Source organism: Methylorubrum rhodesianum (assembly GCF_014199985.1).
In the GTDB taxonomy this organism is placed as follows: Bacteria; Pseudomonadota; Alphaproteobacteria; order Rhizobiales; family Beijerinckiaceae; genus Methylobacterium; species Methylobacterium rhodesianum.
In genome coordinates this window covers 221704-305824 of the sequence record NZ_JACHOS010000006.1, presented here as the reverse complement: position 1 = coordinate 305824, position 84121 = coordinate 221704, and the positions used below count along the sequence as shown (strand labels likewise).

At 67.7% G+C, this 84121-nt stretch carries 33 protein-coding genes and 2 pseudogenes (1 of these 35 cut by a window edge); 11 read left to right on the top strand and 24 right to left on the bottom strand.

Annotated features, from left to right (window positions below):
• The 3 genes from HNR01_RS11280 to HNR01_RS11270 all read right to left on the bottom strand — a co-directional run.
• Positions 1-265 (bottom strand): hypothetical protein (locus HNR01_RS11280; RefSeq protein ID WP_183667781.1); only part of this gene is annotated, 265 nt, incomplete at its 3' end.
• On the bottom strand, positions 231-788 hold the full coding sequence (locus tag HNR01_RS11275) for a hypothetical protein (RefSeq protein ID WP_183667780.1): 558 nt from the start codon (positions 786-788) through the stop codon (positions 231-233). The genes HNR01_RS11280 and HNR01_RS11275, both read right to left, overlap by 35 nt.
• A 2-nt stretch (positions 789-790) precedes the next feature.
• Positions 791-1312 carry a hypothetical protein gene (locus HNR01_RS11270; protein ID WP_017484795.1) on the bottom strand — a complete coding sequence of 174 codons (522 nt, stop codon included), beginning with the start codon at positions 1310-1312 and terminating at the stop codon, positions 791-793.
• Between HNR01_RS11270 and HNR01_RS11265 the strand changes: the two are divergent.
• Positions 1313-1462: pseudogene (locus HNR01_RS11265) on the top strand (multicopper oxidase domain-containing protein); the annotation flags it as partial.
• Between the two features lie 6 nt (positions 1463-1468).
• Here the strand turns inward: HNR01_RS11265 and HNR01_RS11260 are convergent.
• The 6 genes from HNR01_RS11260 to HNR01_RS11235 all read right to left on the bottom strand — a co-directional run bounded on the left by HNR01_RS11260 (position 1469) and on the right by HNR01_RS11235 (position 52513).
• Positions 1469-2782, bottom strand: coding sequence for a B12-binding domain-containing radical SAM protein (locus tag HNR01_RS11260; RefSeq protein WP_026105569.1), 1314 nt, complete (start codon positions 2780-2782; stop codon positions 1469-1471).
• Entirely contained in the window at positions 2779-4110 is a 1332-nt protein-coding gene (locus HNR01_RS11255) for a B12-binding domain-containing radical SAM protein (protein ID WP_017484798.1), read from the bottom strand. The genes HNR01_RS11260 and HNR01_RS11255 overlap by 4 nt, the downstream gene beginning before the upstream one ends.
• Before the next feature lie 228 nt (positions 4111-4338).
• Positions 4339-5130, bottom strand: a complete 792-nt coding sequence (locus HNR01_RS11250; RefSeq protein WP_183667779.1) for a class I SAM-dependent methyltransferase — start codon at positions 5128-5130, stop codon at positions 4339-4341.
• Positions 5131-5134: 4 nt separating this feature from the next.
• The gene (locus tag HNR01_RS11245) at positions 5135-5950 is read right to left on the bottom strand and encodes a 2OG-Fe(II) oxygenase (RefSeq protein WP_026105571.1); all 816 of its coding nucleotides are present in this window, start codon (positions 5948-5950) and stop codon (positions 5135-5137) included.
• Positions 5951-6122: 172 nt separating this feature from the next.
• Positions 6123-51539 (bottom strand): LEPR-XLL domain-containing protein, encoded by a 45417-nt coding sequence (locus HNR01_RS11240; RefSeq protein ID WP_183667778.1) that lies wholly within the window; start codon positions 51537-51539, stop codon positions 6123-6125.
• A 173-nt stretch (positions 51540-51712) separates the two neighbouring features.
• A complete protein-coding gene (locus tag HNR01_RS11235; RefSeq protein ID WP_017484802.1) occupies positions 51713-52513 on the bottom strand; it encodes a SapC family protein in 801 nt (266 codons plus the stop codon).
• Between the two features lie 858 nt (positions 52514-53371).
• On the opposite strand from HNR01_RS11235, the gene HNR01_RS11230 reads away from it, so the two are divergent.
• The gene (locus HNR01_RS11230) at positions 53372-54376 is read left to right on the top strand and encodes a helix-turn-helix domain-containing protein (protein WP_017484803.1); all 1005 of its coding nucleotides are present in this window, start codon (positions 53372-53374) and stop codon (positions 54374-54376) included.
• A 97-nt stretch (positions 54377-54473) separates the two neighbouring features.
• On the opposite strand, the gene HNR01_RS11225 is transcribed toward HNR01_RS11230, so the two are convergent.
• The 5 genes from HNR01_RS11225 to HNR01_RS11205 are packed head-to-tail and all read right to left on the bottom strand — an operon-like array spanning position 54474 to position 60139.
• Positions 54474-55406, bottom strand: a complete 933-nt coding sequence (locus tag HNR01_RS11225) for a radical SAM protein (protein WP_017484804.1) — start codon at positions 55404-55406, stop codon at positions 54474-54476.
• Between the two features lie 17 nt (positions 55407-55423).
• A complete protein-coding gene (locus HNR01_RS11220; RefSeq protein WP_017484805.1) occupies positions 55424-56299 on the bottom strand; it encodes a hypothetical protein in 876 nt (291 codons plus the stop codon).
• A complete protein-coding gene (locus tag HNR01_RS11215) occupies positions 56296-58683 on the bottom strand; it encodes a tryptophan 7-halogenase (protein WP_017484806.1) in 2388 nt (795 codons plus the stop codon). The genes HNR01_RS11220 and HNR01_RS11215 overlap by 4 nt, the downstream gene beginning before the upstream one ends.
• 29 nt (positions 58684-58712) lie before the next feature.
• Positions 58713-59360 (bottom strand): nucleoside/nucleotide kinase family protein, encoded by a 648-nt coding sequence (locus HNR01_RS11210; protein ID WP_017484807.1) that lies wholly within the window; start codon positions 59358-59360, stop codon positions 58713-58715.
• Positions 59357-60139: a methyltransferase gene (locus HNR01_RS11205; RefSeq protein ID WP_309236177.1), complete on the bottom strand. Its 783-nt coding sequence runs from the start codon at positions 60137-60139 to the stop codon at positions 59357-59359. Before HNR01_RS11205 ends, HNR01_RS11210 begins: the two co-directional genes overlap by 4 nt.
• On the opposite strand from HNR01_RS11205, the gene HNR01_RS27575 reads away from it, so the two are divergent.
• The 8 genes from HNR01_RS27575 to HNR01_RS11170 all read left to right on the top strand — a co-directional run bounded on the left by HNR01_RS27575 (position 60065) and on the right by HNR01_RS11170 (position 72465).
• Positions 60065-60565 (top strand): hypothetical protein, encoded by a 501-nt coding sequence (locus HNR01_RS27575; protein WP_246417469.1) that lies wholly within the window; start codon positions 60065-60067, stop codon positions 60563-60565. The two genes, HNR01_RS11205 and HNR01_RS27575, sit on opposite strands and share 75 nt — an antisense overlap.
• A 229-nt stretch (positions 60566-60794) precedes the next feature.
• Positions 60795-61091: a DUF3467 domain-containing protein gene (locus HNR01_RS11200; RefSeq protein WP_003606160.1), complete on the top strand. Its 297-nt coding sequence runs from the start codon at positions 60795-60797 to the stop codon at positions 61089-61091.
• 92 nt (positions 61092-61183) lie between these two features.
• On the top strand, positions 61184-63085 hold the full coding sequence (locus HNR01_RS11195; RefSeq protein WP_183667777.1) for an efflux RND transporter periplasmic adaptor subunit: 1902 nt from the start codon (positions 61184-61186) through the stop codon (positions 63083-63085).
• An 11-nt stretch (positions 63086-63096) separates the two neighbouring features.
• A complete protein-coding gene (locus HNR01_RS11190; RefSeq protein WP_017484810.1) occupies positions 63097-65244 on the top strand; it encodes a PqqD family peptide modification chaperone in 2148 nt (715 codons plus the stop codon).
• The gene (locus tag HNR01_RS11185; RefSeq protein WP_017484811.1) at positions 65237-67261 is read left to right on the top strand and encodes a preprotein translocase subunit SecA; all 2025 of its coding nucleotides are present in this window, start codon (positions 65237-65239) and stop codon (positions 67259-67261) included. Before HNR01_RS11190 ends, HNR01_RS11185 begins: the two co-directional genes overlap by 8 nt.
• A 13-nt stretch (positions 67262-67274) precedes the next feature.
• Positions 67275-68144 carry an efflux RND transporter periplasmic adaptor subunit gene (locus HNR01_RS11180; protein WP_017484812.1) on the top strand — a complete coding sequence of 290 codons (870 nt, stop codon included), beginning with the start codon at positions 67275-67277 and terminating at the stop codon, positions 68142-68144.
• Between the two features lie 1469 nt (positions 68145-69613).
• Positions 69614-69757 carry a hypothetical protein gene (locus HNR01_RS11175; RefSeq protein ID WP_157228183.1) on the top strand — a complete coding sequence of 48 codons (144 nt, stop codon included), beginning with the start codon at positions 69614-69616 and terminating at the stop codon, positions 69755-69757.
• Between the two features lie 566 nt (positions 69758-70323).
• Positions 70324-72465 carry a TniQ family protein gene (locus tag HNR01_RS11170; protein WP_183667776.1) on the top strand — a complete coding sequence of 714 codons (2142 nt, stop codon included), beginning with the start codon at positions 70324-70326 and terminating at the stop codon, positions 72463-72465.
• Positions 72466-72553: 88 nt separating this feature from the next.
• On the opposite strand, the gene HNR01_RS11165 is transcribed toward HNR01_RS11170, so the two are convergent.
• From HNR01_RS11165 to HNR01_RS11130, 8 genes are all read right to left on the bottom strand, one after another.
• Positions 72554-74407 carry a TniQ family protein gene (locus HNR01_RS11165; protein WP_183667775.1) on the bottom strand — a complete coding sequence of 618 codons (1854 nt, stop codon included), beginning with the start codon at positions 74405-74407 and terminating at the stop codon, positions 72554-72556.
• Positions 74404-75480: an AAA family ATPase gene (locus HNR01_RS11160; RefSeq protein ID WP_183667774.1), complete on the bottom strand. Its 1077-nt coding sequence runs from the start codon at positions 75478-75480 to the stop codon at positions 74404-74406. Before HNR01_RS11160 ends, HNR01_RS11165 begins: the two co-directional genes overlap by 4 nt.
• Complete coding sequence (locus HNR01_RS11155) at positions 75464-77767, bottom strand: TnsB C-terminal domain-containing protein (protein WP_210313140.1); 2304 nt, start codon at positions 77765-77767, stop codon at positions 75464-75466. The genes HNR01_RS11160 and HNR01_RS11155 overlap by 17 nt, the downstream gene beginning before the upstream one ends.
• Positions 77768-77920: 153 nt before the next feature.
• Positions 77921-78643, bottom strand: coding sequence for a hypothetical protein (locus HNR01_RS11150; protein ID WP_183667772.1), 723 nt, complete (start codon positions 78641-78643; stop codon positions 77921-77923).
• 227 nt (positions 78644-78870) lie between these two features.
• Positions 78871-79557, bottom strand: a complete 687-nt coding sequence (locus HNR01_RS11145) for a hypothetical protein (protein WP_183667771.1) — start codon at positions 79555-79557, stop codon at positions 78871-78873.
• An 86-nt stretch (positions 79558-79643) separates the two neighbouring features.
• On the bottom strand, positions 79644-79814 hold the full coding sequence (locus tag HNR01_RS11140) for a hypothetical protein (RefSeq protein ID WP_183667770.1): 171 nt from the start codon (positions 79812-79814) through the stop codon (positions 79644-79646).
• Positions 79815-80505: 691 nt separating this feature from the next.
• On the bottom strand, positions 80506-81054 hold the full coding sequence (locus HNR01_RS11135; RefSeq protein WP_183667769.1) for a hypothetical protein: 549 nt from the start codon (positions 81052-81054) through the stop codon (positions 80506-80508).
• A 421-nt stretch (positions 81055-81475) separates the two neighbouring features.
• Positions 81476-81802, bottom strand: a complete 327-nt coding sequence (locus HNR01_RS11130; RefSeq protein WP_183667768.1) for a hypothetical protein — start codon at positions 81800-81802, stop codon at positions 81476-81478.
• A 292-nt stretch (positions 81803-82094) separates the two neighbouring features.
• Between HNR01_RS11130 and HNR01_RS11125 the strand changes: the two genes are divergently transcribed.
• Entirely contained in the window at positions 82095-83063 is a 969-nt protein-coding gene (locus HNR01_RS11125) for a hypothetical protein (RefSeq protein ID WP_183667767.1), read from the top strand.
• Positions 83064-83168: 105 nt separating this feature from the next.
• Here HNR01_RS11125 and HNR01_RS27570 read toward each other — a convergent pair.
• Together HNR01_RS27570 and HNR01_RS11115 are read right to left on the bottom strand one after the other, a co-directional pair.
• A pseudogene (locus HNR01_RS27570) lies at positions 83169-83674 on the bottom strand (nucleotide-binding protein); the annotation flags it as partial.
• A 397-nt stretch (positions 83675-84071) separates the two neighbouring features.
• Positions 84072-84121, bottom strand: the end of a protein-coding gene (locus HNR01_RS11115) for a hypothetical protein (protein ID WP_246417467.1). The gene runs 418 nt beyond the window's last position; the window shows 50 of its 468 coding nt (coding positions 419-468); its start codon lies beyond the right edge, outside the window; the stop codon is at positions 84072-84074.

Sequence of the window (84121 nt, the reverse complement as noted above, 5' to 3'; positions counted from 1 at the left end):
GGATCGCCACGGTCAGATCCTTGATCGCCGCGGTGAGGTCGACCACCGCCATGCTGTCGAACAGCGCTGTGCCAGCCACCTGCGCCACGTCCCGCTCTACCTCTGGCTTCAGCGCCTCCGCCTTCTGCGTCTCGATGCGGTAGTCGAAGAAGGTCATCAGGAAGCCGGTCTGCGGGACGAGGAGGGCGGCGGCTGCGGCGCTGACCGCGACGATGATCGCGGGCCAGGTATCAAGCTGCGGAAGAGGATCGTGAACTGCCGCCACCGTTCTGCCTCCTGCGTGCTCTGAACCCGAACGTGTCTTCCGCCGCCATGTCGCTGGCCGCGCGTCCAGAGGCGTGCAGCTCGGCGAAGGCGAGGATGGTGTAGACGGCGACGCCCGTCGTGATGGGCGGCGCGGTGAGCAGGAAGCCGAGGGCGATCGCGAGCCAGAACACGAAGCCGCCGAGGCAGCCCAGGGGGCGGATGAGCGAGGTCTCGCGCCCGCGCCGCCCGTTCACCCAGAGCGCTAGGAGACGGACGGAGCCGAAGAACAGGCACAGCGCGCCGGCCTTCCACTCGCTGATGACCGAGGCGATGACACGGAAGCTCTCGTTGCCGAAGGTGTTGGTCGGCGCGACCAGCACGAGGCCGACGGCGACGGCGATCAGCGAGAGCCAGATTTCAGCCCAGCGGGTCTGTCCGTAGCGGACCGCACGGTGGATCCGCTCGTTGATGGCGGGATCGGGATCATAGACCAGCATCCGCTTGCCCTTTCCGATTCGTTCCGTCCGTGCGGTGTAGGGCATGCTCAGCGCCGAACCATCTCGTCCGCTTGCCGCAACTCGTCGGCAGACGGCGGGGCAAAGCCGCCGATCCGGTCGAGCGCCGGGATCAGCACGTTCTGCTCGCTGGCATGGTCGTCGAGATTGAGCTTGCGGAACATGCGGGCTGCGATCCCATCCGGACCGCCGGCCGCCTTGATGACTGCCGGCGGGGCCGTGTCGATGACGTACTGCGTGCCCTTGGCGATCACCGGCACCGCCACATTGGCCGACAGGGTCTTGCCCTTGGCCGCGCCCTGGACCGCGTTCAGACCGAAGCTGACGACCGCCTCGAGCATCATCTCGACGCGCCGCTGCGAGAGGAACAGGGTCGCCCACGGGTAGACCTCGCGGATGGCCTGGATGACGTAGCCGGCGATGATCGGGATGAGGATGGTCAGGATCGGCTCGCGCAGGGACACAGCGAGCGCGACGAGCCAGTTGCCCCAGGGTGCGATCACCGCCTTGTCGCCGACGGTGGCGATCTCAGCGGCGAGAACGGGCGACACGACACACACTGGCTCGACACGGTGCAGATCCCGGAAGAGCGCAGCGCCCAGATTGCTTTCGTGGCCGACAATCCCGGGCGCTGGCTTCTGAGCGCAACCGTGCTGGAACGATTCGACACCGGGCTCTGGACGAGCTTCGAAGCGAGCTGACTGCACTCACCGGGGCGGCGGGAACGTCCAGAAGAACTCGCCCGCGCGCCCGCTCTGGAGCGTGGCCTGCCGCGTTAGGAAGCGGCACTCCGACGCGAGGGCGGCCTCGCTCCAGCCGGTGCAGGAGATCATCTTCAAGGAAACCGGATCGTAGTCGAGGCGGTGCTCGGGGGGCGAGCGCACCATCAGGCCCGAGGGCAGCACGACGCAGTGATAGACTCGGAGCGCGCAGGGCAGCCGCCGGGCTCGCTCGAAGTTGCGGCGGAAGGTTTCGGGATTGTCGCCAGGCAGGCCGAGGATGATCTCGACGGCGAGGCTCGCCACCGCGTCGAGCCTAGCGAAGGTCTCGTCGAAGCGCCGCTCGTCATAGGTGCGGTCGACATGGGCCAACACCGCGTTGTCGAAGCTCTGCAGGCCGATGCCGACATAGGCGTTGCTGACGGTGGCCAGAAAATCGAGATGCTCCTGGCGCACCGCCGCCGGATAGACCTCGCAGATCAGCCCGCGACGCTCGAAGAAGCCGCTCTCCTCGGCCGCCTGCCGAAGGTTGAGGAAGGCGTTGCGGTTGAGATTCAGCCCGGCATCGACGAGAAGCGCCGCGTAGACATCGTGGCCGGCGATGGCCTCGAACTCCCGCGTCAGGTGAGTGACGGCGCGCACGCGCTTGGGCGATTCCATCGTTCCCCACTCGCAGAACGAGCAGGTGAAGGGACAGCCCCGATAGGTCTGGAGCACGCCGAGGCCACCGTGCTGCACGAGGTTCAGCGCGTAGGGCGAGGCGAGGCTGTCGAGATTGGCCAGCGGCCGCGCTGGGGTCTCGCGCCAGCCCTCGCCGTCGCGGACTGCGACGCCGCGCAGCGCAGCGAGCGCCGATGGCGTCCGGTGGTCGAGCGCCACGATCTCGAGGAAGGTCTCCTCGCCCTCGTTGATGACGAGCACGTCGATGTCGTCCGCCGCCGCTCGGAAGGGCGGGCGCGCGAACATGACCGGCCGGGCCGAGGGGCCGCCGAAGACGACGAGCCGGGCCGGATCGTCCGCCTTGATCAGCGCGGCCACGCGGCAGAGGAAGGGCAGCGACCAGAGATAGGCCGAGAAGCCGACGATGTCGGGATCGAAGGTGACGATCTCGCGGGCGACCCGCTCGGCGTCACCGCCGGCCAGATCCCAGACCCGGCAGACGAGGCCGGGAAAGGCGGCGACGCGCAGGGTGGCCTCGACCATGCGCAGGCCGAGATTGGGGACGAAGCTCGGCATCGCCGGATCGCGCTCCGGATACTGCGCCACCAGCGCGATGCGCAGGCCGGAGCGGACGGCGCTCATCGCGCCGCGGCCTGCCGCCACGAAGCGCGGGCTTGGGAGACGCGCTCGGGCTGGCGGGGGAACGTCCACCAGAACTCACCGGCCTTGCCGCCAGCAGCGAGCGCCCTGCGGCGCAGCTCCGCGCGGGTGTGCGCCACCGCCTCCTCGCTCCACCCCTCGCAGGAGCACATCGTCAGCGTCTGCGGGTCGAAGCGGACGTTCCACTCGGGCCGGCTGCGGGTCAGCAGCGCGTCGGGCAAAACGAGGCAGTGATACACCCGGACGCTCGCAGGCAGCGACAGGGCGTAGTCGAGGGTGCGGAAGAACCCCTCCGGCGTGTCGCCGGGCAGCACGGCGATGATCTGCAGCTCGATATTGGTGATGCGCGCCAGCGCCCGTACTGCCGCCTCGAAACGGGGCGAGTCCGAGGGGCGATCGTGCAGGCGCAGCACCGCCGGGTCCATCGACTGCATCCCGACACCGAGATAGGCAGTGCCGATCTCCTCGATGAAGGCGAGGTGCTCGTCGCGCACGACTGAGGGGTAGATTTCCGCCCAGAGCAGGGTTTCCTTGAGGAAGCCCGAGCGCTGGGCAGCGAGCCGGAGATTGCGGAAGGCGACAATATTTAGGTTGAGGCCGGCATCGAGCAGGAACACCGCCGGCGCAGCGAGGGTGCGGAAGGCATCGAGCTCGCGGGCGATGTAATCGGCCGAGAAGGCGGCTTTGCTGTTCTCCTTTGTGCCCCACTCGCAGAAGCGGCAGGAGAGCGGGCAGCCGCGGAAGCTCTCCAGATAAGCCACGCCGCCCTGCGGCATCAGACCATGGGCGTAGGGCGAAACAATCCGGTCGAGGGCGGCGATGGGCGGGCGCCGCTCGGTGCGCAGCCAGCCGGTCGCGGTTGGCAGCGTCAAACCGCACACCCGCTCCCAGGCCGACCGGTCGAAATGGGGCAGCCGGGCAATCTCGCAAATGATTTCCTCGCCGTCGCCCTCGACCACGGCGTCGAGATAGGCGTGGGCCGGGCGGTAAGGTTCGAGGTCGAAGAAGGCGGATCGCGCCGAGGGGCCGCCGAAGACGATCGCGAGCGAGGGGCACCGCGCCCGCAGGGCCCGCGCCACTGCGATCATGGCCGGCGCCGACCAGACATAGATCGAGAAGCCGACGAGATCGGGCTCGAAGTCCAGGATGTCGGCGACGTAGGCCTCGATGTCGGCAGTGCGGCGGTCGAACAGCCTCACGGTAGCGTCGGCGAAATCGGGGTCGCCGAGCAGAGCCGCGTGGATGCGCCGGATGCCGTAGCTCGGCAGCCGCAACTCGCCGAGTTCCTGCGCATCGGGGCGAGGCGTCATGCACACGAGGGCGATGCGTCGATGCGCGGGGGCGGACGATTCAGACATGGCTTCGCGGGGATGGGGACAGCGTTGATGCGAGCAGGCGGGAGAGAAGCGAATCCAAGGCCTCGGCAAAGCTTGCATGATCCGACCGACGCGCGCCGATCCTGTCTCCGACATCGGGCTTGGCGGTCGCGATGACCCGCTCCCTGCGCCCGACTTCATCATCGGGAGGCTCGGCTCGCGTCATCGCTTGTCCAGGCGGAGATGGAGGTAGTGCAGGCAACCGAGTCGGTGCAGTTCTCGCAAGAGGGCGCCGCCGGTCGGCCTGCCGCCTCGATCCAGGCCGATAGTGTAAAAACTCGGCTCGGTGTTCGCGGTTGCGTCGGTGACCCGTAGGCTGAAGCCGACGGCCTCCGCATCGCGGCGGATCGCGTCAATACCTGCCCATTTGGCGGGCCAGGGGCCGAAGGCGTCCTCAAGTCCATCCGCGAACAGCGCGACCCGCTCCGGCGGCAGCGGCGGTCGGGTGAGAACAATGTCGCTCATCACGAGAACCCCCTTCCGGGTCAGGACGCGCTGCGCCTCGCCGAAGAAGGCGCGCCGGGAGGCAAAGTGGAACGCCGCCTCGACGCAGAGGAGCCGATCGAACGCGGCTCCCGCGAAAGGTAGGCGGCAGGCATCGCCCGCGACCCAGGCAGCGTTGCGCGGCCGGTCGTCATAGCGAAGTCCGACCGCGAGTTGGCGCGGATCGAGGTTGAGCCCGATCACCGCCACCTTGGGATCGCTCCGCCGGATCGCCCGCAGGGTGCCGCCGAAGCCGCAGCCGACATCGAGCACGCGGTGTTCCGGCGCGAGGTCGAGCCACGCGACGAGCGCCGCGCTCAACCGTTCCTGTGCCCCTGCGAAACCCGCCCGCGCCCTTACCGGACCGATCGCCTCTGGTTCGTCCCAGTGGCCGAGATGGACATGATCGATCGCAGCACCCTCCGCGACCGCCGCGAGGAACGCATCGAGATAGGCGGGAATCCGCGCCACCCGCCTAACCCCAGCAATGGACGGCGTCACCGGTGCGGGATCGGGCCATGAAGGAGCAGGCGGTCCAGCGCAGGCGGGCGCCTTCCACCGGCGTGACCTGATGGAGGAAGCGGCCCGAGCGCAGGAGCACGATGGTCCCGGCCTCGACGTCGAAGGCGTGGCGGGCAAAGCGCGCGAGGTCCGGCTTTTCTGTCAGGCGATCGCGATTCTGGAACCGGCCCGACCACGCCTCCGCCTTGGCGTCGAAGACTTCGAGCATCCCGCCGCGCTCGGCCTTCGATAGGGTCAACACGAAGGAGAAGATGTCGCCCTCCACCACGCTCTCGAGGTGGCGGTAGCTCGGGCGGTTCTTCTGTTCGTTGTCGAAATGCGGTGGGATGTAGCCGCCCTCGTGATGCGAGCGCAGGGTCGTGGCCATGTAGGTCCGCCCATCATGCAGGGTGGGCGGGACGTAGGGCCGCCCGCCATCGAGGCGCGAGAGCAGTGCGAGAATGCGGGTCTCGAACCCGCCCCATGGCGCCATCAGCTCCCCGAGGCTGCGCGTGAAACCGGGCGCCATGTCGAAGTAGGCGCGTAGATCCGGATCCGCGAGGTTCAGGTTCATCCCATAGAAGTGCGACCGGAACGGCGCTGGGAACGAGGTCGTAGGGAAGCCCTGCTGGTTGACCTCGAGGTCGGCGACGATCGACGCGCATTCGGCAGGCGTTAGAACGTTGCGGATGACGACGGCCTGAACCGCATCCTCGCGCAGCCGCGTCAGCGCATCGGCATGGGTCGAGGTCTCGGCGGCGTCGATCAAGATCGTTTGCAGAAACGGCATCGCCCCCATCCCCTCGCCCGGACTCCGGCGATCCTCGACCCACAGACTGGTTTCGGCGGCGATCGCCGTGGCCGAACCGTCCGAGTTGCATCCACGACAATGATCGAGGCCGCCGCCCGATCAAAGTCGGACGGCGGCTTCGAGGTCTCGTCGGCAGCCTTATTGGCCGCGATCACTTCGTCGGCAGCGTCGGATTACCGAACCGCTTGGCGAGGAAGAGGATGTCGTCCTCGCTCTTCGCCTGCTCCACCAAGCTGCCCTTGGCCTCGTCAAAGAACCACGTGTCGTACTTCGACGGGTTGGAGGCCGGCCGGCTGGCGCCGCGCAGTACGATGTTGCCGCCTTCGATGGAACGGATCACCTCGTTGGCTAGCAGCGGCTTGTGGGCGATCGCCTCGATCATGGCCGGGCGACCGGCGACCGAGGTCGGCGTCAGGGTGTTGGCCGCTGTGGCCGAGAAGGACGGCAGGGTCAGGCCGGCATCGAACGACCAGATCGCCCGCTTCTTATAGAAGCCGATGACCTTAATGCCGCTGTCACCTTCGCTGACCTGATCCGCGCCGGTCTGCGCCCCCTGGGGAACCCCGTATTGTGGCGTCGCAGCGTTGAGCCCGAACGGATTCGCAGCGGAAGCGCCGTAGGTCTGAGCGTAGGTCGCCAGCGACGAGGCACCCCATCTCCCGGCGACGGTGACACCGTAGTGGAAGTTGAGGAACTGCGTTCCGACGCCGGCCGTATTGATCACGCCGATGCTGTTCGGGAACATCAGCGGCGTGAAGCTTCCCTGCAGCATCCCGAGATTGGTGGGCAGTAGCACCGTGAAGGCGTTCGGCCCAACCATCTGACCGTTGGCATCGACCGTCGGCACAAGCGTCGCCTTCGCTCCGAAAATCCGGTTATTGCCCGCACCGCCCGAGATGATGTCCTCCCCCGCCTTAATCGCACCGGCATAGACGCCGGAGGCCGGCTGCGCCGCATCCGGAACGCCCAGGATGAAGCGGATGTCGAACAGCACGCTCTGCAGGTCGAACCGGGCATCCCTTGGAGCCCCGATCCAAGCGCGGTAGCCCGCGGTCAGATTCTGCTGGCCGCCGAAGCCGAACGGGCTCCTCCAAGCAAGCCCGCCGTAGAGCGGGTTGCGCCAGCTGACGACGCTCGCGGCCAAGGCGTCCCAGGCCGAGCGGTTCCAGGCATCGAGATCCCCCCCGAGGCCGGTCGCACCCGCGCCGAGCACGCGGGCTTCGACCTGGGCACGATCCTCGGCGAGGGCCGCGGCCGTCACGCGCTGGCTCTGCGCAGCATTGGTGGCCGGCAACTGGATGAAGCCGGTATCGCCAATCAGCAGATCGTTGCCGTCGCCGCCATCGATCCGGTCGTTCCCGCTTAGGAAGCTATCCCCACGAGAGGCGATGGAGACCATCCAGTGGAGGGCCACCGACTTCAGATCGACAGGGTAGTCCGCCGTCAGATGCTGCTGCATCGCGGAGAACCGCTCGCCGGCACGGGCCGCCACGGCCGCCTCGACCTGGGCCGCCGCGGACGCGGTTGCAGGATCGTTGACCGCGAGGCCGCGCGCCACGCCGGGCTGGAACATGACGAGGGTGTCGCCGACCACGAGGTCGTCGCCCGCTCCGCCATCGATGTTGTCGTTGCCGATCGACACCACGTGGTTCGTGCCCGTGCCCTCCAACAGGCCATCGGCGAGGATCTGGTTCAGCGGCCGTTGCGCCATCGTCTCCAGCTTCACCGTCACCGCGGCCTGCGCGACCCGGCCGGTCATGGCGAGGTCGGTGATGACCGAGCGCATGTCGGAAAGGGCGTCGCTGAGCGCGAGGGCCGCGTCGATGGACAGGCTGCGCAGCGGCCCCGATCCCTGCACGATGGTGCGGGCGGCATCGCCGACGATGAAGTCGTCGCCCTCGCCACCGGTGATGGTGTCGTTGCCGTAGGTGATCGTCCGGCTCGGGCCGCCCTGCAGGAAGTCGACACCGCGGCTGAGCGTGGCAAAGACGCCAAGCAGGTCGGAGACCGAGGCCGAAACCTTGTCGATCTGGCCGTTGAGCGCGGCGTAGGCCGTCACGTCGAGCGTGTAGGTCTCGCTGCTGTCCCCGTAGATCGTGTCGTTGCCCGCGCCGCCCTCGATGACGTCGTTGCCCGCCAGCACGTTGTTGGTACCGTAGAGGCTCGGAACCAGCGAGGCGATGACGGTGAGCATCGCGCCGTCACCGCGCCGGATCGGATCGGACCCGGCGATGTCGGACACCACACCCGCCATCGAGGGATAGACCTCGATGCGCGGGGTACCGGCGCCGAACGCGCCGGGCAGGAAGTTGAGGGCCGGCACCACGACCTCGCCGCCGAGCGGCAGAACGAGGCCGGTCTCCGCCGCGGCACCGATCAGCCGGACGGCGTTGACGATGGTCGGCTTGTCGGAGGCGATCTCCGACAGGTTCGAGGCGCGGTCGCCGTAGATCAGGTCGTCCCCGGCCCCGCCCATCAGGGTGTCGTTGCCGCGCTGGCCGAACAGCACGTCGTTGCCGTCGCCGCCCGCGATGATGTCGTCGTCGGCCCTGGCCAGCGAGACGGTCAGTGCGGAGGTCGCCCAGGCTCCGCCCGCCGTGGTCAGGCGGGTGCCCGACCCGTCACGGGCGCCCACCGCGAGGACGAGGTCGGCCTGCGCCAGCTTCTCGGCGAGGTCGGCGGTGCGTGCAGCGGCCGACTGCGAGTCGGTGGCGATGGCGGCCGTGACCGTGCCGATCTCCTCCAGCACTACGTCGCGGTGCCAAGTGCCGTCGCTGTTGAGGACCGCCGCGCCGTCCGTCGTGAAGGCGCGGACGATCCGGCCCTCGTCACCGAGGAGATAGTCGACGCCGGTACCGCCATCGATCCTGTCGCGGCCGAGGCCGCCCACGATCTCGTCGGACCCTTCCTCACCGTAGACGAGGTCGTCGCCCATCTGACCGAAGATCCGGTCATCACCCGCGCCGCCGGCAATCGCGTCGTTGCCGCCGACGAAGTCCATGAGGTCGAAGCGCAGCGCGTCGCGCATCACCGTGTCGGCGAAAGTGCCGGGATTGCGCTGCCACGTGACCGACTTCACGTCGTCCACGAGCACGTTGCGGGTGATGACGCCGTTGTCGCCGAGGATCACGTCCGCGCCGTCGCCGCCATTGATGAGGTCGTCGCCGTCGGCTCCGCCAAGCACGTTGTGCCCGCCGGTGATGTCGTCGTCTCCCTCGCCGCCGGAGAGCATGTCGTCGCCCTGCTGGCCGTAAAGGAAGTCGTCGCCCGCGCCACCCTCGATCGTGTCGTTGCCGCCGCCATCGGTCGCCGCGGCGAAGATCGAGACCGCGCGCTGATTCACCGGCAGAGCCCGGTCGTACAGCATGTGGTCGCCGAACAGCACGTCGTGGCCGCCGCCGCCGAGGATCACGTCGGCCCCGGTACCGCCGGCCGCGTAGTCGTTGCCGTCGCCGGCTTCGATGCGGTCGTCGCCACCCGCCAGCGGATCGGTCGCCGCCACACGCCGGATCACCGCGCGACCGGCGGACAGGGCGAGATCCGCCCGGCCGTTGTCGCCAAGGATCATGTCGGCGCCCGTACCGGTGACGATCCGATCCGCACCGATGCCGCCCAGGACGAGATTGTCGCCGTTGCCCGCCACAATCTGGTCGTCGCCGCCGGCGGTCGGGTCGATCGTCTCGAGCACGACCATGACGCCGCCGGAGAAGCCGGCCCGGCCCTGATCGCCGACGATGGAGTCGTTGCCCATGCCGGTGGTGATCGCATCACCACCCAGACCGCCGAGGACGAGGTTGTCGCCATCGCCCGCCCGGATCGTGTCGCCCGCGCCGTTGAGGGCATCGAGCGTCGTCACCGAGGCGATCACGCCGAGTTCGAACTGGGCCTCGCCGCTGTCGCCCAGCACGATGTCCGCGCCGGCCCCGGTGTCGATCGTATCGCTGCCGAAGCCGCCGAGGACAAGGTTGTCGCCCTCGCCCGCCCGGATCGTGTCATCGCCACCCAGAGCGGTGTCGGTCGACACCGCCTGTGCGAGGCCATCGGGGTCGCGGCGCACGAGGCCGCTGTCGCCCAGGATCACGTCGCGACCGGAACCGGTCTCGATCACGTCGGCATCCATGCCGCCGATGACGATGTTGGCACCCTCGCCCGCCTTGATCGCATCGCGACCGCCGATCCCGGCATCCAGGCTGCGCGCCTGGACGAGGCGACCGCCCGCGTAGAGCACCTCGCCGCTGTCGCCGAGGATGACGTCCGCGCCGATTTCGGTGGTGATCGTGTCGGCGCCGAAGCCGCCGAGGAGGAGGTTGTCGCCCGCGCCCGCCTCGATGATGTCGTCGCCGCCTAGAGCTGTGTCGGTGGACAGGATCTGCGCGAGCAGGCCGGCCGCGTCGTAGCTGACGCTGCCGAAGTCACCGAGGATCACATCGGCATCCTTGCCGGTGGTGATCGTGTCGGCATCCGTGCCGCCAAGGGCGAGGTTGTCGCCGTCGCCGAGGTTCAGCTTGTCCTTGCCGCCGTCCGTCGGCGCCGTGGTGGCCACGCGCACCCGCACGCCGTCGGCAAACACGGCCACGCCGTTGTCGCCGAGCACGATGTCGGACCCGCCCAACGTCGTGATCGTGTCGGCACCCGCGCCGCCGAGGACAAGGTTGTCGCCCGCGCCCGCCTCGATGGTGTCGTCACCGCCGATGGCCGTGTCCAGGCTCTCGGCCCGCTCGACCAGGCCCTTCGCGTCGAAGCGCACTTGACCGGCATCGCCGAACACCGTGTCGCGGCCCGAGCCGGTGACGATCGTGTCGCCACCGACGCCGCCGAGCACGACGTTGTCGCCCTCGCCCGCCCGGATCTCGTCGGCGTCGCCCACGCTCGCATTCGTGGTGCGCACGAAGACCGGGACCAGAGCCGAGAGCGTCACCGCGCCGTTGTCGCCGAGGATCACGTCCGAGCCCGAGCCCGTCGTGATCGTGTCGGCGCCGACGCCGCCGATCACCACCGAGCCGCCGTCGCCCACCACGATGGTGTCGCGACCGCCGACTTCCGGCGCCGTCGAGGTGATCTCGATGGGACGGGCGGAGGCGTCGAGATCGACGCTGCCGTTGTCGCCGAGCACCACCGAGCGGCCGGTGCCCAGGGTCAGCCGGTCGGCACCCGAGCCGCCGAGCACCACGCCGTTGCCGGCGCCGAGCGTGACGGTGTCGTCGCCCGCAACCTCGACATCGGTGGTCTCGACCCGAACCGGGCTGCCATTGACCAGCCGGACGAGGCCGGCATCGCCGAGCACCACCACATCGCCGGACCCGCCATCGATGAGGTCGCCGCCGGCACCGCCGAGGATCAGCTTGCGGCCGTTGCCGAGCTTGATCGTGTCGGCCGCGCCGAGAGCCGGCGTCAACGTCTGGATCAGGGTCGGCACGCCGGCCGTGAGGTCAATCTGACCGCTGTCGCCGAGCACGGTTTTGGCGCCGTCGCTCGCCGTGATCGTGTCGGCGCCGAAGCCGCCGAGGACGATGTCGCTGCCGTCGCCGGCCGTGATCGTATCGTTGCCGCCCAAACCCGTGTCGGTGGACAGGATCTGCGCGAGCAGGCCGGCCGCGTCGTAGCTGACGCTGCCGAAGTCGCCGAGGATCACATCGGCATCCTTGCCGGTGGTGATCGTGTCGGCATCCGTGCCGCCAAGGGCGAGGTTGTCGCCGTCGCCCACCGCGATCGTGTCGGTCCCGCCGATCTCCACATCCGTGGTGCGGACGAGGATCCGCTTGCCATCGGTGCGGAAGGTGGCAAGGCCGTTGTCGCCGAGCACCACGTCCGCGCCGGAGCCGGCGGTGATGGTGTCGCTGCCGAAGCCGCCGAGGATGACGTTGTCGCCGTCGCCCGCCACGATCGTGTCGTCGTCGCCGCGGTTCGGGTTGAGGCTGGCTACGCGCACGAGACGCCCGCCGGTGAAGCTCGCCTCGCCGAAGTCACCGAGGATGAGATCCGCACCCTTGCCGGTGGTGATCTCGTCACGGCCCGCGCCGCCGAAGACGATGTTGTCGCCGTCACCGCCGCGGATGACGTCGCCTGCGCCGCGGCGCTCATCGGTGGTGTAGACCTCGCGGACGAGGCCGTTCTCGAAGGTCACGACCCCCATGTCGCCGAGCACGATGTCGGCGCCCGAGCCCGTGGTGATGTCGTCCGAACCGGCGGAACCGATGACGATGTTGTCGCCGTCGCCGGCCTTGATCACGTCGCGGGCGCCGTCATCCGGATCGGTCGAGGCGAATGCGACGCGCACGCCCCCCTCGAACAGTGCGGTGCCGTTGTCGCCGAGGATCACGTCGTTGCCGCCGAGCGTGGTGATCGTGTCCGTGCCCGCGCCGCCGATGACGATGTTGTCGCCACCGCCCGCCTCGATCATGTCGTCGTCACCGAAGGTCGGATCGAGGCTCTCGGCGCGCTTCAGGCGGCCCTGAGCGTCGAAGGTGAGGCGGCCGTCATCGCCCAGCACGATGTCGGCATCGGCATCGTCCCGGCCGGCATCGATCGTGTCGGCGCCCAGACCGCCGAGGACGATATCGGCCCCCGCACCCGACCTGAGGACGTCGCGCGTTCCGCCATCGCGGCTGCTCTGGATGACGGCACGGATGCCGAGTTCGAACCGGACGAGGCCGTTATCGCCGAGCACGATGTCGCCGCCGGTGCCCGTGACGACCGTGTCGCTGCCCGAACCGCCGAGCACGATGTTCTCGCCGTCGCCGGCCTCGATCCGGTCGTTGCCGGCATCCGTCGTGTCGGTCGATGCGAACTCGACGCGCACGCCGGCCTCGAACACGGCGTAGCCATGGTCGCCGATGACGACGTCGTTGCCGCCGAGCGCCGTGACGACATCGTTGCCCGCGCCGCCGATGACGAGGTTGTCGCCGCCGCCCACCTTGATCTCGTCGTCGCCGCCGAAGCCGACATCGAGGGTTTCGGCCCGCTTCACCCGGCCCTGCGCATCGAAGGTGATTTGGCCGTCGTCGCCGAAGACCACGTCGGCATCGGCGTCGGCTTGGCCGGCATCGATCGTGTCGGCACCGAGACCGCCGAGCACCACGTCGGCGCCCGCACCGGTGGCGATGACGTCGCGCGCGCCGCCATTGCGGTCGCTGACGATGCGGGCACGGATGCCGAGTTCGAAGGTGGCGAGGCCATTGTCGCCGAGCACGATATCCGCACCCGCACCCGTGGTGATGGTGTCGGTCCCTGAGCCGCCGAATACGACGTTGTCGCCGTCGCCCGCGTCGATCCGGTCGTTGCCGCCATCGCCGGTCTCGGTCGAGGCCACCTCGACGCGAATACCGGCGGCGAACAGAGCATAGCCCTGGTCGCCGAGCACGATGTCCCTGCCGCCCAGCGCGGTGATCACGTCGGCGCCCGTGCCGCCGATGACGAGGTTGTCGCCGCCGCCGACGTCGATGGTGTCGTCGTCGCCAAAGCCCGGATCAAGGCTCTCGGCCCGCTTCACGCGACCCTGCGCATCGAAGGTGATCTGGCCGTCGTCGCCGAACACGATGTCGGCATCCGTATCCAGCCGGCCTGCATCGATTGTGTCCGCGCCCAGGCCGCCGAGCACCACGTCGGTGCCCGCACCCGTGGCGATGACGTCGCGCGCGCCGCCATTGCGGTCGCTGACCACCCGCGCCCGGATGCCGAGTTCGTAGGCGACGAGACCGTTGTCGCCGAGCACGATGTCGCCGCCCGCACCCGTGGTGACGGTGTCGCTGCCGGAGCCGCCGATCACGAGGTTGTCGCCGTCCCCGGCCTCGATCCGGTCGTTGCCGCCATCGGCCGTGTCGGTCGAGGCGAACTCGATCCGCACGCCGGCCTCGAACACCGCGTAGCCGTTGTCGCCGATGAGGATGTCGCCGCCGCCCAGCGCCGTGATCGTGTCGGCCCCGGTGCCGCCGATGACGAGGTTGTCACCGCCGCCGACCTTGATCTCGTCGTTGCCGCCGAAGCCGGCATCGAAGCTCTCTGCACGGATCACGCCGCCCGTCGCGTCGAAGGTGACGTGGCCGTTGTCGCCGAACACGATGTCGGCGTCCGCATCGGCCTGGCCGGCATCGATCGTGTCGCCGCCCAGACCGCCGAGCACGAGATCCGCACCGGCTCCGGTAGTGATCGTGTCGGAGGCGCCGCCGGTCCGGTCGCTGACGATCTCCAGACGGATTCCGCCTGCAAAGCGGATCGTGCCGTTGTCGCCCAGCACGATGTCTGCACCCGCGCCGGTCGTGATGGTGTCGGTGCCCGAGCCGCCGAGCACGACGTTGTCGCCGTCACCGACCGCGATCCGGTCGTTGCCGGCACCCGTCGCATCGGCCGAGACGAAGACCACGCGCACGCCGGCCTCGAACTCGGCGTAGCCGCCGTCGCCGATTGCTGCGTCGTTGCCGTCCAGCGCGGTCACGACGTCGCTGCCGGCTCCGGCGATGACCACGTTGTCGCCGGCTCCGACATCGATCGTGTCGTTGCCGCCGAAGCCGAGGTCGAAGCTCTCGGCCCGCTTGACGCGGCCGCTAGCCTCGAAGGTGGCGCGACCGTCGTCGCCGAGCACCACGTCGTTGCCGCCGAGCGCCGTGATCCGGTCGGCACCGGTGCCGCCGACGACGATGTTGTCGCCGCCACCGACATCGATGCTGTCGTCGTCACCGAGGCCGAAATCCAGGCTCTCGGCGCGCTTCACGCGGCCCTGGCCGTCGAAGGTCACATGGCCGTTGTCGCCGAAGACGATGTCGGCATCGGCATCGTTCTTTCCGGCATCGATCGTGTCGGCACCCAGGCCGCCGAGGACGAGGTCCGCGCCGGCACCGGTGGTGATCGTGTCGCCAGCGCCGCCGTCACGGCCGCTCGTCAGTTCGAGGCGGATTCCGCCTGAGAAGGTCACTGCACCGTTGTCGCCCAGCACGACATCGGCACCCGAACCCGTGGTGATGGTGTCGGAACCCGCGCCACCGAGGACGATGTTGTTGCCAGACCCGGCCTCAATGCTGTCGTCGCCGCCGCTGGTGGGGTCGATGCTCTGAGCGAGCTTGACGCGACCCAGTTCGTCGAAGGTGACGTGGCCGTTGTCGCCGAAGACGATATCGTCGTCGGTGTCGTCCTTGCCGGCATCGATGGTGTCGCCACCCAGGCCACCAATCACGAGGTCGGCGCCGGCACCGGTCCGGATCGTGTCGCGCGCGCCGCCGGCCGGATCGCTCTTGGCCTCAAGGCGGATTCCGCCTGCGAAGGTCACGAAGCCATTGTCGCCCAGGACCACATCCGCACCAACGCCTGCGGTGATCGTGTCGGAGCCCGCGCCGCCGATGACGATGTTGTTGCCAGACCCGGCCTCGATGCTGTCGCCGCCGCCGGCGGTCGGATCGGTCGCCTCGGCGCGGATCACGCGGCCCAGTTCGTCGAAGGTGATGTGACCGCTGTCGCCGATGACGATGTCGTCGTCGGTGTCGTCCTTGCCGGCATCGATGGTGTCACCGCCCAGGCCGCCGATGACGAGGTCGGCGCCGGCACCGGTTAGGATGGTGTCGCGCGCGCCGCCCGACAGGTCGCTCTTGGCCTCAAGGCGGATTCCGCCTGCGAAGGTCACGCTGCCGTTGTCGCCCAGCACGATATCCGCGCCGGCACCCGTGGTGATCGTGTCCGAGCCCGCGCCGCCGAGGATCAGGTTGGCACCCGCGCCGGCCAGGATCTCGTCGTCGCCGCCGAGCGTCGGATCGACGGTTTCGGCGAGCGAGACGCGGCCGAGGGCATCGAAGGTGATGTGGCCGTTGTCGCCAAAGACGATATCAGCGTCCGTGTCGTCCTTGCCGGCATCGATCGTGTCGCCGCCCAGGCCACCGATGACGAGGTCGGCGCCGGCACCGGTGACGATGGTATCGCGACCGCCGCCGCCGACGCGCTCGCTGAGAGCCTCGCGCAGGACGCCGTCCACAAAGTCGACGGCGCCGTTGTCGCCGAACACGAGGTCGGCGCCGATGCCGGTGGTGATGGTGTCGTTGCCCGAGCCGCCGAGCACGACGTTGTCACCGTCGCCCGCGCGGATGATGTCGTCGCCCGCCACGCTCTCGTTCTTGGTCGAGACGCGCACCAACTTGCCCTGCGCGAAGGTCGCCGCGCCGTCGTCGCCGAGGATGATGTCGAGACCGGCCCCCGTGGTGATGTCGTCGGCGCCGACGCCGCCGAACACCACGTTGTCGCCCTCGCCCGCCACGATGGCGTCGCCGCCGCTGAAGGTGGATTCCATCGTCTCGATCGAGACCAGGACCCCGTTCACGAACACGGCGCTGCCATTGTCGCCGAGGATCACGTCCGCGCCCGATCCGGTCTGGATCTTGTCGGCCCCGACGCCGCCGATGACGACGCTGCCGCCATCGCCGAGGGTGATCTCGTCGCGTGCGCCCGCCGTGGCGGCGGTGGTCGCCGCTTGGAGGACGCGACCCTGCGCGTCGAAGGTCGCCTGACCGTTGTCGCCGAGCACCGTGCTGCGACCGTTGCCGGCCGCGATGATGTCGCTACCCGAGCCGCCGAGGATCACGGCCACGCCGTCGCCCACGGTGATCGTGTCGTCGCCGCCGACGTTGTCGTAGGTCGTCTCGACCACGATCGGCAGGCCGGTGGTGGTGAGCCGGGCATGGCCGGCATCGCCGAGGATGACGTTGGTGCCGGTGCCGAGCTTCACGCCGTTACGGATGCCCGCGGTGATGCTGTCGCCGCCGGCACCGCCGATGACGGTGTTGCGGCCGCTGCCGAGAGCGATCGTGTCGTTGTCGCCGACCTCGGGACTGATGCTGGCGATCTCGACGATGATGCCGGCCTCGAAATCGGCCTGACCGCTGTCGCCGAGCACGACGTTGTTGCCGTCACCGATGGTGATCGTGTCGCGGCCCGTACCGCCGAGCACGACGTTGTTGCCATCGCCGATGGTGATGCTGTCGTCGCCGCCGATCGCGGTGTCGAAGGAGAGCGCGCGCTGGATCCGGCCGAGGGCATCGAAGGTGACGATGCCGTTGTCGCCCAGGATGACGGCGCCCTTGTCGCCGCCCTTAATCGTGTCGCCGCCCATGCCGCCGAGCACGACGTTGTTGCCCGCGCCGAAGGTGATCGTGTCGCTTCCGCCGATGGAGGGCGCCGCGGTGGCGATGCGCGCCAGCACGCTGGTCGTGACCCCATTCGTCACCGTCACGGTGAAGTCGGCTTCGCCGCTGTCACCGAGGATGACGTGGTTGCCCGCGCCGGTGGTGATGGTGTCGTCACCCGCACCGCCGATGATCCGCGAGGCGCCGTCCTCGGCCGTGATGATGTCGGCACCGCCGACCTCGGGCGTGATCGATTCGATGCGCTGGGCTCGGCCGTTGCGGAACACCGCCTTGCCGCTATCGCCCAGGATCACATGGTTGCCCGCGCCGACCTTGATCGTGTCCGCACCCGCACCGCCGAGGATCGTGGTGTCGCCCTCGGTCGCCTCGATCGTGTCGTTGCTGCCGATCTCGGTCGCGGTCGAGGTCACCGTCGCGATGACGCCATCGACGAAGGTGGCCGAGCCGCTGTCACCGAGCACGACCTGCGTGCCCTTGCCGAGTGTGATCCGGTCCGCGCCCGCGCCGCCGATGACCGTGACGTTGCCGTCCTTGGCGGTGATGACGTCGTTGCCGCCGATGGCGGGATCGATGCTCTCGATCGAGACCAGTGCGCCGGCGGCGAAGCGGGCCTTGCCGCTGTCGCCCAGGATGACGTGGTTGCCCGCGCCGACGTCGATGCCGTCCGAGCCGGCACCGCCAATGATGGTGGTGTCGCCGTCAGCCGCCGTGATCGTGTCGTTGCCGCCGATCTCGGGCGCGATCGAGGTGATGTCCTGGATCTTGCCGTTCGCGAAGGTGGCCGAGCCGCTGTCGCCGAGCACGACCTGGGTGCCCTTGCCGAGCGTGATCCGGTCCGCGCCCGCCCCGCCGAGCGCCGTGACGTTGCCGTCCTTGGCGGTGATGACGTCGTTGCCGCCGATACCGGGATCGATGCTCTCGATCGAGACCAGGACGCCTGCGGTGAACACGGCCCTGCCGTTGTCGCCCAGGATGACGTGGTTGCCCGCGCCGACGTCGATCGTGTCGGCACCGAAGCCGCCGATGATCGTGGTGTCGCCGTCGGATGCTGTGATCGTGTCGCCGCCGCCGATCGCGGTCGCGACCGAAGTGATGGTCGCGATCTTGCCGTCCGTGAAGGTGGCCGCGCCGCTGTCGCCGAGCACGACCTGCGTACCCTTGCCGAGCGTGATCGTGTCCGCGCCGGCACCGCCGATGACCGTGGCGCTGCCGTCCCTGGCCGTCACGGCGTCGTTGTCGCCGATCTCGGGATCGATGCTCTCGATCGAGACCAGCGCACCCGCGGTGAACACGGCCCTGCCGTTGTCGCCGAGGATGACGTGGTTGCCCGCGCCGACATCGATCGTGTCGGCGCCCGCGCCGCCAATGATCGTCGTGTCGCCGTCGGACGCCTTGATCGTATCGCCGCCGCCGACCGCGGTGGCGATCGAGGCAATGGTCGCGATCTTGCCGTTCGTGAAGGTGGCCGAGCCGCTGTCGCCGAGCACGACCTGCGTGCCCTTGCCGAGCGTGATCTTGTCCGCACCCGCCCCGCCGATGACGGTGACGTTGCCGTCGCCGGTCTCGATGCTGTCGTCGTCACCGACGGCCGCCTCGTCGTCCGTGGTCTTGATGCTGGTCAGGACCGGGACCGGGACGGACACGCCGTTGATGATCCGCGTGCCTGGGACGAAGCGCGCCTCGCCGGTATCGCCGAGGATCACATGCGTGCCCTTGCCGACGGTGATGCCGTCCTTGCCGGCGCCGCCGATGATGGTGGTGTCGCCGTCGGATGCGGTGATCGTGTCGGCGTCGCCGGTCGCCCCGGCGATGCTGCGCAGGCTGGTCAGGACGCCGTTCTCGAACACCGCCTCGCCGTTGTCGCCGAGGATGACGTGGTTGCCCGCGTCGGCGGTGATGGTGTCGGCGCCAAAGCCGCCGATGACGATGTTGTTGCCGTCGGTCGCGGTGATCCGGTCGCCGCCGCCGATGCCGGTGAAGGTCGAGACGATCCGGCTGACGACGTGGGTGCCCTCGAGCGCGATGCCCGCGGTGGCCGAGCCGTCCTGATAGATCTGGCCGTGATCGCCGACGATGACGTTGTCGCCGCCCTTGGCGTCGATCGTGTCGGTGCCCGCGGCCCGCGGCTGATCGATGAACGGATCGGCGATCGTCACGATGCGGCGGACGTCGTCGAGGTTCAGGCTGGAATCGCCGAGGATGGTGTCCGCGGCCGGTCCGCCGACGATGGTGTCGTTGCCGGTGCCGCCGGCGATGATGTTGCGCCCCTTGCCGCCGGTGATCGTGTCGTTGCCGGCGCCGCCGTCGATGATGACGAGGCCGGTCGCGCCCGAGGCATCGATGATGTCGTTGAGGCTGACGATCGTGTTGTCGCGATCCAGGGTCCCCTCGTCGCGGAAGCCGTAGCCGCGTCCGGTCTGCTTTTCGAAGGTGGAGTCGTAGCGGCTGCCGTCGGCGGTGGTGTCGCCGAACAGGGCGAGCGTGCCCTGCGAGCCGGTCACCGTGATCGTATCGGCGCCGCCGCCGCCATGGATCGCGGTGAGGGTGCCGACGGCCGTGCCGGTCACCGTGACCGTGTCAGCGCCGGAGCCGAGCAGCAGCTCGACCGACCGCATGCCGTTATAGGTCACGCCGCCCTCGAAGGTGCGCACGGTGTTGCTGCTGCTCGTGGCCGTGGTGACGTCGTTCGTCGACATGCCGAAGCCGTCGATATGCGTGGCACTCACCGTGCCGGAGACGCCGGCCGTGGTAGAGTCGTTGTAGAGCGTCACCTTGTCGAAGTCGGGCAGTCCGTCATCGACGATGGTGCGGTTGACGACGGGGTTGTTCTCGCCCGGCAGGACGATGGCCGGGGTCAGCGAACGGCTCTCGGGGCCGACGCCACCCTCCAGGACCAGCGGCCCCTCGATGCTGCTGAGTTCGTGCGGCTGACGCGAGAAGGTCTTGAGATCCGAGGTCGTCCGCGCTCCGTTGGGATCGCGCGCTACGGTGACCCGAACGGCCCGGTCCCAATCCGCCGCGGTGAAGGTGATGGTGGCCGGGTTCGTGCCGTCGGCCGCCTTGAACCGGCTGTCCGCGCTCGACGTGATCGTCTGGCCGTCTCCGGCCAGCGTGATCGTCACCGGCGCCTTCGGCGGCATGGTCAGGACGACGTCGTAGAAGGAGGTCTGGCTCGGCGTCACCACGACGCCGCCCTCCTTGGGCGTCACCACCACACCAGCGGTGTTGCCGTCGGTCACCTGCACCCGCACGACGGGCTGGCCGACGAGCGCCGCCTTGAAGAAGCCCTCCGTCGCCGTGCCGTTCAGGCTGCTGGTGACGGTGTGGGTGATCTCCGCGACGAAGCGGTTCTCGGGCTTCAGATCCGCCGGGGAGGAGACCAGCACCGTCTGCGGCTGGTCCCAGTTGGCGAGCGTGAATTCAAGATAGGCCCGGCCACTGCCGTCCCGCGGCAGCGGCGTGCCGTTGCCGTTGGTGAAGGCGACCTCCGTGCTCGACGCGCCGAGCGTGACGCGCACGACTTCGCCGGTCAGCGGGGCGTTGTTGAGGACGACGGTGTAGCTGTCCTGGTTCTGGGGCTTGTTGCCGTTGCCTTCGATGATCGAGGTCGCGCCGCCGCTCTCGACGATGATGAGCCCCGGCTTGTCGTTGTCGATGACCTTGACCAGCGTGTTGCGGACGAAGGTGCCGCTGACATCCGCGTTGGAGCTGATCACCGAGTGGCCGATCGCCACGTTCTGATCACCCTCCAGCGCCGTATCCGACTTGGCACGAACGAACACCGTCCGGTCGGCTGTCCAGACGTAGGTGTTGGTGGCGTTGTCGAAGACGGTGGTGAAGCGCAGCGTCAGGGCGTCCGCCCAGGTGACGCCGTCCGTCGAGATCTGGACGGTGCCCGCATTGCCGGCCAGTGCGCGCATCTGCGCCGAGGATTGTGCCGCCGAGACCGTGACCACGGCCCAATCGGTGCTGGTCAGGGCAGTCGTCTTCGGCGCGGGCGGTGCGATCTTATAGGTGCCGACACTGCTGCCGGCGGCATCCGGCGTCGTGACGCTGGAATCCTCGCGCAGGGTCAGCCCGCCGCCATCGCTGACGGAGCCCGCATCGGCCGCCGAGACCGACGCGTTGATGCCGGGCACGAAGAGGCCGTTGAAGGCCGGGTCGGTGCTGCTGATCGTGTGATTGATGACCGCCGCGTTGCCCTTGGCGTCGCGCGCGACGACCTCGCCGCTGACGTCGCCGGCCACGTGGAAGGTGTCGCTGCCCAGGCCGCCGATCAGCGTGGTGACGACGCCCGCCGGGGTGGAGAGCACGTAGAAGGTGTCGTCGCCCTCCAGGCCGTCGACCTCGACCGCCTGGATGTTGGTGAAGCGGATCGACAGGCCGGCACCGAAGATGCCGTCGCGCGTCACCACGAAGGTGTCGGCGAACTCGGTTCCGAGCGCGACGATCTTATTGAAGCCGGAGCCGCCATCGATGTCGAGCGGCGCGTTGATGTTGTACTCGATCCGGTCGTTGCCGGCGCCGGCATTGAGCTTGATCTTGTTCTCGGACGCGGTGGCGAAGGCGCGCACGATGAAGGTGTCGTCGCCGTCCTCGCCCTCAAGGCGCAGGTCCGCCTTGTTCGAGTATATCTGGAACGTGTCGTCGCCGGTGCCGCCGTAGATGACGGCCGGGATCGAGATGCCGCGGGACAGGTAGCCACCGAAGGACAGCTTCGTCGTCTCGAAGGCGTCCTCCACGAGCAATCCGTTGGGAACGTCGCGCGGCGTCGCGAAGACCTGGCCGACTTGGAAGAAGTCGTTGCCCTCGCCGCCGTCGATGGTCATCAGCGCCGCGTTGTCGTCCATCGCGAAGCGGTCGTCACCCTTGCCGCCCTCGACGATGATGCGCCCGTTGACGCTCATGTCGTAGTTGATCCGCTCGACGACGGCGTTCGCCGGATAGGTGCCGTCGGCATTCGGATGGACGAGCGCGACGAAGTTCCGGCGCATCAGGAACTGGTCGGCGGCATCGGTGCCGAGGATCGTCAGGGTGTCGACGCCACGGTCGGGATTGCCGGAATCCGTCACGTTGATGCGGTAGGACGAGGCGCCAGCGAGCTGGATGCGGATCGTGTCCGTGTCCTGGCCGCCGTCGATGTCGAGCGTATCGGTGACGCTGCCGGTCTTGCTGGTGAGCGAGGGCAGACGATCGACGTTGATCGTGTCCGCGCCGTCCTCTCCGAAGACCTGCGTGTGCCCGGCGATCTCGCTGACGGCGAGGTCGAGCCTGTCGTCGCCCGCACCGAGCCGGATGGCCGTGGCCGCGGCGCGGACCCGGCCGCGCAGGGCGAACTGGTCCCGGCCACCGAGGCTGGTCAGCGCCAGGGTCGAGGTGGCGATGGTGGTGCCAAGCAGCGTCAGGGCGTTGTCGCCCGCGCCGAGATTCACGTCGATGGTCTTGCCCGTGATCGTCGCGCTCTTGAGCAGCGTCGTGCCGTCGAGCGCCGCATCCACCACGGTGTCGTTGCCCGAGCCCGAAACCAGGATGAAGCTGTCCGCGGCGGCGAGCGTGCCGGCGAGCGCGACTTGGTTAGCACCGTCGCCGAGCGCGATCGTGATGGTGCCGGCCGTCAGGTCGAGCGCATTCGTGACTGTCTGACCGGCCTTGCGGTGATCGCTGACGATGTCGAGGCCCGAACCGGTGGTGAGACGGAAGGCGGCGCCGATGCGGTAGATACCGGCGAGGGTCACCGTATTGGCCCCGTCGCCGAGGTCGATCGAGAGCGAGCTCGCCTCGATGCTGGCCTTCTCCACTGCGCCATTCGCGACCCGCAGGTCGGTCAGCGTATCGGTGCCACCCGTGACGGTGATCGTGAACGCGTCGTCGATCTTGTAGCTGCCGGTCAACGTCAGCGCGTTGTCGCCCGCGCCCGCATCCACGGACATCGAGCCGGCCGTGTAGCTGCCCTTCAAGTCGATGATGTCGTTGCCCGCACCGGTCCTGATCGTGAGCGCGTTCGTGACCGTGTAGGTGCCGGCCAGGGTGATCTTGTTGTTCCCGCCGCCTGCATCGAGGGTGTAGCTGGCGGCCTTGATCCCGCCGTTCAGGGTGATGACGTCGTCGGCGCTGCCGGTGATGAATTCCATCGCCCCCGCGATGTCGTAGCCGCCGACGAGATCGGCCGTGTTGACGCCGTCGCCGAGGTTGATCGACAGCGAGCCGGCCGTGATGTCTGTCGTGGCGGAGTCGGACAGGGTGTCGATGCCCGACCCGCCCAAGATCGTGAGGGCGCCAGCGATCCGATAGGTGCCATTCAGCGTCAGGTCGTTCCGGCCGGCCCCGGTCCCGGCCGAGATCTCCATCGAGCCGGCCGTGTAGCTGCCCTGGAGGTCGATCCGGTCGTTGCCTGCGCCGGTGCGGATCGCGAGGGCGTTCCGCGCCTTGTAGGCGCCAGCGAGGGTGAGGCGGTTGTCCCCTTCGCCCGCGTCGAGGGTGATGCTGCCGGCATCGATGTTGCCCGTCAGGCCGATGATGTCGGCGCCGCCCAGCGTCGTGAGCTGCACGGCATTGGTCACGACGTAGGTGCCGCCGAGCCCGACCGTGTTCGTGCCGGCCCCGAGAGCGATCGTCACCGAATCCGCGCCGACCTCGGCCTTGCGCGTGACGCCGCCGGTCACCTGCGTGTCGGCGAGCGTGTCGCTGCCCGAACCCGAGCCGATGATCAGCGCGCCGGTGGAGTAGGCGCCCACCATCGTGATCGTGTTGTCACCCTCGCCGGCGCGCAGCTCGATGGCACCGTCGCGCGTGATCGCGCCTTCCGTGACCGTCGCGGCCGTTGCCCCGCCGCCGATAGTGCGCTGACCCGTCGTGAAGGTGCCGTCCAGGACGATCGTGTCGCCGTTCCCCCCGGACTCGATCAGGATCGAGGAACCGACGAAGGTGCCGGACAGCGTGATCGTGGAGGCCGTGTTGTCGGGCGTTCCGCTCGCGCTGTAGTCCGAGCGCAGGGTGATGGTACCCTTCGCCTTCACGACCGCACCCGCCTCGACGAGCAGGTTGTCGCCGGCGTTCAACGTCACCGAGCCGCCGGTCGAGAAGATCGTGACGCCGGCCTTGACGGTCAGGTCGTCGCCCGAGGAGCCCGTTTCGCCGGCCTGCTCGATGATGTCGCCGGACGAGATAATGTCCTTGTCGATCGTCAGCGGGCTCGACGTGCGGATGCCGATCCGGCCCCGCGCCGCCTGCAGACCCGTGGTGTCGCTGGTGACGCCGCCGACGCGCAGGCCGCCGATGTTCCACAGCCAGATGTCGCCGTTGATCGAGCGGGCTTCGAGACCACCATACTGGTCGCCATCGAGGCTTCGCATGTTGGCGACGATGCGCTTGGTCTCCGAGCCGATGCTGCCGGAGGCGACGAGATAGGCCTTGCCGGAACGGAGGTTGGAGCTGCCGCCGGTGGTCTCGTTGTAGTTGGTCGATCCGTTGAGGATGCTGCCGGCCACCGCCGTGACGAAGGCCGTGCGCTGCGCGTCGGTGCCGACGCTGGCGAGGTAGAGATCGCCGGCGGTCTCCACCACGTAGAGGTTGCTCAAGCCGCTCTGGAGCGTGACGACACCGTCCGTCGTGCCACCGACGTTGCTGTCGATCTCGAACTCGTCGCCGGCGACGCCGATGCCGTCGAGGGCGATGAGCGTGATCGAGTGGCCGCTCACGTTGGCACGGCCCGAACCGGCCACCGGTGCGGAATCGATGTCGCGCGGGTCGGAGAGGTCGCCCGCGTCGAGGATCGAGGCCTTGGCCGCCAGAACCACGTCACCCTTGGTCGTGACGGCCAGCACCTTCATGCTGGTTTCCGTCTCGGTCAGGACGATGTCGCCCGTGGCGCCGGCCCGGACGGTGCCGGTCAGCTTCATCTCGATGGCGTCGCCCTTGGCGCCGATCGAGCCGGCGGCCTTCAGGTAGACGTTGGCCGCGACGATCTTGTTGGTGTCCGTGTGGACACCGTCGAGGATGCTGCCCCTCTCCGAGACGAAGGTGACGTTGCCGCCCTGCGAGAAGGCGGATTCCAGGTTCAGATCACCGTTGCGGGCCGTGACGAAGATGTCGCCCGCCGCACGGACCGCGAGGGTCGAGCCCGTCGTAAGATCGATGCCGATCACTCGCGTCGCGGCGCCGACGCTGCCGTCCCCGCCTTCGAGGACGGTGTCGCCGCCCTTGATGTTCACCGCATCCGCCGCGCCGCCGTTGAGGAGGCCCGTGGAGGATTTCAGGCGGATCTCCTTGCCGGAGAGCGATTCCACGCGGCCCACGGTCAGCAGGGCGGCGGTGTTGATGAAGATCTGGGTGTTTGCCGTCACATCGAGGGAGCCGGTGCCGTCGATGACGACCGCCTTGCGCTTCTGGATGAGCAGCTTGGTGATCTGGTTGAACGGATTGCCCGCGTCCTTGGCCGACTGGAACAGCACGACGTTGCGGGCGCTCTCCGTCTTGAGCGTGCTTCCGCTCTCGAGGATGAGCGTCGAGGCGCTCGCCTGCTTGATGGTGAAACTCGTGTCCTTGGTGGTCGCGTTACCCGACGTCACGCCGAAGGTGCCGGCGACGCCGATCAGCATGCCGTCCTTGAAGCCGTCGCCGAGGAAGTTGCCCGACGCGCGGGTGATCACGGACACACCGGTGCCGTCGGTGGAACGCACGCCCACATTCACGGTGACGCCGGTCTCGGCCACGAAGAGCTGCGTCGCCTCGAGGCGGATCACGGCGCCGTTGACCGAAGCAATGCGGTAGACACTCGTGGAGGCCGCGCTGGTGTTGGCGGTGCCGCCCGCGATGTAAAGCGTGCTGCCGACCGTGTAGGTGCTGTCCCACGCCGTGCCGTCGGTCCGGGTCAGAACACCCTGATTGGCCGCCGTATCGTTGCTGAAGCTGACGGTGACGGTCGTCGGGGCCGCCTTGAGCAGGTCGAAGGCGACTTCGGCGGTCACGCGCGGCGCCTCGCCGCTGACGGCAATGCTGACACCAATATCGATGTTGCGGGCGACGCCCTGGCTGCCGAAGACCTTGTCGACGGTGATGACGTTCCCGACGACGCTGATGATCTTGTAGCCGACCGAGGTCTCGGCCGAAGCATTCGGCGTCACGCCCCCAATGTAGAGCGTCCCGTTATAGAGCACGTTGTTCTTGTCGAAGAAGACGCTCGTATCCCAATCCAAGCCGTCCTGGCGGGTCACGGTGCCGTGGCTGCCGAACTGGCCGAAGATGACGTTGGCGGTGATCGGAGCCTTCGTGAGGAAGACGAGGTCGCTCCGCTCGGCGGCGCCGAGGTCGATCTGTTGATCCGGGGTGAGCGGCGCGGCACCGGGGCCGATATCGATCAGGCTGGTTCCGCTCACGGAACCGACATTGCCCGACGTCACGATCTTGATGTTGGCGCCCTTGATGATCGGGTCCTGCTTGTCGACGATCGTGCTGGTCGTCTCCTTGAGCAGGCCCTGGCCGACGGCGCTCAGCAGCTCTTCCTGCGTCCAGCGCTTGATGCCGGCGTCGATGGCATCGGCCGTCGCCTTGTCGATGAAGAAGGCGGGCGCCGCCTTGCGGCTGGCCGTCAGGGCGTTCGTGTTGGGCGTGTCGGCTGTGTTGTAGGAGCCCGGCAGGCTGTTGAAGAAGGCGTGCAGCGAGCGGTACTGCGCCGTCAGCGCTGCCGACCGCAGATTCTGCGCCGCGGTGCGGGCTGCGTCGATGGCGGCTGAACTCAGGTTCTCCGTCTCCGCCGTGGTGCGGGCCGCGGCCACGGCGTCGATGAGCGCCTGACCAGCGAGGCGGGTCGCGAAGGCGGCGTTGTAGACGCTCGGATCGACCTGCTGGTTGCGGTAGCTCCAGTAGACTTCGTAGTCGGCCTGCACGGCCGTCGTCTCGGCCGCGACCTTCGATGCATCGTAGCTGTTGCCCAGCCCGCCGAAGCGGAGATGGAGCGCCGCGTAGGCCGCCTTGAGCGCGGCTTCCGCCGCCGCCACCTTGTCGGAAGTGGCCAGACGCAGGGCCGCCTCGCCGAGGGTCTGCGAACCGGCGTCTGCCGTGAATTGCGCGGTGAACGCCGCCAGCTCGGCGCCGCTGATCCGGGTCGATCCATTGGCGAGATAGGTGCTGTAGAGGTCGTAGGCGGCGCCCAGCTTCATCACGTAGTGATTGCCGAAGCCCGAGAAGAGGGCATCGAGATCCTGGTAGGCCTGCGATTGCAGCGTCGCCGCGTCCCCCGCCTCGCGCATCTGCCAATACTGGTCGTACTGGGCGCTGAAATTCGTGACATTCGTGGCGTCGAAGCCGTCGAAGACCAGCTTCAGGTTGTTGAAGTCGATCGTCCGCGAGTCGGTGATCTGCTTGATCTGCGCGGCGACGTAGTCCGTCAGCACGGTCCCCGAAAGCTTGGTTCCGCGCGCCTCGGCCTCGATGGCCGTGGTGTAGAGCTGCGCGATCTGGGCCTCCGTCAGGCGGCTGCCCTGATCGGCCTCGAGCTGCGCGATTTGCGCCGTGACGCGCGCGATCAGCGCATCGCCGGAAATCGGCGCGGCATGCGTCGCCGCCTGCATCTTGGCGAGCGCCGCAGCATTCCCCTGGACCGTGTAGGCTGAATCAAAGCTGCCGCTGTTCGGCTGCGTGCCGCGGATCGCCCAGTAGGTCGCGTAATCACCCGAGAGGTCGGCGTGATAGACGTCGCCGTAGCGGCCGTACTGCTCGTGCAGCACCCGGTACTGCAGCGTCCGGTTGGTTTCGAGCGCCTTGATCGCGTTGTCGACGTAGGTCTTCACCGCGCCGGCTTCGGTGAGGCCTGCCTCATTCGCCTGGCTCGTGAACAGGGCGGTATAGTAGGCGCGTTCGCCGGTCTTCTCGCTGAGGGTGACCTCGAAGCCGCTGTTGTAGCGGGACGGATCGGGCTGCTGGTTCCGATAGGCCCAGTAGGCGTTGTAGTCGCGCTCGCGGGTGCTCTCGTAGGCGCTGAGCGTGCGCTCGAACTTCAGGTTCGCATCCGCGGTGGTGAGGGCGAGATCCTTCCACACGCCGTTGATGAGCTGGGACGCCACGCGGTCATCGCGCACGACGACGTTGTTGACGTTGAGCAGACTCCCGGCGTCGACCTTGATGTAGACGTCGCCGTTGGCCGTCAGGCTGTTCAGGCGCAGGTCGCCCGAAAGCTCACGGATGCCGACCGTACCGGCCGCCGTGATGTCGGTCCTGTCGCGGGCGGTGGTGCCGCCGTCGAGCTTGATCGGCGCCGCCTCGGAGCCGAAGCGTCCGCCCGCGACCACGTTGATCGAGCCGCCGGACACCACGCCTTCGCCGGCCACCGTGACGCCGCCCGTCGCGACGAGCTTCACGTCGTAGCCGCCCCCCGCCGAGATCCGGTCGATCCCGAGTTCGTTGTCGATGGTGCGGACGTTGAGGTTGATGTTGCCCGCGGTCGTCGTGGCCTTGAGCGTGTTGCCGGCCCCGACCGTCGTGACGTTGAGCGCCTGATCGGTGGCATTGTTGCCGTTGCCGACACCGATGCCGCGCGCGGCCTGCAGCGTGACGTGCGAGCCGGTGATGGCCGCCGTCGAGCTGAGGTGCTGGATCGTCCCGCCCGAGGTGATCGTCGTGGTGCCGTTGTCGTTCTTGATGCCGCCCGCGATCAGCACGCGGCCGGAGCCCTGCGAGTTGATGCTGACGGTGCCGGTGCGCTCACCGGTGAACTTGATCTTGATGCCGTAATCGGCCTCAAGGCTATGGGTCGCCTGGGTCTCCGTGTAATCGACCGTCTGGAACTTGGTGTAATAAGTCTTCTTTCCGTACCAAGTGCTCGTCGTCCAGCTCGCGACTTCCTTCGGCTTCTCGGCCGACCGGGTATACTCGGGCGCACCCAGGAAGGCGTAACCCGACTTGCTGGCGTCGATGTAGTAATAGGCCGATTCAGGCTGCAGAGCGGCCTTCTCGGTGATCTCCTTGTTGAACGCGCTGAGGGGAGGCGGATCCTTGGCGAGGAAGTCCAGGCCGGCCCAGGACGAGGTGCCCGTCGTCAGAGAGTAGGTGTTCTTGGCGCCCTGGCCGATGGTGAAGGCGTAGCGGTATCCGGACCTCGGATCGTACTGCGTCGTGCTGCTGCCGTCGTACCTGGCGATCTCGACGCCGGTGCTGTTCAGATCGGCGCTGTAGCGCGTGACGACGCCGTCGGCGTCCTGCCGGATCAGGGTCTGGCGGAAGACGATGTCGTTGGCATCCGCGATGCCGTTGCCGTTCACGTCGGTCTTGTAGGCGAGATCCTTGATATCGATCGTGCCGATGCCGCGCCGCGACAGGTCGATGCGGTTGAGCACGACGTCGCGGTTGAGCTGATTGACGACCTCGACCTTGGCATAACCGCCCAGCGCCCGCAGCTCACCGATGCCGGCGTTGGTGTTGAGCATGACGCCGGTCAGGTTGATCTGGCCGCCGGTCGAGACGACCTCGTCGATCTCGATGGCACCGGTTTGCCGGTTGTAGCTGGCCGAGTAGCCGTCGCGGGTCAGCGTGCTCAGGTTCGCGGTGCGATAGGGGTTCCGGAGGATCTCCTGGATCTCGCTCTCGACCGACTGATCGATGACGATCCGGTAGAGGTCGCGCCCGCTCTGCACGAGCCCGTTGAGGTTGAGGAACTGCGCCTTGATCGTCACCGCGCCGCTGGCAATGACGCTCGCCTGCGAGCCCGCCAGCGCCCGAGCGATGTCGGCGGCCGACTTGCCGGTCATCGGCCCGGAGCCCGCTTCGAGCACTCCCTTGATCTGCCCGTAGGGATCGCCGCCGACGGAGTAGGTGCGCAGATCTTCCGTCAGACCGATGGCGACGGCGCCGCCGACATCGGTCCTCAGCTCCTTGATGGTGGTCTTGGCCGTGATGGTGAGATCGCCGCCCGCGGCTGTCGCCACGTTGAGGATCGCCGTCGGCGCGTAGATGTCGCCGACGATGAGAATCGACGGCGCAGAATTGCCGTTGCGGGCGCCGGAGGTGTTCCTGAGAGAGATGTCGCTCTTGCTGTCCTTCGTGACGACACCGCCGGCGGTCAGAACCTGGAAGCTGACGTCACGGCCACCGGCGATCGCCCTGGCGGCCGCGGCATCCGGGCTGGCGGCGTTCTTCGCGACGATCGCCTGGAGACGGGTGTTGAAATCGCTGCTCGACGTCACCGGGATCTGTGCGTCGTTGAAGAAGGTGCCGCCATTCGATTCCGGCATCGTGATGCCGGCGATGACGAGGTTCGCCACCGAGTTGTTGGTGATCTCGACCTTCGTGTCGGACGCCGCATCGAGCCTGCCCGAACCGAGCAGGGCGTCGGCCCGCACGATGATGCCGCCGGCACCCGCCGAGAACGGGCTCACCGTGATGGCCTGGACCTGCTTGTAGATCGGGATGAGGATCTGCCTGCCGTCGTAGGTCGTCTGGAACTCCGCGAGCCCGTCGGCCAGCAGCTCGGCTTTGATCCGGTTGACCTCGCCCTGGTAGTAGGCCTGGAGCGTGGCGTTGTCCTTGTAGGTCGAGAGGCCCTTCGTCGCTTCCTCGTAGGCCTTGATCAGGTTCGACTGAGCGTTGGCGAAGCCGAGGCTGACGGTGATGGGCAGCTTCGGGAGCGTCGCCGAGGCCGAGGTCGCCCCATCCGGCAGGGTGATCGTGAAGCTCTTGGTGTTGTCCGAATCCGCGATCGGGTTGCCGGCGGCATCGTACTTCTGGCCGTTGAGCTTGACGGTTCCCGTGATCAGGGTCGCGGCGCCGTTGCCCGGCGCGCGCGTCATGTCGTCGATGACGATGGAGATGTTGCGGGTGATGCCGGTGACGACGGTGCCGTCGACGATGACGGTGCCGATCGAGCCCGTCTGTGTGTCGCCGACCGGGGTGACGGCCGAGCCGCCGAGCAGGCTGTCGATGGCGCCGGCGACGGCGGTCGTCCAGTTCGTGCCCTTCATGCGGGCCACGGCGTTGGAATTGCCCTGGCGGTTCGTGAAGAGGTTGGCGTTGCCGGCGGTCTTGATCGTGGCGCCGCCATCGATCTTGATCGTGTTGATCTCCTCGACGCGGATCTTGGCCGCCAGCGAGGTGATCGGGATCGCGCTGCCCGCGAAGTTGTCGGTCGTCGCCGACGCATCGTAGGCGTCGTCGTAAGCCTTCTTGTTGGTGCCGACGAGGAGATCCGCATCACCATAGGCGGTGATGTCGGCGCCCGCACCGATGTTCACCGCGTTGTTCGGACGGATGATGACGGTGGTGCTGCCGCTGGCGACGGTCGCCGCCCCGTAGGTCTCGGAATTCGAGACGGAATAGGCGTTGCCGCCACCATTGGCCGAGAGGGTCAGGTTTCCGAGCGTGAACAGGGTCGCGTTGGCGCCGATGTTCACCTGCGCCACGAAGTTACGGGTCTCGATGCTCGAGAAGGCACCGGCGCCCGACAGCGCGCCCCCGGTCGTCAGCGAGACCTTGTCGTAGGCGTTGATGATGTTGTTGGCCGCCAGACGGATTGCGCCTGCGGTCCCGGCACGGGCGACCGTGATGAGGTCGGCATTGCTGCCGACATCGACCCGCGTGGTGATGTCGAGAACCGTCGAACTGTGCGCCGCCGCGCCGCTGGCCAGACCGCCGGTCGAGCCGACGATGTTGGCCTGTCCGAGCTGCGGCTTGTTCACGGTGTTCGTCGCGGTCGCGAGGATGTCGCGGGCCGTGACGCGGGAATTGATCCCGAAAGCGGCGGTCACCGCATGTGTGATGGTGTTGTTCACGACGGCGCCGGCTCCGGCGAGGGCGCCGTAGCTGTCGGTGATGATCTGGCCGTTCATCGTGCCGACGTGATCGGCGGCGAGATAGAACAGACCTGTGCTGTCGCTGTTCTTCGTCAGGTCGATGGCGACGCCGGTGCCGAGTTCAGCCCGCGTGCTGCCGCCCATGCTGGTGCTGGCGCTGGCGGCGGTGCCCGAGACGAGGCCGCCGCTGCCGGAAATTCCCTTGGCGAAGTTGTCGTCGACGCCGGAGGCGGTGACGGTCATCGAGCCGGCATTGAGCGCGCCGAGGGACACGACGCGGGCGCTGGTCACGGTTGCCGAACTCGCCGACGCGACGGTCGCGCCGGCCGCAACGAGGCCGATGCTGGCGCTGCTGGCGGTCGAGGTCTGCCGCGTGTTGCTCGTCGCGCTGACGGCGACGGCGCCGCTGACGGCCAACACCGTGCCGACATCGAGCAGGCCGCTGACCGTGCTGCTGTTCTCGGCGAGGGTCACGGTCGAATTGATGCCGATCAGGCCGCCGACGGAGCCGGAGGCGGTCGCCGTCGCGGAGTCGCGGCCCGCCTGACGGGCGAGGTTGCCGAGCACCGACAGGCTTCCGGCCGTGATCGAGACGTTCTTGGTCGAGGCGCCGACCGTGGCGGCGACCTTGGCCTCGGCCACCGAGGCACCGATCGCGGCGGTGCCGGCATTGATGCCCTGGGCCCCGGCGTTGACGGACGGAAGCGCGGTGGCGACCACGCTCACATTCGAGGCGGACACCGAACCGCCCTCAATGGTGGCGGTGACCGTCGGGCGTGCCTCGACCTTGGCGACGGAGCCGCCGGCCGCGAGGGCGAGCAATCCGCCGGCGACGGAGATGCCGAGCACCTGCGAGTCGATCGTCGTGGTGTCGCTGGCGCTGACGGCGACGTCGCCCGCGGACGTGAGGCGGCTGTTGGTGATGCTGGCGCTCGTCGTGCTGGTGACGGTGTCGCCGGTGCCGGCGCCGCCGCCCGAGACGGAGACGCTGAAGGCCGAGACGCTGCCGGACATGGCAGCGGCGCGCGCGCGGCTCGTCAGGGTCGTGCTCTCGGTCGCGGTGACCGCGACGGAACCCCGGGTCGTGAGACCGCCGGTGGTGCCGAGATTGCGGATGGCGGCCGTGACGTTGTTGGCGATCACGTTGTCCGCCGCCGCGACGGCGAGGGCGAACGAGCCGCTGCCGAAGGTCCCGAACGAGGCCGCGACCGAGGCCGCGCCGGTCTCGACACTGAGGCTGGACGTGTCGCGCGCCGAGACGGTGACGTTGTTGGCCGTGATCTTGTCGCCCGCCCCGTCGCCGTCGATCGCCGCGCTCACCACCGCACCGATCCGGTTGTGCGTGCCGGCGCCGGCGCCGGCGGCGCTGACGGCGATGGCACCGCCGGAGATCGCCACCGCGCCGGCCGCGACCGTCGCCCGGATGGTCTGGCCGGAATTGGCGGTAACCGACAGGTTGCCGCCGGCCTCGATCGTCGTGTTCTGCGACAGGGCCTCGATGAGGAGCGCGGCCGACTTCGTCGTCTTGTCCTGACCGTTGACCCGCTGCGTGATCTCGCTGCCGATCAGGTTGGTGGCAACGCCGGTGCCGATGCTGGCCCCGACCGCAACACCGCCGATGCTGACGCCGGCCGCGAGTGCGGCGACCTCCGCCACGATCCGGCTGTTATTCGCAGCGGCGACCGCCACGTCACCGGCGGCATTCAGGCGGGCGTTGCTGACCCGCGCGCGGGTGGAGCCGCCGATCATGTTGGTGGCGATGGCACCGCCACCGGCCACCGAGACGGCGACGCCGCCGCCCGAGAGCGCCACGGCGGCCGCAGCCACGCGGGCGTTGATGCTGGACCCGCCGTTGTCGGACGGAACCGTGGCTTCGACGCGGATTCCGCCTGTGCTCGTCGTCACGGTGGCCCCGTCGACGATTGCGGTCACGGCGTTGTTGATCACGTTCAGGGCCACAGCGACGCCGATCGCCGGCGCCACGCCGACGGCGCCGCCCGCAGCCGCGATGGCTGCTGCGCCGACATCGACGTTGATCGTGGCCTGATCCTTGGCGCGGACGGTGACGTCTCCGCCCGTGACGTTCGTCGAAGCGCCGGTGATTGCCGCATTGGTGGCAAAGCTGATCGCGTTGCCCGAGTAGCTGCCCGATCCGGCCACGCCGACCGCGACGGTTCCGCCCGTGGCAACGGCCGAGGCCGCCGCGACGGTCGCGTCGATGTTGCTGGAGGAGGTCGCGGTGACCGCGACCGATCCCTGCGCCGTCGCGACCGTATCGGCGATCAGAGCCTCGACCCTGGCGCCGCCATCGGTGTTGAGCGTCGGCTGATCGAGCCGGTTGCCGTTCGCGTCGGTCGTCTTCCAGCTTCCGATGATGTTCTGGGCGCCCGAGAGGCCGATCGCCACCGGAATGCTGGCGAGACCCGCGCCGCCGCCGGCCGCGGAGAGCGCGACCACCTTGGCGTCGATGTCCTGGCTGCTCTTGGCGCCGACCCGCAGGCCCGCTGCGCTCGTGACGCGGTTGAGGGACGATTGCCCGTTTGCCCGCTCGATCGCCGCGCGGGTGCTCGTGGTGATCACGTTGATGGCGCCCGCGCCGCCGCCGGCCACCTGCACGCTGACGCCGCCGGCACCGCCGACGCTCACAGAGGCCGCCGTGGCGATCGCCTGGATCGACCCGCTGCTCTCGGCCTCGACCGAAATGTCGCCGGAGGTCGTGGTGACGCCGGTATCGGCGTTGCGGATGAGCGCTTCGACCGTGTTGCCGATGCGGTTGGCCGCCATCGAGACCGAGACCGTGACGCCGACGCTGGCCGCTCCGGCGCCGCCGCCCGCGATGCCCGCCGAACTGACGGAGGCGGTGATCGCGGAAGTGTCCTTGGCGGACACGGCGATGTGCGTCGCCGTGATGCCGGTCGCGCCGTCGCCGTCGATATAGGCGCGCGTCGCGACGGCGATGGTGTTGGACGCACCGGTGCCGGAGCCCGCCACGCTGACGGCCGCCGCGCCGGCTCCCTGGATCGAGGCCGAGACCGCCCCGACATCCGCCCGGATCGTCTGGTTCGAGACGGCGGTCACATCGAGCGCGGCGTCGGAATCGATGCTCGCATTGCTGAGATAGGCCTGGATCTCGTTGCCGGCACCGATGGTGTTCGCCGCCGCGCCGACGCCGACCGAGACACCGACGCCGGCCGCGCCGCCGCCGCCAGCCGCCGCCGCCGCGGCGATGATCAGGGCCTCGATGTCGGCATTCGAGCCGGCCGACACCGTCGACTTGCCGCCGCGCATGGTCAGCGCGCTGTTGGCGACGAAGGCGTTCGTCCGCACCGTGATGACGTTCGACGCACCGGCACCGCCGCCGCTCACCGAGACGCCCGCGGCACCGCCGCCGCCTATGGAGACCGCCGCCGCCGAGGAGGTGGCCCGGATGCGCGCGTCGTTGCGCGCGCCGACCGACACGCCGCCGCTGCGGGTGGTCAGGCCGGCATCGACGTTGGAGATCGATGCCTGGACGCCGCCCGCGATGCTGTTGATGGCGAGGGCGAAACCAATCGCCACGCCGACGCCGGCCGCGCCGCCGCCGGCCCCGGAGAGCGAGGCAGCCCCCGTGACAGCCGTGATCTGGGCCGTGTTGGCGGCCGAGACGGTCACGCTGCCCGCCTTGATGCCGTCCGGACCCGCTCCGTCGCCGTCGATCGTGGCCGAGGTCACGATCCCGATCGCGTTGGCGGTGACCGAGCCGGCCGCGCTCACCGAGACACCGGCCGCGCCGCCGCCCTGGATCGCGGCGGAGGCCGCCACGACCGTCGCGGTGATCTTCTGGCTCGCCGTCGCCTGAACCGTCAGGGCCGAGGCGATGTCGAGGGACGAGTTCTTGACCGAGGCTTGGACGGCCGCGGCATTGCCGCTGAGCGTGTCGACGCGCTGCTCGTTCTCGCCCGCGCTGGTCCATTCTCCGATGCGGTTCTCGGCACCGCTGGCGCCCAGCGCGACGCCGACGCCGGCCGCGCCGCCACCGCCGCCGGACGCGGCCACCGCCGAGATGATCGCCGTGATCTCGGACGAGCCGGTCGCCGTCACCGTGAGGCCGCCGCCGCCGGCCGTGGTGATGCGGCTCGCATCGACTGTGGCGCTGACCGAGCCGAGGATGCGGTTCGAGGCGAAGGCACCGCCGCCGGACACGCCGACGCCGGCCGAACCGCCGCCCGCGATGCTGATCGCCGCCGCCGCTGCCGCCGCGTTGATGCGGCCGGCGCGCGAGGCGCTGACCGAGACGCCGAGCGGTCCGGTCGTGCGCAGGAGGGTGTCGGCGTTCTTGATTGCCGCTTCGACGTTGCCGGCGATGCTGTTGAGCGCCAGCGTGAAGCCGACCGCGACCGAGACGCCGGCCGCACCACCGCCCGAGCCCGCGAGCGAGGCGGACCCGGCGAAGGCATCAATGGTCGAATTGTCGGAGGCGCGGACCGAGACGCTCCCGGCCTCGATCCCGGCCGCACCGTCGCCGTCGATGACGGCGCGGGTTGCCACCGCGATGGCGTTCGTGACCGACACGCCGGCCGCCGAGACGCCGACGCCGGCCGAACCACCGCCGCCGATGGAGGCCGCGGCAGCGGCCACCTGGGCGGAGATCGCCTGAGCCGAGTTCGCCCCGACCGTCAGCGCGCCGCCCGTCTTGACGCTGCTGCCCGTGAGAAGCGCCTCGACGACGGAGCCCTGGGTCGCGGCGGCGGTATCGACGCGGTTGCGTCCCTCGCCGGACGACGTCCAGTCGCCGATCTGGTTGGCGGCGACGGACACGCCGATCGCCACGCCGACGCCGGCCGAACCGCCGACGCCGACAGCGAGCGAGGCAGCCGCAACGAGAGCCGAGATCTTCGACGTGGCCGCGGCGGTCACGGTGACGGTGCCGCTCTGCGTAATCGTGCTGGCGGCCATCACGGCCCGGGTGACGGGGCGAATGGTGTTGAAGGCGAGAGCCCCGCCGCCGGCGATGGCGATGCCGCCCGAACCGCCGCCACCGATGCTGACGGCGGCCGCCGTCGTCGTCCCCGTGATGGTCGCGTTGCTGAGGGCATCGACCAGGACCGCGCCGGTGCCGGCGTCGATCCCGTCGCCGACGTTGTTCACGCTGGCCCGGGTGGACGCGTTGATGGTGTTGAGCGCGAGCGCGAAGCCGATCGAGACCGCGACGCCGTTCGAGCCGCCGAAGGCGGCGCTGACCGCGGCGGTGAGCGCGTTGGCGGTGATGCTCGACGTATCGGCCGCCTTCACGGTGACGGCGCCGGCCTTGATCGCGTTGCTCGCGATCGCGCTGCCGCCCACGCCGTTGCCCTCGATGAAGGCCTGCGTGGTGACACCGATGGCGTTGATGACGGCCGTGGCGCCGCCACTGACGCCGACGGCATTCGAGCCGCCGCCCGCGAGGCCCGCCGAGATCGCCGCGATGTTCGCCTTGATGACGTTCTTCGATGTCGCCTCGACGCTCAGCGCGCCCTTCGCATCGACGCCGACGCGGGTCAGGGACGCCTCGACGACGGTGCCGCCGTTGTTGGCCAGGGCGTAGCTGGTGTTCGCATCGGTCCCCGTCGAGGACCAGACGCCGATGCGGTTCTCGGCGATGGCGGCGCCGAGCCCGACGCCCGCGGCATTGCTGCCGCCCACGCCCGCGGCCAGCGAAGCCGCCAGGATCGCGGCGTTGATCGCGGCCGAGGCCTCGGCCTTGACGCTGATGGTACCGCCCGCGCCGGTCGTGGTCAGCGTGCTCTCGCTCGCCTGCGCACGGGTGCTGGTGGTGATGACGTTGCGCGCGTAGGTCACCGCCGCGCTGACGGGAACGGCGTTCGAGCCGGACGCGGCCACGGCGATGGCGGCCGAGGCGGCGTTCGCCGTGATGGCGCCCGCCGATTTGGCGGAGATGAGGATCGCGCCGACGGTCTGCAGACCACGATCGACGTTCTTCACATTCGCCGAGACATCGTTGGCGATGGAATTGAGCGCGATGCTGCCGCCGACGGCGATCGAGACGGCGTTGCCGGACGCGGCGGCGAGCGAGAGGCTCGCCGAGAGCGCCTGCGTCGTGATGGTCGAGATGTCCTGGGCCGAAACGGTGGCGCTCGCGGCCTGGAATCCGGGCGTCGCGCCGGTCTTGTCGCCGTCGATCGAGGCCGCGACCGCGAGGCCGATATTGCTCATCGCGAAGGTGCCGCCGACGCTGACCGCGCCGGCCTTGCCGCCCGCGACGGTGACGCCGGCCGCGATCGCGACGATGTCGGTCGTGATGGTGTTGTTGGCGCTCGCCGCGACGGAGAGCGCCCCCGTCGTCGTGACCGGGCTGCCCACCAGGGTGGCGGAGACGTTGGCGCGGCTTCCGAGCGCGGGCGCCTCGCTCAGCGTGTGGGCCGTCTCGTCATAGGCAGTCCAGGCACCGATCTCGTTATAGGCGATGGAGATGCCGAGCGCGCCCGCGCCGCCATCGCCGGCCCCGCCGCCGATGGATGCCGCGGCGCCGACGACGAGCGACTTGATCGTGGCGCTGCTGCTCGCCGAGACGGCGACATCGCCCTTCGCGTCGATCGACGCGTTCTGGCCCGTGGCCGTGGTGCTGCTGTTGATCTTGTTGACCGCAGCGACACCGGCACCGGAGACGGAGATGCTCTTGTCGGCGCTCGCGCTCACCGCGACGCTGGCGGCGGCCGCGCGCGTCTCGATGGTGCCCTGCCGCGTGGCCTCGATGGTCACACCGCCCGCGAGCGTCGTGACATCGGCGTTCTTCACGGTCGCGGCGACGTTGCCGCTGATCTCGTTGATCGCCACGCTCGCCGTGAGCGAGACCGCCACCGATTTTCCCTGCCCGAACGAACCGGCGACCGAAGCCGCGCCGACATCCGCCGAGATGGTCGAGGTGTTCTTGGCGGTGACTGCGAGGCTGCCGGCTTCGACGGCGATCGACGTCCCGTCCGCAGCGAACAGCTCCGCCGTGGTGGCGACGTTGATGGTGTTGCGGGCGCCCGAGCCGCCGAGGCTCGCCGAGAGCGAATCCCCGGACCCGCTGCCCGAGACGCCGACCGCCACGGTCACCGTCGTCGCATCGATATCGGCCTTGGATTCGGCGCGCACGCCGACGGCGCCGGTGGACCGCACCGGCGTACCGGACACCGTGGCCCGAACCGCGGTCCCCGAGGTGCCGACGACGTTCCGCGCGGCGGAGACGCCGAAGGCGACACCCGTGGATTTCCCCTCGGCCGTGCCGGCGAGAGTGATCGCGGCCGCACCGGTCAGCGCGACGACCTTGGCCGCATCCGTCGCCGTGACGGCGAGGCTGCCGACCTTGGCGCCGCCATTGGCAGCGTCCCCGACCTTGGAGTCGGTGATCTCGGCAATCGTCGATCCCTCGACCGTGTTGATCGCGAGCGCGCCGCCGCCGCTCACCGAGGCCCCGTCGCCCTTCGAGGAGATCTGCGCGCCGACGGCGGCGGCGATGGTCTGCGCGAAGATGTCGGCGCTGCGGTTCGCAGCCACGGTGACGTCGCCGAGGGTCGCGAGATTGGCGACCTGCGTGATTCGCGCGGCCACTTCGCTGGTGATCGAATTGTCGGCGAGCGACAGGGCGATGGCGAGGGTCGACTTCGAGGCGGTGTTGCTCGCATCCGCGCTCAGATTGGCCGAGAGGCCGAGGGCGACGGAGGTCGCCCGGATGACGGCGGTGTCCTTGGCCGAGACGTTGATCCCGCCCGTGCCGGAGGTGACCGCGTCGTCGCTGCTGCCGGTGCCGTCGATGACGGCGGAGGCCGAGGTCACGACCTTGTTGCGGACGAACAGGCCGCCGCCGGACAGCGCGACGTTGCCGTCGGTGCTGGAGCCGCCGGAGCTGCCACCCGTCGAAACGCCGACCGCCATGGCGGTGGCAAGGGTCCGGGCCTCGATCCGGCCGCCCGAGTCGGCCTCGACCGACACCCGGCGCCCGGCGTTCAGCCGGGACTTTGTGACGTTCGCCTTGACGTCCAGCGAGCGCGCCTTGTCGGCGGCGAGGCTGCCGGTGGGATCCGTCGGGATCAGGCTCAGATTGTAGCCGATCATGTTGAAGGCGAGCGACACGCCGATCGCCACCGCCTGGGCCGTGCCCTTGCCGACGACAACGGCCGCCGCGGCGGCCTCGACCGAAGCCGTGATGGTCGCCGCGCTCTTGGCGGAGACGGTGATGTTGCCCTGGCCGCCGGTCCCGTCGGTGACGCTCGGCGCCTGGCTGCCGGACGCGGTGATCCGGCTGTCGGCGATCCGTGCCTCGACACCGCCGAGGATCGTGTTGACGCCGAAGGCGCCGCTGCCGGAGACGCCGAGATTCTTGCCGTCCTCGGTGCTCAGCAGCACGGCGATGGCGGTGGCCGCGACCTTCGCGGTGATGGTGGCGGTGTTGGCGGCGGTGACGCTGACGTCGCCCGCACTCGCCGCGAGGTCGCCGATCCGGTCGAGGCCGGCTTCGAGCACGACGTCGAGGATGGTGTTGCGGGCGAAGCTGGCGGCGACGGAAATCGAGCGCGTGGTCGTCGCGGTGCCGGTCCCGCCGGTGTTGCCCGTATTGCCGGTGTTACCGGAGGTGTTGGTGCCGCCCGAGGTGCCGCTCGTGTCGGGCATGTTGTAGACCACCGCCGTGACGGGGGCCTTGACCACGGCGTCGATGGTGGACGCACTGCGGGCGTTGACGGCCACGCCGCCCGCCGCCTTGAGGCTCGTCACGTCGGCGATGGTGGCTGAGGTGCCGACACGCACGAAGTTCAGGCCGGCGACGGCGCCGACGGTGGTCGCGGCCGAGCCGATCGAGGTGACGGCGTTCTCGATGGTGGCGTTGATGGTCGCCTTGGACAGAGCCTCCACCGAAACCTTGCCGGTGGCGTTGATCGGCTGGCCCGAGATCGAGGCGGTCGCGGCGAACTGGCCGCCCTTGGTCATCTGGCTGTCGAGATCGATCCCGACGAGCAACTCGGCGAGGTCGAACACCGCGTTGGTGCTCGGGCTGCCGATCTTGTTGAAGGCGGCGGTGATGCCGACGGCGGTCTCGCTCGAATCGACCGTGCTGTCGATCGTGGCGGTGATCGCGCCGGTATTGCGGGCGCCCACCGCGACGTTGCCGACGGTCGCGCTCGCGGTCGCGTCGCCGAGCGGGCTGCGGTCGATCGTGGCGGTGCTCGCGCCCACCACGACGTTCGAGGCGATCACCGCCTGGGCCGCGACGGACTGCTTGTCGCCGGCCTTGGTGCCCGGCTTCAGCTTCGACTCGACCTTGATGTTGACCGTCGCGGTGATCGCGCCCTTCTGCTCCGCCTGGACGCTGATATCGCCGGCCTTGACGACGGTCATGCCCGTCAGCGTCGCCGTGGCGGCGCTGCGCACGTCGTTGGTCACGAGGATGCCGCTGACGGCGACGGCGTAGGGCTTCGACGGGGTCTGGCCGCTGGTGGTGTTCGCGTCGTTGGCCGGCGGCGTCGCCGAGCCGGCGACATCCTTGCTGTCGCCGAGGTTGAGCACGCCCGGCGGCAGGAACTTCACGAATTCGCGGAGATTGTTCTCCCTCCAGCCATTGGCCTCCGTGTAGGTCTCCGTCTTCAGATCGGATACGAGCTTGGTATCTCCGAAATAGACGTAGAGCTTCTCGACGCCACCGACCTTCGCGAACACGATGTCGCCGAATGTGACGGTCTTCGCGCCCGACTCGGTCGTGTAGGTGTAATTGCCGAGGATCTTGTCGGCAAAGTCCTGCAGCACGCTCGGCTTGGTGAGGCTGGCAATCGTTGAGAGGTTGTTCAGCGAGGTGATGCTGCCGTTGCTGGTCGCCGAGATCGTCACCGCGCCGGCGGCGTCGAGCCTCTTCGTCGGGTCGATCGTCGTGCCGGCCGCGTTGCTGCTGTCGATCCGCGCCACCGCCTCGGAATTCACGAGGTTGCCGGAGAGCGCGAAGCCGATCGCGTAGGCGCTCGCATCCTTGAGCACCGCCTGCGACGCGCTGGCCTTGTTGGTGAGCTGGGCGTTGATCGACGCGTCCGAACGCGCGGTGACGGCGAGCGCATCTTTGGCGTCCGTCGTCGTGACGGTGCTGCGCAGGATCTGCGCGCGCGCGCCCGACGGGTCGGCGTCGTTACCGCTGCCGGCGGCGATCAGCGGCTGCCCCGTGATCGTGTCCGCGGCGCGGAACAGGATGTTCTGTTCCTTCCAGCCAATGGTGTTGAAGGCGAGCGTGATCGACACCGCGCCCTGGTCGCTGGAGGTCGCGGTCTTGGTCGTGGCGTCGATGGTGGCGGTGTTGGCCGCATCGACGGTCATCCCGCCGCCGGTGACGGTGCTGTCGACGATCTCGGCCCGCGCCGTGCCGAGGATGGCGTTGGTGGCGATGATGCCGCCGAGCGCGAGACTCGTCGGCTGGCTCTTCGTGCCGAGCGTCCGGTCCGTGGACGGGTCGGCCGGCGTGGTCGGGGCCGGGGTGCTGGTGCCGCTCGTCGGCTTGTAGGAACTCGCCGACTTGACGTTGGCGGCGCTGTCGGCGGTCGCCTTGATCGTGGCGGTCTCGCTCGCCTGAACCGTGACCGTGCCGCCCGCCTCGGCGGTGACGCCGGTGATGCGCGCGACGGCGTCCGCGTGGACGCTGTTGAGCACGACGAGGCCGCCGATCGCGAGCGAGGCGGAGGGCTGTGCCGCGACCGTGCCGGTCTTGGCGGCGTTGTTGGCCGACGGGTCGCCCGTGGGCGCCACCGTCTCGGTCGAAGACGTGGCCGGGGCCGGCGTCGTCGCGCCTGTGCCCGCACCCGTCCCAGTGGTCGGCAGCTTCAAGCCGTCCGGAATGAAGTTGGACTCGAGAGCGCGCTTCCAGAGGAGCTTGTTGGTGTAGTCGGTGGCCGCGAGGTCGATCTTCGCGTCGCCGCCCATGTAGATGAAGATGTCTCCGGCCTTGTAGGCGCTGGACTTATCGGCGATCAGCTTCCACTTCGCCCCATCCGCAAAATTCGGAGCGAGCGAGTTGATACCGACCAGGATGTCGGCACCGACATACTTGTAAATCTTGCCCGAGAGGTCTTCGATCGTTTCGCCGGTCTTGACCGTGATCTCGCCCTGCCCGGCCTTGTAGGTCGGCTTCGCGTAGCCGTCCGCGATCCGCACCCGCGTGCCGAAGGTGACGTCCTGCGCGTTCGCGGTCTTCGGAAGCTGGCCATAGGCCGAGAGGTCGATGGCGCCGATGCTGTCGGTGCTGAGGCCGAACGGCTTCAGGAAGTTGTTGAGCCCGTCCTTCAGCTCCAGGATCTTGCCGGCGGTCTCGATGACCGCGCGATCGACGGCGACCTGCAGGCGGATCAACTGACCGACGCTCTTTTCGGCTAGGTCGGCGCTGTTGCGCAGCGCGGCCTCGTCGAGATAGCCGAGGCGCGCCGCCTCGGCAGCGACCTTCAGTGCCTCGAGCCGCGCCTCGTCGCCACCAGCCGTGTTGACCGAGAGCGCCGTCAGGTGCCCCGACAGCGCGTCGGCCGCTTCTGCGATCCGCGTCTTGAGATCGGTCTGATCGGTGCTGGGGATCTTGGTGACATCGATTCCCTCGAGCTGATCGACGAGGGTCTGGTTGATCTTGATCAGGTACTCCGTCGTGACCTTGCCCGCCCTGAGTTCGAGCAGCTTGGTCTCGACCTGCTTCAGCAGCGTCGCGGGGCCGGCCTGAAGCTCCTCGATCAGCCCCTTCACGCGGGTGATCTGCGCGGTGACCTTCTCCTCGAAGGCGGTCAATTCGGCCGGTGCCCAATCGGCGCGGTTCTTGATGATGTTCGACTGGATCGTGGCCGACTGGACCTCGTTCGGGTTCGTCGAGAAGTCCGACGGCAGGTACTTGTTGAGCTTGGACTGGTTGGTGACGGCGCCGCCGTCGCTCTTCGTGACGGTCGAGCTCGTGACGATCTGGACGTTCGAGGTGATGCCGGCCGCATCCGTCGCCGTGACGGCCAGGGCGCCGCCGGCCGTGATGCTCCGGGTCACGCCGGTGTTGTCGATGAGGGCGACGGCACTGCCGCTCACCTTGTTCGAGGCGAGAACGACACCGAATCCGGTGCCGGCGCCGCCCGAGACCATCGCGACATCGGCCGAGGAGGTCGCGGCATTGCTGACGGTCGCGTTGATCTTGGCGGCCGAAACCGCCGAGACGGTCAGGTCGCCGCCCGCCTTCGCCGAGGATTGGACGATCGTCGCCTTGGCGCCGGCGCCGATCTCGCCGCCGAAGGCTCCCGAGATGGCCGACTGCCCGATCAGCGTGTCGATCGCGTTGAAGAGCAGATTCTGGGTCTCGTAGCCGACCGAGTTGAACGCGAGCGTCACCGCGCCGGACACGCCCTCGCCACCCGACGTCGTCGATGACGCCCGAATGCGCGCATCGACACCGGATTCGTTCTCGGCGCTGACTTCGAGGTTGCCGGTCGTGGATTCCACCGTCGAACGCAGGACGCTGGCATCGGCGCCGCCGCGCACGACGTTGGTCGCGGCGATGCCGTTGGCCGCGATGAGCGTACCGCCGCCGCTGCCGCCGCTGGTGCCGGCTGCGCCGGTCTTCGACTGGAAGGAGGTGCCACCGGACGACGTCACGGTGCTGAGGAGGGTGGCCGAGATGTCGGCGGCGTCCTCAGCATGGACCGTCAGGTTCAGAGCGGAGGTGACCGTGGCATCGGTGATGCGGGCGCCCGCGCCACCGGTCACCTCGTTGAACACGATGAGGCCGCCGAAGGCCTTGGACGAAGAGCCGGGCGTGCGGGCGGTCGGGGTCGGAGCCGTCGAGCCCGCGGCGGGCGTCGGCGGCGCCGGCGGGTTGGCCACCGTATCGAGCTTCGGCATGACCGTCTTCGCGGCGGCCGGAATCCAGTTGTCGCTGGTGTAGTCCTCACCGTGGAGTGTGACCCGCGTGTTGTCCGCTCCACGCCAGATGTAGATCGTGCCCTTCTCGCCCTTCGAGAGTGTATCGGTCTTCGAGAGCAGCACGCCCTGGCCGGCCATCATGTCCTGGAAGCCGCCGTTCGACGTGTAACGTGCCTTCTGGCGCGTGATCGTCGTGGTGCCTTCCGCCGTCTTGATGGTGGTCGTGTCTTTGTCCAGGGTGTCGCCGGTCGTGGTTCCGGGTGTCGTGCCGGCCGCCGTCGGCTTGGTGGACACGATGGCCCCGTCATCGACCGCGAACCAACGGGCGGCGTTGGTGTAATCCTCGGCTGCGAGATCGACCGAGGCATCGGACGCGGCGACGAAGATGAAGACCCGTCCCTTCAGGGTGGGCTCCTCGGTCCGCTTGGCGTCGGTGTTCGAGCTCGATCCGGCCGGCGCGGCAAAATCGGCCGCCAGCCGCACGCGGTCGCCGGCCTTCAGCGCCTTGGTGCCGGATTTCGAGGTGTAATCGTAGATGTTGAGGGCGGTGGCGACCGCCTTCTTGGCTAGTTCGGCGACGCTGCCGGAGACCGACGACGCACCGATCATCGTGCTGGTCGATTCGATGCTGGCTTGGTTCTTGGCCGAAACGGTCACGGCGCCATCGGTCGAGGCGACGGTGGCGGCGGTCTGAGCCGGGGCCTGAGCGGCGACGGTTTCCGCGCCGATGAACGCCTCGGCGCGGGCGCTGACCTTGTTCATGGCGAGCACCGCGCCCGCGGAGATCCCGCGCGCGCCAGTTTCCGCCTTGTGGACGGTTTCCTCGGAATCCGCCTGCTCGGCCTTGTTGCCGGCCTCGGCCGTGATCGTGGCTTGGCTGTCGGCGGTGATGGAGACGTCGCGCTTGGCCGTGACCGTAGAGCCGGTGATGTAGGCCTTGGCGCCGGCCGGGTTTTCCCCGTTGGTCGCGGTGGCGATGAGCGGATCGCCGACGATCGTGTCGACGGCGTTGAAGAGCGGGTTCTGCTGCCGGAATCCGACCGTGTTGAAGGCGAGCGTGAAGCCGACCGCCGTCGTTTCGCCGGCAACGGACCCGGCCGCACTCGCCTCGATCGTCGATGTGTTCTCGGCGGAGACGCTGACGCCCCCGTCCTCGCTCGTGACGGTGCTGTCCTTGACGTAGGCGAGGGCGCCGTTCTGCACGTTGTTGGACACGAGCACGCCGTTGGCGGCCGAACCGCCCTCGGCCTCGACCTCGCTCTCGTCGGTGGCGTTGATGGACGCCTCCGATTTCGCGCTGACGCTGACGTCGCCGGTGGCCTGAACGGCGGTGTTGACGATCCAGGCCTTGGCCTGACCCGACACGTCGTTGCGGGCGAAGATGCCGCCCAGCGCGGTCGCCGAGGATTTCGCCGCCGCGATCTTTCCGGTCGGAGCGGCCGAGCCGCCGGGCGCACCCGGCACGACGTTGGTGGCGTCGAGCTTCTTCCAGAGCGCGAAGTCGGCAAAGTCCCGCGCCGTGTTGCCGAGATCCTCGGCGGCGGTGAAGTCGGCGCCCATGTACTGGTACACCGCGCCCCTTTCGCCCTTGCCGGCCCAGCTGTCGCTGAGGCGGATCTTCTCGCCGAACTTGACCTGCCGGCTGCCGGAGGCGGTGGTGTAGGTGTACTCGCCGAGCAGCGCCTCGGCATTCTTGCCGAGACCGCTGACCGAACCGGTTTTTCCAGCCGACGCCGAGGCCGCCACGGCGGTCTCCGCCTCGATCCCGACCGTATCGATGGCCGACACCGTGACATCCGTGCCCGAAACCGTCTTGGTCCGGGCATCGATCACCGCCTCGGCGGCGCCGCTGACGCGGTTCATCGCCACGAGACCGGACACCGCCAGCGAGTTGACGCTCGCTGCCTTGGCGGCGGCAGTGACCTCGTTGCTCAGGGTCGAGGCGATCGTGCCGGAGGACTCGGCCGTCGCGCTGACCGCGCCCGTGGCCGTGACCCGGGTGTTGGTGATGCGCGCGCTGGCCTGCGCCGTCGCCGGGTTACCGAGATTGGTCCCGACCAGGGCGTTGAGGGTGTCGAAGCCGAGATTGCTGCTCTCGTAGCCGATCGCGTTGAAGGCGAGCTGGATGCCGCCCGCCCGTGCCGTGGTGGTCGGCGCGGTCGTTTGCCCCGATCCCGTCGTCGGCGTCGTCGTGCCACCGGTCGAGCCGCCGGCGGCGGGATCGGCCGCGGCGTCTTCGGTACCGGAGGGGCCGCTCGACAGCGCGGTGATCTGCGCCTGGACTTCGGCCTCGATCGAGCCGGTCGTCTTCGCCTCGACCGCGACCGCGCCGTCGTCGCCCGCGGTCGTGACCTCGGAATCGGTGATGGAGGCGTCGGCTGCCGACTGGATGGTGTTGGTCGCGATCACCGCGTTGATTGCGAGCGCACTCGAATTCGACGTGCTGGACTTGTCGAAGGCCGAGGTCTGACCCGGAACCGTGCTCGCCGTCCCGCTGCCGGCCGTGCCTTCGGCCGTCTCGCCGGTCTGCTCCCGGATCGTGGCGATCGCCTCGACGGTGGCATCGGCCTTCGATGTGATCGTCGCGCCGCGCTCGGCCGAGACCACGACGCCGCCATTCACCGTCGTCGTGGCGGAGGAATTGCTGATCGCGGCGGTGACGCCGCCCTTGATCTCGTTGCGCACGACGATGCCGCCGGCCGAGGTGCCGCCGGATCCGGTCGTCTTGGCCGGCGCGGCCTCGGTCTCGCTGACCCGGCGCCAGAGATCGCGATTCGAGAACGTCGCCGTCTTGAGGTCGAGCTTGTTCGCGGCGGTGCGGTCCGCGCCCATATAGGCGTAGACGTCACCCTTCGCGCCGATCAGCTCCCAGCTCGGGCCCGTGAAATTCTCCTTCGACAGGTCGATCGAATCCGATGTCGCCGGTGCGGTCGGCGTCTTGATGTAGCGGTAATAGGAGCCGACCTCGCCGCTGCCGGCCGGATGGCCGGGGCTCACGAGGACCACATCGCCCGTCGTGACCGCCTTCAGCGTCGGAGCCTTGCCCGGCGTCGTGCCGCTCTGGGCCTGTTTCGTCGTCGACGGCAGGTTGGACTTGATCGCGTCGAGGGTGCTGACGGTCTTGATCGCCTGCTCGCCGAGCAGGGTCGAGAAATCGACGGCCACGCGCTGGCCGAGGGTGATCGCCACCGGCTGGCTCGCGCTCAGCTTGTAGTCGGACTTGATCTGCGGCTGCTTCGCCGGCAGTCCGCCGTCGCTGGCGGCTTGGCTCGACGCCACGAGCTTCACGTTGGCGTTGATCGTCGACAGGTCGGTCGCGCGGACGCCGAGCTCCCCCCCGCTCGTGATGGTTGCGCCGCTGATCACCTCGGCGGTGGCCGAACGGTTCATGCGGTTGGTCGCGATCAGGCCGCCGATGCTGCGCGAGCCCGCGCTCGTCACCGCGCCCGGCTCGCTGCTCAGCGTCGCCTTGCCGAGGAAGGTCCGGGCCTTGTTGATCGCCGTGCGCGTCGCTTGGGCCTTCGCTTCATCGAGACGCGACTGCTCGGGGGTCGAAACGGTCACGGTGTTGCTGACCGTGGCGTTCACCGTGCCGGCGCTGATCGCCTTCACCCCGACGCCGCCGGCCGTTGCCGTGACGGTGGCGGCCTCGATTCGCGCACGGGTCGCCTGGGTGGCGGCAAAGGTGAAGAACCCGCTGCCGAGAATGGCGTCGATGGCCATCCCGACAACCTTGTCGGCGAGCTTGTCGCTGCCGGTCAGGCCGTCCGGCCGGTAGCCGACGATGTTGAAGGCCGCCGCACCGCCGATGGCCGTGCCGCCGGATTTGCCTTCACCTCCGACCGAGGTCTGCACCCGTGAATCGATGTTGGTCACGTCGGACGCGTTGACGGAGATGTCGCCGGTCGCGGCGCTCATGCTTCCGCCGCGGACGGTCGCTGTGGTACTGCCGAGCACGATGTTGACGGCGTAGGCGCCGGCCACGCCGAGCTTGCTCGCCGCGACGACGGCCTTCGCGTTAGTGGTCAGGTCGAGGGCGTTCTGCGCGGTCAGCGCAACACCCTGCGCGCCGGTGACGACCGAATCCGTGACGGTCGCCGTGATGTCGCGCTCGACCGTGTTGACGGCGGAGCTGCGGGCGATCCCGATCAGTTCGCGCTTCGTCTCCTCCGCGTCGCTCTCCTCCTCGAGGGTGTCGGTCCGGATCGGCTCGACAATGGCCTGCGCCTTGGTCGCATCCATCGCGACGACGGAGATGGCGCCGCCGGTCGCGGTCAGGCGCGCCGTCTCGACGATGGTCTTGGTGGAGCCGGTCAGCAGGTTGCGGGCCTGAACGGCGCGCGACTCGATCGTGGTGTCGTTGGTGGCCGCGACGGCCAGGGACGCGGCCGCAACGGACACGCCGCGCACCGCGACCCGCACGGCGTCGTTTACGTTGATCTGGGCCGCACCGGCCTTCATCGGCGCGGGCAGCGAATTGTCGGTCTCGCCGTCGCCCGCGACGAGGCCCGTCTCCGGGTTGGCCGGATCGGTCGCGTCGGTGGCGGCGCGGATGCGCACGGCCACGCTGCCGGCATTGGCGGCATGGATGCCGGCGGCGCCCTGCGCCCACACGAGGGCGATATCGCCCGCGGCGGGCGCGCCGGCGGGAAGGCTTCCGGCGGCCGGCACACCGAGATCGACGCTCGTGAGGCGCGTGACGGTCTGCGTGCCGGTCAGGCCGAACACGTTGAGGATGTTGATGGCGGCAGCGGCCTTCGCGGCCGCGCTCGCCGCAGCGTCCAGCGCCGGGTCGTCGAACTGGAACCCCGGCACCGCCGTGGCATCCCGTGCGACGAGCGTGATCGTCGAGTCGGTCTTGTCGTCGGCCGAGATCTGGAGCGCAAGGGCAGGATCGCTGCCGGCGATGGTGCCGGGGCCAGTCTGCTTGATCCGCGGGTCCGTGCTCACCGCACTCGGAGCGACCGTCACCTGCGTCGTGTTGTTGATTGTCGTCTCGGCCGATTTGATCAGGGCCTTGGCGGCGAGTTCGGCGGGCGTGAAGACGTCGCTGAAGCTGCCCTCGCCCTTGATCGCGCTCTTGACCTTATCGAAGGTGCCGGCCGCGGCGTCGGTCACCGTCAGGACGCCGGGCAGAACGAGCCCGATGGCCTTCACGTCGACCTTGGCCACCGTGTTGGCGGCGATCTTCACAGTCCCGCCGTTCACCGCCCCCTTGGCACCGACGGCGATCGTCGAGCTGTTGGTCTGTCTCGGCGTGACGCTCTTGAGCTGCGACGTCAGGGTCGAGGTCAGCGTGACGGCGTTGTTGACGTCCGTGGTCAGGACAGCGTCGCCCGTCCCCGCATCGACCGTACCGGCGAGGGTGATTCCGGCGAGCCCGTTGGCGGTGACGCTGATGGTCGAGGTGTCGGCCGGCGCCGTATCAGCGATCGCGATGTCGCTGCGGACGGCAACCCTCACGCCGGTTCCGCGGATGACGGCTCCGTCGTTGACGGTGACAGCCATCTGCGCCGTCGCGCTGCCGGAACGATCGAGTCCGGATGTGGTGAGGACGGGCGTCACGGTCGCGTCGGCCGCGATGGTGACTTGGCCGCTGGCCGACAGCGTCTTGCCCGCCGCGACGCTCAGAGTGTTGGCCCCCTCGCCGCCCTTGAAGACGATGCCGAGATCGCCCGCCAGCGCACTCAGGTTGGCCGATACGGCGATGCTGTCGTCGCCCGCGCCGCCATCGAAGGTAACGGCGAGATTTCCGGACGCTGCTTCGAGATTGGTGTCGAAGACGATCCTGTCCGCGCCCGCGCCGCCGCTGATCGTGAAGGAGGGGGCGGGCGGCAGGCTGGCTAGGTGGAGCGTGTCGTTGCCGCTGCCCAGGATCACGCCGAGGCTCGTCGTCGGCGCGGTGAAGGCAAGGCTGCCGAAGGGCGCTGCCGCCGAGGGGGCGCTGCTCCGAGCCAGCGTGTAGCTGCTTCCGCTGCCGGACAGCGTCGCGTCGATGCTTCCCGTCACGATCGACGAGATGTCGAGCTGCAGGCTCTTCTTGCCGCCGCCGAACGTTCCACTGAGGCTGCCGCTCGCGCCGATCGTCAGCGTGTCGTCGCCCGCAGCGGCACCGACGAGGTTGGCGACGTTCGAGAAATGACCCGCGAACTTGCCGGACGCGATCTTGCCGGCATTGGCGCCCGTCAGCTTGAACTCCGCACCCGAACGCGCGGCGCCGGTCGGCGTGTTCAGGAGAGAGATGGTGTTGTCGAGATTGTTGGTCGGACTCGCGCCGGCACCCGTCGGATCCGTGAAGGCGAGAATCGGCTCCTGCGTGTCGCCGAGAAGCTTGAAGGAATCGGCATCGACCGTGATGGTTTCTTTGCCGCCCGATCCTTGAAGTGTGTAGGCTTGGTTGGAATTCGCGTCGATGATGCCGAACGTATGGAGTGGGTCCGTTCCCTGCGTTCCCTTCGTGTAATCGAAGACTTGGATGCGCTGCACCGTCTTCGTGATGCTGTTGATCGTTTCGTCGCGCTGGATCAGCTTGACGAGAAGCTGATGCTCGACGGTCGCAGCGTCGGTCGGTGCACCAATCTGATAGGTGATGTCGGAGTTGAGAAGAACGCGCGGCTCCAACGGATCGAAAATCAGTCGATCGCGGTTGAAGAGCTTTCCGGCCTTCGTCTTCAGATGCAGAACGAGTTGACGCTTCGACGGGCGCGCGGCGCGCGGCGTCTCCACGGCCATGCGCGCACGGTCGCGGCGGCGGAACAGGGGACCCCAGAAGCCTTCCGACTTGAACGGAAAAGCCATGCCGCTCTCTCCAACCGGAACCTGCGCGGCCTGACCGGGCGCGCAAAGACACAGGTCCCGGTAGGCCTGCTAAGCCGCCGGGATCATCACCACCGCTATTTTGGATTTCGGCCGGCGCTCAGCGGCTGCGCGTCGGCCCATGGCTCCCGGCCTCGACCGGGAGCGCTTCGAGATCAGGCGTTGCCCGAGGTCTCGAAGTCGGCTGGAGAGGCCGGTGCGGTCTCGTCCGCCTGCGCAGCCTCGGCCGGGGCACCGATGCGCTCGGCGATCGGCGCAAGGTTCCGCAGTGAGGCGAGATGCAGGTAGATCAGCTCCATCTCGTCCGCCTGCATCAGCTCGGCGAGCTGCTCGGCCGACAGAGCCTTCAGGCGATCCCGGCTGACCACGCTGAAGCCGGACAGCGTCGAGCGTTGACCGCTGCGCAGCGTGAACTGCGCCTGCATCGGCTCCAGAAGGCCGAACTCCTGCAGGCGCTTCACGAACAGCTTCGTGCGCTGGAACTGCACCTGATAAGCCTGAAGGAAGCCCAGGACGTTCTGCAGATACTGTGTCCGCTCGCCGTCGGCGTCGAAAAGGCGCTCGCCCCGACCCTCGTCGTTGCAGCCCGAGAAATCCTCGTCGACGCAGAGCGTGAAGGTGGCATCGGCCTCGTTCGCGTTGTCGCTCGAAAACACGAACGGGTAACGGCGCAGGAAGGCCGGGACGTACGAACCGCTCCACGAACCCGACTCGGATACGTACAAGTTCTCGTTGTCGCGAATTCCGAGAAGAGCGACCGGAATGATCTCGTCGGCAGCACCACCAAACACGATGGCATATTCGGCCGCCGAATTCGGAAACTCGGCGACCATGAGCGGCACCGAATTGACGCCGCGGGCGAAATCGAACGACGCACCGGCCTTCACGGACCATGATCCGTGACGCTGCCGAGTGACCGGCACGGCACGCTCGTAGATGAGAAGCTGCTTACTCATTCCGACCCCACATTGCGACGCTTGTGCGATTTCCGCATCTTCGCCCTCCGCTGCATATCAGTACCGCCCCACGCTGCGGAGGGATGGTTCCGTTTTTTCGATTGATCCAGCGTCTCAGATGCTGACCTCGTTGGCAGGGCCGCAACGGCCTCATCGGAAAGGATCTGTCATCGCGGCTCATTCTCGATCGCGCGGGTTCGGAAGCCATCGCGCGCGAGGTCATCGCAAAAATTGTCAAAGGGCTGTGCCCGGCTCGACACAACGTCGAAGCTGGGCGGTCGCTCCGATAGGCGGGCACGCGAGTACAGCGTTGCTACGCCATTGCTGAATCGATCTGCGTGGCTGGCGAAGCACTGGCAGAATGTTGTCATCAGAATATCTTCTAATTTGATATAAAAATACTACAAATCGTGCCGCGACGATTTCATTACAAAGATATTTTGCAAAATTCATTGAAAATTTCGCCAATCGACGAGCGCATAAACTGAGATATACGCTATTATGCGAAAGGATTTGTTCTGCGCAATGAAATTGCAAGCACTAGGCCAGCGGCAACGAATGCCCCGGTCATCGTCCAAGCAATGACTGCAGAGGACGGTGCCTCTTGAAACCCTCACAGGCTACTTTAACTTCCTCGATGCCTTAAGGGCGCAGCACAACTCAGGGCTATCTAGTGGGGACGCGAGTGATGTTTCGCAGTCTATGTTGGAATATTTTCCAATATCAATCGTATCTCTTCCAATAAGCTCGTCAGGAACAGCATAATCACGGATATTCCCTCCTTTTCTGCCAAATCTCGGCGACCACAGCCGGAATTGGAAAAGGCTCCCGATCGTTTCGTTGGAAGTAGATTGTCACGTGACCCTTCTCCAGCGGCTGGATTACCTCACGACCGGGCTGCCTCACGAAACGGCGGCTGAAATCTGGAAAGGCGTCGTCGGCCCCCTGTTCGAGCCGCGGGCCTTCCATCCGGGTCAGCAAAGTCCCACCGGCTCGGCGAGCGGCGCCGTCATCGGCGACATCATGGTGGCACGGGTGGTGTTCGGGGCGCAGAGCTATCGCCGCGACCGAGACCTCATCGCCCGCACGTCGGATCACATCCTCTTCCATTTCTACAATGTCGGCGGTTTCAGCGGCCTCATCAGCGGACAGCAAACCACGATCTGGTCATCGCAGGTCGCGATCATCGACCTCGCCCAGGAGGTCGACACGCTCGCGGCCTCGTCGGACACGATCGCGCTCGTCGTCCCGAGAGCCTTGTTGCCGGGCTTGGCCGACAACCCGCTGCCGCCCCGGCTCGATGCCGGGCGCAACCGGCTTCTGGCCGCCCATCTCATCGCGCTGCGTGAACGCAGCACGCTGATCGAAGAGCCGGATGTCGAGGAGGTCGTGGCGCAGACGCTCGATTTCCTGCGCGCGCTCCTCGATCCTTCCCGGACCGAGGAGGCCGCCGCGACACCGACGCTCGCTACCTGTCATCTCACGCTCGCAGAGCAGGCGATCCGCACCCACCTCGCCTCGCCGGACCTGTCGCCGGAGATGATCGCCAACGAGATCGGCGTGTCGCGCGCGACCCTCTACCGGATGTTCGCCCCCTACGGCGGCATCATGCGCTCGGTCCAGGAGCGCCGGCTCCTGGCCGTCCGGGCCGCCCTCAGCGACCCGCTGGAGACCCGCCGCCTCTCCCGGCTCGCGGCCGATTTCGGGTTTCGCGGCAAGGTCCATTTCAGCCGCAGCTTCCGCGCCCAGTTCGGCATCACCGCGAGCGAGTTCCGGGCCGAGCAGGTAGCCCTAGCCCAGAAGGGTGCGCGGACCGATCTCGACGTCCTACACGACTGGTGGCCCCGGCTCGGGAACCAATAGGGCATCGTCCCGAAGGGTGGCCGGCGGGACGAGATGATCGGATCGCGAAAGAACCTTGTTTCGACGCGTCCCTTGCCGGAGAGGCGGCACCGCCGGTTCAGGCCGGAGCCCGGCTCCATGCCTGCCGCCGGGGCGCGGGCAAGGGGTGAACGAGATCGGCTTCGAGCCCGAATTTCGCGACGTAGGCGGTATTCAGGCCGAGGCATTCACGGGAGGCGCAGGCCTCGCGGTGGGCGCATTGATAGAAGCCGTTGCGTTCGAATTCTCGCCAGAAATCCGGGTCGATGTGCAGTTCGGGCTGGCCGTTGACGAGGGCATTGCCCAGTTCGCCGAGCAGGCATTCGGGGAAGTTCTTCACCTCGACGGTGCGCCCGAACGCGCGGGCGCGCAAGACCGCCTCGCGCAGATAAGGCAGGACGTCGGCGTGGCGGGCGACGAGGCCCTTCTCGTCGCGCTCCGACATGGGGAAGTAGACCCAGAACTCCATCTGGGTCAGGCGCTGGAGATGGCCGAGCCGCGTGACGAGATCGGGCAGCAGGCGGTAGCTCCGCTCGGTCACCACGGTGTTGGTCAGGGTTTCGACGCCCTCCATCGCATCGAGGGTCTCCAGGCCGCGCAGGGCGCGCTCGAACGAGCCCGGCACCAGGGTCAGCGCGTCGTGGCTCGCCGCATCGCTGCCGGCGATGGAGACGAAGAACTCGTCGACGCCCGCCTCGACCAGCCGGTGGCAGTAGCTCGGCTGGCCGAGATGCATGCCGTGGGTCTGAATGCGGACATGCGCAAAGCCGCTCGCCCGCGCCCGGCGCGCCAGTTCGGGCAGGTCGCGCCGCAGGGTGATCTCGGACCCGGTCAAGATCAGACCGACCCAGCGCCGCTCGCGGGCGTTGAGGGCGAGGATCTCCTCGAAATGCGCATCCGACTCCGGCGCGAGCCGGTCCATCGTGCCTTCGACCATGCAGTGAACGCATTTGAGGTTGCAGCGAAACTCCATCGTCAGGGAGACGTAGGCGGCGTGGTCGTAGCGTCCCATGGCGTCGTCCCAGCCCTTCAGAGCAGACCGTAATACGCGCTCTTCGTCACCGTCAGCCTGCCGTCGATCACCGCGTAGTCGATCCCGACATCGAACAGCAAGTGTGACAGGCGCCGCCGCTCCAAGCGCACGAAGTCGCGGATCGCGGGCGGATAGGCGAGCCGGTCGAGGAAGGCGATGAGGCCGTCGATGCCCACCCGCGAGAAATAGACGCCGTCGCACAGGCGCTTGTTGGCCACGACCACGACGCCGCAACGCATCAGTTCGGGCCACAGGATCGCGTCGAGATCGAGGCCGGGCAGATCGAAATGGGCCGAGCAGGCGGCCTTGGCCGCAATCGCGTCGCGCTCGCGAGCGGCGTCGAAGAAGCTGTAGAGGTTGTTGAAGACGAGGCCGTCGGCAGTGAGCCCGTAGCTGAGGCCGGACGAGACGCTGCTACCGGGATTGCCGACATAGATGTTGAGGCGATCGAAGCTCCGCTCGCCCCGAGCCAGGGCGTCGTCGAGGTCGAGCGAGAACATGAAGTAGGGCCGCGCGCCCGCATAGCGCAGATCGCAGGGCGCGAACGGCGCCAGGATCGTCAGCACGCGCTCGATCGAGACCGTGCGCTCCACCCGGGCGTAGTCGTAGAAGTAGAACTCCCAGGTGGTGACACCGTCCCGGAGCTTGGCGCCCCAGACGCTGCGGCCGGGCCCGAGGCCGTCGCGCAGCGCGTCGCAGATCGCGAACAGCTTCGGATCTGCGCCCGCGCAGGCCAGCGAGTGCCAGAGCAGGCTCGCCTGCCGCAGGCGTCCCGCCGTCGGCCCGACCGGCTCGTAATCCCACAGGCAGTAGTCGGCGTAGCGGTCACCCGGCTCGGTCAGTTCCAGGCGGGCGGGGTCGAGACCAGTCATCCGCCCGCGACGCCGGAATATACGGTGACGAAGGGCTGGCCGTCCCGCCCGGCGCCGCCGGCGACATGCCCCAAGGTCTCCTGAAGCCTCTCTCGCAGGACCCTTGCGGCCGCCTCGCGCGGCGTCCCGAGATCGACGAAGGCTTGGCCGAGCAGCGGCTCCGCATCGGCCACGGTCAGGCCGCAGGCATAGAGGTTGAGGTCGTAGGACAGGCGCCGTCCCGGCTCTTCGCGGGCTTCGAGATAGTGGACCGCACCGCGCCCGCGCTCCTGCGCCAGAAGCAGGATCGCCTGGGCGGTGTCGCGGGCGGGGGCGCCGACCGCCCCCCACTCGCCGGCCATCCGGTTCAACCGCGCCTCGATCTCCTCGGGGCCGCGCACCCGTGGCCAATGGTAGAGGGTGACGACGGGCGGATGCGTTCCCCCAGGCTTCCACTTGTAGGCGCGATGGACCAGCATCGGCTCCGCGCCCGCCTCGTCCGCTCCGGTCCAGGCCGCGTCGGTGCGCGACGACCATTCGACATAGAGCTTGTAGAGCGCGCCCGACGGGCCGTCCTCGTAGCCGAGATGGAGGATGTCCGCCCCGCCGATCAGACTGGCGGCCTCCGCGCGCTCCCGCTCCGGCAGTCCGAGCCCGGCGGCCAGCCGGTCGAGCGTCGTCTCGGGCGCGAGGCCGAGGCTCGCGCGGTGCAGGCTCATGAGAAAGCGGTCGGTCTGCAATCCCGCCGGGGAGGCCTTCACCGAGCGCTCGTAGCCGAAGGGCTGGCCGAGCCCCGCGACCAGATCGGCGAGACACGCGCCCTCCGGCGTCCGGCGCAAGCCCGCTGGGCCGACCGGCGCCGAAGCCGCCGCGATGCGTACCGCAGGCCCAGCGAAGGGTGCCTGGCCGTGCAACGTGTCCATCAGACGGACATGCGGCGCCATGGCCTCGGCGATCTGGGCCGACTGGGCACGGATGCTGGCGAGCAGACGGGCGATCTCGCGGCCATCGGCGACATCGACCGGAGCGAAGGGCCGACGCGGCAGGAAATCGGCGCCGGAGAACAGGAGGTAGTGATCGCCCTCGCTGAACGGCGCCTCCTCGGACAACGCGACATGCCCGGCCAACTCGTAGAGGTCGAGGCGGTCGGCGAGCCGGTCGGGAATCGTCACCGCGCGGGCGGCCGCCCAGAACGGCTCCGACCGGCGGCCGAGAACGTAATGCGCGGCCACCGCCTCGGCCGCATCGTCGTGGAAGCGGTTCAGGCGCGCGGCATAGGCGCGGCGGAGCACATCGCCCCCTTCCCCCTGCCGCGGCAGGGTGGCGAGGAAGGTCTCGAGTCCGGCCAGGACGAGATCGAGATCGAAGCCGAGGAGCGGCTCGACCGCTCCGGCCGCCGCACCGAGGGCGACGACGTTGCGCTGCCACGGTGCGGCGCGGCGACCGTGACGCAACTCCGCGTCGACGATGCCCGCCTCGCCATCGAAGGCGCGTCGCAGGGTGGCCGCCGCCGCATCCGGCGGCGTGGTCCGGCTGTCATAGACGAAGAGGTGCTCCGTGCGATCGGCCAGCGGCAGCGACGCCGTCCATCCCTCCGCCCAGCCGCGATAGGCCGTGAAGGGCAGCACCTCGGGCGATCGCGAGAGGGACAGGCGGGCTACGCGGTCTCCGGGGCCGCCGCCCGCGACCCAGGCCTCGCCGAGCGCAGTGCCGATGAGTTGCGCGGTGGCACCCGTACAATCGAGGAAGATATCGCCCTCGACCTTCAGCCCTCGGTCGAGAACGAGGGCGCCGACATCGCCGTAGAGGTCGCGCTCGATCTCGCGGACCCGCCCTGTTACCCCACGCACGCCTTCGGAGAGCGCCAGCTCGCGCAGGAAACGAACGAGGGCGGTCCGGTCGAGGTGATAGCCGTAATCGCCGGACTCGGTGAGCGAGGACCGGTCTGCCACGGGGCGGGGCCCGCGCCCTGCGGCCGCCATCAGCGCCTGGGGCGCGTAATCGGCGTAATCTCCGGCCTCGTCCTCGGCGCCCTCGCTGCGAAGCTTCATCCAGTAGTGGAACAGGTCGCGGCCGGCGATCCGCGGGCCGCAGGCACCGAAGGGATGCCAGTGGCCCTGACCCTCGGCGAACCAATCGTCGTAGCGGCTGGCGAGCCGATAGGTCGCCGCGCAGCGGCGCATGAAGATCGCCTCGTCGATCCCGAATCCCTTGAGAAAGCGGGTGAAGGCCGGGCGCGTCGCCAGGGCGGCGGAGGACCCCGCGGCCGGGGCCGACCCGACGAGGGTGACCGTCCAGCCGGCCCGGCGCAGGACACGTTTCAGGTAGAGCGCGGCCATCCAGCCGGCGGGACCGCCGCCAGCGACGACCAAGCGCGGAGGCGCGGAGCGTTCGGACCTGAACATCGAGTTATCGGCTCCGCGAGCATCGCCCCTCACGCCGTCGGCGTCGGGACGGGCGTGAGGGTAGATTGGATTTCGGACTGAATGGCGTCGAGGTGCTCGGCGAGCGTGCCGGCGCTGAGAATCTGGTCGGCCGCCGGCCGCACCCGTTCGCGCTGGAGCGCGTAGGTCGGGTGCAGCAGGGTGTCGTAGCGTCCGAGATAGGCATCGAGCCCCGCAAGAAGCCTGGAGGCCGCAGAGGGGTCGCGCTGCCCCTCACCGGTGAAGCTGCGCAGCTTGCGCGCCAGTGCGACGTCGAGGGGCAGATCGAGCCAGACCAGATGGTCGATCTGTGCGCCCGTGCCGGGATGGGCTCGGCCGAGCAGGGTGTCGAGAACGATCACGGGGCGCGCCACGCGCCGCGACAGGCGCAGCGTGCCGCCGCGCTCCCGGTCCGGCACGGGCTCGCCGCGCCGCAGCTGGGCGAGATCCTCGGTGAGCCCCGGCACCGGCACCGCGTTGAGGGGCGCGCCGCTGGCGAGCCACGCCGCCACCCGCTCCGGCGGCCAGCCGGTGATTTCCTCGTAGGCGTCGTAGGCGAGCACGGGCGCGCCGCCGAACCGCTCCGATAGGGCGTGGGACAGAGTGGACTTGCCGCTGCCCGGCGGTCCGCAGATTGCGAGCACGAAGGGCTCGCTCACCGGACACCGCCGGGCTTGCGTGACTCGATCAGGTGGAAAGGCGTCTCCAGCGCGAGACCCCGGACGGTGCAATCGACGAAGCCGAGCATGGCCAGCGTCTCGATGTAGAGGTCGGCATCCCGGAAGAAGGGCTGGAACACGAGGTCGGCGGATTGGACGTAGCCGAGGGGGCGCTGGCGCAGGGCCATGGGCGCCCGCTCGTAGATCACGAGTCGCCCGCCGGGGGCGAGCGCGCGCGCGGCCTGTTCGAGCAGGGCACGGGCTTCCTCCGCCGGCCAATCGTGCAGCACCGACTTGAAGGTCACGAGGTCGTGTCCCTCGGGTATGGGACCACGCCGCATGTCGCCGGCCAGGAACATGACGCGGGCGCCCTCCGCCCGGTTCGCGAGGTTCTCGCGGCCGAGGGCGCAGACGACGGGTAGGTCGAACACCGTCGCGGTCAGGTTCGGGGCGCGGCGGCAGGCCTGGGCAGCGAACTCGCCGCTATTGCCGCCGAGATCGAGCAGGCGAAGATGCCGGCCGGGCTCGATCCGGTCGAGGCACGGCCCGGCCTCGTAGCGGGTCAGGCAGGTGGTGTAGGCGACCCAGCGCCGGGTCGCGTCGAGGTTGTCCGGAGTGATTTCGAAGCAGCGGTCGTAGCGGAACAGCTCGAAGGTGCGCGAGGCCGCCATGAAGGCCGGCAGGTCCGCCACGAAGGCGGGAAAATGCTGGCGCAGATCCTCGGACGCGGCGGCGGCGAAGGCGAGCTTGGCCTCGATCAGGTCGCGGCAGGGCAGCACGGCGCGGAACGCCTCGGTCAGCCCGATCCGGCCCGGCTCTGGTTCGGCGGCGATGCCGGCGCCGACGAGGAGGCCGATCAGGCACGCAAATTGGGGCCGCTCAAACCGAAACTCGTCGGCAAGCTCCACCGCCGCAGTATCCGCCCGGCGGGCGAGCCGGTCGATCAAACCAGAGGTGAAGGCGAAGCCGAGGGCGTGCGCGGCGGCTTCGCTTTCGAGGAAGCAGTCCACGCGCGGAAACGCCACCTCCGGCACTTCCGGTACCGCGATCCCGCGCCCTCCCCCATCCGGCATCAGCGTGAAGCCAAGATCAGGCTGCGGCACGGGACCCGGCCAAACCTCTGGCCTGAAGACGGCATTAAATTGAGACGCTGGATCAACGCATTTTTCTTCGTGGCCATTGCCGCCGCCACATTCCATTCGTGATCGAATCGCACAAACCGTGCAATAGCTCCTATCGCCCTGTGTGCCATAAATGCAAGGCGACTTGGTTTCGCTGGGTGCCAAGGCAAGCCGTCGTTCAACGACGGCTTTATTCGTGCAATGTCTTGATGAGGACTTAGGCTTCGCGATCCAGTCTGGCATCAGCCCGGCGGTGATGTCGAGGAGCTCAAGGTCGCTTCGCGCGGTGATGCGCGCAGATGAGGGAGCAGTCGTGAGCGAGAGCAGCAAGCCCGGTGCCGCCGATCAGGTGCGTGCGATCGAATGGCGGGAAGACAGCATGTCGACCCAGTTCGCCAACGTCGTGAACGTGCAGGGCACCCGCGAGCAGGTGGATCTGTTCTTCGGCACCAACCGGACCTGGAATCTCGCCGAGACCGAGAGCGTGGTGGTCGATCTCTCGAACCGCGTGATCCTCACGCCGCTCGCGGCCAAGCGCCTCCACTCCGTCCTCGGCGGCGTGCTGACCGAGTACGAGAACCGGCACGGACGCCTCGACCTCGACGCCTGACCGTCGGCCCCGCCGCCGCGCCATAGGGCGTGGCGGCGGGGCCCTTATCCAGCAAGACCCTGAGCGCCGTCATTCAAGGGAATCCGGGGACCATGAGCGAGCGTTTGGCGGCGGAGGGCTCGTCCGCGTCGGGTGTGTCCGCAGCGGGCCCGGCCGCGCGACTGTCCCTGCTGGAGCCGGCCCTGTGGCAGGTGCTCCGGACCTCCCAGACGCTTCAGGCGGCGGCGAACGCGTGGCTCACGCTTCAGGCGCCGATGCTCGGCGCCCCGCGAGCCTGCGTCCTGCTTCCCGGCACCTCGGTCGGGCTCGCCCCGCTCGCCGTGTTCCCGGCCCAGTCCGAGTGCGAGGTCGGCCTGCGCGAGACCGCCGAGGCTGCCTTTCGCGAGAACCGCCCGGTCGTACAGGCGATGGCGGAGACCGGGCCGCATGCCGGCACCGCGCCGCAGGGGCCGGGGGCGTGGGTGGCGCTGCCGCTGGTTCTGGACGACGAGTGCTTCGCCGTCACTGCCTTTGCCCTCGACAGCCTCGACAAGGACGAGCTGCGCGCCGCGATCCGTCAGGTGCAGTGGGGCAGCGCGTGGCTCGTCGCCAAGCAGGCCGAACTGGTCGGCCGGGGCGAGCGCAGGACGCTGGCCCGCTCGCGCTCCGTCCTCGACCTGCTCGCCGGGGTGCTGGAGCAGTCCCGCTTCTCCGCCGCCTGCACCGCCGCGGTGACGGATTTCGCCATTGCCTTTTCCTGCCAGCGCGCGGCGATCGGCTTTACGCGGCGCGGAAGCGCGCGGATCACAGCCATCTCGCATTCGGCGCAGTTCGGCCGCGAAATGAACCTCGTGCGCCGCCTCGGCGCCTGCATGAACGAGGCGATTGACCAGCGCAGCCTGATCCTGTTCCCGCCGCCTGAGAACGAGGCCACCGTCACCACGGCGCATGCCGACCTCGCCCGGCTGCAATATGGCGGCCGGGTTCTGACCGTTCCGATGCTCGTCGATGATCGCTTCATCGGTGCCATCACTCTGGAGCGACCCGCCGACCAGCCGTTCAGCCTGGAGACTGTCGAGCAGGTGAGCGCCTGCGCCGCCGCTATCGGCCCGGTGCTGGAAGACAAGCGGCAGAACGACCGCTGGCTGGTGCTGAAGGTCACCGACGCGGTGATGAACGGCGCGCGGCTGGTCTTCGGCCCGAACCATACCGGGCTCAAGCTCGGCCTCGCCGCGACGCTGGCCGTGGTCCTGGCGCTCTCGGTGATCAAGATCGATTACCGCGTGACCGCCGATGCCCGCGTCGAAGGCCTCGTGCGCCGTTCCGTCGTCGCCTCCTACGACGGCTACCTGAAGACCGCCGGGCATCGCGCCGGCGACACGGTGCGCAAGGGTGATCTCCTTGCCGCTCTGGAGGACCGCGATCTCGCCCTGGAGCGCCTGCGCTGGGTCACCGAGCGCCAGCAGCGCACCTACGAGTACGATAAAGCGCTCGCCACCCGGCAGCCCGCCACGATCAACGTGGTGAAGAGCCAGATCGATCAGGCCGACGCGCAAATCCGCCTGCTCGATGAGCAGATCGCTCGCTCGAAATTCACCGCCCCCTTCGACGGTTTGATCGTCTCCGGCGACCTCTCGCAATCCATCGGCGGCGCCATTAGCCGCGGACAGGTGCTGTTCGAGATCGCGCCGCTGGACAGCTACCGCGTCGTCCTCAGCGTGGACGAGCGCCTGATCGCCGATCTGCGCGAGGGCCAGACCGGGCACGTGCTCGCGACCTCCCTGCCCGACCAGCCGCAAGTATTGACGATTCAGACCATCACCCCTGTGGCCGAGGCCAAGAACGGCCGCAACCTGTTCCGGGTCGAGGGCCGGATCGAGGACGGCGCCACCCGGCTGCGACCGGGCATGGAGGGCATCGCCAAGGTCGATGTCGACCGACGGCTGCTCGCCTGGGTCTGGGCCCGGCCAATCGTCGATTGGGTGCGCCTCGCCCTCTGGCACTGGTGGCCGTGAGGGGGTGAGGCATGTCCCAGTCCCTATTCAGCCAATCGTGGTATCGCGTCGCGGCCTTGCGCCCGCGCCTGCGCCGCCACGCCGAGATTCACCGGCAGAGCTTCCGCGGCGAGGTCTGGTACGTCCTTCAGGATCACCAGACCGGACGCTTCCACCGCCTCTCGCCGGCCGCCAACCTGATCCTGTGCATGATGGACGGGCGCCGCACTCTGCAGGAGGTGTGGGAGGCGGCCGCGCGCCGCAACGAGGATGACCCGCCGACTCAGGACGACACGATCCGCCTGATCTCGCAGCTACACGGCTCGGACCTGCTCCAGGGCGACCTGCCGCCCGATCTTGCCGAACTCGCCGAGCGCTCGGAATCGACCGCGCGCCGCACCTTGATCGCCCGGGTGAAGAACCCGCTGGCCCTGCGCTTCCCGCTCTTCGACCCCGATCCGCTGCTCGACCGGCTCGCGCCGTACTTCCGGCCGCTCTTCTCTGTCTGGGGGCTCGCGGTCTGGCTCGCGGTGGTGATCTCCGGCCTCGTCGTGGCCGGCTTGCACGCGGGCGAGCTGACCGGCGACGTCGCGGGCCAGATGCTCTCGGCGCAGAACGTCGCGCTGATGATGTGCCTCTACCCGATCATCAAGGCGCTGCACGAGGTGGGGCACGCCTGCGCTGCCAAGGCATGGGGCGGCGAGGTGCACGAGGTCGGCGTCATGCTGCTCGTGCTGTTCCCGGCGCCCTACGTCGATGCCTCGACCTCCGCCGCCTTCCCCAGCAAGTGGCAGCGGATGATGGTGGCGGCCGCCGGCATCTTCGTCGAGCTGTTCCTAGCAGGCCTCGCCGCGATCGTCTGGGCCACGGCAGAGCCGGGCCTCGTGCGGGCGGCAGCCTTCAACGTGATGGTGATCGGCAGCGTCTCGACGCTGCTGTTCAACGGCAACCCGCTCCTGCGCTTCGACGGCTACTACATCTTCGCCGACCTCATCGAGATCCCGAATCTCGGCTCGCGGGCCAACCGCTACGTCTTCTACCTGATCGAGCGCTACGCGCTGAAGATCGAGGGCGCGAAGAATCCGGTGACCGCGGATGGCGAGCGCCCCTGGCTGTTCGTCTACGCGGTGGCCGCCTTCATCTACCGTACCACCGTCTCGATCGCGATCGCGAGCTTCATCGCCACGCAGTACTTCGTGTTCGGCGTGCTGCTGGCCGGGCTCGCGCTGTTCGGCACCGTGGTCTCGCCCCTCCTGAAGGGCCTCAAGTTCATCCTCACCGATCCGAAGCTGAACCGGCGCCGGAGCCGGGCGGTGACTCTCACGAGCGCCGCCACGGCGGCAGTGCTGGTCCTGCTGTTCGTGGTGCCCCTGCCCTACACGACGATGGCACAGGGCGTCGTCTGGGCGCCCGACGATACACAGATCCGCACTAAGACTGACGGCATCCTGACCACGCTGCTGGTGGAGCCCGGCCGCGACGCGCAGGCCGGCGAGGCCCTGGCGACCCTCGAAGACCCGAGCCTCGACAGCCGGGTCGCAGTGCTGGAGGCGCAGCTCGCCGAACTGCGCCTACGCTATGACGCCGCCCGGCTCGGCGACAGGGTGCAGGCGCAGATCCTCCAGGAGCAGATCGCCAGCACGCAGGAAATTCTGCGGGTCTACCGCGAGCGGCAGGCCGGCCTCACGGTGCGAGCGTCCCAGGCCGGCCGGCTGATCGTGCCGGGCGCCGTCGATCTGCCGGGGCGGTATCTGCGCCGGGGCGAGCGCATTGGCTACGTGCTCACCGCCGACGACCCCGTGGTGCGGGTGGTGGTGCCGCAGATGGATGTAGACCTGGTCCGCAGCCGGACTCAGGGCGTCGCCGCGCGGCTGGCAGAGAAGCCCGAGGAAATTCGCGCCGGCTCCATCTTGCGCGAGGTGCCGGGGGCGCAGCAGGAGATCCCGAGCCTCGCCCTCGCGACGCAGGGCGGCGGCACCATCGCCGTGGACGCCAGCAACCCGCAGAAGCCCGTGGCGCTCCAGAGCATCTTCGTCTTCGACGTCCAGCTCGCCGGCGGCCTCCCCTTCAACGTGCTCGGCGAGCGCGTCTACCTCCGGTTCGATCACGGGGCGGAGCCGATCGCGTGGCGCGCTTTGCGCAGCCTGCGGCAGGTGTTCCTGAGCCAGTTCCGTGTCTGATCCCCTCGCCCTCTTCGCTGGCTCTGCGCCCAGGGTCGCCTTCCGCGTGCCGCCGGCCCGCGCCTATTCCGAGCGCAAGCCGCTCAAGGCGAGCCGGCTCGATCAGGCCGCTGCGCGGGTGATTGGCCGCGTGCGGGTCGGGCTCGCCGGCTGGGCCGCCCGCCGCTACGCGCGGATCGCCCGCGCGGCCCTGGCGCAGGCCGACGACATCGCCGAACTGTCCGAAGAGGCGCTACAATTTCGCATCCAGGCGATCACGGGGGGCCTGCGCGCCCGGAAAACCTTCCGCGATGCCGACATCGCAGAGGCCTTTGCGCTGATCCGCGAGATGTCGGGGCGAGTGAAGGGACAGCGCCATTACGGCGTCCAGATGATGGGTGCCGCCGCCATCCTCGACGGGCGCGTCGCCCAGATGGCCACTGGCGAGGGCAAGACCCTCACGGCGACGCTGGCCGCAGGCGCGGCGGCGCTGGCCGGCCTTCCGGTCCACGTCGTCACGGTTAACGACTACCTCGCCGAGCGCGACGCGGAGGAGATGCGGCCGCTCTACGCTGCCCTGGGACTCACCGTCGGCGTCATCAAGGAGAAGCAGGAGCAGCCGGAGCGGGCGCAGGCCTATGGCTGCCACATAACCTACTGCACCAACAAGGATCTCGCCTTCGACTACCTGCGCGACCGCATCGCGCTGGGCCAACGCGCCAGCGATGTGCGCCTCAAGCTCGAGAGCCTGCACGCGAGCGCGAGCCGGCTCGCCCAGCTCCGCCTGCGCGGCCTGCACTTTGCCATCGTCGACGAGGCCGACAGCGTACTGATCGACGAGGCCCGCACGCCGCTCATCATCTCGGCCGCGGCCGGCTCGCAGTTCAGCACGGAGGTGCTGGCGCGTGCCATGGAGATCGCGGCGGAGCTGAAGAGCCCCGAGGATTACGGGATCGAGACGGCCGAGCACCGGATCGTCCTCACCGATCCCGGCCGCGAGCGAATCGCCGAGCTCGCTCGGAGCGAGGCGCCCGGCCAGGATCCGGCTTGGCGCGGGCGCGTCACCCGCGAAGGCCTGGTGCGTCAAGCGCTCTCGGCGCTGCACCTGTTCCACCGGGACGAGCACTACATCCTGCGCGACGGCAAGGTGGTTATTGTCGACGCCAATACCGGCCGGGTGATGCCGGACCGGAGCTGGAGCGACGGCCTGCACCAGATGGTCGAGCACAAGGAGGGCTGCGAACTCTCCGGCGCCCGCACCACGCTGGCGCGTATGACCTATCAGCGCTTTTTCCGCCGCTACCCGCGCCTCGCTGGCATGACCGGCACCACCCGCGGCGTCGCCGCCGAGTTCTGGACGGTCTACCGGCTGCCGGTGGTCCGCATCCCGACGCACCGGCCGGTGCAGCGGCGCCACCTCCCCGACGAGGTGCTGCCCGACGAGGCGGCGAAGTGGCGGCGCGTCACCGAGCGCATCGCCGAACTGCACGCGGGCGGCTGTCCAGTCCTCGTCGGCACCCGCTCGGTGGCGGCCTCCGCGCGAGCCAGCGCCTATCTCACGGAGGCCGGGCTGCCGCACACGGTGCTCTCCGCCGCGCAGGACGGCCAGGAGGCGGCCATCGTGGCGCTAGCTGGGCAGCGTGGCCGCATCACCGTGGCGACGAACATGGCCGGCCGCGGTACCGACATAAAACTAGGCCCTGGCATTGCCGAGCTCGGCGGCCTGCACGTCATCATGGTCGAGCGCCAGGATGCACGGCGAATCGACGACCAGCTCGCCGGCCGCAGCGGGCGCCAGGGCGAGCCGGGCTGCTTCCAAGCCATCCTTTCCCTTGACGACCCGCTGATGGACAGTGGCCTCGTCGGACGCGGGACTGCCCGCCGCATCATGGCACTGCTCGGCCGCGCATTCGGCGCACGCCTGCTGCGCCATGCGCAGTTGCGCACCGAGCGTCTGCACGGACGCATGCGCGCCGACCTGCTGCATTCAGACCAGATGCAGGACCGGATCCTGGCCTTCGCCGGCCACGCTGAATGAGGATTGTTTCGCGATGACCTTCCAGGCCGGAATGCGGCGAGCGCGGATGTACGCGGCGCTCGCGGCCCTCTGCTTCTGCGCCCCTGCGGCGCGGGCCGAGGCGACCCGCGTCGATTGCGTCGTGGAGCCGGCGCAGAAACTGAAGATCGGCTCGGCCACGCTCGGTATTCTCAAGAGCGTGCCAGTCAATCGCGGCGCTACGGTGAAGGCCGGCGACATCATCGCCCGGCTTGATTCGAGCGTGGAAGAGGCCAACGTTGCTCTGTCGCGGGCGCAGTCGGAATCGAGAGCCGGGATCGAGGCGCAGCAGACCCGCGTCGAGCTATACAAGCGCCGCCTCGACCGCCAGAACCAGCTCTCGAAGGGCATCGTCACTCAGGAGAAACTTGACCAAGTCGAGGCCGATTACGAGATCGGCCGGCGCGACCTTCAGACCGAGATCCTAAAGCACAAGCTCAACGGCATCGAGTTGCAGCGGGCCGAAGCGCAGCTTGAACTGCGCATGATCCGCAGCCCTATCCGCGGCATCGTCACCGAGCGGCTGATGTCGGCCGGCGAGTTCGTGCGACAGGACAGCGCGATCTTCACCCTGGTCCAGCTCGATCCGCTCTATGTCGAGGCCTACCTGCCGGTGTCCCGCTGGAAGGAAATCGTGCTGGGCATGACCGCGACGGTCGAGCTCGACCAGCCGATCGGCGGCACCTACGAGGCCAAAGTCAGTGTGGTCGATCAGGTGTTCGACGCCGCGAGCGGCACCTTCGGCGTGCGCCTCGAACTGCCGAACTCTGACTTCAAGCTGCCCGGTGGCCAGCGCTGCAGGGTCGCCTTCCCTCTTGCCCCCGCCGGTCCGCTCGCGACCGCCCTGCCCGCCGACGCCAAGTAGGGGACCGCTCCACCTTCGCGATGGACCTTTCCGGGCCCGCGACGTCTTGCGCTGCACGTTGGAGCGGGCATCGCCACGGATGCTGACGACGGGGCTCGCGGCGCTCGGCGCGGCGGTGCCGCCGGCCGATGCCGGAACCGCGCGAGCGCAGGCTGCGGAACGGTGAAGGGCGGCGAAGCTGGCGAGCACGCTCCGTCGGTCGAGGTTTGCGAGAGCGTTGAGCGCGGCCGAAGCCGGTTCGAGGGCGACAGCGTCTCACTCGGCTATGATCAGCATCCAAAAGGGGTTCATCCGCACTTTCGGTGTTGCGGGGTGTCTCGGGCGTTAATCCGCGTGGTGCCCGAGGGCAGCGCGATGCCAATCTCGAACTCGTCGATGCCGTCGGTCCCGGACGGCCTGCACGTCGAGGATCTGACGCAGGATGGAACGGCGCTGCTGATTACCGCCCGGACCACGGCGGCCCAAGCCTCCTGTCGGGTCTGCGGGCGTGCTTCGATGCGGGTGCACATCCGAGCGGAGCCGAGGGGCTCGGCCTTGGGCCTGGGGTAGGAATGGGGACGGCTCCTCCGAATCGCGCTTGCGATCCCTGATCCTCGAGTCGATGACTTGGCGGCACCGCGTGTCGCGCCGCGGATCGCTTCGCATCCCGAACTCTTCGTCCTTCGGAACGGTAGTTGAGCGAGCCGCCCTGCCGCTCCTTTGGAGGACGGAAGCGGTCGCCCCGATCCGATCGATGTCTACACTTCAGATTATGTTCTGAGTCACCAAAGCGGCAGCCTAGGCCGGTTGGCGTTCCGCTGACACTTGTCGCGATGCGGGATTCGCGACCAAGATGTCGGTATCTCCACAAATTCCGGCCGTGCGGTCCGGCAGAGATGGCTAAGATGACCCGGTTCGAACTTATACCAGCGCTTCTGCTGGAAGTGGTGCTCAGGGCCTAAGGGCCAGCCGTCGAACCTTTACGGTAGGCGTGCCTCCAGAGCCCTACCGCTTCTCCAGCAGAACCCTCCGTGCCGCTGAGACGGCGCAACCCGATTGAACCCGAACACGGGCGCGATCGGTCCCCGGTCCGCCGACCGGGCCCCTCCGCGGGATGGGCCCAGGCGGCCGGTAATTCACCACCGGACCCTCGCGGTTCAGGCCCACCCTACTCACTGGTCCTTCCGGGCCACTTCGCCAGCAAGGCGAAGCCATGCCCGGAATGCGTCCGAAATCCATCTGGAAAATTCGGAGACTTCCATGCGCCCCCATTCAGACGATCCCAGACGAAGACGACGGGCGAACCAGCCCACTGGGCCACCATGACCCAGGGCGGTGAAGCGCCCTAGGGACCGACGCCCGCAACAGAAGGACGGGATGAGAATGGATCCGAGAACCCGACACCCAATCATCGATCCACGTGCACGAGGCCCACCACGTCCCCAGAGGGGCAGTCTCCAAGATCCGGGCAATCCTGCAGGGAGGACGAGATGAAGAGCCTTCATTTCGGCGAACGGCAACCAAGAAGCTGGGCCGAAGCGCGAGGTCCACCAAGCGATGCCGCCGAGGCCGACGATCCGGCGTCCCCGGCGGCAAACGAAGAAATGACCGACTTTGGCGGAGCGGCGAAATGAGACCCAATCCCATCGACCAGCAACAGCCGACAAGCTGGGCTCTACCGAGAGGGTCACCAATGCTCGACGGAGGCTTCGGTCTCCGTCGAGCTTCGTGAAACGAATCCGTTCGAGAACTTGCAGGAAGGGGGTGAAAGCCATGTTCGCATTCCGACACGCATCCGCGCCGGCGGAGATCAACCGGCCCGGCGATCGGACCGAGTTCCGGTTGTCCTGGTCGCCGACCGACCGCAACAATCGGTGGACCAGCAGCATGTCGTCGTAGGAACCGATCCTCGACGCCGGTCGGGTGGGCAGTGCCTTGTCTAGGTCGCCATGCCTCGAATGCCCGATGGTGCGTCGGCGCTGCCGCCTGGGCGGCAGCGCCCGAGCGGCCCGCGCCTTCGGACCGTCTCCTCCCGTCCGGGTCTGGCAGACCTTTCGACGGACGGGAGGCGTCGGGGGCACTGCTTCGAACCGCCTTCCGGAAAGAGACGCAGCCGAGAGCATCCCGATCAAAGCCGGCGCCCAGTCGTCGGCGTCCTCCGCATCGCAGATTAAGCCGAAGCCCATCGTTGGGAGACCTGATGCCCCTAGACTTTGACGACCGCTTTGCCGCTGTCGGTTCCTTTCGCAGCCACCATGCGGATGCCGAGCGAGAGCCTGGTCCGGATGGCCGGTCGAAGATCGGGAATCCGCCCGCCGTTCTCGGCCGTCCCTCGGAAGCCGATCTCACCTCGGTGAACGAAGATCCGTTCGACGCCATCGACGGCAGTTTGCCCGACGACCTCGATCGGCCGCGGCATTCGACGAAGGAGCCTCAAATCGGACTGCACCGCACCTCTGCCGGGAGATCGAGATCTTCGTCCACATGGCGAACAGTGCCTCGACCTTGGGTGCCGCGCACGACTCCGCTTCGTATCCGGGAGCACCTGGACTGGGAGCCGGCCTACTCGCTGGTCGAGCGGCTCGCGGCGCGAAACGGCACCCGGGTGGCCAGCCTCGCCAGTGACTACGGACTGTCCCTAAAGGGGATTCAGAGCGGCAAGCGCATCGACGTCGAGCGACTGGCGTTTCTTGCGGGAGTCGACGCGACGAAATTGTCACAAGGCACCATGAGCGTCGGCGGGACTGCGAAGGTTGCCAAGCAACTGAGAGGCGAAACCTTCAATGCCCGGTACAGTGAACGCGGACGCGACGTCGTCTGTCAGGGCTGCCTGACCGAAGATCGCTCCGCCGATCCCCTGCGGATCGATGGAGGCATACGCCGCAGAGTATGGTGGGATCTGAAGCCCCTCCACCACTGTCCTCAGCACCGATGCCGGCTCGTGCCTCCGCATGCGGGGGCTGTTCCTCGCGGCAACGACAGCGAAAAGGCGATTGGATCGGACGACTGCGCCTGGGAAGGGTATGTTCTCGGACGACTGGGCTTCGGTGATCGGATGGCGTCCGATCTTCTCGACGAACTTGGTATCGAAGCTGTCTTCGATCTCGTGGCAGCAAGCGGGGCCGTCGCCGTCCACGGCACCGATTGCCGGCGCACCGCCTCGGATCTACTCGGCGACCCGGCCGTCATGAAGGCGGGCTTCGAAGCGGTTCGTACGAAGGAAGCTTTCCTGGAGGCGCTGGCTGCTCTCCGGACGGCTGCCTTGTCGGGGCAACGCAGCAGAACGCCGAGAGAGATGTTCGGCCTGATCTTCGACCTGCTCGACAAGAAGCGGGATGGATCGATGGACGCGGTCGCTAGCCTGATGCTAATTTTCGTATCCATCAACATTCCCAGAGCTAGCCAGCAAAAGGTTCTTGGACGGCCGGTCAATTGGACGAAAGTCGAGTCGGGCAAATATTGGGATTTTGGCTCAACGGGGCACGTTCAGATCGCGCGCAAGCGCGTGATCCGGGTCGGTAGATCCCTAGGGCTCTTGGAATCAAAAGGTCATCGGACGGTCGGCTCCGAGTCAGAGATGCCGCAGACGGTCGTCGATGCAGTCCTTGAGCTCCTGACGAGCACGGTGGGCCCGCGCGAGATCCGAGAGGAGCTTGGATTGACTGACAACCAGTGGCAGGTCCTCATGAACGCCCACTTGATCGATCCGGTGCACCGACTCGCCGGCAAGGGGAAGGAGAGGTACCGGTACGCCAAGGATGCCGGTAGGTTGCTTCTAAATCGCCTCGCAGGATGTGCTCCCATCGTAGAACGGGGCGAGGCGGGCTGGATATCTGTGGTCGACGCGGCCGAAAGGCGCCTTTCCGGCTTGACTATCATCGAGGCTTTGCTGGACGGCCGGCTGCGCGCGAAGTGCCGCCTTGAGGGGATCCATGGCCTACGATCGATTCTCGTTTCGTTGGATGATGTCCGGCAGTTGGTAAAGGAAATCAATAAGCCCGAGGGCGCGATCTCCGTCGACCAATTCGCACGAAGTCTAGGCATGGATCCTAATCTTGTCCGACGCCTGATCGTGCATGGAGCCATTCGGACGGTCGATGGTCGGTCGAAAAAGCAGCGCTGGATAGCTGAGGAGGAGGTGGAACGGTTCGACGCAACTTTCGTTCAATCGACGAAGTTGAAGCAATTTCTCGGAATGAATAAATCTACCCATGGGTCTACGCTTTACGAAAAATACGGCCTCGAATGTGCCCTTCCGGAGGTGAAGCATCGTCTGTGCTTCTACCGGAGATCAGACCTCGAACGGGCGGGTCTGCAGATCCCGGCTCCATGTGGCAACTGATGTCGCGCTCCATATGCGATGAAGTCTGCACTTAGAGTGGAGGCTAAGCATTGCTCTGCGGTGCCTCTCAGAACCAAATTGGTCGATGCTAGGGATGCGCCCACAGATGGTATCCAGCAGATTCGCAACCTTCACGCTCGAAGAGGCGGACTTCAATCCTTCCCCGTGACGCCACCTCGATTGTGGGATGAATACCAGCTGCGGCGAGTGTTGAAAGGAGCGCTTTCGCGCTCGTTCCGCGGGCGCGGGCTAGTTCCGTCGTCGATACGTACCGGGCCTTGAAGCGGTCGACGTCCGCGCGGCAGAGCAGGCGATGGCCGTGTCCGTCCTTGATCGTCCGGATATGGCCCGAAGCGAGAATCGGAACGAGGCCGTTCATGCGCATCCCCAGCGCTCTGCGGCCTTCGGGCAAACCCATCCACGGCGAGTCGGCAGGCCGTCGGAGCTCGCCCAGGCCGACGGTCCGGATGTGTATCGCCCGGAAGCCCGGGCGGCCTTCGACGCGGCCGCAGGCAGCGATCCTGCCGTCGAGCAACGCTCTGCACAGGGGCACGATCCCGACGCTCCGGGCAGCGGAAGCGACCGAACGCGACTGGGGTGGTCGGGTTTGAACCACCGGCGCCAGTCCCGCCATCCGGGCGAGGAGGCTCTCGATCTCGACTGGATCGAACTTGGGATATCTGGATGCCGCCCGCGCCAGCGGATCCGGCGGCAGGATGCCTGCCTTGCTCAGTTTGCGGACGGAGGCAGGCGTGATGCCGATCGCCAGAGCCAGGTCCTCGACGTCGAGCAGGCGGCCTACCTTTACGGCTAGGGTCTCGACACGATGCCGATCGATCGTCGGTCTGCAGCGGACCTCGACATCGGACCGTAGGCCGGCCGCTTGCAGGATCGCGACCGTACGGTCCCACCCGCGGTCGAAGAACCCTTTTGCCTGACTGGCCGAAATTTGGTCCCGGACCGGCGGCGAAGAGACGTGCCGCTCCCAGTTCTGCCAGCTGATCCGATTGCGCCGGACGACATTGGCGATCCTTTTGGCCAGCCATTCCTGGAGCTCTCCTTTCGGAAGGGATGCGAACCAGCAGTAGAACTGGCCGAGTTGAATTCGGAGTTGGTCCAGTTTCCCCGGTCCTTCCAAGAGAGCCTCGATCGCGTCTTCAACATGCTCCCCTCCCAGTCGGATCGCTTCGAAGCCTGCGAGCATCATCGCCGGCCGATGCTCCTGCTGCACCCTGCTCACCCGTGCGTCGCGGCCGGCGGTCAGGCAGCATCCGAGCCTCTGCATCAGCGCGATGGCATCGCCCAACGGGAGACGATCCAGCACGGGATCGGGACAGTTTGGCGCGCCGCCCAGCCTTCCGACTACATAGGCGTCGGCCGCTATGGCTTCTCGAGCGACCGTCGCGCGTGGGCCGCGGGATAAGTCCGCGCCGCAATGGCAGGAACATGGGCCGCCAGCGCCTCGGTTGTTCGTCCGCCCGCATTCGTGGCAACGATCGTTCAGTCGGATGCAGTGGATCGGACAGGCGGAGATCGTCGCGACGGACCACCAGCAGCGGACATGCCGCCGCCCACGCGTCCGGCCGGGATCGTCGGCGACATCGTCCGCCCAGCATCCGACGCAGAAGCTTTGCCGGCAGTAGAGGATCTGGGCCGATTGGAAGGTCTCGCCGTGGAGCAGAACCTTGCCGGATTGGATGGACCGGGGCGTGAACCGTTCGATCCGTTCGACCGTCTCACGGCCCAGGATCGGGATCAGTGCCGAGGTCCTGCCATGCGCGAGGTCGTTCATCGGGATGCCGCGACTGGCGAAGCTCGATCTCCGCCAGTCGTAGCCGTTCGCTTCCGCGAGCCGGAGCATGTAGCCGCAGGCCGGCTCGCCGGGAATATGAGGGGGACGGATCGGGAAGATCGCGCCCCCCTGCTCTGGCGCCGGGTTCACGCCTTTCGCGCCTTCTTGTCGTAGGTCGGTTCGGACGGCTTGCCGGTCAGGGAGCCGCGCATCCGCGTCGGCTGCGGCGGACGGCTGTGCCGCCGGGTCGCCTGCTGAGGGCCCTTCGGCTGCGCGAACGGGTTCGTCCTGTCGCCGGAGGCCTTCAGGATGTCATGCGCATAGGCGAGCCACTTCTCGTCGATGCGCACCTCGTCCGCTTCGAGCGCGTGCTCGAGTGCGATCGACAACAGGCGGGTGATGCGACCGACGATGCCACCTGTCGAGGCGTGGATCCGGGCGGCGAGCGCCGGATCGGCTAGGTTCCAGGGGGCCGACAGATTCATGCCGTCCTCCAACTCGTCCAGGAAGTCGCGAAGCGGCTTCTGGTCGGCCTCGTCCACCCCCCACCCGAACGGCACTAGCGGGAAGCGGTGGCGGCACCTGCGGTCGAGCTGCGGGTTCGCGTCGACGGGCCTCGCGGCCAGCGGCATGCCGCTGAGCACCATCTGGACCTTCGTCTCGACCAGGATGTCCTTGACAAGCTCCGACAGTTCCCAGACGACCGTCTCGCTGTGCGAGACGAGGTGGTGGAACTCGTCGATGAACAGAACGCGTGTCTTCTGTCCGACGAGCTGCACCCTGAGGCGGTCGAGGACCTGATGGCGCATGAGGTTTCTGGGCACCTCCGCACCGAGTGCCCGCAGAAGCTGCGTGGCGAGGGCCGTCGTCGATCGCGAACTCGGTGCATTGACGAAGATGGCCGGCCGCTCGTCGCCCTCGGGGCCGTCCGGAATATGGAGGCCGTTGGGAGTGATGCGCGGCGGACGACCGGTGACCTCCTCGATCCGCGCATATTCCTCGCGGATGAATTGCCGCATGATCGTCGTCTTGCCGGTACCGGCGGCGCCAGTCAGCAGAACGAACGATCCCGGCTCGTTGCGGTCGTAGGCCGTGCCGAGCCGGTGGATGGCCTTCACGCCATCCACCAGATCCGGATGGCTCGTGACGAGCAGCCGCTTCATGCGCGACAGCATCGCTTCGGACTCGGGCGACAAGGGGCGGAACTCAAGCGAAGTCGACAAGGGCGGCACTCCTGTTGCGGCGGGGCATGACGTCGGCGGCGTCCTCGACGACCACGGACGGCATCTCGGTGTCGGCGGCCTCGGGCACGTCGGAGACAGGGGGCGTCACGTCGGTCGTCGAAAGGGGGTCCACGTCGAAGACCTGCGTCTCGACGATCTCGTCCGGCAGCACGCCGGCGTCCTGCAACGCCGGCGCGGCGGGTGCAGGGAGCTGAGGCCTTGCAGGCACGAGCTCGTAGTCCGCGGTCAGCACGCCGTCCTCGAACACGTCGCCTGCATCGTCCAGGCCGAGGAAGGCCTGGAAGTCGTCCTTGATCTTGGCCAGGGGATCGACTTTGGCGGCGAGGAAACGGGCCGTGCGGCTGGACACCCGCTTCGTCTGGCGGCGATCGTTCACCGCTTCCTGGGATGCGCGCAGAACCCGCTTGGCGGCATCCATGTCCGCCTGCGTCACGCGTTCGGTCGCCTTTTTGCGCGAGCGCGCCTCCGCACGGACCACGAGATGATCGTGCCGCGTGCGTCCGCGTGCATCGGGGTCGGATGCGAGAAGCGTGATCCAGCGTCCGTCGGGACCGAGCAGATAGCCCCGGCCGACGTCCATCGTGTCGATCTTGAACTGGTACTTGATTCTGCCGGGTCCGTGCCGGTCGATGAGAGCCTGCAGCTCCTCCGAGCCATGGCCATAGAAGAGGCCCATCCACTCGATGCCGGTATGCTGGATCGTGGCGACCTTGGTCGAAGAGATCAGCGGGATCAGCTGATCGACAGAAGGCGCCATGTCGACGTGGTACAGCTCGACGAGCTTGCGCCACTTCTCGGCCGGGGTATCGTCGATACCCTCATGCCATTTCTGCATGTAGATGTCGCAGATGTACTTGCAGACGGCCCAAGCTGTCTGCTCGAGATTAAGTTTCGCGTTCCCGGCCGCGTCGTATTCGGGTCGACGTTCGCCGTTCTTGAACAGGCTCCCGGGCATGCCGGAGAACAGCACCTCCTTGACCTCTCGGAACTGGCGTTCGACGATGCCCTTCAGATCGGGACGCCCGGCAGGCGCGTGCAGCAACCGGATGCCAAGCTGTCCGCAGGCCATGACGAGGTCGTTCGAGCGGTAGTCCGCGCCCTGGTCGGTGATCGCCTTCCCAGGCCTGCACGTTCCCATGACGGGGTGGTCGATGCCCGGCAGGTTCGCCAACCAAGTCTTCGGAAGCATCGCCATCCGAAGGGCTTCCTGGATGGTCGGGTAGCCCTCCTCGAGGCCGATGTAGAAGCCGATGATCGCGCGCGTGGCGAGATCGATCACGATTGTCAGGGTCACCTGCTTGAAGCGAAGGCCCGTCGCCGGATCGCGCACGACGATCGGCAGCTTCGTGGAGTCGATCTGGACCGCCTCGCCCGGGCGCTGGTAGCGCGGGCCCCGCCCCTTGATCCTATGGGTGCGATCCGCCTTCGTCCGTGCGTCGCGGTAGTAGGTCTTCTCCCGGGACTCGATCTTGGAGATCGTCCGGTAGAAGGACTGAATGTCCGGAATCACGGACTCGATCTGTGCCGCATCCATACCGGCTTGGCGTGCCACGCGCCGGATCTCGTCGCGGACCATGCAGAAGATGTCGGTCGCCCTCGGACGTTCGGGCTGCAGATACTGCGCGACCGCGAACCGATTCATGATCTCGTAGGCGGGAGTCCACAGGCGCGGCTTGCGATTGCCCTGGTGATGCCTCTGCGGGACGAGTGCCGAAAGACAGCGGCCCGAACGCTGGTAGCGGCGGTACCATTGCAGGAGTGCGGCTCCGCTCGGAGCATCCGCCACGCCGTTCGGCTCGATGACCTTCGCGACTCGCTCGCATACGAGATCGAGCGACTGCGCCTTCAGGACGATGCGCGAAGGCTTTTTTGTGTGGGCGGGGCGATACTGCGCAGTACGGCGCATGTTCCGCAGCGACAGCCCGAACTCGAGGGCTCGCACGTAGCGGCGGCGGCGCAGCGCGATCTTCTGCTGATCCTCGCCGAAGCTCGAGATGTCGCGACGCATGTCCTCGACGAGCTTCCTAGGAAGCCCCTTGCCGAATTCGGGCTCGATGCGAAGCCGCTCCTCGAGCCACAACTTCGTCAGCTCGTCCCACTGGTGGGGTTTGGATGCTCCCCCGCCCTCGGGCCTCAGCGCGATGCCATTCACGAGGAGGGCGGCGGGAGCGAAGCGAACGCCGTCGATGATGACGACATCCTTTTCGGTCAGACGGAACGGATTCATGCGAAACCTCTCTGTTCGCACTCCGGAATCGAAGTGCATTGCGACGGGATGGTTGATCGAAGCCGTGCGGCGGCGGCCTATCGGTCGAGCGACGCGGCTGCTGCGGACCGAAGCAAGGCGAGCCGCGCGGTCCCGGATCGGTGGGGGACGCGACAGGAGCAGCGTCCCCTGCGAAGCTCGCATTCCGTACGCTCAGTCGAGGAAGGTCGGCCGGACGAGCGCACAGGCGTCGATCGATCGTTCGAGGTCGAGGTCGACTTCGCGGCGCATATGAAGCCGAAGGACGGCCTGCATGGCCCGGCTGCCGATCCCGGAGACTTCCCGCACTTGGCCGACGGTCAGGAGCGAAGGGGCTGCTTCCCGCAGGACGCTGCGGACCCGGTCGAGTGCCTCGACATCTTCGAGGGGGCCGGACTGGTCGAAGAGGAGCTCCGCGTTGGCAAAGCGCGGCTGGCGGCGGATCACCTCGTCGGTCCAGACTTCAAAGGTCAGGCCCTGCGCTCGGAAGCCGGCTTCAATCAGTGCCAACTCGTCGGCCATCTCGTCTGCGACGACCTTCGGCTTGACCTGGACGTAGACCGGCTTCGTCACGAAGCGGCGCCTGAGGGCGAAGTCCGGTGTATGAACCCTCCACCGCTGCGAGCGGGGATCCCACCAACCGACCTTCCGGGGCTGCGGGCGAACGCTCGTCGTGATGCCGTCGGACCGGATCAGGACCAGGAAGTCGTGCTCCAGCAGCGACTCGAATTCAACGAGGCCTTCGATCCGGGATCCACGCTGCCCGGAGGGAGCCATGAGGTTGTCGAGATCGAACCAGGGAACGACGCCGCAGAAGCTCCTACGGTTCGTGGCCTTATCGGCTTTGCGGACGCCGCGGATCCGGGTCAGACTCTTGGGTGTGAAGGCGATGTTCAACGTCGTGTCCCTTTCCTAATCGTGGTGGCGATCGGCTCCTGCCCCGCGCCGGCGGACGGCGCGGCTGCAGGGCTCGCGGGTGCTTCGGGAAGGCGCCCGTCGGAGCCCGACGGATCGGGCTCGAGGCCGGGCTTGGTCGTGGGCTCCCGTCGCCGGCTGCTCTTCCGAGGGTCGAAATTTTGCGGGAGCGCAGGCACGCGACAGGGAGTTGACGGCGGCCGGAGCGATCAGCGCGATGCATCGGACGTCTCCTGAATGTTCCGTCGGACCTGCGTTCCGACCCTGGCGAAGGCGGCCAGGAGCAAAGGATTGACCTGGTGTTCCGGAGTCGCCTCGGACGCAGGAGTTCGAGATCTGCCGCACTTGTCGAACGACCCATCGGCAGTCCGCGCAGGCTTTTCGTGCCCGGAGGCGGGAGCCCGGTCGCGGAACCGTATGATCCGCGCATCGGTCCCCTGCCGATCCGGTACGTCCGGCGTGCGGAATTCCCGTCCGCGGCGCGCAGGACCGGAGACCTGGTTCTCGCCCTGCTCGCGGTCCGTCGATGCCTCGGTCGAAAGCGTGTCCTCAGGTTTGGCCGCGAACTGCTTCAAGAGTTCGTGGTCTTCTTCCGTCATCTCGAACTCGTCGTAGAACTCCTCCATGGCCCGATGAACGTTCCGGCCGGCTGCGTTGCGGCTCTCGGCGACGAGCTCCCAGTACATGTCCTCGACGAGCTGTGCCGAGGGTGCCTCGCAGTCCTTGCGAAGGAATGCGACGAGAGCGACGATCGCTTCGATCGGCACGTCGTCGCGACCGGAGCGCCTCATGAAGTGAACGGCTTCCGCATATTGGCGATGCCAGAGATCGACGAGCCCGGGGCTCGTCGCGACGCTGCCGTCGCGGTAGGCGTGTTCGAAGGTGCGGTCGTACATGGCGGAGTCTCCTGCCGGCTGCTGCGGCTTCAAGGGGATGAGGCGTCCCCGGCACACGGCCGGGGACGAAGATCGAAGTCGTCGCGTCACTCGAGGAAGCCGTCGTCGGACCACGGCTTGCGGCGCCGGGGCATCGCAAAATCGGTCATCGGATCCCGCTCGAAGGGATGGCCCGCGTCCTGCTCAAGCAGAAAGAAGCTGGCGCAATCCCCCCCGAACCACTGAAAAATACTGGTTTTGTTGCGACGGTTTGACATCTCGATCTCCTTTTCGACAGAAAAATCTTATAGGAGCGCTCTCAGCACTTGATACAATGAGCGTGATCCGGTCGATCTCGACCACGTTGCGCAGTCGTGCAATCAAGAAGCGTCTGGTCCGAGGCTGCCGCGGCCGATCTCCGGGGCGCAGCGCCCTGCGGTCCTCCAAACGGACATCGGGCGAGTTCCTAAAACCGGTTCCAATCTCGACGAGCGACGAAATCGGTGCCGAAATGCAGGAGCTTCGATGCCTTCGAACGGAGGTCCGGCCGGGAGTTGCCAGTCTGGACCGATGATTTCCGGGGCCTCGATCCGTATCGCACTACGGTCGTCTGGCGGGCCGGAGACGACCTTCAGCCGCTACGGGGCCGGGTCGGTTGGAGCCTCGGCGCCGAGAACTTCTTCGGAGGATGTCCGGGGCGGCGGCTCGGCGCGCCACCCCATCGGCAGGGTTCGACGGCCGGCTTTACGCCTGGCGAACAAGCTTCCGAAGAAGCGTTGGTGGAAGGTCGAACCGGGTCATCACAGCCATCTCGGGGCGTTGCCTTTTTCAAGACTGGCTCCAGCTTGCAGCACTGGCAACGGATTTTCCATTTCCCTGGAAGATGGGCTGATTGTTGGTGAAGAGCGAACTGCTCTAGAACTTAAAAATGTAGCTTTCGGGGCGGTTCTTTTGCCGCCGGTCCAAAAACTATCTTTCGGATGTTGGCCGCACGAGCGGAGCACCGGACCATTGCATCGCGCCAGCAAGTACCGCGCTTGGCCGGATCGTCGTATCCAACGAAAGATGCGATCGGGCTTCGATTGCGGCTTGTCCTGCGCAGATCAGGGCAAGCACGACTTCGACCGGGTCCGTTTCGCGGCCGCGAACGCAGTCCATCAGACGGCCGAGGGGCAACCCTTCGGCATGTTCCGAGAGCTCTCGGAGGATCCGGATGCGGTCGCCAGGCGGAACGATGACGTTGCGGGTCGCCCAGATCTCCCGCGCCACGGAGCAGCGGGGCTCCTGCAGGACGAACGATCTGGTGACGACGAGGCTATCGGGTTGAGATGACGCGGAATGGACGTCTGCTTGGTCTCGGACGGCTATGAGGAGACGGCGCTTGCCGCCGAACCAGACGAAGATCATGAATGGGGCATGAAGCTGGGCTTCAGCCGGAACGGGCGCGATTCGGCTGACCGCGGGATCGAGGGTTGCCTGTACGAGCAGATCCCGATGCCAGCGTTGCGGATAGGCCACAGGCGCGGCGGTCTTGAAAGACCGGAAGCCCGGCCGCTCAGGTCGCGGCGGAGAGATACCTCCGCATGCGGACGTAGATGTTTGATGAGGGGACATCGGTAGGACTCCGCCTTCGACGACGTCGACTGGACGGGACCCGAAGGCGGCGGTTCCGTCGAGATCTAGGGGAACAGGTTGCACGACATTTCTGCGGACGCCTTGGAGGTCGTAGTCGTGGACCTCGGTTGTTTGCCGAGCACTTCTGCTGTGGCAGGGCAATGATCGAGATACTGAAGGCCAAAATGGCCTTTATCAACCAAAAATTAAGTGATGGATTTCTCTGTGAATTCAGTTAGTTGTGTTGAATGCTGAAGTTTATTGATTGAATATTAGTGAAATTATGCGCTGCGGGCGCCCCTGTGCTCGTAGATTGATCTCGAATTCAGGAAGCGGGATCGCTCGTGTCGCGAAGCCATCGGCCGATGCTGAGCAGGAGAGCCTGTCGGCGCGCGCTTCCGGCGGCGTTCTCGAGGCGGTTCAGGTTGGCTCTGACATGGCGATCGAAAGCCGCGAGATCTCCGTCGGCACCGGGTAGATCGAATGGCCGTTCGAGAAGAAGCAGCAGGTCGAGAAGACGTCGGACCTCCGCAGGCGGCCCCGATGCTGCCCAGTTGTGTACGGTCCTAAGGGCTACTTCGGTCTCCGACGCGAATTCGACTTGCGTACGACCGAGCAGCTTGAGTCTCGCCTTGAAGCTGGCTCCGTCCATGGCTGCTGCTGGAGAAAAGAGATCTGTCGATGCGGCGAGCCTACAGCATGGCATCGGCCGAGCGATCCTGCCAGTCCTTCGTTCTTCCGCAGTTCCTCCAATTGGGTAACATCATTCCTTCGATCCCAGTGGATCGAGGCGAAGGGGAGGCGCTCCCGTTCACCGTCCCTTAATGAACTCAGGTCTCGGCTCGGAAGCTCGGCCAGCTTCGTAATCTGCTGAACATGCAGGGTTTTGTGATTTTCGTTGCTATCCGCGAGCATGCTGATTCGGCCTGATGGGGGTAGGGATCATGTTCGAAGACGGCACGGCGGAACGCATCGCTATCCCGGCTGCAGATCAAGAGACGCAGCAAACGCTTCCGCCGGCGAGATCGGCATCCAACCAATGGGTCAGCGTGACCGACATGTGCCGAGCGACGGGTATGCATTGCTCGGCCGCGGTACGGCGGGCCTGGATGCAACTCTATGCGGTGTCCCAGAAGGGAGGCACTCTCGAGGTGGGTGGCCGAGCCGTACGCATGGCCTATTGCGATCACAGCATGGATGCCCGCACGCCGCATATCGCCATGCATATCGACGATGCCCGCGCCGTCTGGAGTTCCTTCCCTGCCCTGGTCGCCGTCGCTGCGGAGCAGCTGGTCCAGGAGTACGGGCGCTACAGCCGCAAGCGGCACGCGGATTGGCTGCCGATACCCGAACTGCTCGAAGCCATCGGAGCCGCCTCCTCGCCCCAAGCCTACGACGGCATGTGGCGCCATCTTCGTAGTTGCATCCTGGAGAGGCGGCCGATCAGCATTGCTGGTCAGCCAGTCCGGGCTCGGCTAATGATCCATGCCGAAGGACGTGTTCGAGTCCACGTCCATCGCGACGACGCGAGCATTCTCGACTGGCGCAGCTACCAGGGCGATGGACGCTTCCTGTCCCTTCGTCAGATCGTCCATCACTTCAATGATAGAGATGCGTGGTTGGGCGCTGTTGCTGAAAAGCTGATGGATAAGGTGCGACGGGGATACGGCAGGACAGGCGAGTTTAGTGCGAATGGAGTCCGGCTCGGCAAGGTGATGGTTCCGACTTCGAGAGGATTGGAGGCGGCAATTCCCGTCTCTTTTCTCCCCAAGCTCGAGAGGATCGTCCTGCAGGTCTGCCAGCGTCGTATCGCCTGCGACCTCGAACGCGCTCCGCCGACCGAAGCGGATCTTGGCATGCTGGTCGATTGCCGCGAACTCGAACCGGGCAACCTGACGATGATGCCCATGTGAACGTGACCGTATATTCGGGTCGCGGGCGCGCCATGTCCGCGGGGGCGATCGCGACCGGTCTGAGATCCTGCCCGGGTCTCGTCCGGCGTGAAGTCGATACGTTCGATTGGCAATGGCGCCGCCCCGGTCGATGTCGCCCACCATTATGGCCGGCACGCCTGCTGCCGTCGCGAATCCCATGTTCGCGATGTCGTCGTCGCGCAAACTGTTCTCTGCCGGACTGCCTGCGCCCTCGACGAGTACGATGTCGGCCTCCCGCTCCTAGCGGGCGAAGCTGTCAAGCACTTCGGAGAGGAAGGACTTCTCGCGTGACAGGAAATCGCTGGCGAGCAACCTGCCCGCAGCCCGCCCCTGGACGACGACTTGCGCGATCGTATCGGTTTCCGGCTTGAACGGAATCGGGTTCTTATGGACGACGGGACAGGCGCGGGCTGCAAGAGCCTGCACGGCCTGGGCGCGCCCGACCTCGCGGCCGTCCACGGTGACTGCTGCGTTGTTCGCCATGTTCTGCGGCTTGAAGGGCCTGACCGAGAGGCCACGTCGCGCGAAAGCGCGCGCCAAGCCGCGACGATCGTGGACTTTCCGACGTTGGTCCCGGTGCCCATCGCCATCAATGCTGCCGTGCCACGTCGCGTGGAGGTGTCGGCTGCTGGTTGTGGAATCCGAGCCGTCGGGCCGCGGTTCAACGGCTGGCCGTGCATTCCGACACCGGGAGCAGGGGCGCCAAGCAGGAGGACGCGACGGTACAGTGCAGTTGCGGCTATCTGACTGGCGCGAAAAGGTGATATCGTGACTATATAAATTTGAGATCTGGCATAATTGCTCCTTATGTCCACGTTTACTCTCAAATCGTTTAGAGCCGGCAGAAAGTATTTCCTGAGATAACCTAAAATATCGATCAATAGACAAGAAATAGAGTAAATTGGAAAACCGAGCCCGAAGTGGAGCGGCTTGAAATTTTGAATTGATAAATGAGGATGGAAAAATTTGGTAATTTTTCCTGCAAATTTAGGGGGGGCGACAATTATGGCCGCATTGAAGGGTAGAAAATAGGAAAA

Bases quoted from the DNA above. Each gene is read 5' to 3' on its own strand.
- HNR01_RS11275 (WP_183667780.1), bottom strand. From the start codon at position 788: ATGCCCTACACCGCACGGACGGAACGAATCGGAAAGGGCAAGCGGATG.
- HNR01_RS11260 (WP_026105569.1), bottom strand. From the start codon at position 2,782: ATGAGCGCCGTCCGCTCCGGCCTGCGCATCGCGCTGGTGGCGCAGTAT.
- HNR01_RS11255 (WP_017484798.1), bottom strand. From the start codon at position 4,110: ATGACGCCTCGCCCCGATGCGCAGGAACTCGGCGAGTTGCGGCTGCCG.
- HNR01_RS11245 (WP_026105571.1), bottom strand. From the start codon at position 5,950: ATGCCGTTTCTGCAAACGATCTTGATCGACGCCGCCGAGACCTCGACC.
- HNR01_RS11240 (WP_183667778.1), bottom strand. From the start codon at position 51,539: ATGGCTTTTCCGTTCAAGTCGGAAGGCTTCTGGGGTCCCCTGTTCCGC.
- HNR01_RS11235 (WP_017484802.1), bottom strand. From the start codon at position 52,513: ATGAGTAAGCAGCTTCTCATCTACGAGCGTGCCGTGCCGGTCACTCGG.
- HNR01_RS11225 (WP_017484804.1), bottom strand. From the start codon at position 55,406: ATGGGACGCTACGACCACGCCGCCTACGTCTCCCTGACGATGGAGTTT.
- HNR01_RS11220 (WP_017484805.1), bottom strand. From the start codon at position 56,299: ATGACTGGTCTCGACCCCGCCCGCCTGGAACTGACCGAGCCGGGTGAC.
- HNR01_RS11215 (WP_017484806.1), bottom strand. From the start codon at position 58,683: ATGTTCAGGTCCGAACGCTCCGCGCCTCCGCGCTTGGTCGTCGCTGGC.
- HNR01_RS27575 (WP_246417469.1), top strand. From the start codon at position 60,065: ATGCTGGCGCAGATCCTCGGACGCGGCGGCGGCGAAGGCGAGCTTGGC.
- HNR01_RS11195 (WP_183667777.1), top strand. From the start codon at position 61,184: ATGAGCGAGCGTTTGGCGGCGGAGGGCTCGTCCGCGTCGGGTGTGTCC.
- HNR01_RS11190 (WP_017484810.1), top strand. From the start codon at position 63,097: ATGTCCCAGTCCCTATTCAGCCAATCGTGGTATCGCGTCGCGGCCTTG.
- HNR01_RS11180 (WP_017484812.1), top strand. From the start codon at position 67,275: ATGACCTTCCAGGCCGGAATGCGGCGAGCGCGGATGTACGCGGCGCTC.
- HNR01_RS11175 (WP_157228183.1), top strand. From the start codon at position 69,614: ATGAAGAGCCTTCATTTCGGCGAACGGCAACCAAGAAGCTGGGCCGAA.
- HNR01_RS11170 (WP_183667776.1), top strand. From the start codon at position 70,324: ATGCCCCTAGACTTTGACGACCGCTTTGCCGCTGTCGGTTCCTTTCGC.
- HNR01_RS11155 (WP_210313140.1), bottom strand. From the start codon at position 77,767: ATGCACTTCGATTCCGGAGTGCGAACAGAGAGGTTTCGCATGAATCCG.
- HNR01_RS11145 (WP_183667771.1), bottom strand. From the start codon at position 79,557: ATGTACGACCGCACCTTCGAACACGCCTACCGCGACGGCAGCGTCGCG.
- HNR01_RS11140 (WP_183667770.1), bottom strand. From the start codon at position 79,814: ATGTCAAACCGTCGCAACAAAACCAGTATTTTTCAGTGGTTCGGGGGG.
- HNR01_RS11130 (WP_183667768.1), bottom strand. From the start codon at position 81,802: ATGGACGGAGCCAGCTTCAAGGCGAGACTCAAGCTGCTCGGTCGTACG.
- HNR01_RS11125 (WP_183667767.1), top strand. From the start codon at position 82,095: ATGTTCGAAGACGGCACGGCGGAACGCATCGCTATCCCGGCTGCAGAT.